116 protein-coding genes and 1 tRNA gene (2 of these 117 cut by a window edge) are annotated in these 110,869 nt (G+C 65.4%); 50 read left to right on the forward strand and 67 right to left on the reverse strand.

From position 1 onward, the window contains the following. Positions 1–296, reverse strand: partial view of a 30S ribosomal protein S4 gene (rpsD, locus tag LK535_RS09730; RefSeq protein ID WP_088367976.1) — the beginning only. 319 nt of this gene lie to the left of the window's left edge; only the first 296 of its 615 coding nucleotides appear in the window; it begins with the start codon at positions 294–296; the stop codon falls past the left edge of the window. A 175-nt stretch (positions 297–471) separates the two neighbouring features. On the opposite strand from rpsD, the gene LK535_RS09735 reads away from it, so the two are divergent. From LK535_RS09735 to LK535_RS09745, 3 genes are read left to right on the forward strand one after another with little or no spacing between them, the layout of a single operon-like run. Continuing rightward, positions 472–783, forward strand: a complete 312-nt coding sequence (locus LK535_RS09735; RefSeq protein WP_227771713.1) for a chorismate mutase — start codon at positions 472–474, stop codon at positions 781–783. A gap of 42 nt (positions 784–825) precedes the next feature. After that, on the forward strand, positions 826–3,297 hold the full coding sequence (locus LK535_RS09740) for a DegT/DnrJ/EryC1/StrS family aminotransferase (protein ID WP_227771714.1): 2,472 nt from the start codon (positions 826–828) through the stop codon (positions 3,295–3,297). Then, a complete protein-coding gene (locus tag LK535_RS09745; protein WP_227771715.1) occupies positions 3,294–4,358 on the forward strand; it encodes a glycosyltransferase family 2 protein in 1,065 nt (354 codons plus the stop codon). The genes LK535_RS09740 and LK535_RS09745 overlap by 4 nt, the downstream gene beginning before the upstream one ends. Here the strand turns inward: LK535_RS09745 and LK535_RS09750 are convergent. Next, positions 4,340–5,044, reverse strand: a complete 705-nt coding sequence (locus LK535_RS09750) for a murein L,D-transpeptidase catalytic domain family protein (RefSeq protein ID WP_227771716.1) — start codon at positions 5,042–5,044, stop codon at positions 4,340–4,342. The genes LK535_RS09745 and LK535_RS09750 overlap by 19 nt on opposite strands. A gap of 206 nt (positions 5,045–5,250) precedes the next feature. Here LK535_RS09750 and LK535_RS09755 point away from each other — a divergent pair, with 206 nt between their 5' ends. Continuing rightward, positions 5,251–5,877 carry a L,D-transpeptidase family protein gene (locus LK535_RS09755; RefSeq protein WP_415837119.1) on the forward strand — a complete coding sequence of 209 codons (627 nt, stop codon included), beginning with the start codon at positions 5,251–5,253 and terminating at the stop codon, positions 5,875–5,877. 134 nt (positions 5,878–6,011) lie between these two features. On the opposite strand, the gene LK535_RS09760 is transcribed toward LK535_RS09755, so the two are convergent. Then, a complete protein-coding gene (locus tag LK535_RS09760) occupies positions 6,012–6,968 on the reverse strand; it encodes an isopenicillin N synthase family dioxygenase (protein WP_227771718.1) in 957 nt (318 codons plus the stop codon). A 247-nt stretch (positions 6,969–7,215) separates the two neighbouring features. Here LK535_RS09760 and LK535_RS09765 point away from each other — a divergent pair, with 247 nt between their 5' ends. The 3 genes from LK535_RS09765 to LK535_RS09775 all read left to right on the forward strand — a co-directional run bounded on the left by LK535_RS09765 (position 7,216) and on the right by LK535_RS09775 (position 8,777). Further along, positions 7,216–7,560, forward strand: coding sequence for a DNA primase (locus LK535_RS09765; protein ID WP_227771719.1), 345 nt, complete (start codon positions 7,216–7,218; stop codon positions 7,558–7,560). Further along, positions 7,538–8,233 carry a hypothetical protein gene (locus tag LK535_RS09770; protein ID WP_227771720.1) on the forward strand — a complete coding sequence of 232 codons (696 nt, stop codon included), beginning with the start codon at positions 7,538–7,540 and terminating at the stop codon, positions 8,231–8,233. Before LK535_RS09765 ends, LK535_RS09770 begins: the two co-directional genes overlap by 23 nt. A 205-nt stretch (positions 8,234–8,438) precedes the next feature. Continuing rightward, a complete protein-coding gene (locus LK535_RS09775; RefSeq protein ID WP_227771721.1) occupies positions 8,439–8,777 on the forward strand; it encodes a DMT family protein in 339 nt (112 codons plus the stop codon). 4 nt (positions 8,778–8,781) lie between these two features. Here the strand turns inward: LK535_RS09775 and LK535_RS09780 are convergent, their stop codons facing one another. The 5 genes from LK535_RS09780 to map all read right to left on the reverse strand — a co-directional run bounded on the left by LK535_RS09780 (position 8,782) and on the right by map (position 14,836). Next, positions 8,782–9,360 carry a nitroreductase gene (locus LK535_RS09780; RefSeq protein WP_227771722.1) on the reverse strand — a complete coding sequence of 193 codons (579 nt, stop codon included), beginning with the start codon at positions 9,358–9,360 and terminating at the stop codon, positions 8,782–8,784. 175 nt (positions 9,361–9,535) lie between these two features. Then, entirely contained in the window at positions 9,536–10,948 is a 1,413-nt protein-coding gene (gene glnA / locus LK535_RS09785; RefSeq protein WP_227771723.1) for a type I glutamate--ammonia ligase, read from the reverse strand. A 98-nt stretch (positions 10,949–11,046) separates the two neighbouring features. Then, complete coding sequence (locus LK535_RS09790) at positions 11,047–11,385, reverse strand: P-II family nitrogen regulator (RefSeq protein ID WP_088331109.1); 339 nt, start codon at positions 11,383–11,385, stop codon at positions 11,047–11,049. 217 nt (positions 11,386–11,602) lie between these two features. Further along, entirely contained in the window at positions 11,603–13,822 is a 2,220-nt protein-coding gene (locus LK535_RS09795; protein WP_227771724.1) for a PQQ-dependent dehydrogenase, methanol/ethanol family, read from the reverse strand. Positions 13,823–14,008: 186 nt separating this feature from the next. Then, positions 14,009–14,836 carry a type I methionyl aminopeptidase gene (map, locus tag LK535_RS09800; RefSeq protein ID WP_227771725.1) on the reverse strand — a complete coding sequence of 276 codons (828 nt, stop codon included), beginning with the start codon at positions 14,834–14,836 and terminating at the stop codon, positions 14,009–14,011. Positions 14,837–14,890: 54 nt separating this feature from the next. On the opposite strand from map, the gene LK535_RS09805 reads away from it, so the two are divergent. Continuing rightward, positions 14,891–15,649, forward strand: a complete 759-nt coding sequence (locus tag LK535_RS09805; RefSeq protein WP_227771726.1) for a competence/damage-inducible protein A — start codon at positions 14,891–14,893, stop codon at positions 15,647–15,649. A 39-nt stretch (positions 15,650–15,688) separates the two neighbouring features. Here the strand turns inward: LK535_RS09805 and LK535_RS09810 are convergent, their stop codons facing one another. The 4 genes from LK535_RS09810 to LK535_RS09825 form a co-directional block, all read right to left on the reverse strand. Then, positions 15,689–16,546, reverse strand: coding sequence for a GGDEF domain-containing protein (locus LK535_RS09810; protein WP_227771727.1), 858 nt, complete (start codon positions 16,544–16,546; stop codon positions 15,689–15,691). A gap of 128 nt (positions 16,547–16,674) precedes the next feature. Then, a complete protein-coding gene (locus LK535_RS09815) occupies positions 16,675–17,808 on the reverse strand; it encodes an NAD(P)H-dependent flavin oxidoreductase (protein WP_227771728.1) in 1,134 nt (377 codons plus the stop codon). Between the two features lie 122 nt (positions 17,809–17,930). Beyond that, positions 17,931–18,668, reverse strand: a complete 738-nt coding sequence (locus tag LK535_RS09820; RefSeq protein WP_227771729.1) for a TorF family putative porin — start codon at positions 18,666–18,668, stop codon at positions 17,931–17,933. Position 18,669: 1 nt separating this feature from the next. After that, on the reverse strand, positions 18,670–19,101 hold the full coding sequence (locus tag LK535_RS09825) for a hypothetical protein (RefSeq protein ID WP_227771730.1): 432 nt from the start codon (positions 19,099–19,101) through the stop codon (positions 18,670–18,672). A gap of 174 nt (positions 19,102–19,275) precedes the next feature. Here LK535_RS09825 and LK535_RS09830 point away from each other — a divergent pair, with 174 nt between their 5' ends. After that, positions 19,276–20,601, forward strand: a complete 1,326-nt coding sequence (locus LK535_RS09830) for a M20/M25/M40 family metallo-hydrolase (protein WP_227771731.1) — start codon at positions 19,276–19,278, stop codon at positions 20,599–20,601. Between the two features lie 221 nt (positions 20,602–20,822). On the opposite strand, the gene LK535_RS09835 is transcribed toward LK535_RS09830, so the two are convergent. After that, positions 20,823–22,196, reverse strand: coding sequence for an ATP-binding protein (locus tag LK535_RS09835; protein ID WP_415837123.1), 1,374 nt, complete (start codon positions 22,194–22,196; stop codon positions 20,823–20,825). Between the two features lie 51 nt (positions 22,197–22,247). Here LK535_RS09835 and LK535_RS09840 point away from each other — a divergent pair, with 51 nt between their 5' ends. Next, a complete protein-coding gene (locus LK535_RS09840; protein ID WP_227771733.1) occupies positions 22,248–22,499 on the forward strand; it encodes a hypothetical protein in 252 nt (83 codons plus the stop codon). Here LK535_RS09840 and LK535_RS09845 read toward each other — a convergent pair. From LK535_RS09845 to gltX, 11 genes are all read right to left on the reverse strand, one after another. Beyond that, the gene (locus LK535_RS09845; RefSeq protein ID WP_066777344.1) at positions 22,472–23,137 is read right to left on the reverse strand and encodes a response regulator transcription factor; all 666 of its coding nucleotides are present in this window, start codon (positions 23,135–23,137) and stop codon (positions 22,472–22,474) included. The two genes, LK535_RS09840 and LK535_RS09845, sit on opposite strands and share 28 nt — an antisense overlap. Before the next feature lie 61 nt (positions 23,138–23,198). Continuing rightward, entirely contained in the window at positions 23,199–23,489 is a 291-nt protein-coding gene (locus LK535_RS09850; RefSeq protein ID WP_321576554.1) for a hypothetical protein, read from the reverse strand. Positions 23,490–23,605: 116 nt separating this feature from the next. Then, entirely contained in the window at positions 23,606–24,973 is a 1,368-nt protein-coding gene (locus LK535_RS09855; protein WP_227771734.1) for a cytochrome P450, read from the reverse strand. Positions 24,974–25,067: 94 nt separating this feature from the next. Further along, complete coding sequence (locus LK535_RS09860; protein ID WP_227771735.1) at positions 25,068–25,952, reverse strand: bestrophin family protein; 885 nt, start codon at positions 25,950–25,952, stop codon at positions 25,068–25,070. Between the two features lie 99 nt (positions 25,953–26,051). Then, positions 26,052–26,471, reverse strand: coding sequence for a 6,7-dimethyl-8-ribityllumazine synthase (gene ribH / locus LK535_RS09865; protein ID WP_227771736.1), 420 nt, complete (start codon positions 26,469–26,471; stop codon positions 26,052–26,054). Between the two features lie 95 nt (positions 26,472–26,566). Beyond that, positions 26,567–27,757 carry a 3,4-dihydroxy-2-butanone-4-phosphate synthase gene (gene ribB / locus LK535_RS09870; protein ID WP_415837120.1) on the reverse strand — a complete coding sequence of 397 codons (1,191 nt, stop codon included), beginning with the start codon at positions 27,755–27,757 and terminating at the stop codon, positions 26,567–26,569. After that, positions 27,702–28,316 carry a riboflavin synthase gene (locus LK535_RS09875; RefSeq protein ID WP_227771738.1) on the reverse strand — a complete coding sequence of 205 codons (615 nt, stop codon included), beginning with the start codon at positions 28,314–28,316 and terminating at the stop codon, positions 27,702–27,704. The genes ribB and LK535_RS09875 overlap by 56 nt, the downstream gene beginning before the upstream one ends. Beyond that, a complete protein-coding gene (ribD, locus tag LK535_RS09880; RefSeq protein ID WP_415837121.1) occupies positions 28,298–29,290 on the reverse strand; it encodes a bifunctional diaminohydroxyphosphoribosylaminopyrimidine deaminase/5-amino-6-(5-phosphoribosylamino)uracil reductase RibD in 993 nt (330 codons plus the stop codon). Before ribD ends, LK535_RS09875 begins: the two co-directional genes overlap by 19 nt. After that, on the reverse strand, positions 29,278–29,721 hold the full coding sequence (locus tag LK535_RS09885) for a hypothetical protein (RefSeq protein WP_227771739.1): 444 nt from the start codon (positions 29,719–29,721) through the stop codon (positions 29,278–29,280). The genes ribD and LK535_RS09885 overlap by 13 nt, the downstream gene beginning before the upstream one ends. Positions 29,722–29,745: 24 nt before the next feature. Next, positions 29,746–30,408, reverse strand: coding sequence for an energy transducer TonB (locus LK535_RS09890; protein ID WP_227771740.1), 663 nt, complete (start codon positions 30,406–30,408; stop codon positions 29,746–29,748). A gap of 110 nt (positions 30,409–30,518) precedes the next feature. After that, entirely contained in the window at positions 30,519–31,847 is a 1,329-nt protein-coding gene (gltX, locus tag LK535_RS09895) for a glutamate--tRNA ligase (RefSeq protein ID WP_227771741.1), read from the reverse strand. Between the two features lie 117 nt (positions 31,848–31,964). On the opposite strand from gltX, the gene LK535_RS09900 reads away from it, so the two are divergent. Then, a complete protein-coding gene (locus tag LK535_RS09900) occupies positions 31,965–32,900 on the forward strand; it encodes a ribose-phosphate pyrophosphokinase (protein WP_227771742.1) in 936 nt (311 codons plus the stop codon). A gap of 135 nt (positions 32,901–33,035) precedes the next feature. Here the strand turns inward: LK535_RS09900 and LK535_RS09905 are convergent, their stop codons facing one another. Together LK535_RS09905 and LK535_RS09910 are read right to left on the reverse strand one after the other, a co-directional pair. After that, on the reverse strand, positions 33,036–33,362 hold the full coding sequence (locus LK535_RS09905) for a pilus assembly protein PilZ (protein WP_227771743.1): 327 nt from the start codon (positions 33,360–33,362) through the stop codon (positions 33,036–33,038). A gap of 23 nt (positions 33,363–33,385) precedes the next feature. Then, positions 33,386–33,907, reverse strand: coding sequence for a sterol desaturase family protein (locus LK535_RS09910; RefSeq protein ID WP_227771744.1), 522 nt, complete (start codon positions 33,905–33,907; stop codon positions 33,386–33,388). A gap of 51 nt (positions 33,908–33,958) precedes the next feature. On the opposite strand from LK535_RS09910, the gene LK535_RS09915 reads away from it, so the two are divergent. From LK535_RS09915 to LK535_RS09925, 3 genes are all read left to right on the forward strand, one after another. Then, entirely contained in the window at positions 33,959–35,560 is a 1,602-nt protein-coding gene (locus tag LK535_RS09915) for a lysine--tRNA ligase (protein WP_227771745.1), read from the forward strand. A gap of 75 nt (positions 35,561–35,635) precedes the next feature. Next, complete coding sequence (locus tag LK535_RS09920) at positions 35,636–36,226, forward strand: SOS response-associated peptidase family protein (RefSeq protein WP_227771746.1); 591 nt, start codon at positions 35,636–35,638, stop codon at positions 36,224–36,226. A gap of 34 nt (positions 36,227–36,260) precedes the next feature. Then, positions 36,261–37,265: a histone deacetylase family protein gene (locus LK535_RS09925; RefSeq protein WP_227771747.1), complete on the forward strand. Its 1,005-nt coding sequence runs from the start codon at positions 36,261–36,263 to the stop codon at positions 37,263–37,265. 54 nt (positions 37,266–37,319) lie between these two features. Here LK535_RS09925 and LK535_RS09930 read toward each other — a convergent pair whose 3' ends face one another. Next, on the reverse strand, positions 37,320–38,555 hold the full coding sequence (locus tag LK535_RS09930; protein ID WP_227771748.1) for a dipeptidase: 1,236 nt from the start codon (positions 38,553–38,555) through the stop codon (positions 37,320–37,322). A gap of 316 nt (positions 38,556–38,871) precedes the next feature. Here LK535_RS09930 and LK535_RS09935 point away from each other — a divergent pair, with 316 nt between their 5' ends. Then, positions 38,872–39,039 carry a hypothetical protein gene (locus LK535_RS09935; protein ID WP_227771749.1) on the forward strand — a complete coding sequence of 56 codons (168 nt, stop codon included), beginning with the start codon at positions 38,872–38,874 and terminating at the stop codon, positions 39,037–39,039. 208 nt (positions 39,040–39,247) lie between these two features. Here the strand turns inward: LK535_RS09935 and LK535_RS09940 are convergent, their stop codons facing one another. Both LK535_RS09940 and LK535_RS09945 read right to left on the reverse strand, forming a co-directional pair. Further along, a complete protein-coding gene (locus LK535_RS09940) occupies positions 39,248–39,892 on the reverse strand; it encodes a peptidylprolyl isomerase (protein WP_227771750.1) in 645 nt (214 codons plus the stop codon). Positions 39,893–40,353: 461 nt separating this feature from the next. Next, positions 40,354–40,899 (reverse strand): hypothetical protein, encoded by a 546-nt coding sequence (locus LK535_RS09945; protein WP_227771751.1) that lies wholly within the window; start codon positions 40,897–40,899, stop codon positions 40,354–40,356. 86 nt (positions 40,900–40,985) lie between these two features. On the opposite strand from LK535_RS09945, the gene LK535_RS09950 reads away from it, so the two are divergent. After that, entirely contained in the window at positions 40,986–41,360 is a 375-nt protein-coding gene (locus LK535_RS09950) for a PRC-barrel domain-containing protein (RefSeq protein WP_227771752.1), read from the forward strand. Positions 41,361–41,598: 238 nt separating this feature from the next. Here the strand turns inward: LK535_RS09950 and uvrB are convergent, their stop codons facing one another. After that, positions 41,599–43,791 (reverse strand): excinuclease ABC subunit UvrB, encoded by a 2,193-nt coding sequence (gene uvrB / locus LK535_RS09955; protein WP_227771920.1) that lies wholly within the window; start codon positions 43,789–43,791, stop codon positions 41,599–41,601. 121 nt (positions 43,792–43,912) lie between these two features. Between uvrB and LK535_RS09960 the strand changes: the two genes are divergently transcribed. Genes LK535_RS09960 through LK535_RS09975 form a run of 4 tightly spaced genes read left to right on the forward strand, consistent with a single transcriptional unit; the run spans position 43,913 to position 46,637 of the window. Then, the gene (locus LK535_RS09960; RefSeq protein ID WP_227771753.1) at positions 43,913–44,119 is read left to right on the forward strand and encodes a hypothetical protein; all 207 of its coding nucleotides are present in this window, start codon (positions 43,913–43,915) and stop codon (positions 44,117–44,119) included. After that, a complete protein-coding gene (locus tag LK535_RS09965) occupies positions 44,116–44,937 on the forward strand; it encodes a ferredoxin--NADP reductase (RefSeq protein WP_321576555.1) in 822 nt (273 codons plus the stop codon). The genes LK535_RS09960 and LK535_RS09965 overlap by 4 nt, the downstream gene beginning before the upstream one ends. Positions 44,938–44,994: 57 nt before the next feature. Further along, positions 44,995–46,323, forward strand: a complete 1,329-nt coding sequence (locus tag LK535_RS09970; protein WP_227771754.1) for an amidohydrolase — start codon at positions 44,995–44,997, stop codon at positions 46,321–46,323. Further along, positions 46,320–46,637 (forward strand): hypothetical protein, encoded by a 318-nt coding sequence (locus LK535_RS09975; protein WP_227771755.1) that lies wholly within the window; start codon positions 46,320–46,322, stop codon positions 46,635–46,637. The genes LK535_RS09970 and LK535_RS09975 overlap by 4 nt, the downstream gene beginning before the upstream one ends. A 70-nt stretch (positions 46,638–46,707) precedes the next feature. Here the strand turns inward: LK535_RS09975 and LK535_RS09980 are convergent, their stop codons facing one another. Further along, complete coding sequence (locus tag LK535_RS09980; RefSeq protein WP_227771756.1) at positions 46,708–47,700, reverse strand: adenosine kinase; 993 nt, start codon at positions 47,698–47,700, stop codon at positions 46,708–46,710. A gap of 166 nt (positions 47,701–47,866) precedes the next feature. Here LK535_RS09980 and LK535_RS09985 point away from each other — a divergent pair, with 166 nt between their 5' ends. From LK535_RS09985 to LK535_RS10010, 6 genes are all read left to right on the forward strand, one after another. Beyond that, entirely contained in the window at positions 47,867–48,535 is a 669-nt protein-coding gene (locus tag LK535_RS09985) for an EI24 domain-containing protein (RefSeq protein ID WP_227771757.1), read from the forward strand. After that, complete coding sequence (locus tag LK535_RS09990) at positions 48,532–48,897, forward strand: hypothetical protein (RefSeq protein ID WP_227771758.1); 366 nt, start codon at positions 48,532–48,534, stop codon at positions 48,895–48,897. The genes LK535_RS09985 and LK535_RS09990 overlap by 4 nt, the downstream gene beginning before the upstream one ends. Before the next feature lie 237 nt (positions 48,898–49,134). Further along, a complete protein-coding gene (locus tag LK535_RS09995; protein ID WP_227771922.1) occupies positions 49,135–50,061 on the forward strand; it encodes an ABC transporter ATP-binding protein in 927 nt (308 codons plus the stop codon). Further along, the gene (locus LK535_RS10000) at positions 50,058–51,296 is read left to right on the forward strand and encodes an ABC transporter permease (RefSeq protein ID WP_227771759.1); all 1,239 of its coding nucleotides are present in this window, start codon (positions 50,058–50,060) and stop codon (positions 51,294–51,296) included. Before LK535_RS09995 ends, LK535_RS10000 begins: the two co-directional genes overlap by 4 nt. Before the next feature lie 72 nt (positions 51,297–51,368). After that, positions 51,369–52,610: a cytochrome P450 gene (locus LK535_RS10005; RefSeq protein WP_227771760.1), complete on the forward strand. Its 1,242-nt coding sequence runs from the start codon at positions 51,369–51,371 to the stop codon at positions 52,608–52,610. 98 nt (positions 52,611–52,708) lie between these two features. Beyond that, on the forward strand, positions 52,709–53,815 hold the full coding sequence (locus tag LK535_RS10010) for a DUF3667 domain-containing protein (RefSeq protein ID WP_227771761.1): 1,107 nt from the start codon (positions 52,709–52,711) through the stop codon (positions 53,813–53,815). 497 nt (positions 53,816–54,312) lie between these two features. Here the strand turns inward: LK535_RS10010 and LK535_RS10015 are convergent, their stop codons facing one another. The 7 genes from LK535_RS10015 to LK535_RS10045 form a co-directional block, all read right to left on the reverse strand. Beyond that, complete coding sequence (locus LK535_RS10015; protein WP_227771762.1) at positions 54,313–54,498, reverse strand: hypothetical protein; 186 nt, start codon at positions 54,496–54,498, stop codon at positions 54,313–54,315. 31 nt (positions 54,499–54,529) lie between these two features. Continuing rightward, positions 54,530–56,494, reverse strand: a complete 1,965-nt coding sequence (gene ftsH / locus LK535_RS10020; RefSeq protein WP_321576556.1) for an ATP-dependent zinc metalloprotease FtsH — start codon at positions 56,492–56,494, stop codon at positions 54,530–54,532. 74 nt (positions 56,495–56,568) lie between these two features. Next, positions 56,569–57,552, reverse strand: coding sequence for a tRNA lysidine(34) synthetase TilS (gene tilS / locus LK535_RS10025; protein WP_227771763.1), 984 nt, complete (start codon positions 57,550–57,552; stop codon positions 56,569–56,571). Positions 57,553–57,556: 4 nt separating this feature from the next. Next, on the reverse strand, positions 57,557–58,477 hold the full coding sequence (locus tag LK535_RS10030; RefSeq protein WP_227771764.1) for a YbgF trimerization domain-containing protein: 921 nt from the start codon (positions 58,475–58,477) through the stop codon (positions 57,557–57,559). Between the two features lie 82 nt (positions 58,478–58,559). Next, entirely contained in the window at positions 58,560–59,435 is an 876-nt protein-coding gene (locus LK535_RS10035) for a helix-turn-helix domain-containing protein (protein WP_227771765.1), read from the reverse strand. A gap of 135 nt (positions 59,436–59,570) precedes the next feature. Continuing rightward, positions 59,571–61,841 carry a phosphoenolpyruvate--protein phosphotransferase gene (gene ptsP / locus LK535_RS10040; protein ID WP_227771766.1) on the reverse strand — a complete coding sequence of 757 codons (2,271 nt, stop codon included), beginning with the start codon at positions 61,839–61,841 and terminating at the stop codon, positions 59,571–59,573. Positions 61,842–61,910: 69 nt separating this feature from the next. Continuing rightward, positions 61,911–62,165 (reverse strand): hypothetical protein, encoded by a 255-nt coding sequence (locus LK535_RS10045; RefSeq protein ID WP_227771767.1) that lies wholly within the window; start codon positions 62,163–62,165, stop codon positions 61,911–61,913. Between the two features lie 199 nt (positions 62,166–62,364). Between LK535_RS10045 and LK535_RS10050 the strand changes: the two genes are divergently transcribed. Beyond that, the gene (locus LK535_RS10050; RefSeq protein ID WP_227771768.1) at positions 62,365–64,494 is read left to right on the forward strand and encodes a calcium-binding protein; all 2,130 of its coding nucleotides are present in this window, start codon (positions 62,365–62,367) and stop codon (positions 64,492–64,494) included. Between the two features lie 3 nt (positions 64,495–64,497). Here LK535_RS10050 and ruvB read toward each other — a convergent pair whose 3' ends face one another. The 6 genes from ruvB to LK535_RS10080 all read right to left on the reverse strand — a co-directional run bounded on the left by ruvB (position 64,498) and on the right by LK535_RS10080 (position 68,774). After that, on the reverse strand, positions 64,498–65,520 hold the full coding sequence (ruvB, locus tag LK535_RS10055) for a Holliday junction branch migration DNA helicase RuvB (protein ID WP_227771769.1): 1,023 nt from the start codon (positions 65,518–65,520) through the stop codon (positions 64,498–64,500). After that, the gene (locus tag LK535_RS10060; protein ID WP_227771770.1) at positions 65,517–66,257 is read right to left on the reverse strand and encodes a ParA family protein; all 741 of its coding nucleotides are present in this window, start codon (positions 66,255–66,257) and stop codon (positions 65,517–65,519) included. The genes ruvB and LK535_RS10060 overlap by 4 nt, the downstream gene beginning before the upstream one ends. Further along, positions 66,254–66,850, reverse strand: a complete 597-nt coding sequence (gene ruvA / locus LK535_RS10065; protein WP_227771771.1) for a Holliday junction branch migration protein RuvA — start codon at positions 66,848–66,850, stop codon at positions 66,254–66,256. Before ruvA ends, LK535_RS10060 begins: the two co-directional genes overlap by 4 nt. 80 nt (positions 66,851–66,930) lie before the next feature. Beyond that, positions 66,931–67,437, reverse strand: a complete 507-nt coding sequence (ruvC, locus tag LK535_RS10070) for a crossover junction endodeoxyribonuclease RuvC (RefSeq protein ID WP_227771772.1) — start codon at positions 67,435–67,437, stop codon at positions 66,931–66,933. 10 nt (positions 67,438–67,447) lie between these two features. Then, positions 67,448–68,191 carry a YebC/PmpR family DNA-binding transcriptional regulator gene (locus tag LK535_RS10075; RefSeq protein WP_227771773.1) on the reverse strand — a complete coding sequence of 248 codons (744 nt, stop codon included), beginning with the start codon at positions 68,189–68,191 and terminating at the stop codon, positions 67,448–67,450. Positions 68,192–68,201: 10 nt separating this feature from the next. Further along, positions 68,202–68,774: a DUF1003 domain-containing protein gene (locus LK535_RS10080; RefSeq protein ID WP_227771774.1), complete on the reverse strand. Its 573-nt coding sequence runs from the start codon at positions 68,772–68,774 to the stop codon at positions 68,202–68,204. 95 nt (positions 68,775–68,869) lie between these two features. On the opposite strand from LK535_RS10080, the gene LK535_RS10085 reads away from it, so the two are divergent. After that, positions 68,870–70,327: an ATP-binding protein gene (locus tag LK535_RS10085; protein ID WP_227771775.1), complete on the forward strand. Its 1,458-nt coding sequence runs from the start codon at positions 68,870–68,872 to the stop codon at positions 70,325–70,327. 22 nt (positions 70,328–70,349) lie between these two features. Here LK535_RS10085 and LK535_RS10090 read toward each other — a convergent pair whose 3' ends face one another. The 4 genes from LK535_RS10090 to LK535_RS10105 all read right to left on the reverse strand — a co-directional run bounded on the left by LK535_RS10090 (position 70,350) and on the right by LK535_RS10105 (position 72,999). Then, the gene (locus LK535_RS10090; protein WP_227771776.1) at positions 70,350–70,772 is read right to left on the reverse strand and encodes a hypothetical protein; all 423 of its coding nucleotides are present in this window, start codon (positions 70,770–70,772) and stop codon (positions 70,350–70,352) included. A 47-nt stretch (positions 70,773–70,819) separates the two neighbouring features. After that, positions 70,820–71,062 carry a DUF2312 domain-containing protein gene (locus LK535_RS10095; protein ID WP_227771924.1) on the reverse strand — a complete coding sequence of 81 codons (243 nt, stop codon included), beginning with the start codon at positions 71,060–71,062 and terminating at the stop codon, positions 70,820–70,822. Between the two features lie 148 nt (positions 71,063–71,210). Further along, positions 71,211–72,539: a metal-dependent hydrolase family protein gene (locus LK535_RS10100; protein WP_227771777.1), complete on the reverse strand. Its 1,329-nt coding sequence runs from the start codon at positions 72,537–72,539 to the stop codon at positions 71,211–71,213. Between the two features lie 166 nt (positions 72,540–72,705). Continuing rightward, a complete protein-coding gene (locus LK535_RS10105; protein WP_227771778.1) occupies positions 72,706–72,999 on the reverse strand; it encodes a DUF1244 domain-containing protein in 294 nt (97 codons plus the stop codon). Positions 73,000–73,070: 71 nt separating this feature from the next. Between LK535_RS10105 and pyk the strand changes: the two genes are divergently transcribed. Further along, a complete protein-coding gene (pyk, locus tag LK535_RS10110; RefSeq protein ID WP_227771779.1) occupies positions 73,071–74,525 on the forward strand; it encodes a pyruvate kinase in 1,455 nt (484 codons plus the stop codon). Between the two features lie 45 nt (positions 74,526–74,570). On the opposite strand, the gene LK535_RS10115 is transcribed toward pyk, so the two are convergent. Further along, positions 74,571–75,182: an HAD family hydrolase gene (locus tag LK535_RS10115; RefSeq protein WP_227771780.1), complete on the reverse strand. Its 612-nt coding sequence runs from the start codon at positions 75,180–75,182 to the stop codon at positions 74,571–74,573. A gap of 5 nt (positions 75,183–75,187) precedes the next feature. After that, complete coding sequence (gene ykgO, locus LK535_RS10120) at positions 75,188–75,313, reverse strand: type B 50S ribosomal protein L36 (protein WP_003046794.1); 126 nt, start codon at positions 75,311–75,313, stop codon at positions 75,188–75,190. Positions 75,314–75,446: 133 nt separating this feature from the next. Between ykgO and LK535_RS10125 the strand changes: the two genes are divergently transcribed. Genes LK535_RS10125 through LK535_RS10135 form a run of 3 tightly spaced genes read left to right on the forward strand, consistent with a single transcriptional unit; the run spans position 75,447 to position 77,622 of the window. Next, positions 75,447–76,046, forward strand: a complete 600-nt coding sequence (locus LK535_RS10125) for a DUF4136 domain-containing protein (protein ID WP_227771781.1) — start codon at positions 75,447–75,449, stop codon at positions 76,044–76,046. Continuing rightward, positions 76,043–77,167 (forward strand): M14-type cytosolic carboxypeptidase, encoded by a 1,125-nt coding sequence (locus LK535_RS10130; protein WP_227771782.1) that lies wholly within the window; start codon positions 76,043–76,045, stop codon positions 77,165–77,167. Before LK535_RS10125 ends, LK535_RS10130 begins: the two co-directional genes overlap by 4 nt. Then, positions 77,167–77,622 carry a GNAT family N-acetyltransferase gene (locus tag LK535_RS10135; protein WP_227771783.1) on the forward strand — a complete coding sequence of 152 codons (456 nt, stop codon included), beginning with the start codon at positions 77,167–77,169 and terminating at the stop codon, positions 77,620–77,622. Before LK535_RS10130 ends, LK535_RS10135 begins: the two co-directional genes overlap by 1 nt. A 19-nt stretch (positions 77,623–77,641) precedes the next feature. Here LK535_RS10135 and LK535_RS10140 read toward each other — a convergent pair whose 3' ends face one another. Next, positions 77,642–78,025, reverse strand: coding sequence for a PRC-barrel domain-containing protein (locus LK535_RS10140; protein ID WP_227771784.1), 384 nt, complete (start codon positions 78,023–78,025; stop codon positions 77,642–77,644). A gap of 209 nt (positions 78,026–78,234) precedes the next feature. On the opposite strand from LK535_RS10140, the gene LK535_RS10145 reads away from it, so the two are divergent. From LK535_RS10145 to LK535_RS10155, 3 genes are all read left to right on the forward strand, one after another. Continuing rightward, positions 78,235–79,116 carry a dienelactone hydrolase family protein gene (locus tag LK535_RS10145; RefSeq protein ID WP_227771785.1) on the forward strand — a complete coding sequence of 294 codons (882 nt, stop codon included), beginning with the start codon at positions 78,235–78,237 and terminating at the stop codon, positions 79,114–79,116. A 46-nt stretch (positions 79,117–79,162) separates the two neighbouring features. After that, positions 79,163–79,777: a glutathione S-transferase family protein gene (locus tag LK535_RS10150; protein ID WP_227771786.1), complete on the forward strand. Its 615-nt coding sequence runs from the start codon at positions 79,163–79,165 to the stop codon at positions 79,775–79,777. A gap of 64 nt (positions 79,778–79,841) precedes the next feature. Beyond that, on the forward strand, positions 79,842–80,648 hold the full coding sequence (locus LK535_RS10155; protein ID WP_227771787.1) for an energy transducer TonB: 807 nt from the start codon (positions 79,842–79,844) through the stop codon (positions 80,646–80,648). Positions 80,649–80,697: 49 nt separating this feature from the next. On the opposite strand, the gene LK535_RS10160 is transcribed toward LK535_RS10155, so the two are convergent. The 3 genes from LK535_RS10160 to LK535_RS10170 form a co-directional block, all read right to left on the reverse strand. Next, complete coding sequence (locus tag LK535_RS10160) at positions 80,698–81,168, reverse strand: NUDIX domain-containing protein (RefSeq protein ID WP_227771788.1); 471 nt, start codon at positions 81,166–81,168, stop codon at positions 80,698–80,700. A 2-nt stretch (positions 81,169–81,170) separates the two neighbouring features. After that, positions 81,171–82,496 (reverse strand): DEAD/DEAH box helicase, encoded by a 1,326-nt coding sequence (locus tag LK535_RS10165; RefSeq protein ID WP_227771789.1) that lies wholly within the window; start codon positions 82,494–82,496, stop codon positions 81,171–81,173. A 108-nt stretch (positions 82,497–82,604) separates the two neighbouring features. Then, complete coding sequence (locus LK535_RS10170; RefSeq protein WP_227771790.1) at positions 82,605–83,048, reverse strand: hypothetical protein; 444 nt, start codon at positions 83,046–83,048, stop codon at positions 82,605–82,607. A 66-nt stretch (positions 83,049–83,114) separates the two neighbouring features. Here LK535_RS10170 and LK535_RS10175 point away from each other — a divergent pair, with 66 nt between their 5' ends. Beyond that, entirely contained in the window at positions 83,115–84,563 is a 1,449-nt protein-coding gene (locus LK535_RS10175; protein ID WP_227771791.1) for an FAD-binding oxidoreductase, read from the forward strand. A gap of 55 nt (positions 84,564–84,618) precedes the next feature. Next, the gene (locus LK535_RS10180) at positions 84,619–85,392 is read left to right on the forward strand and encodes a SapC family protein (RefSeq protein WP_227771792.1); all 774 of its coding nucleotides are present in this window, start codon (positions 84,619–84,621) and stop codon (positions 85,390–85,392) included. Between the two features lie 317 nt (positions 85,393–85,709). On the opposite strand, the gene LK535_RS10185 is transcribed toward LK535_RS10180, so the two are convergent. Further along, a complete protein-coding gene (locus LK535_RS10185) occupies positions 85,710–86,543 on the reverse strand; it encodes an N-formylglutamate amidohydrolase (protein WP_227771793.1) in 834 nt (277 codons plus the stop codon). Positions 86,544–86,663: 120 nt separating this feature from the next. On the opposite strand from LK535_RS10185, the gene cpdR reads away from it, so the two are divergent. Together cpdR and LK535_RS10195 are read left to right on the forward strand one after the other, a co-directional pair. Continuing rightward, the gene (gene cpdR, locus LK535_RS10190) at positions 86,664–87,041 is read left to right on the forward strand and encodes a cell cycle two-component system response regulator CpdR (RefSeq protein ID WP_227771794.1); all 378 of its coding nucleotides are present in this window, start codon (positions 86,664–86,666) and stop codon (positions 87,039–87,041) included. A 48-nt stretch (positions 87,042–87,089) separates the two neighbouring features. Continuing rightward, positions 87,090–87,164, forward strand: a tRNA-Val gene (locus LK535_RS10195). A 197-nt stretch (positions 87,165–87,361) separates the two neighbouring features. On the opposite strand, the gene LK535_RS10200 is transcribed toward LK535_RS10195, so the two are convergent. Further along, positions 87,362–87,919 carry a septal ring lytic transglycosylase RlpA family protein gene (locus LK535_RS10200; RefSeq protein WP_227771925.1) on the reverse strand — a complete coding sequence of 186 codons (558 nt, stop codon included), beginning with the start codon at positions 87,917–87,919 and terminating at the stop codon, positions 87,362–87,364. Between the two features lie 335 nt (positions 87,920–88,254). Between LK535_RS10200 and LK535_RS10205 the strand changes: the two genes are divergently transcribed. Beyond that, a complete protein-coding gene (locus LK535_RS10205) occupies positions 88,255–88,440 on the forward strand; it encodes a hypothetical protein (protein WP_227771795.1) in 186 nt (61 codons plus the stop codon). A 331-nt stretch (positions 88,441–88,771) separates the two neighbouring features. Here LK535_RS10205 and LK535_RS10210 read toward each other — a convergent pair whose 3' ends face one another. From LK535_RS10210 to sucC, 3 genes are all read right to left on the reverse strand, one after another. Next, complete coding sequence (locus LK535_RS10210) at positions 88,772–89,701, reverse strand: electron transfer flavoprotein subunit alpha/FixB family protein (RefSeq protein ID WP_227771796.1); 930 nt, start codon at positions 89,699–89,701, stop codon at positions 88,772–88,774. Positions 89,702–89,777: 76 nt separating this feature from the next. Beyond that, a complete protein-coding gene (locus LK535_RS10215; RefSeq protein ID WP_227771797.1) occupies positions 89,778–90,527 on the reverse strand; it encodes an electron transfer flavoprotein subunit beta/FixA family protein in 750 nt (249 codons plus the stop codon). A gap of 116 nt (positions 90,528–90,643) precedes the next feature. Then, positions 90,644–91,843 (reverse strand): ADP-forming succinate--CoA ligase subunit beta, encoded by a 1,200-nt coding sequence (gene sucC, locus LK535_RS10220; RefSeq protein WP_227771798.1) that lies wholly within the window; start codon positions 91,841–91,843, stop codon positions 90,644–90,646. 199 nt (positions 91,844–92,042) lie between these two features. On the opposite strand from sucC, the gene LK535_RS10225 reads away from it, so the two are divergent. The 3 genes from LK535_RS10225 to LK535_RS10235 are packed head-to-tail and all read left to right on the forward strand — an operon-like array spanning position 92,043 to position 96,655. After that, on the forward strand, positions 92,043–94,748 hold the full coding sequence (locus LK535_RS10225) for an ATP-dependent DNA helicase (protein ID WP_227771799.1): 2,706 nt from the start codon (positions 92,043–92,045) through the stop codon (positions 94,746–94,748). 12 nt (positions 94,749–94,760) lie between these two features. Continuing rightward, positions 94,761–95,300, forward strand: a complete 540-nt coding sequence (locus tag LK535_RS10230) for a SixA phosphatase family protein (RefSeq protein ID WP_227771800.1) — start codon at positions 94,761–94,763, stop codon at positions 95,298–95,300. Between the two features lie 56 nt (positions 95,301–95,356). Continuing rightward, positions 95,357–96,655, forward strand: a complete 1,299-nt coding sequence (locus LK535_RS10235; protein WP_227771801.1) for a dicarboxylate/amino acid:cation symporter — start codon at positions 95,357–95,359, stop codon at positions 96,653–96,655. A 23-nt stretch (positions 96,656–96,678) separates the two neighbouring features. On the opposite strand, the gene LK535_RS10240 is transcribed toward LK535_RS10235, so the two are convergent. The 7 genes from LK535_RS10240 to LK535_RS10270 all read right to left on the reverse strand — a co-directional run bounded on the left by LK535_RS10240 (position 96,679) and on the right by LK535_RS10270 (position 103,987). Further along, positions 96,679–98,340: an ATP-binding protein gene (locus tag LK535_RS10240; RefSeq protein WP_227771802.1), complete on the reverse strand. Its 1,662-nt coding sequence runs from the start codon at positions 98,338–98,340 to the stop codon at positions 96,679–96,681. 91 nt (positions 98,341–98,431) lie between these two features. Then, positions 98,432–99,190 (reverse strand): TIGR02186 family protein, encoded by a 759-nt coding sequence (locus tag LK535_RS10245; RefSeq protein WP_227771803.1) that lies wholly within the window; start codon positions 99,188–99,190, stop codon positions 98,432–98,434. Then, positions 99,187–100,101 carry a sulfite exporter TauE/SafE family protein gene (locus LK535_RS10250; protein WP_227771804.1) on the reverse strand — a complete coding sequence of 305 codons (915 nt, stop codon included), beginning with the start codon at positions 100,099–100,101 and terminating at the stop codon, positions 99,187–99,189. The genes LK535_RS10245 and LK535_RS10250 overlap by 4 nt, the downstream gene beginning before the upstream one ends. Positions 100,102–100,147: 46 nt before the next feature. Further along, positions 100,148–100,744 (reverse strand): hypothetical protein, encoded by a 597-nt coding sequence (locus LK535_RS10255; protein ID WP_227771805.1) that lies wholly within the window; start codon positions 100,742–100,744, stop codon positions 100,148–100,150. A 458-nt stretch (positions 100,745–101,202) separates the two neighbouring features. Continuing rightward, entirely contained in the window at positions 101,203–102,582 is a 1,380-nt protein-coding gene (locus tag LK535_RS10260; protein ID WP_227771806.1) for a glycosyl transferase family protein, read from the reverse strand. Positions 102,583–102,858: 276 nt separating this feature from the next. Further along, entirely contained in the window at positions 102,859–103,365 is a 507-nt protein-coding gene (locus LK535_RS10265) for an RcnB family protein (protein WP_227771807.1), read from the reverse strand. A gap of 160 nt (positions 103,366–103,525) precedes the next feature. Then, a complete protein-coding gene (locus LK535_RS10270) occupies positions 103,526–103,987 on the reverse strand; it encodes an outer membrane protein assembly factor BamE (RefSeq protein ID WP_227771808.1) in 462 nt (153 codons plus the stop codon). A 108-nt stretch (positions 103,988–104,095) separates the two neighbouring features. Here LK535_RS10270 and LK535_RS10275 point away from each other — a divergent pair, with 108 nt between their 5' ends. Beyond that, positions 104,096–104,614, forward strand: a complete 519-nt coding sequence (locus LK535_RS10275) for a ubiquinol-cytochrome C chaperone family protein (RefSeq protein WP_227771809.1) — start codon at positions 104,096–104,098, stop codon at positions 104,612–104,614. Further along, the gene (locus LK535_RS10280; protein WP_227771810.1) at positions 104,611–105,129 is read left to right on the forward strand and encodes a YceD family protein; all 519 of its coding nucleotides are present in this window, start codon (positions 104,611–104,613) and stop codon (positions 105,127–105,129) included. Before LK535_RS10275 ends, LK535_RS10280 begins: the two co-directional genes overlap by 4 nt. Before the next feature lie 129 nt (positions 105,130–105,258). Here the strand turns inward: LK535_RS10280 and LK535_RS10285 are convergent, their stop codons facing one another. Beyond that, positions 105,259–106,911: a thiamine pyrophosphate-binding protein gene (locus tag LK535_RS10285; protein ID WP_227771811.1), complete on the reverse strand. Its 1,653-nt coding sequence runs from the start codon at positions 106,909–106,911 to the stop codon at positions 105,259–105,261. 153 nt (positions 106,912–107,064) lie between these two features. Here LK535_RS10285 and LK535_RS10290 point away from each other — a divergent pair, with 153 nt between their 5' ends. The 5 genes from LK535_RS10290 to leuC form a co-directional block, all read left to right on the forward strand. After that, positions 107,065–107,985 (forward strand): SMP-30/gluconolactonase/LRE family protein, encoded by a 921-nt coding sequence (locus tag LK535_RS10290; RefSeq protein WP_227771812.1) that lies wholly within the window; start codon positions 107,065–107,067, stop codon positions 107,983–107,985. Positions 107,986–108,091: 106 nt separating this feature from the next. Further along, positions 108,092–108,742: an HAD-IA family hydrolase gene (locus tag LK535_RS10295; RefSeq protein WP_227771813.1), complete on the forward strand. Its 651-nt coding sequence runs from the start codon at positions 108,092–108,094 to the stop codon at positions 108,740–108,742. 105 nt (positions 108,743–108,847) lie between these two features. Further along, positions 108,848–109,555: a CoA transferase subunit A gene (locus tag LK535_RS10300; RefSeq protein ID WP_227771814.1), complete on the forward strand. Its 708-nt coding sequence runs from the start codon at positions 108,848–108,850 to the stop codon at positions 109,553–109,555. Next, on the forward strand, positions 109,555–110,214 hold the full coding sequence (locus LK535_RS10305) for a 3-oxoacid CoA-transferase subunit B (RefSeq protein ID WP_227771815.1): 660 nt from the start codon (positions 109,555–109,557) through the stop codon (positions 110,212–110,214). The genes LK535_RS10300 and LK535_RS10305 overlap by 1 nt, the downstream gene beginning before the upstream one ends. A 140-nt stretch (positions 110,215–110,354) precedes the next feature. Next, positions 110,355–110,869, forward strand: partial view of a 3-isopropylmalate dehydratase large subunit gene (leuC, locus tag LK535_RS10310; protein ID WP_227771816.1) — the start only. Its footprint extends 922 nt past the window's final position; the window shows 515 of its 1,437 coding nt (coding positions 1–515); it begins with the start codon at positions 110,355–110,357; the stop codon falls past the right edge of the window.

A 110,869-nucleotide genomic window follows, 5' to 3' on the forward strand; every position in this document is an offset into this window, starting at 1 on the left:
ATCATGTCCAGGCGACGCTCGAGCAGGCCGATCAGGTTCTGCGAAGTGTCACCCTTCATCCGGGCAGCTTCGTCGTAGCAGTGGCGGAACTGCTTCTCGGTGACGTCGCCGTAATAGCCCTTCAGCTTCTGCTTGGCGCGCAGCTGGATGCCGAAGTCCGACACCTTGCCCTTGCGGCGCTGGCCGTGCTGGCCCGGGCCGTATTCACGCTTGTTCACCGGGCTCTTCGGACGGCCCCAGATGTTCTCGCCCAAACGGCGGTCGAGCTTGTGCTTGGCGCTATGGCGCTTCGACATCGTCTTTCCTTCGATTTGCTAACAACGTTGGTCCCGGTATCGCACCGGCCGCCATCTGGCGGACAGGCCACCTGCTTCACCGGAGTGCAGGGGCGATCGCGAAGCGGCGCGCCTACGCACAGCCGCCTGCGAAGTCAAGCTGGACAGCCGCGGCCTGCCCCGCCAAGGCGCGCGGATGACGATCCTTTCCGGACCAGAATGCAGCACCATGGCCGAAGTACGCGCCGGGGTCGACCAGGTCGATCGCGAGCTCATCGCGCTGCTGCGCCGCCGCTTCGACTATATGGACGCCGCCGCCCGCATCAAGCCGGAGCGTGGGCAGGTGCGAGACGAGGCGCGCAAGGCGCAAGTAATCGCCAACGCCCGCGCCCATGCCGCCGCCGCCGGCCTTCCCGAACAGGCGATTGGGGAATTGTGGGATGATCTGGTTGAGGCGTCGATCGCCTATGAGCTGGCCGAATATGACCGGCGGGTAACCAAGTCTTAGGCCGCCTCCGCCAAGCTCATGGACGGGGAGGAAGTACCGTCCATGAAGCGTCTGCCGTTGATCACGCCACATCCGCCGCGGCTGAGCGCTCTAACCGATGCGCTCACCCGGATCGAGGATTCCGGGATCTACAGCAATAACGGCCCAGTCCTCCGCGCCTTTGAGGCGGATGCGACGCGCCGGCTGTTCGGTGGCCGCGGTGCCTGTCTGGCGGTCGCCAATGCCACGCTCGGCCTGATGATCTCTTTGCGCGATGCTGTCAGCGACGGGCCCGCGGGGCGTTTCGCCTTGATGCCGGCAATGACCTTTGCCGCGACCGCGCAGGCGGCGTGGTGGGCAGGACTGACGCCGCTCGTCTGCGACGTCGATGCTGACGATTGGAGCGCCGCCGCTGATGAGGAGGAGCGCTTGCTGGAGCGCTACGGCGCGCAGATCGCTGCCCTCGTCCCCTATGCGACCTTCGGCTTCGGCATCGACCTCGACCGTTACCGCTGGCTCTCCCGCCGCTTCGGCGTGGCTGTGGTGATCGATGCCGCCGCCTCGCTCGGCACCACCGATGCCACTGGGCTCGGCTTCGGCGCCGGCGCTCCCTTTCCTGTCGTGTTCTCGATGCACGCGACCAAGCCATTCGCCACGCAGGAGGGCGGCCTCATCCATTGCGCGGACGAGGACCGGATCGAGCGGCTGCGGGCGATGGCCAATTTCGGCTTCACCGCGCCGCGCACGGCGACCTTGCCGGGCCTGAACGCCAAGATGCCCGAGGCCATGGCGCTGGTGGCCCAGGCACGGTTGGACGATTTCGCACGCATTGCTCGCCACCGCGACCAGTTGGCCGACGCCTACCGTGATGCGATCGCCGGCCGCTACACGGCGCAGCCGCGCCGCGCCGGTCGGCAGGCGCTCGGTTTCTTCCCGCTGCTGCTGCCCTCCGAACGCACGCATGAACGCGACACAATCATCGCCCGGCTGGGCGAGGAAGGCATTGGCGCGGGCAAGTATTTCAGCCCGCATCTGGGGGAGCAGCCCTGGGTCCGCGGCGTTGCGCAGATCGAGCCTACGCCCGTCGCCGACATGGTGGGCAGCCGGCTCCTTTCGCTACCGCTGTCGGACACGATGACGACCAGCGACGTGGCCCGCGTTGTTGAAACCCTGGACCGCATCGTCGCGCTCAAGCCAAGGTCGATCCCTGCCGCGCCGCCACCGGTCGCGGAAACCATGATCATCGGCGGCGGCCCGGCCGGTACTGCGCTGCTCACCGCCGCCAGCCGCCACGGCCTCCTCCCCGATCTTTCCCGCGGCCTCATCGTGGTGGAGCGGGATGGATCGATCGGCGGCGGCCAGTTGGGCCGCTATGCGATCACCTCCGATTCAACGGCGCAAACCTTCCTGAGCGCCATTGAGGGCAACGCCGATCCGGCGATTGCCGCTCTTGCCGATCACCCTGCCGCCCTGGCGGTGGCTCGCCACCGTGCCTCGCTCGGCGTACCACTGGCGGAGGTTGGCCCCCTCCTGCGCGCCATCGGCGATCGCCTTCACGCCAGCGTCACGGCGCATGGCGGCACGGTGATGACCGGGATGGAGGCCCTGAGCGCCCGGCACAAGGACGGGCGGTGGCATGTGCGCCTGCGCGATACGACCACCCACCGGGATGTTGAGCGCGTGGCGCGAAATCTGGTGATCGCCACTGGCGGACATCAGCCGCTCGACCGGCTCGTCACGCAACGCGTGGCGGGCGCATCGCTGGTCGACATGGCCGGCGATCGCCTTGTTCAGTCGGATTCGGTGCTCGCTCGCGGCGGCTTCGAGATGGTCGCGGATCTGCTATCCGGCAAACGGGCGCCGCGCGTCGCCGTGATCGGTGGATCGACCAGCGCGCTCACCACGGTTGCGCTGCTGCTGCGGGAGCGTCCGGCGCTGCCGTTCGGCGCCGGCGGCATCACCCTGCTCCACCGCCGCCCCCTGCGCCCGTTCTACCATTCGGTGGAAGCCGCCCACGCCGAAGGGTTCACCGATTTCGGGCCGGACGACATCTGCCCGGTCTCCGGCTTCGTCTATCGCCTCGCCGGTTTCCGGTTGGAGGCTCGCGAGCTCGTGCTTCGCATGCTCGGGATCGACGGACGCGCGCCAGAGCCGCGGATCGCGCTGCATCGCGTCACCGGAGACGATGATGCCGCCGCACGCGACATCCTTGGCACGGCCGATCTGGTCATCGCTGCCATGGGCTACCGCCCGCGCGCGCTGCCGCTGGAGGACGCAGACGGCCGCCCGCTCGCGCTTGCCGCACATGCCGGCGCCCCGATGGTGGATGGTGCCTGCCGGATCCGCGACGCCGCGGGAGCGCCCCTCCCCAGCCTGTACGGCATTGGGCTTGCCGCCGGCTTTGTTCCTCATGGCAAGCTGGGTGGAGAGGCTAGCTTCGTCGGTCAGGCGAACGGCCTTTGGCTCTGGCAGAATGACGTGGGCATGATGATCGTGGATCAGCTGCTGGCCGGACAGGCAAAGGCGGCGGCGTGAGCGGCCCGCCCGTCGTCAGCGTGATCATGGCCGCCTATAATGGCGCCGATCTGCTGCCGGCGACCCTCGCCACCTTGCAGAAGCAGACGTTCACCGATTTCGAGGTGATCGTTGTCGACGATTGCTCCCAGGACGAAACGCGCGAGGTGCTGCGCGCATGGCCAGATCCACGCGTTCGCATGATCGCGCTAGACCAGAACGGCGGGCCGGTCCGCGCGCGCAACCGCGCGTTTGCGGAAGCGCGAGGCAGATATGTCGCTGGCCTGGACCAGGACGATCTCTGCCTGCCCGACCGGTTCGCGCGGCAAATCGCCTATCTCGACGCCCACCCCGAAACCGTTCTGCTCGCCAGCGCGACAGAGGTGCTGGAGGGTGCCCGCCTGCTGCCCTCGCCCCACGTGGCCCACACCACGCCCGCTCTGCTTCGCTGGCTGATCCGGATCGAAAATCCGTTCGTGTGGTCGTCGGTGATGGTAAGAATGGATGCGGCCCGGCGTCTCAACCCGTTCACCAGGCCGGACATCCTCTATGCCGAGGATTTCGACCTCTATCACCGCATGGCGGCGCTGGGCGAGATTGCCCGCATCGACACGCCGCTCCTTGCCTACCGCCGCCACGCCGGCGGCGCGTCGCAGCGTTATGAGGACAGGATGCTGGCCAGCGCGCGACAGGTTCTCGCCGGCGCCTATACGCCGCTTCTAGGGGAACAGGCTGAACCCGCAGCTGCGCTGGTGGTGGAACATCTCATGCATGGCCAGCCGGTGCCGGATCGTGCCACGCTGGCAGCGCTCGGCAACTATCTGGTCCGCCTTCAGGAGGCGTTCCTTGCGGAGCGGCCCTGGCGCGCGGCCGACATACGGTTGGTTCGTTGGGCCACGGCGCGGCGCTGGGCCGATGTATCGCGCCGCTCGCTGCGCGCCGGCACCCTCAGCCTGGGGGACGCCCTCGCCGTTCGCCCGCCGCACTTGGGGCTGGGCCATGCCGGTTTGGAGGAATTGTTATGGGCGCGGCTGATCGGCCGCGCCCGACGTGCCCGCCAGCGTTATACCTTCGCGGCGTAGATCATCCGGCCCTGGCCCAGCCGCTCGAACACTTCGGCCAGCTCGCGCTCGCCAACGGCAAAGCAGCCCTGGCTGCGGCCGAGCCGGCCATGGGTCCGCAGCATATCCTCGTTCGAATACCACGCGCCATGAACCACGATGGCACGCGCCAGCGCATTGTTGTTGGTCGGATCGAGGCCGATCAGACGCTGCGACTTGCCGTGCTTGCCGACGTAGTAATTGTCCGCGAGGAAGGCGCCCTCGCAGGAGGCATTCGACCCATTGAGGTTCGAGAAGCGCTGCAGATAGCCAGTGTGGCTCGGATCCGATCCGCTTCCGTGTGCCACCAGCTTGGACACGCTCTTGCCGCTGACCAGGTCGATGAAGTGGAAGCGGCGCTGCGACGACGGCGCCGAAAAGTCTGCGATGACGATCCGGTCGCGCATCTTGATGGTATTGCCATGGCGCTCAAGCGCCGCCAGCGCCTGACGCATCAGGTCAGGGCGAACGACTCGCGGCGAGCTCGGCACCACGCGCGGCGCAGGGCGCACCGGTGCCAGCGCAGACGGAGTTAGCGGTCGCGGCTGCGACTCGGCCGCGCGCATCGCCGCGGAGACCGCATCCGGTACCACCATCGCCCCGGCCAGCGCGCCAGCCGTCTTCAGCAAGCCACGACGCGTCGGCGCCGTTTCACCCAATTTCGCCATCGATTTTGCTATCCCCGTTCCCGGTATGCGACGGTTATAGCAGGAAAAAGGTGAATAATCTCCGCCCTTTCCGTAAACGGGCGGTCCGGCACGGCCCATCCACCGCGCATATGACGCGGTTCATCGCATGGCACCAATTTCAAGAGTACGCGTTTATGATGCGACGGCCCGGCTGATCGGGCCCCCACATCGAAAGGGGTCGCACCATGCGCTTGATTCGCGCGCTGTTGCCGGCTGCCCTCGGAATGGCAGCCTTCACATCTATGCCTGCTTTGGCGGAAACGTCAACGGCTTCCGTCGTCGGCAATGCGTCTGGCGTTGCTCTGGTGGAGGCTGCCGCCAGCCTCACGCCGGGCGAATATCTGTGGGAACAGGACGTGGCGGCCGGGCCCGTCAGCATCCTGATCAGTATCCCTGACCAGAAAGCCTATGTTTATCGGGGTGATAACCTCGTGGCGGTCTCGACTGTTTCGACCGGCAAGGAAGGAAAGGAGACGCCCGTCGGCGTTTTCACCATCCTGCAGAAGAAGCAGATGCACCACTCCAATCTGTATGACAACGCGCCCATGCCTTTCATGCAGCGGCTGACCTGGGATGGCATCGCCATCCACGCCGGCAAGAACCCGGGCTTTCCCGCGTCGCACGGCTGCATCCGGGTGCCAACGGCCTTCGCCAAGAAGCTCTTTACCGCCACGGAGCTGGGCGCGACGGTGGAGGTGACCGACATGGCCTTCTCCGGTGACATGTTGGCGCCGCGCAGTGATGCGCAGATGACCGCAGCCGCAAACAACCCGGTCGAGCCGGACCTCAAGACGTTTCTCGCGAGTCGCTGAGGCAGGGCGTAACGCGTTGCCCCTGGGCTGATCGTTCCCGGCACCGATGCGGACGGGAGCGCAGCCGGGGTCAGGTCGATATTGTGTTGATGCCCGTACGAAAAAGGGCGGAGCTTTGATGCCCCGCCCCGTTTTCACTTCTTGATCAGGCCGATCTCGACCAGTCGCTCATGCAGATAACCATTGGCGGTGATCGGCGTGGGATAACGATTGGGGTTATCCGGCGTGATCGTCTGCGGCAGCGTTTCGATCAGGAAGTCGGGCGCTGGATGCAGAAAGAACGGCATCGAATAGCGCGAATGCCCGCGGCGCTCCGGCGGCGGATTGACCACCCTGTGCGTCGTGGACGGCAGAACATGGTTGGTCAGCCGCTGCAGCATGTCACCGACGTTGACGACCATGGCGCCTTCTGGCGGCTTGATGGCCAGCCACGCGCCCGAATCGCGGTCCAGCAGTTCCAACCCCGCTTCCTCAGCGCCCAGCAACAGGGTGATGAGGTTGATGTCCTCGTGCGCGCCGGCACGCACGCCTTCCGCGTCCACCGGGATTGGCGGATAATGCAGCAGGCGAAGCACCGAATTGCCGTCCTTCACGGCCGGATCGAACCAGTTCGGCGCGAGGCCGAGATGGCGCGCGATTGCGGACAGCAGCTTGTCGCCGGCAGTGTCGAACGCGCGGAACAGCTCCAGGAACGTGTCCTTGAACCCGTCGGGCCGCGCTGGCCAGACGTTCGCCGGCATCTCGCTTTCGTAATGATGCCCCGCCGGCAACTCGCGCCCGACGTGCCAGAATTCCTTCAGGTCGACGTGCTTGGCGTCCTTGGCGATCTCCGTCTTGAACGGCGTATAGCCACGCGCACCGCCCGCACCTTCGATGAAGTAACGGCGCTTCTCATCGTCAGGCAGTGCAAACAGCGCTTCGGTCTGGGCCCAGGCGCGCGCGATCAGATCCTGCGGAATGCCGTGGTCGGCAACAATGGCGAACCCGAACCGGCGGAATGATCCGCCCAGATCTTCTGCAAATCGGTCGGGGTTGTGAGCCTGGTCGGCCAGGCTCAGCGTCGGCACCTTGGCCAACGGTGTATCAAGCATCACTAACGCCTTCGTGGAACAGCGGAATGGCCGCTACATAGGCCAGCGCTGTTTGCGCCGCCAGTGTGGCCGAAACTCTCCACCCGGAGGCCGAATGTCGCCGGCAGGCGGCCGATGCCCGACGTTGCGTGGCCGAACAGCGCTGTTCCTGCCCCCCTACAAAGACCGCAGGGGCGTTCCACCGAAGCCGCCCGGAACCCGGCATGGTGTGCATCCGTTCGACAGGGCACGATCAGGAGGAAAGATCATGGGCGGCCATCAGGTGACCAGCCACGGCGCAGACGATCACGGTTTTGACGAGGACGGCTACGACGAAAGCCAGCGTGCCGAAATCCTCGAAGCAACCCGGGACGGCCCGGGCGACGGCACGATCATCACCGATCTCGATCCTGACATCGATATCGATGACATCGACGACGTCGAAGAGGATGATCTTGTCATGCTCGACAATGAAATCGGCGAGCAGGACGACGACGCCGATCAGGACGATGATGACGTTGCCGAAGATATCGTCCAGGATGAATTCGACGACGGGTCGATCGAAGACGACGAAGACCTCGACGATCCCGATGACATCGCGCTCAATTCCTGAGCGCGGAGCGGTTCTGCATCTCGGCGCGGCGGTTGCATTGCTCTGCCCTGCGTGCTCGCCGAGACAGCCGTCGGACGAGGTCAACATTGCCGATGCGGCGCAGACTGCTCGCGAATCGATCGGCAACTATCGCGGGGAGAAATTGGGCGATCGTGCTGGCCCTGCCCATCCAACGGCTAATCGGCCCGCGCCAGCGCCCTCGCCCACACCACCTGCCTCAACACCGGCCGCCACAGCAAGCGCCGGAGCGGCGGAAGCAGAAGAGCCTGACGCGCAAGCAGCCGCTGAGGTCGCGCGCACTTATCACCGCCTGATCGGCCAGCGTCGGTACGACGAGGCGTGGAGCTTGTGGGACCGCGAGGGCGCCGCTTCGGGATTATCTACCGATGCATTCGCCGCCAGCTTCGCCAAGTATCGGAAATATGAAGCAGAGGTCGGGGCGCCCGGCCGGATCGACGCCGGCGCTGGTCAGCGCTACGTGACCGTCCCTGTTTCGGTGAAAGGCACGCTGCGAGACGGCGATATCGTTACCCTCTCAGGTTCGATGATCCTTCACCGCGCCGGTCCGATCGACGGGGCGACCGCCCGGCAACGAAGTTGGCGGCTGTACGAGTCCACACTGAAACCGCGGTCACCCGCGCCGAGTGCGGCGAACCCAAACACTGCCCCTTAACTTTGCAAGCATCGCAGCAGGGCGCCGGGATCCCGGTTAGCAGCTTCTGAACGACTGCACCGCGACGCATATCCAGCACCAGATCACTCCAATCGGTTCGTTCCCCTACCCCACGCCGGCAGCCGATCAGCAGTTTCACCGAACTGACGTCGCGGTACCCGCAAATAGCCTTCAATGCTCGCAGGTCCGCGCCTAGACCGGCGACATGCCCACGATTGCGCTGCTGCTCATCTCCAACGTCTTCATGACGATCGCCTGGTACTGGCATTTGAAGGGTGGAATGGCGAAGCCGCTGCCCACCGTCATCTTGCTGAGTTGGTGTATTGCGCTGGTCGAATATTGTTTCGCGGTGCCCGCCAACCGGCTCGGCTATGCGAGCGGCTGGACTGGCGGTCAGTTGAAGGTTGCGCAGGAGGTAATCACGCTCCTGGTCTTCGGCGTGTTCGCAGTGCTGGTCCTTGGCGAGCAGTTGAGCTGGCGCCATGCCGGCGCCTTCGTCTGCCTGGTGGGCGCCGCTGCCTTCATGTTTGCGGGGCGAAGCTGACGGTTCAGCGCGACCAAGTCTGAACGGTTTGCGTCAGATCGGGCCGGGGCCGCTCCTCTAGCGGGCGGGACGGCGTACCGATGAAGATGAACCCCGCAATCCGCTCGGGCGCGGCGCCAAACGCGTCGCGGACCTGATCGTTGAACGCCGCCCAGGTGGTCAACCACCCACCTGCGAACCCCATGGCATGCGCCGCGTGAAGCAGGTTCATGCAGGCGGCACCCGTCGACAATTCCTGTTCCCACAAGGGGATCTGGCTGTCCGTACGCGGCGACGACAACGCCACTACCAGGGCTGGCGCCTGCCGTGCGAATTGCTCGATCGACTCGATCTCCAGCCGCTTTGCCTCGGGGCGATCGGCTCGATAAGCATCTACCAGAAGTGCCGCGAAAGCGTCCCGCTGCTCCGGCTCCACGATCACGAACCGCCACGGCGCCAGCTTGCCGTGATCTGGCGTGCGGCATGCAATGGCGCACATCTCTTGAAGCTGCGCCTTGTTCGGGCCGGGTGCGGCCAGGTCGCGCGGCTTGCCCGAGCGACGGGTGGTCAAAAGCGAGAGCGGCGTTGACGTGTTGTTGAACATAAGGGCGTTCTAGCCGCGCCGCCCGGTGGGTCGAGTGAATTGCGGTGACCGCATCGTTGCCAAAAAGAAAAGAGCGCCCCTGTTGGGACGCTCTCTCCTCAACCAACACCCCGCCCGTCAGGCGCGGCCGCCATCTGTCAGCGCGTTCCGGCTAGAGCCGGTGCGCAGTCGGGCATCAGGCGCTGTAATACATGTCGAACTCGACCGGGCTCGGCGTCATCTCCCAACGGGCGACTTCGCTCCACTTCAGTTCGACATAAGCTTCGATCTGATCCTTGGTGAACACGTCGCCCTTGAGGAGGAAGTCGTGATCAGCGAGCAGGCTGTCGAGCGCCTCACGCAGCGAAGCGGCCACGGTCGGAACCTCGGCGAGCTCTGCCGGCGGCAGGTCGTAGAGGTTCTTGTCCATCGCATCGCCTGGGTGGATCTTGTTCTGGATACCGTCGAGCCCAGCCATCAGCAGCGCCGCGTAGGCGAGGTACGGATTCGCCATGGCGTCTGGGAAGCGCACCTCAACCCGCTTAGACTTGGCGCCCGTGCCGTACGGAATGCGGCATGAGGCCGAGCGATTGCGGCTGGAATAGGCCAGCAGCACCGGTGCCTCGTAGCCCGGTACCAGTCGCTTGTAGCTGTTGGTCGTCGGGTTGGTGAACGCATTCAGCGCCTTGGCGTGCTTGATGATGCCGCCGATGAAGTAGAGGCACATGTCCGATAGACCGGCATAGCCGTTGCCGGCGAACAGCGGGTTCTTGCCATCCCAGATCGAGAAGTGGGTGTGCATGCCCGAGCCGTTATCTTCCTTGATCGGCTTGGGCATGAAGGTGGCCGTCTTGCCATAAGCATGGGCGACCTGATGCACGACATACTTGTAGATCTGCATGCGATCGGCGGTGGTGGTCAGCGTGCCGAAGGTAAGGCCCAGCTCGTGCTGCGCAGCAGCCACCTCGTGGTGGTGCTTGTCGCACGGCAGGCCCATTTCGAGCATGGTCGAGACCATTTCGCCACGGATGTCGACGGCGCTGTCGACCGGCGCGACGGGGAAATAGCCGCCCTTGGCACGCGGGCGATGCGCAAGGTTGCCGCCTTCATATTCCCGGCCGGTATTAGTCGGCAGCTCGATGTCGTCGATCTTGAAATAAGACGCGGCATAGTTCGTGTCGAACTGCACGTTGTCGAACATGAAGAATTCGGCTTCCGGGCCGACATAGACGGTGTCGCCGATCCCCGTGGAGGCGACATAGGCCTCCGCGCGCTTCGCGGTGGTGCGCGGATCGCGCGCATAGCCTTCACCGGTCGACGGCTCGAGAATGTCGCAGAACACGATCAGCATCGGCGTCGCAGAGAAAGGATCCGTATACACCGCATCCAGATCCGGCTTCAGGATCATGTCGGACTCGTTGATCGCCTTCCAGCCTTCGATCGACGAGCCGTCGAACATCAGGCCATCGGTCCACTCGTCCTCGCCCATCACGCTGGCGACCATTGTGAGGTGCTGCCACTTGCCCTTGGGATCGGTGAAGCGCAGGTCGACCCACTCGATCTCTTCGTCCTTGATGCGCTTGATGACGTCTGCGGCGGTCGTAGCCATTTGTTCTCTCTTTTCCTCTGCGTCACCCCGGCAAACACCGGAGTCTCTTTTCATTGCGGAGCGATCCCGGCGCTGTGCCGGGATGACGTGATCAGGGTTCAGATTGCGTCGTCGTTGCGCTCACCCGTGCGAATGCGCAGTGCAGTTTCCACCGGGATCACGAAGATCTTGCCGTCGCCGATGCGGCCGGTTTGCGCCGCCTGTGCGATGGCTTCCACTACCCGTTCCACCAGGCCGTCCTCGACCACCACCTCAAGCTTCACCTTCGGCAGGAAGTCGACGACATACTCGGCACCGCGGTACAGTTCCGTGTGGCCCTTCTGCCGCCCGAACCCCTTGGCTTCGGTCACGGTGATGCCGGACACCCCCACTTCGTGGAGCGCCTCCTTCACTTCGTCGAGCTTGAACGGCTTGATGATCGCTTCGATCTTCTTCACGCGGAAACGCCCACCCCTGGTTTGAACCCTCGCCCCGCCATCGGTGCTTGCATTGAACGTGCCAGCCGGGAGCCGAGAGGGCAAGGCAGCGACTCGCCCACACCAGCTTGTCGCTACTGCCCGAAAAACAGGCATTTGGTGGCCAAGTGCCGCTTTACGCGGCACCTTCCAGGTCGCCGCTGCCGTGCTACTGATCAGACGGGCAGCAGCTGCGGGATCAACGCACCCCGGTTGGGACCGGCGACTTTGCAGCAGCCGGCGCTGGCGCCACCTGCTTCTGCGCGCCGCCCAGGTTCTTCTGAGCCCAATGCGCCTCGTCGATCACATACAGTCGGATCAGCTGAGCCTGCTCCGGCGTCAGCACCCGGGCGAAGCTCACCATGCCCTTGTCCTTCAACATGCCGTCGATGAGGATCGCCTTCCACGTGTCTGGATCGCTGAGCGTCGCCGAGCGCTGCAGGTTCGGCAGCACCCCGCCACCGCCAGCACTGGCGCCGTGGCAGACCTGGCAATAGCGGCCAAACAGCGCCTGTCCCTGCGCCACTTGCTGCGGGGTCGCCTTGTTCTCGGGCAGGTTCACCGGGGTCGAATCCTGCGGTTGTGTTCCCGGCAGCTGGGCCTTTCCGCCGAGCTTGAACACCGAGAGGCGCGGGACGTTTGGCACGTCGCGGGCTTTGCCGATCGCATAGCCGATCGACAGCGGCAGCGCGCCGCCGCGCCCGGCGAGCACCGCGACATATTGGTCGTTGCCGATCATGAAGGTGGCCGCGCCGGCCATGATCCCGGTGCCGACCGGATAGCTGAAGAGCTGCTTTCCGGTATCCGCGGCATAGGCACGGAACTCGCCCAGCGCCGTTCCCTGGAAGACGAGATTGCCCGCGGTCGTCATCGTGCCGCCGTTCCACGGCGTTGGATAATCCACGGTCCAGCGCGCCTTGTTGGCGACCGGATCCCAGGCGACGAGCCGCCCGGTGGCACCGGCAATCGCCTGCTTCACCGCTGCCGGATCGCGCGGATACATGGCGTTGCCGAGATCCTGGCCGACGTTGAAGCCAAGTGGCTTCGCCTTATCCAGATCCGACGACGGATTGAGGTAGGCCGAGCCGACGATCTGCGCCGGGATATAGGCAAGGCCGGCCTGCGGATTGAAGCTCATCGGCTGCCAATTGTGCGCGGCGATCGCGCTCGGCACCGCGAGGAACGGCTTGCCCGTCTTGTAATAGCGCGCTTCGGGGTTCTCGATCGGCCGGCCGGTCTTCAGGTCATAGCCGCTCGCCCAATTGACGCCCGGGATGAACTGGCCAGCGTTGATCAGCTTCCCGTTGGTGCGGTCGATGACGTAGAAGAAGCCGTTCTTGGGCGCCTGCATCAGCACGCGGCGCTGCTGGCCGCCGATGTTTAGCGTGGCGAGGTTGATCGGCTGGGTAGCGGTGAAGTCCCAGGTTTCGCCCGGCGTCTCCTGATAATGCCAGACATATTCGCCGGTATCAGGCTTCAGCGCGACGATCGAGGAGAGGAAGAGATTGTCGCCCTTGCCCTCGCTGCGCAGGCCATGGTTCCAGGGCGAGCCGTTGCCGACGCCCAGGTACAGCTGATCGAGCTCCGCGTCGTAGACGATCGAATCCCACACGGTGCCGCCGCCGCCGGACTGCTTCCACTGGCCGTTTTCCGACCAGGTCGGCGCGACCTTGGCCATCGCTGCGTCGCTCGCCTCACCGTCCTTGGCGCCGGCGGGGTTAGGGACGGTGTAGAAGCGCCACTTCTTGGCACCGGTACCGGCGTCATAGGCGGTGACATAGCCGCGCACGCCGAATTCGGCGCCGCCGTTGCCGATGACGACCATGCCCTTCACCACGCGCGGCGCGCCAGTGATCGTGTAAGGCTTTGAATTGTCGGTCGTCTGGACTGACCAATCCTGCTTGCCGGTGGCAGCGTCGAGCGCGATCAGGCGGCCGTCGATGGTGCCGAGATAGAGCCGGCCTTTCCACGCCGCGACGCCGCGGTTGACGACGTCACAGCAGGCCTGAACGCCCTTTTCCGGGTTCACCTTGGGGTCGAATTCCCACAGTTTCTGACCGGTGGCGGCGTCGAAAGCGAACACCTTGGACCAGGGCCCGGTGACGAACATCTTGCCGTCCACCACGACCGGCGTCGCCTCCTGTCCCCGCGCATCGGGCATGTCCGCATACCAGGCGAGGCCGAGCTGGCCGACATTCTCCGCATTGATCTGCGTCAGCGGGGAGAAGCGCTGCTCCTGATAATTGTAGCCGGTCATCGCCCAGTCGCGTCCATCACCGCCACTGGTCAGCAGGGCCGCGTCCACCTTGCCGACGCCCGTGGTGGCAGATCGATCTGCCGCCGCGGTCCCGTCTTCACCACTATTGGCCTTGCACGAGACGAGCGCCACCGCTGCGAGCAGCGCAAATACGATCCGCATCTTCCTCTCCCGCCCCTGACGAGCTTCGAGGTCGGAGACTGGCGCAGCCGCCAGGGAAAGGAAAGGGGCTAAGTCGGCCGGATTAACCTGTCACTATTGACAGGGCTGAAGACAGGCTGAGCCCGGTGGGTTGCACATTGCCGATACCCCTAAGTGGGGCAGCATCGCCGCCCCGTCCCGGGGAAATCAGGCGTACGGTGGCTTGTGCAGCCCTGCTGGCGAGAAGGTGAAGACCTCGCAACCGTCCTCGGTGATGCCGATCGAATGCTCAAACTGGGCCGACAGGGAACGATCGCGCGTCACCGCCGTCCAGCCATCGTCGAGCAGCTTCACGTCCGGCCGACCGATATTGATCATCGGCTCGATCGTGAAAATCATACCCGGCTTCAGCTCTGGGCCAGTGCCCGGCCGGCCGACATGCACCACCTCCGGCGCATCATGAAACAACCGCCCCAGACCATGGCCGCAGAAATCGCGAACCACGCCATAGCGATGCGATTCAGCATAACGCTGGATGACGTGGGCCACATCGCCCAGCGTGTTGCCCGGCTTCGCCTGCTCGATCCCCAGCATCAGGCACTCGTGCGTCACGTCCACCAGGCGTCGCGCCTTCAAGGGCACGTCACCAATCAGATACATCCGCGATGAATCACCGTGCCAGCCATCCAGAATGGGCGTCACGTCGACGTTGACGATATCGCCCGATTTCAGCGTCTTCTCGCTGGGAATGCCATGGCAGACGACATGATTGATCGAGATGCAGCAGCTATGGGTATAACCGCGATAGCCAAGCGTCGCCGGTACGCCGCCGCGGCTCTTGATGAAATCATGCACCAGCCGGTCGATCTCGGCAGTGGTAACGCCCGGCACCATGTGCGGGATGATCATGTCCAGCGTCTCGGCGGCAAGCTGACCGGCGGCGCGCATCCCGACAAAGGCGTCCGGGCCATGCAGCTTGATCGCGCCGTTGCGGCCCATGGGCGCGTCACTGGTGACGGTAACATATTCGGTCATGACCGCCGATATAGCGTGACGAGGGTAGTTTTGCGAGGCTATGCCGAGGCTCGCATGGAAAGCGAACGCATCTGGACCGCCGCTCTCGTCGTGATCGGCGACGAAATCCTCTCCGGCCGAACGCAGGACAAGAACATCGCGCAAATCGCGCAATGGTTGAATGTCCAAGGCATTCGTCTGGTCGAAGTTCGCGTGGTGCCCGATCGAGAAGACGCGATTGTAGAGGCGGTGAACACGTTGCGCGCCCGCAACGATTATCTCTTCACCACCGGTGGAATTGGGCCGACGCACGACGACATCACGGTGGATGCGATTGCTACCGCATTGGGCGTCGGCGTCGTTCATCACCCTGAGGCCGTCGCCGTGCTGGAGCGCTATTATGCCACCCGCGGCGGGGCCAGCGAGGCTCGGCTGCGTATGGCGCGCGTACCTGAGGGGGCCGAGCTGATCGAAAACCGAATGTCGGGGGCGCCGGGCATTCACATCGGCAACGTCTTTATCATGGCCGGCGTGCCGCACATCACTGCTGGCATGCTCGACTCGCTGACCGGTACGCTTCAGGGCGGCCGGCCAGTTGTCAGCCGACAAATCGGCTGCTGGGTTGCCGAAAGCGAGATTGCCGACGTGCTGCGCGAGGCGGAACGGACCCATGCGGGGGTTGCGATCGGCAGTTACCCTTTCTTCCGCGAAGGGCGGACCGGCGCGAACTTCGTGGTGCGGTCACCAGATGGCTCCGCGGTGGATGCCTGCATCGCCGATCTCACGGCCGCACTGGAGGCGGCGGGTCACCAGGTGTTCGCGGAAGGGATCTGATCCCCTCCGCGCCGAAGGAGTTGGAGCGCGGCAGGGGCCTCAGCAACTGAGCTCCGCGTTGCTCAGGATCCGCGCCCGCCCGCGGTGTTTGGCTTCATACAGCGCGGAGTCTGCCCGGCGCAGCGCCTCGTCGAGGGTGCCCCGCGATGCTGCGGTTGTTCCCGCTGAGAAGGTAACCGGCCGCTCGCCAAGATGCGCGAGCGGTTCATTCCGGATCCGCTCAGCAATCCGCATCAGCACCGATTGTGCCTGCGCCTCCGTTGCTCCGCGAAAGTAAACCAGGAATTCTTCGCCGCCCCAGCGGGCGACCAGATCGGTGTGCCGCACTGTCCCGGCGAGTACCTTTGCGAAATCCTGCAGCACGCGATCGCCCGTCTCATGCCCCAGCAGGTCGTTCACGAGCTTGAAATGGTCCATGTCCACCAGCGCCACGGCGCCGGTTGTTTCCTGTTCGGATAAGGTATCGAGCTGCTGCAACAGCCCGCGGCGATTCAGCACGCCGGTGAGGACATCGACATTCGCTTCTCGGCTCAGCTTGCGCATCCGCTCCGCTGTGGCACCAGCCGCCCGGTTGACCCCGGCGAGCAGGCGCGCGGCAAGGTCGCCGCCCGACAGCTGCGGTACCTGCGCGATCTCGCCATCGTCCGCATCATTCAATGCCCGGGCGGCGAGATCGATTGGGGCTAGCAACGCATAGATCCCGCCGACCGCGATCAGCATCCCGAGCACGGTGGCGGCTATCACGACGATCGCGCCTAGAACGTCGAGCCGCCCGGTCGCCGCCGCCCAGACCAGAAAAGCGGCCAGGGGCAGGTGCGTGCCCACAAAACACACCGCAAACAGCCGCAGTTGCAGGCTGCGCGGAAAAATGAACGAGCTTGCAAGATACAAGCGCATGGCCCGCCTTCCCCCTTCTCGGAAATCCCGGCACGCCCAATCGCGGCGTGCCGGAATGACCTGGGGAGAAGGGCGTTACCTAAGCGTTAGCGGAGCGATGAAGATGCCGCCTGATCGGACGAGACGAGTCAATCGCCGATCAAATTGGTCATCCGCTCCACCGCCTCGGCGAACTCCATCTTGAAGTCTTGGACGACCTGACCGGCTGGACGAACCTGATCGACCAGGCCCACGCCTTGGCCCACGAAATACGTCACCATCTCGCGCGCGGCAGGATCGCCCTTTTGCGCGGCCACGTCGCAGGCGCGGATGGCGGGTTCGCTGATCAGGCTCTGGTACGGCATCGGCAACGGGCCGGGCGATTCCGGTCCCTCCCACGCATCGGTCCAGGCGGAACGAAGCTGGCGAGATGGCTTGCCGGTGCGGCTCTTGGAGCGAACCGTGTCACGCGAACTGGCCTCGACCATCTTCTCGCGGAACACGTCGGAACATTCGCTCTCAGGCGTCGCGAGCCACACCGATCCGGTCCAAACGCCATCAGCTCCCATCGCCATGGAGGCCGCCATTTGCCCGCCGGTCATGATCCCGCCGGCCGCGAGCACTGGCACGCGCTGGCCGCGTGCTTCCAGCGCGCGGATCACTTCGGGCACCAGCACCATGGTCGAAACTTCGCCGCAATGGCCGCCGGCCTCGCCACCCTGCACCACCAGGATGTCAACGCCGGCCTCGACCTGGCGGATTGCATGCTCCTTTGCGCCCACCAGCGCCGCGACCGGCACGCCGCGTTCGCGCCCCATGTCGATCATCGCTTGCGGCGGCACGCCCAGCGCGTTCGCGATCAGCTTGATCGGGTGGCGGAAGGCCACGTTGAGCATCTCCAACGCCAGATTCGGGTCGAACGGCGCTGGCGCGTCTGAATTGGCCCGCTCCTCCGGCATCGTGAAATGATGCTTCTGTGCCAGCTTGCCGACGAATTCGCGATGTTCGAGGGGCACCTTGTCCATGATGGACGCGCGGGTCAGCCCCTTCGCGCCGCCGGTGGCCAGGTTTTCCGGGATCAGCACGTCAAGGCCATAGGGCTTGCCATCGACATGAGCGTCGATCCAGGCGAGCTCCATCTCCAGGCTTTCCAGCGTATGTCCGGTCGCGCCCAGCACGCCGAACCCTCCGGCACGGCTCACCGCCGCAACCACATCCCGGCAATGGCTGAAGGCGAGCAGCGGAAAATCGATACCCAGCATCTCGCAAATCGGTGACTTCATCGTCCCTCTCCCTGATCGTTTGGGGCCTTCTGACGGCTCCGCAATGGAAAAGGAAGAGTCCGGACACCGCGTCCGGTTTACGCCCGCGACGCTCCCCGAAACGGGCGGGCGCAAAGCCGGGATCAGAAATTGATGGCGAGCCGCGCGGTCACTTTGTCGCCGGTATGGCGTCCATTCGCAAAGGGCGAGTCAACCACCTGCTCGATGTCGGTTCCCGTGTAGGTCAGCCCCAGCGTGACGGGCCCGGTGATGTGATCAACGCCAAGCGACCAATCGGTATAGTCGCCGCCGGGGCGCAGACGCGCAGCGCGGCGCCAGTCATCAACGCTGCCGGTGGAGTGACCGATTTCCGCATTGAGCGTAAAGGGTGTCGCCGGTACGCCGACACGCGCGCGGGCGCCAAACCAAAGATTGTCTCCGCCGATCGCGTTCTGATCCGGCGCATAGCGCGCATCGATCCCGACCTCGGCTGGCCCCAGCGCATAGCTGGCACCAAGGCCAACCTCGACATAGTCGAGCCGCTCGGCCGCGCCGGCAAACAGATGGCCCGTAACGAATCCATCCAGTCGTAGCCCACCACCGATGTCGCGGGAGAAGCCGCCCGTCATGTCGAACACGGCATCTGCTCCGCCATGCCGGGGGTCGCCGCGCGTTCCGGTAACGCGCGCGCTCACGTCGAACCCGGATGGCATACCCAAGCTGACACTTGCCGCCGGCGACAGCTCCCCGTCGCTCCAGCTGATCCCGCGCCGCCGTTCGTCCGTTGCCACTTCGACGCTGGCGCCGAGATCTGCCTGAGCGAATGCTGGCAGGGCCGCAGCAGCGGAGGCTGCGGCCAACACGATTGCGATCGCCTTCATGTCAGCTACGCGCCGGCGCGTGAGCGGCGTCCAGTTCGAGCGCCAGGGCATCGCGGTCCTGCTCCGCCACAGCCAGCAAGTGCTCGCGTACCGCGCTGCTCCGTGCAGTCACCTCCTGCGCGATGGCAGACCGCTGGGCAGAGCACCAGCCGGGGCGGCTGCCCCCGATCGGCGCATCGCTGGCGATGGTGCGGGCAAGCACATGACCGGCGGCGCTTCGTGCCTCCCGATGGATGCTGACGTTCGCCTTCCAGGCACAGCGGAGCGTGCTTGCGCGGCCACCCGGCCCGGCAACCCCGACCTGCTTGTGGCTCACGTCCAGGTTACTGCGATACGTGACGTCCACGCGCTGTCCGCGATAATCGAGTTCGACACGATGCGCGTCGACTGATGGTGCGCCGAGCAGCAGCCCGGCGGCGATGATGAGGCTCATGTTCGGTCTCCTGCCTGTACGGCGGGCTTTCTCGCCCGTTCGCATGACCGCGCCGACCTGCGCGGCTTGGAGGGAATGGCCGAAGCGCCGTTCGCGTTCAATGCACCTGCAAAAAGCGCAACGACTTGACATGATCCCCTACACATCCCGGAATCACTCGCTAAGCCTGCGTAGATGATCGCTCGCCGCTACCTCGCCGCTCTTCCGCTTCCTGCCGTCGCGCTTCCAGCCATGGCTCTGCTCCTGGGCGCCGCGGCAGGCGCGCCGGAAACGCGCATGAAGGATGTGATCGCGCAGGAGGTTCCGCGGCACGAGGCACTGCTCGAAAAGCTTGTTCGGCAGAATTCGGGCAGCCTCAACATCGCGGGTGTAAAGACCGTAGGCGATATGATGCGCGCGGAGCTGGAGCCACTCGGTTTCGCGGTCGAATGGGTCGACATGACGGCAACGGGCCGCGCCGGCCATGTGGTGGCCACGCACAAGGGCAACGGCCGCGGCAAGCGCGTATTGCTGATCGGCCATCTCGACACCGTGTTCGAGCCCGACAGCCCGTTCACCGGCTGGTCGCGCGAAGGGGATCGCGTGACGGGTCCCGGCGTCGGCGATGACAAGGGCGGCCTCGTCGTGATCGTTGCCACTTTGCGGGCCATGCAGGCTGCCGGAACGCTCAAGAACGCGGACATCAAGATCGTGCTGACCGGCGATGAGGAGAAGACCGGCGCACCGCTCGCCACCGCGCGCAAGGATCTGATCGAGGCGGGGAAATGGGCGGACGTGGCGCTCGAATATGAAAACCTGGCCGTCGACGGGACGCAGGAATTTGCCACCACGGCGCGGCGCAGTTCCACCAATTGGGAAATCATCACGAGCGGGCGCACCGGTCATTCCAGCGGCATTTTCAACGCTTCGATGGGTTACGGTGCAGTGTACGAACTCGCACGCATTCTTGATGAATTCCGCCGTACGCTCCCCGAACGGAACCTGACCTTCAACGTCAGCGTCGTCGTCGGCGGAACACCGGCGGTGCTGGATGCAGCGGGGGTGAAGGGCACGGCGGAAGGCAAGACGAACGTCATCCCGGCCCGGGCCGTGGCGCGTGGCGATCTGCGCAGCCTCTCGCCCGAGCAGGACATACGGATCAAGGCCGCGATGGAAGGCATCGTCGCCAAGCACCTGCCGGGCACCGATGCCTCGATCCGCTTCTTTGAAGGCTATCCGTCCATGCCGCCGACCGCCGGCAATCGCGCACTGATGGACAAGCTCAACCAGGTAAACCGCGATCTCGGCTTGCCGGAAATGCAGGAAATGGACCCCGCGAAGCGCGGCGCGGCAGACTCCAGCTTCGTCGCCGCAGACGCGGTGACGCTCGGAGGCATGGGCGCGTCCGGAGGCGGTGCTCACGCCGTGGGAGAATGGGTGGACCTCAGGAGCCTGCCGCGCCAGGCAATGCGCAGCGCCGCCCTGATCTCCCGCCTTACCGCTGAGCCGCGCACCAAATAGATCGGCTCTTTGCTGACGGCACCGTTTGGCCGCAGCAGGCCTCGTAAACCGTCACTGCCGCATTACCCCCGATCGACGTCACCGCTTCGACCAATACGACGGGCAGCCACCGTGGGCCTCCCGCGAGCACTGGAAGGGGGACCAGCTCCGTCCGGCATGACGATGCCCGTTGATCGTGGGCGCCCGAGACATTGCCTAGTGTAAGAGTGGAAGGCCTCTACTCAGCTGGCCATCGGCAGCCGCAGCCGCACCAGCAACCCGCCAAGGTCCTCGCTCTCTTCCAGACTCACCGTGCCCTCATAGATCTCGGCTACATCGCGTACGATCGCCAAACCCAGCCCGGTCCCCGGCTTACCCGTATCCAGGCGCACCCCGCGATCGAAGATGCGGATGCGATCGGCCTCCGGAATGCCCATGCCGTCGTCCTCAACCATGATCTCCACGAAGCCAGCCTGCGCGCTCACCGTCACGAACACGCTGCCGCCGCCGTATTTCGCAGCATTTTCGACCAGATTGCCCATGATCTCGTCGAGATCCTGCCGTTCGATATGGGCGACCAGATCCCTAGGGCCGTCCATGTCGATCCGGACATGAGGGTACAGGCGCTGCACCGCCCGCTCCACGGATTCCACGCTCGGCCAGACTTCCGCGCGACTGTGGGCGGAGCCTCGCCGCCCCACCGCACGCGCGCGGGCGAGATGGTGGTCGACCTGCCGACGCATGGTGCGTGCCTCCCGGACCACCGTCTCGGCCAGATCATCCGATTGCGCCGTGGCCGCGTTCATGATCACCGTCAGCGGCGTTTTCAGTGCATGAGCAAGGTTGCCGGCGTGGCGTCGTGCTTCCTCGGCCTGCGTTTCGTTATGCGCGACGAGGGCGTTCAGCTCTTCGACCAACGGCGCCACCTCGACCGGCAGCGGCCCTGCAATCCGGTTGGTTCGACCACCCCGCATCCGCGCGATCTCCAGCCGAAGCTTTCGCAGGGGCAGAAGACCGTAGAAGGTCTGCAACGCCGCCAGCACCACCAGTCCCAGGCCCAGAAGCAAAAAGCTGCGAACCAGCGTCCGCCGCAGCGCGCCGATCTGCGCGTCCAATCCTTCACGGCTTTGCGCCACTTGAAAGCGCCAACGCACCTCGGATCCCGGCAGCTTCACATCCCGCTCGACGACCCGCAGCTTCTCCGTCCCGAACTGGTCGCTGTTGTAGATGTGGACGCCGCGGTCGTTGTGGTTCTCGGAATGGGCGAGCTGTCGATCCCATAAGGACCGGGATGGAAATGCCTCTCGTCCGGACGCCGAGACCTGCCAGTACAGTCCGGAATACGGCTCCAGGAAGCGTTGATCGGCGGGCTCCCGATTGAAGATCACTTCACCCTCGGGGCCGATTTCCGCCGACACCAACAGCGAGCGCAGGACATATTCCAGCTGGTCGTCGAAGTTCTGAGTCACTGCCGCGGTCAGCACGCGGTCCAGCGCGAACCCGCCGCCGGCCAGCAGCAAGGAAATCCACACCGCCGCGATGACGATCATGCGCCGGGTCAACGACCCGGTGCTGGCCATCCGGCCCTCGCTGCCGTTGATCACTTCGTCGCGCATCGGAACCATGCTGGCGCTTTTCTGTTCACCCCCAACGAAAGGAGAGCCGTCGTGTTGCGTACCTTTCCGGTGATGGCTTTGGCAGGCATGGCAGGCCTGCTCATCAGCCTGATGACAGGCTTCTTGCTAGCGTCATGGACGATCGCTGGCATCATTCCGGCTTATGCCACCCCGCCACTGATCGCGCAGTCGGAGCCGCAGATCGTGACGGATGGCTGGCGCGAGGCAGGATATGACCGCATAGGTTTATGGGAGCAGCCGCGCGCCGAAATGCTTCAGGCCGCCGGATCTTCCAGGCTGTAGCCAAGTCCCCGGATCGTGGTGATCACATCCTGACCCAGCTTCTTGCGAATACGGGTGACGAAAACCTCGATCGTATTGGAATCGCGATCGAAATCCTGATCGTAGATATGCTCGATCAATTCCGTGCGGCTGACGACCTTGCCCTTGTGGTGCAGCAGGTATGACAGCAGCTTGTATTCCTGCGCCGTGAGCTTCACCGGCTCCCCGGCCCGCGTCACCTTGCCGGATCGGGTGTCCAGCCGGACGTCGCCAGCGGTGAGCTCCGATGAGGCATTGCCAGATGCGCGGCGGATCAGGGCGCGCAGCCGCGCGATCAGTTCCTCTGTCTGGAACGGCTTGGCGACATAATCGTCAGCGCCGGCGTCGAGGCCCGCGACCTTGTCGGACCAGCTGTCGCGCGCGGTCAGCACCAGCACCGGCATGGTCTTGCCTTCCTTGCGCCACCGGTCGAGCACGGTCAGGCCGTCGATCTCCGGCAGGCCAAGATCAAGAACGATGGCGTCATAATTCTCGGTCGAGCCCAGAAAGTGCCCCTCCTCGCCGTCCGTGGCGAGATCGATCGCATAGCCGGCGCCCTCCAGCGTGTTCTTCAGCTGCTGGCCCAGATTGGGCTCATCCTCGACGATCAGGACGCGCATGGTCACTCCCAGAAAGAAACGATGCTGGTTAGCACCGGCGAGCCGGCGGCAAAAGGTGCGCTCACTTGCCGGTGCGACCGATCACTTGTCCGGAGCGGCCATCGACATCCACCCAGATCACCGTGCCGTCGCGAAGGAACTTCAAGGTATAGACGGCGCTCGGCATTTCGAAATCGAAGCCGATATATTGTGCATCCCGCATGGTCGGGATCACCCGGCGTTCGATCTCCTTGATGGAAAGGATTCTACCTTCCCGAAGCGCGCGCCACGCGGCAACGCCGTCGCGCTGCTGATCGCCAGGCTGGGCCATGGCGGGCACAGGCAGGGTCAGCAGAATCAAGGCCAAGCACATCCGCATTCCCGCGGCATAGCGATAAAGGATTGAACACCTTGTGAATAAGCCAGCGCGCCCGAAACGGGGCCGCCGCGGCGCCACACGGATGCCGGCGCCGCTCGCCCGCAACGGTATTACAGCGGCTTGAACGTCACTGGCAGCCCGTCCTTGGGACGCGGAATTGGAAAGATCTGCCAATCCGCGCCAGCGCCCGGTGCAAGCTCGATCCGATAACGGCTGAGCAGATGGGCAATCAGGATCCGGATCTGCATGGTCGCAAAGTGCAGCCCGATGCACATGTGCGCGCCGCCGCCAAACGGCACCCAGGCAAAGCGATGACGTCCCTTGGACGCTTCAGGCGAGAAGCGGGTCGGATCGAACCGCTCCGGATCGGGCCAATACTCTGCCATGTGATGGGTGTACGCCGTGTTGACTCCTACGAACGTACCGGCGGGGATCCGGTAGCCGCCGAAGGTGAATTCTCGCAGGGCACGCCGCGGGATCGATGGTACCGGCGGCATCAGGCGAAGCGATTCCTTGAACGCCCATTCGGTCAGCACCAGCCGGTCGAGCTGCTCATAGGGCACGCTGCCGTCATTGCTACCCAGGCCCAGCACCTCTTCGCGGAGCTTCTCCTGCCAATCCACATGCTTGCCCAGCAGCATGATCAGGCTGGTCGCGGACGACGTGATCGTGTCGTGCGCCGCCATCATCAGGAAATTCATGTGATCGACGATGGCGTCGTCGGCGAGTGGCTGGCCGGCTTCATCGGTCGCCCGGCAGAACTGGGAAAAGAAGTCCTGGCCGCTGCCATTGCGCCGGCCGGGAATCTCGCGCGTGAAGTAATCGACCAGATATTCGCGCGCTTTCACGCCCCGCCGCATGGAGGTGCCGGGCAGCGGTGTCCGGACCGGCGAAACCGAGGCCTGAACTTCATCAACAAACGCCTGATTGATCTTCGACGCCTCTGGGCCGAGCGGAACGCCAAGGAAGCTGGTCGCGGCCAGATCCAGGCTCAACGCCTTGATCGCGCTGTAGAACGGCAGCGTGCGATTGGCCCATGCGCCGACCTGTCCTGCAATGCCGCTGTTCAGTTCCGCGGCATAGTGGCGCATCGGCTCCGGCTTGAACGCGACCGACAGCGCCTTGCGGTCGGCACGATGCTTCTCGAAGTCCATCAGCATCAGGCCGCGCGGGAAGACGAGATTAAGGATGGGGCCCCATCCCTGCTCCGACGAGAAGTTCTTCTCCTTGTCGAACAGGACGAGTTCGTTCGCGTCCGGACCGAGCAGGATCACCCCATCGCCGCCGAACGTGCGGTTGCGATAGACCGGCCCGTGCTTGGCAGCCATGCGGTTGGTGAAACCGATCGGATCCTTCAGCACGGCTAAGGTATTGCCGACGAAGGGCAAACCGCGGCTGCCGGGAATGTCCTTCAATACTGACGGCGGGTTGGCCGGCAGCCAGTGCGGGTTGGCGGCCAGCGTATGCGCGTGAGCCATCGGCGATTCTCTCCAATCTTACTTACATCAGTATAAGTAAGATCGGGTCGCCTTGCCAAGCGTTCGTGAAATCATCCCGGCGGCCAGGCTTCGATCACCACAGCACGCCCTTGACCGGCTGTAGCGGCGGGGGCGCCTCGTCTCCGATCGCCTGAAGAAGATCGATCTCGATGGTGCGGCACATGGATGCAAGCGGCACGTCATGGATGGTGTTCGCGAACGGATCCACCAGGTCATCACCGATCTGCAGAGCGGCAAGAAACATGAGGCCAGCGACGGTTGAGCCAACCGGCGTCGCAATCCCCAGGGTTTCTACCAGCCCGATCGGCAGCAGGATGCAGAACAGCCGGGTAAAGAATGTCGGAAAGAAGCGATATTGGTTGGGCAGCGGCGTGTTCTTGAGTCGCTCCATGCCACCCTGGGCGTTGGAGATATCGACGAGCAGCCCTTCGAGGTGCGCTTGCTGGATCGTGTCCAGCCAGCCATTCCGTCGCGCATCATCGATGCGCCGCGACGTCCCATCCAGAATGCCGTTGGCGATGTTCGTTCGCTGCAGGGCCGGTTCGGCCTCACCGCGGGACAGGAATCGAAGCACTTCCGCGTCGGAGGGTTGCTTGCGAAGCTGACAGCGCAGGGCGTTCACATAGGCAACATGGCGAAGCACGATCGTGCGCTTCAGATCGCGAGCGGAATCATCGGGCAGGAAATTGCGGGCGGCGCGGGCCAGGCTTCGCGACGCGTTGATCATCAGGCCCCAGAGACCGCGACCTTCCCACCAGCGTTGATAGGCCGAATTGGTCCGAAAGCCGAGGAAGAGGGCCAGTGCCGACCCGAAGATTGTCAGCGGGAGTTCGGGCGCTTGGAATGGTTGAAAGACATAGATGCCGGTAACGATACAGTCCCAGACGAACAGCGCGAGCAATGGTCGCCAGACCTCACAAACGAGGACGCTGAGACGGGGTGTCGAGGAAATGATCATGCGGGGTCACGGCCGGTTGGCTGAGGCGGGAGCGGCCCCTACGCGCAACTCCCTGCTCCGGCTCCGTGACGAATTATGTCCGAATGGGAAGTCCCGGGATCAGCCCAGTCGTTCGCGCAGGTCCAGCATCGCGAGCGCCGCCTGCGCCGCACCGCCTCCCTTGTCGAGCTGCGCCGGATCGGCCCGGCGGATCGCCTGCTCCTCGTTTTCGGTCGTCAGGATGCCGTTTCCGATCGGAATGCCGTCCATGGTGAGCGCCATGATGCCCCGCGCGCTCTCGTTCGACACGATTTCGAAGTGATAGGTCTCACCACGGATCACGACGCCAAGCGCGACATACGCATCATAGCGCCCGCTTTCCGCGGCCATGGCGATCGCGCCCGGCACCTCAAGCGCTCCCGGTACCGTCAGAACCTCGGCGTTATGCCCCGCGGCTTCGATCGCGGCACGCGCGCCGGCAACCAGCATGTCGTTCAGATGATCGTAGAACCGAGCCTCGACGATGAGGATGTTGGCCATTCAAAACTCCGTTGATCCCCAAACGGGTCGCAGGCGCGGTCCTCGCGCTTTGGGATGATGATCGCCGATCCGGCCCCCGGCCGGATCGCGAAGCCTTATTCGCCGCCCACGCCGGGGATCGGCCGCTCGCCGACGATCGACAGACCGTAGCCGTCGAGGCCGACCAGCGTGTGATGCGTGTTGGTGAGAAGGATCATTTCCTCCACCCCGATTTCCGCCAGGATCTGCGCCCCGACGCCATAGTCGCGCAGTTCCTCGACCTCCGGCGCACCGGCACCCTTGCCTTCGGCACGCAGCTGCATGGAACGGGTGATCGCACCCTTCATCGGGCGATTGATCACGACGATCACGCCCGCGCCTTCGTCGGCGATAAGCTCCATGGAGCGCGACAGCAGGCCAGCGCGATCCGACACCTCTCCGAACATGTCCGAGAAGTAGCTCGCGGTGTGCATCCGAACGAGGGTCGGCTTGTTGGGATCGATGCGCCCCTTCATCAGCGCAACCGTCTCGTCACCGGTCGCCTTGTTGTGGAAGGTCATCGCCTTCCACTGGCCACCCCAGCGCGATTCGAAGACGGTCTCGACCCTCTTCTCGACAAGATGGTCGTGCCGCCGCCGATAGGCGATCAGGTCGCGGATCGTGCCGATCTTAAGATTGTGGAGCTGGGCGAAGGAGACGAGATCGTCCATCCGCGCCATCGTCCCGTCTTCGTTCATGATCTCGCAGATCACGCCGGACGGATTGAGGCCGGCCAGCCGCGAAACGTCCACCGCTGCTTCGGTATGGCCGGCCCGCACCAGCACGCCGCCGTTGCGCGCCACCAGCGGGAAGACGTGGCCGGGCGTGACGATCTCTTCCTTGCCCTTCGACGAGTCGATCGCCACCGCGATGGTGCGCGCCCGATCGGCGGCCGAAATCCCGGTCGTGACCCCTTCCCGTGCTTCGATCGATACGGTGAATGCGGTTTCGTGCCGCGTCCCGTTATGGCGACTCATCAGATCAAGCCCGAGCGCATCCACCCGCGACTTGGACAGCGCAAGGCAGATCAGCCCACGCCCATGCCGCGCCATGAAGTTGATCTTCTCCGGCGTTGCCATCTGAGCCGGGATGACCAAATCCCCTTCATTCTCGCGATCCTCGTCGTCGACAAGGATGAACATCCGGCCGTTCTTCGCCTCGTCGATGATCTCTTCGGGGCTCGAGAGGAAGGCGTGGCGCAAACGCGCGAGTTCAGCGGGCTTTTGCACGATAATGTTCCATCCGTTGGAGATAGCGGGCAAGCACATCGATCTCGATGTTGACGGCGCTGCCCGGTGCCAGATCTGAAAGCGTCGTCACGGCTTGGGTGTGCGGAATGATGTTGACGGCGAAGTGAGTCGAGCCGTCGTCTGCATCGGTGACTTCGTTGACGGTCAGCGAAACACCATCAACCGTTATCGAACCCTTGGCGGCCAGGAACGGCGCCAGATCGCTGGAAACGCGGAAGCCGACCCGCTTCGAATCGCCATCAGGACAAATGCCGATCACCTCGGCAATGCCGTCGACGTGCCCGGTCACGATATGCCCGCCGAGTTCGTCGCCCAGCTTCATCGCACGTTCGAGATTCAGCCGCCGTCCCTCGACCCACTGCCCCCGCGCCGTGCGATGGATCGTCTCGCCAGAAACGTCGAAAGCCAGCCAGTTCGGGCCCTTGTCGACCACCGTCAGGCATACCCCCGAACAGGCGACCGAAGCGCCCAGATCGATCTCCAGCGTTTCGTAGCTGGTGCCAACCACCACGCGCGTGTCGCCACGCGTTTCCACGCGCGTGATTTGACCGACGTCGGTTATGATCCCCGTAAACATCGCACACGCTCGTAGACCTCGAGCCGGTCCCTGCCAAGCTGGCGCGCATCGGTCTGTGTCCACCGGCCGTGCGCATCGGCTAACGTCGCCAGGCCGATGTCGCCCAAAGCGGGACGACCACGGCCGATCAGGATCGGGGCGCGATACAGGATCAGCCGATCAACAAGGTCCTGCGCCAGAAAAGCGGCTGCCGCTCCTGCACCGCCTTCGACAAACAGGTGATCGCCCGGCAGGCGCGAAATGCTCACCGGCGAATCGAGCCAGACCGGATCCGTTCCGCCGCTCCCGCTGGAAAGGATCACCCGCAGGGGCGATCGCGATTCGAGGCCGGACAACCGCACGTCCAGCTTCGGCCGGTCGGTCTCCCAGGTATTCCGACCGACCAGGATCGCTTCATGCCGGCTGCGCTCGAGATGGCAATGCGCGCGCGCCTCGGCGCCGGTGATCCAGCGGCTCTCGCCATCTTCCCTCGCGATACAGCCATCGAGCGAGGTTGCGAGCTTCAGCGTCACGTGCGGCCGACCGCTCGCCTGCCGGGTGAGAAAGCCCGCCATGGTGGCGCGCGCTTCCTCCGCTCGCACGCCTGCGATCGTCTCGATCCCGGCAACCGCCAGCCGGACCAGTCCCTTTCCGTTGGTGCGCAGATCCGGGTCACCCAGCGCGACTACGACGCGGGAGACCTTGCTGCTGGCCAGCAGGTCAGCGCACGCCGGCCCGCGCACGGAAATATGGGCACATGGTTCCAGGGTGACGTAGACCGTGGCTCCCGCGGCCGCGTCCCCGGCCTCCTGGAGCGCCATCGCCTCTGCGTGCGGCCGCCCGCCCGGCTGGGTCCATCCGCGACCGACCACAACACCGTCGCGCACGATCACGCATCCAACCGATGGATTGGGGCTCGTTCGTCCACGACCCCGCTCGGCTAGAGCAAGCGCGACACCCATCCAGCGCGCGTCAGCGGCGCTTACAGCCCCCATCGCTTCAGCTTGTCATCGACCTTCCGGAACGATTCCCGCAACTCTTCCTGGCGACGCTTCTGCTCGTCCATCATCTTCTGCTTGATGGGGGCATCAATCGCCTGCTGAGCCTTGATCTCCGCGTCCGTACGATCGAGACGCCACTGCTGCACATAAACGATCTCGGGCTTGTAGACCTTCTCGACCTTCGAGTCCTTGGCGAATCCGATCAGCAGCAGCCCAGTCAACATTACTGAAATGAAGAGGAAGATGAGTTCGTGCTTCTGCCGCTGGTGCAGAAACAGGCGCAGGTCACGCACCGCGCGAAACGGGCTCATCCGGGCAAAGAATTGCATAACCGTGACATAGTGCCGCGGGGATGCCGAGACCAGCCCTTCACCGCCGCTTCTCGGCCGTGGCGAGGTCGGAAGGCCGAACCGGACGATGGTCACCAGCCCCCCGAACCTCCTTCATCTTCAGGACTCTAGCTCGAACCGAACCGTCATTTCCCTGGTCGCTTCCGTCGGCACGCCGTCCCGTGTTGCTGGCTGGAAGCGCCATTTCGCCAGCGCATGCTCCCGTGTTGCGCGACAGAATGCGTCACTGGTCGCGCTCACGCATTCCGCAGCGACCACCCTGCCGCTGGCGCCTATCGTCACCCGGATGGTCGCACTCCCCTCCCGCTCGGCCCGTCGCTCGCCCGCCGGATAGGCGGGCTGAAGGTCGCGGGCGTAACGGGGATCCACACGCGCCTCGACCATGACGGGTGGAGCAGGTGGATCCACTCGCGCCACTTCGCTGGCCGGCTGGACCGCAGGGAGCGATGGAAGGGGCAACGTCGGAATAACGTAGAACTCTGACGCTCCCGTCGAAAGCGAGGAGGAGACATTCAGCTGTTCCGGCGGGTTGGAAAGCCTGCTTTCTGCCGCGGGGTTCGCTTTGGGCGGGGTAACTTCCGGCGGCTGAGGAGGAGGCTCGAGCGGGATGTTCTCAATTCTCAGACCTGCTCGCTGTGTGATCGCCTCCATCACGGGGGCGGACAATATCAGGGCACCGATCACAGCCGCGTTGATCGCAACGGCAGCAACAAGGCTGCCGGCATTCACGCCGCCCGACCGAACAGAATTGTTCGCGTACATGAGCCTCTCCTTCCTGGGTTCTTCTCCTTCCGGGTTTCAGCCGGTTTAGTGATGTTACCACGTAACATTGCGCGATCAAGCGCGGTTGCGCGTCCCGCGGCCGCGTCTCTTCAGCTCGCTCGCAACCGAGCGATCGCGCGCTCACGTCCAATCAGCGGCAACAACGCCGCCATGTCCGGTCCGTGATCGCGCCCCGTCAGGGCGCGCCGCAATGGCAGGAATAGCGCCTTGCCCTTACGCGCGGTCTGTTCCTTCAGTTTATCGACCAGCTGATGCCAGGGGTCTTCGCCCCACTCGATCACTTCCGCGGCATCGGCCGCCGCGGCGAGATACTCGCGATCTTCGCCAGCTGCCGGCGCATCGACAGGCCCTTCAATCACGCTCCACCAGTCGGACGCTTCGGCAACCGTCGACAGGTTCGGCTTCACCACGTCCCAGGCATCCGCTGCCATGCCGGCCGGCAGGCGATCCGCCACTGCCCCGTACGGAAGCTGATGGATGATGCGCGCGCTGAGCTGCGCGAGTTCGCCTTCATCGAACCGGGCCGGCGCTCGGCCGAACCGCCCGAATTCGAAGGTCGTGAGGAGGTCAGCCATGTCCACCGCGGGCTCGACCGGATCGCTCGTGCCCAGCCTGGCCAGCAGCGCGCGGATCGCTTGCGGCTCGATGCCCGTCTCGCGAAGCTGATCGACGCCAAGGCTTCCCAGCCGCTTGGACAATTTGCCCTCGCTCCCGGTCAGCAGCGCGGCGTGCGCAAAGCTTGGCGGTGCCGCACCGAGCGCCGCGAACATCTGGATCTGCAGCGCGGTGTTGGCGACATGGTCCTCGCCGCGCACGACATGGCTGATGCCCATGTCGATATCGTCGATGGCGGACGGAAGCATGTAGAGCCACGAACCATCTGCCCGGCGCACTACGGGATCACTCATCGTGCTGGGATCGAAGCGCTGATGCCCGCGCACCAGGTCATCCCATTCCACCAGGCAGTCATGGTCGAGGTGAAAGCGCCAATGCGGCCGGACACCGTCATTCTCCAACCGCGCGCGATCGGCATCGGTCAGCTGCAGCGCTGCTCGATCGTACACCGGCGGCAAACCGCGACCGAGCTGTATCTTCCGCTTCAGATCGAGTTCCTGGCTGGTCTCATAAGCAGGATAGATCCGGCCCGCCGCGCGCAGTTCTTCGAACCTTTTTTCATACAGGCCGAAACGCTCCGACTGACGCACTTCCGCATCGGCTTCGAGGCCGAGCCAGGCCAGATCGTGCCGGATAGCGGCCACGAATCGCTCCTCGCTACGCTCGGCATCGGTATCGTCGATACGCAGCAGGAAACGTCCACCGTGCGCCCGCGCAAACATCCAGTTGTGAAGCGCGGTACGAATATTGCCGACATGCAGGCGGCCGGTCGGCGACGGAGCGAAGCGGGTAACCACGGTCATGCAGCGCCGGTTAGGCCCGCTGCGGCTGATCCGCAAACTGTCTCGCCAAACCATGTCTCACGATTGCAACATGGATCGTTCGCGCTAAGGGGGCCGCGCAGAAAGGGCGCGACGAACATGAAATTGATGACCGGCAACTCGAACCTGCCGCTGGCGCGCGACATTGCCTCCTATCTCGAGATCCCGCTGACGGAGGCGCTCGTCCGGCGCTTCGCCGATGAAGAGATTTTCGTCGAGATCATGGAGAATGTCCGCGGCGAGGACGTGTTCCTGATTCAGTCGACCAGCTATCCCGTCAACGACAATCTGATGGAGCTGCTGATCTGCATCGACGCACTGAAACGTGCATCGGCCAAGCGAATCACCGCTGTGGTGCCCTATTTCGGCTATGCCCGTCAGGATCGTAAGCCCGGTCCGCGCACCCCGATCTCCGCCAAGCTCGTGGCGAACCTGATCACGAAGGCGGGGGCCGATCGCGTCCTCTCCGTCGATCTGCACGCTGGCCAGATCCAGGGCTTTTTCGACATACCGACCGACAATCTGTTCGCCGCGCCGGTGATGTCGGCCGACATCCTGGCGCGATTCGGTTCCAAGAATCTGATGGTTGTTTCGCCGGACGTTGGCGGCGTGGTTCGCGCCCGCGCCCTGGCGAAGCGCCTCCACAACGCACCGCTGGCCATTGTGGACAAGCGCCGCGAGCGGGCTGGCGAATCGGAAGTCATGAACATCATCGGCGACGTCGAGGGCCGCTTCTGCATCCTCATTGATGACATCGTCGATTCCGCGGGCACGCTGTGCAACGCCGCGGCAGCGCTGCGAGAGGCTGGCGCCGAGGACGTTGTCGCTTATGTCAGCCATGGCGTGCTGTCCGGCGGTGCCGTCGCCCGGGTGGAGGGCTCGGCCCTGCGCGAACTCGTTATCACCGACTCGATCGGGAACCAGGAAGCGATCGGCAACGCCGGCCGGATCCGCCACCTCACCATCGCGCCGCTGCTGGCAGAAGCGATTCGGCGCATCGCGGATGAGACAAGCGTCTCTTCCCTGTTCGACTGAAATCATCAGGGCGCCGGCTTATCGAAGCGGCGCCCTTTTCGTGGTGCGATGAGAGCGCCGCTAGTACGACACGCATGAAAGCCCGCTCTCTACGGGCAGGTCACCTGCAATCTACCAGCGAATCGCGGCCGCTGGTCAGCTGTTGCCGAGCGCCACGATATGGTCGAACACAGCCGGGTGAAGCGGCTTGGTGAACGCACAGCCGTAGCGGTATTTGTCCCGCCACGCGACGACAGCCTCAAGCCCAGCAAGACCCGGCAGGGTGAGCCAAACCGTCGTTCCCGGCCACAGCGTAAAGCTTGTCTGCGCGCGAAATCCGGTGGTTGAAAGGTCGACCACTTCGATTTCAAACCGGGTAGTGCCGCGGTCGCGCAGGTGGGCGCGCATCTTCACCGCCTTGCGCAGTGCGCGGCGGTTTTCCTCGCCGTCAGCCGGGCTTGGAAGGGGAATGGCGTGATCCATGCCCGCGTTATCCGCCGCGAAAGTTACTTTTCGGCAAACATCCGGTCCGAACCGGTCGGGGCACGTACGCCGGCGCGCCCCCGGCGCTTCAACTCGGCCTTTAGCGCCTCTGGCCTCGGCGCGACGAGAAACCCGAAGCTGATGGTACCTTCCTTGGTATTCACCACATGGTGCAACCGATGCGCCTGCACGATCCGCTTCATGTAGCTCGATTTCGGCAGGTAACGCGTGCGCACCCGCTCATGCACGATCACGTCGTGGAATCCGAAATAGATCGCGCCATAGGCCGCGATGCCGGCGCCGACCCATGCCCAGCCCTCGCCCCAGCCGCCCTGCACCCCGCCATAGATCAGCAGGATCGAGGGGATGGCGAAGATCACGCCGTAGAGGTCGTTCAGTTCGAACCGCCCGGTACGCGGGCGATGGTGACTTTCGTGCAGGAACCAGCCCGGGCCGTGCATCACCCAGCGGTGCATCACGTAGGCGAAGCCCTCCATCCCGGCGACGGTGAGGAAGAACAGGAGAAGGCCGGTCCAGATCGACATGCGTTGGCCATATAGCCATCGCGCGCCCGCCTCGCTACGTCGCAGGCCGTTATGACAGACGCATTTGATCCCGAACGGCGCGCCGCAGCGCTCGAGTCCAAGGCCTGGCCCTATGAGGAAGCGCGAAAGCTCCTGAAGCGCTGGCCGGAGGGCAAGCCGAACGGTGAACCGATGCTGTTCGAAACCGGCTACGGCCCGTCGGGCCTGCCGCACATCGGCACCTTCCAGGAAGTGCTGCGCACCACCATGGTCCGCCGCGCCTATGAGGAGATGACCGGCCGCCCGACCCGGCTGGTGGCGTTCAGCGACGACATGGACGGCCTGCGCAAGGTGCCGGACAATGTGCCCAACAAGGAATTGCTGGAGGCGAACCTCGGCAAGCCGCTGTCGCGCGTCCCCGATCCCTTCGGCAAGTTCGACAGCTTCGCCGCGCACAACAACGCCATGCTGCGCGACTTCCTCGATCGCTTCGGCTTCGAGTATGAATTCGTCTCGTCGACCGATTACTACACCTCCGGCCGCTTCGACGAGAAGTTGCGCGACGTGTTGCGCAACTACGACAAGATCATGGCCGTCATGCTGCCGACGCTGCGCGCCGAGCGGCAGGCGACCTATTCGCCCGTCCTGCCGATCAGCCCTACGTCGGGCATCGTGCTCCAGGTCCCGGTCGAGGTGGTCGACGCAGAGGCCGGCATCATCCGCTTCGAGGATACCTCTGTTCCCGGGGGCCAGACCGTCGAACAGTCGATCCTCGGCGGCAAGGCGAAGCTCCAGTGGAAGCCCGATTGGGGCATGCGCTGGGCCGCACTCGGCGTCGATTATGAGATGTACGGCAAGGACCTGATCGATTCCGGCATCCTCGGCGGCAAGATCGCGCAGATCCTCGGCGGCCGTAAGCCCGAGGGCCTGGTGTACGAGCTGTTCCTCGACGCCAAGGGCGAGAAGATCTCCAAGTCGAAGGGCAATGGCCTCTCGATCGAGGAATGGCTGACCTACGGCCCAGACGAGAGCCTCGCCTTCTACATTTATCGCGAGCCGAAGAAGGCGAAGTCGCTTCACCTCGGCCTCATCCCGCGTGCGGTCGACGATTATTGGCAGTTCCGCGCCAATTATCCCGCGCAATCGTGGAAGGAGAAGCTCGGCAACCCCGTTCACCACATCCACACTGGCGACGTGCCGGCGGCAACGCTGCCGGTCACCTTCGGGTTGCTGCTGAACCTCGTCGGTGTGATGGGCGAAGGCGCGACGAAGGAGCAGGTCTGGGGCTATCTCGGCAATTACCTGTCGGATGCCAACGCCGCGGCGCATCCGGAGCTCGACCGGATGATCGGCTATGCCCTCGCCTATCACCGCGACTTCATCGCCCCGACGCTGAAGCGCCGCGCGCCCGAGGGCGTCGAGGTTGCCGCGCTCGAACGGCTCGACGCCGATCTCGCCACGCTGGGTGAGGACGCTTCGGCGGAGGATATCCAGAACGCCGTCTATGAGATCGGCAAGACCGCCGGCTTCGCGGAGCTGCGCGGTTGGTTCAAGGCGCTGTACGAAACGCTGCTCGGCTCCAGCCAAGGCCCCCGCATGGGCAGCTTCATCAAGCTCTACGGCGTCGCCAACACCCGCCGCCTGATCGCCGAGGCGCTCGCCGCGGCCAAGTGATACCGGCAGCTGGCGCCAATCTCCCCCGCCGCGGGAGGTTGGCGTCAGCCCCGCCGATCCGCTACCCTCACGCTCATGTGCAACGAGGCCGCCCGCCGCATCGCCATCGGCGAATTGCGCAACGACTGGGGCGAGACGCGCATCCCGCTCGTCTTCCCCGAAGGCGTCCCCAACATGGCGCCGCTGGAGAGTTTCCGGATCACCGATCCGACGATCATCATCCGCGGCGTCGACGGCCGCGCGGACGAGGCGGAATGCGTCACCCGCCGCTGGAGCTGGCCCGGTGCGGGCGGAAAACCCGTGTACAATTTCCGCTCTGACGGGCGCGATCTGCGCGCCGGCCGCTGCCTGATCCCGGTCGACAGCTTCTTCGAATTCACCAAGCCCGCCGATCCCAAGGCGAAGCGCAAGGACAAATGGGCCTTTCGCCTCACTGGCCACGACTGGTTCTGCATCGCTGGCCTGTGGCGCAAGGACGCAACCGTCGGCGAGGCCTTCACCATGCTGACCTGCGAGCCCGGCCCCGACATTGCGCCCTATCATTCGCGGCAGGTGGTGGTGCTCGGCCGCGACGCCTGGTCCGCCTGGCTCGATCCCGCCGTGCCATCCGCCGATCTATGCCAGCCGCTCCCGGCAGGCAGCCTCACCGTCACTCAGGTGCGCTGAGCAAACACCCTTCCTCCAATCAAGGTACAGCCCGATGCGGCGCTTCTTCTCCCCCGATCAACTTCATCACGCCCCGGCGCAGGAACTGCACAACGGCAACTTCACCGACTATGCTGAAAAGCCCGCGCGCGCGCAGATGATCCTCGATGCAATCGGCGGCGCCGAGAAGGCGCAGGATCGCGGGGAAGCGCCGATCCGCGCAGTGCATGATGCTGGTTACCTGCAATTCCTGCAGGATGCGCCCGCCGCCTGGGCCGCCGCTGGCCGCCCCGGCGACGCCATCCCTTATGCGTTCCCCGTCGTTGGCCGCCGCCCGCTCCGGCTCGATCGCATCGACGCACTAATGGGCCGCTACGCCTTCGACGCGACGACCCCGATCACCCCGCAGACCTGGGCCAGCGCTTATGGCAGCGCGCAATCCGCGCTCGCCGCCGCCCACGCGGTTCTGGCCGGCGACCGCGCCGCCTTCGCGCTTTGCCGCCCGCCCGGCCACCACGCGGGTGCCGATTATTTCGGCGGCTATTGCCACCTGAACGTCGCCGCCATCGCCGCCCAGGCCGCGCGCGATGCCGGGCATAAGCGCGTGGCGATCCTCGACATCGACTATCACCACGGCAACGGCACGCAGGATATCTTCTGGCAGCGCGGGGACGTCTTCTACGCCAGCGTTCACGCCGATCCCGCGACCGATTATCCCTTCTACTGGGGCCATACCGACGAAATCGGCGAAGGCGATGGCGAAGGCACCACGCTGAACCTCCCGCTGCCGCACGGCACCAGAGCAGACGCGTTCCGCGCCGCACAGGCCACCGCGCTCGACGCCATCGCGCGTTTTGGCGCCACCTTCCTCGTGGTCAGCTTCGGCGCGGATACCTGGGAAGGCGATCCGATCAGCCAGTTCGCGCTGACGACGCCAGACTATGCGATCCTCGCCCGCGACATCGCCGGCCTCGGCCTGCCGACAGCGATCGTCATGGAAGGTGGCTATGCGATTGACGCGCTCGGCGCCAATGTGGCGAGTTTCCTCAGCGGCTTCTGACGGGTGGATGACAGACCGGGCTGCAGCGCTGTGCCGCAGCCCGGCCTTGTCGGATCAATCGGGCTCGATAGCATCTACCGGTCGCAAATTGCGCTGGCTCGCGGCCACCGCTTCCACCCGCTCCATGACTCGAAGGACATTGCCCTGCGCCAGGTTGGAGAGATCGGCATCGCTCCAACCGCGCCGCGCCAGTTCCGCAAATAGCCGGGGATAGCCGTCGACGCCGGTCATATCCTCAGGTGCGGTTCCGCTTATGCCGTCATAGTCGCCGCCAATGCCGACCGCGCCCTTGCCGGCGATCCGGGCGATGTGCTCGACATGGTCGGCCACCGTCGCCGCGGTCACGCGCGGCATCGGGTGAGCCGCATCCCACGCGATCATCGGCGCCGGCGCCTTGGGGCCATATACATCCGTCGCCAGCCCCTGCGACTTGCCAAAGGCGGTACGCGCCTGATCCCATGCCCGCCATTCGGTGGAAAGGAACGCCGGATAGACATTGACCATGACCACGCCGCCGCCGGCGCCAATGCGACGAAGCAGGTCGTCCGGAATGTTGCGCGGCACATCCGCGATCGCCCGGGCCGAGGAGTGGGAGGCGATCACCGGCGCTTTCGACAGATCGAGCACAGCCGCCATCGTCGTGTCCGCCACATGGCTGACGTCGATGATCATGCCGATACGGTTCATTTCGGCGACGACGTCGCGGCCGAATGCGCTCAATCCATTCGCACGCGGCGCGTCGGTGGAAGAGTCGGCCCAGTCGAGGCTCTTGCCGTGCGTCAACGTCATATATCCGACGCCAAGTTCCTTCATCTGACGCAGCACGGAAAGCCGACCATCGATCTGATGACCGCCCTCGATCCCCATCAGCGACGCGATCTTGCCCGCGCGTTGGGCGCGGCGCAGGTCGGCTGCGCTCGTTACCAACGCAAAGGTGTCCGGGTTTGCCGCTACCACCCTGCGTACGATGTCGATCTGCTCCAGCGTCATCTCCACGGCGCGAGGCCCGGTGGCGCTGGCCGGGATCCACACCGACCAGAACTGGCCCCCCACGCCGCCCTGCCGCAGGCGGGGAATGTCGGTCTGCAAGGGATAAGGCAGCGCTGCCGTGTTGCGGCTCAAGTCCACCTCTTCCACCTTCGCGTCGTGCCGTTCGCGGATCTCCCAGGCGAGATCGTTGTGGCCGTCGATCACTGGCGTGCGCTCCAGAAGACGGGTGATCCGCGCAGGAACGGCGGGGGCTGGCGCGGCAGCGGCCTGGGCAGCAAGAAGAACGGCGATCAACGACATGGCAGCTCCGGGAAGCACGGCCTGCCGAGGAACTTACCGGCATGCCGCGGGTTGTGATCAGGCTCGCGTGGAACCGAGCATCACGAACGTCTTGCAAAGCCGTCGTTGGCGCAAGCGTCAACCGAGCCCCGCCGCACCTTCGCGTCGGGGCCGACTTGTATTGGGGGAGGAGAAAGGGCGACTCAGACCGGAAACATCGCGCGCGAGGAGCAGGTTACCGCTGCCCGCAAGCATCGGATCTCAAAGAGTTAATCCAGTTGATTTGATGACTTCTCCCCGAAGCATATGCATCGGGGCGGGAGATGGAGTGAGTTCGGTGAACGACGACAAGGAATATTACTACAAGCGCGCCGAGTCCGAGCTTGAAATGGCCCAGCGTACCGAGGTGCCGGAGGCGGTAAAGGCGCATTACACTTTGGCCGGCTATTATCTCGACAAGGTGTACAATGACGAGGCGAACGCCACTTCCCCGTCGGTCACGTGATTGTGCCTGCGCGGTCGCGATGAGCAGATTGTCTGCCTGACCGCATCTGGGGGTCGTCACCCCGTTAGCCCGTCTCTGGCTCGCCCTCCCTCCTTCGTGGCGAGCCTCGGCTAGGCAGGACTGATTCTTCAACGATTCGCTCAGCCCCAGCGCCCGCGGCGCATACTGCCGCGACTTGTCGAGCGGCAGCGATAGGAGCGTCGCGTCGCTAACCGTCCTTGCGACCTTCCAGAATCCAGGGCCGCGGACGTCCGGTGGGCTTTGGCTTCCCGTCCAGCCGAACTGCCCGTTTCACATAGACCGGCTTTAGCAGCAGGGTGCCATTCATCGCGCCTCCGGTCGGCTGGGCGAGGATCCGCTTCACCACGGCCTGACCTCCAACCACCCTCCCGAAGGCGGCGTAGCCAGGATTGTCGGGCTTCCAGTCCATCCAGGGCATCGCGCCCACTGCGATGAACCAGTTGCCGTTTGCGGAACCTGGCGGGCCACGCCGCGCCATGGAAATGGTCATGTCCAGATGCTTGATCCCGGTCTTCTTCGTCGACTCATGCGGGATCATGTCGAGGAATCGGCGCGCGTCCGTGCGGATGCCAGACTGGATGAAGCCGAACTGCGGCGCCTGCTTGTTGCGAGCAACGCGGTAGAAGCTGACGCCGTCGAACCGGCCATCATCCACATATTTCATGAAGTTGGCGGTGGTGGCTGGCGCACGCTTTTCATCCAGCGCCAGGATGATCGCGCCCAGCGCTGTTTCCAGGCGAACTCGAACATAGCCGGGCGTGGGGCGATCCGCCCGCTGCGCCTCGGCAGGAACGGCCGAGATCAGGGCGGCGATCAGGAGAAGAAGACGCATCAGGCGCGAGATACCGCGCGCGTAACCGTGACGCTACTGCTTACCGGCGCAGCGTCCTGCCAACGATCCCGGGCACCTGCCAATGGCCCGGATATGAGAAGAGGTTGCCGAACGATCCATAGCGGACCGCCCGACAACCCCTAAACATGGTCAGCGGCCGGAGAGCTCCAGCCCGGGAGACCATGCAGGCCTCTGAAATTTACCGCATCCGGCGTTGTCTGGAGGAGGATACCTCCCGCCGAACAGCGGCACTCCTCAGAAGCGCGTCCCCCGAACGAACTGAACCGACCCCATTGCTGAACCATGAGACATCGGATCACCTCCTTTCGCTGGTTGATAACGAGCGTGACCTGCTCGGCCACGTCATCAATGTGCGTGCAGTGCGGCCGCTAAACAAGCCTTGTTTTACCGACAGTTTTGAACGAACCTCTTTCGCCTTGCCGCGGCCAGGCGCGCGGCGGTCAGGCGCGACAATCCTCGATCACTCGGCCGATCTCGGCATAGGCCGGCACCACAAGCGTCGCGGCGCCTGCCTGCTCAACGACGAACCGTCCTCGACTGAACGCCATCGCGTCCAGGAGCGGATCACGGCCGGGCAAACTCGCCTCTGCTCCCGTTGCCGCGCCGCTCGCCGGCCGGACGGAAAGGGCACGCGTCGCGCTGGAGGTACGAACAGTCAGCGGCTGCTGGGATTGGCTGGGCCGCGACAGCAGCATGCCGCGGGTGGCCGCATCGCACCGAAGCACGAGCACTGCCTCGCTGCCGCTCTGTCCAAAGGCCGCCTGGCTGCCACGCGTGTCCCGGACATAACGCCACGTTCCCGTCGTCAGCGGCCAGTCGCGCCAGTCCCCTGCCAGCGGTGCGGCTACCGGTGGGGGCGGGAGCACTGCGACTGGCGGCGGCGGCGGCGGAGCCGGGGCGTTGGCGGGAGGCGCAACACACCCCGACACGCCCAGGGTGAGCAGGGCGGGTGCGAGCAAGGCGACGGGGGCAAGAGAATGGCGCATCGGGACGAACCCTAGCCCCTCTACGCCTCCACGCTCAACCGGAACCGGCGCATGGCAAGAGCGGTTCAGCGTGGCAGGAGACCGAGATGAGCAACAACGACACGCACACCACATTGGCCCTGATCGAGGCCTCGCTGGCCGATACGGTTAAAATCGAGAGCCGCGACGGCGACAAGATCGGCACGGTTCATGCCTTTCTCGTCCACAAGGTGAGCGGTCGGGTGACTCACGCCGTACTCAGCCTCGGCGGCTTTCTGGGGATGGGCAAAAGCTATTACCCCCTGCCCTTCTCGCTTCTGCAATTCGATTCGGTACGCGACCTCTACGTCGTCACCATAGATCGCCGAATGCTGGAGGGCGGACCCAGTTGGGCCAACAACGCGCCGCATTTCGATCAGGCCTATGCTGATCGGGTGGCAAGTTACTACGGTGTCGGTGGTGAAGATCTGACCCTGGGATGACCAGCATGGAGGAGCGGTGGCGCCAACTGCTCCTCCCGCCGAATCTCAACGCCACCTCCCGGCCCGGCGATCAACACTAGCCGGGCGGCATCTTGCTGGCGCTCAACGGCCAAGATCCGTCCCGCTACCTTGGGCTCCCACACTCCGCCCTTGAACGCGGACAACAAAGCTGGCGGGACTCACCAAGGCTGCCCGTAGGCGCGATTAGTCTCGTTCGCTCGGCAGCGAGGGCGCAGCCCTACCGCCGCTTCGCCATCCTGATCGCCTGTTGCTTGCCGAAGCGCGTCTTGCGTGTGCCCGGCTTGCCCTCGTTGCTGCGCCCCATCAGCGGTGCCTTGTGCTCGTGCACCGGCAGGCCAAGCTCCTCCTGCTCGAGCGCGCGGATCTCGTCGCGCAGGCGCCCGGCCTCCTCGAACTCGAGGTCCGCCGCGGCCTTGCGCATCTTCTTCTCGAGCTCCTCGATATAGGCGCGCAGATTGTGGCCGACCATGTGCGGGCGCTGCTCGTCGCCGGTGTCGATCAGCACGCTGTCCTGGTTCGACACGTGCGCGATGATGTCGCCGATGTTGCGCTTGATCGTGGTCGGCGTGATGCCGTGCTCGCGATTGTACGCTTCCTGCTTCTCGCGGCGGCGCGCCGTCTCGTTCATCGCCCGCTCCATCGAGCCGGTGATGCGATCGGCGTAGAGGATGACGCGCCCGTCGACGTTGCGCGCGGCGCGCCCGATCGTCTGGATCAGCGAGGTTTCGGAGCGCAGGAAGCCTTCCTTGTCGGCATCCATGATGCAGACGAGGCCGCATTCGGGGATGTCGAGGCCTTCGCGCAGCAGGTTGATGCCGATGAGCACGTCATAGACGCCCAGCCTGAGGTCGCGGATCAGCTCGATACGCTCCAGCGTCTCGACGTCGGAGTGCATGTAGCGGACCTTGACGCCCGCCTCGTGCATATATTCGGTCAGGTCCTCCGCCATCCGCTTGGTCAGCGTGGTGACGAGCGTGCGGTAACCCGCTTCCGCGGTCTTGCGGCACTCGACGATGCAATCCTGCACCTGCTCCTCGACCGGTCGGATCTCGACCGGCGGATCGATGAGGCCGGTAGGGCGGATGACCTGTTCGGCAAAGACACCGCCGGTCTGCTCCATCTCCCAGCCGCCCGGCGTCGCCGAGACGCTGACGGTCTGCGGGCGCATCGCATCCCATTCGTTGAAGCGCAGCGGGCGGTTGTCGATGCAGCTCGGCAGGCGGAAGCCGTATTCGGCCAGCGTGATTTTCCGCCGATGGTCACCGCGCGCCATCGCGCCGATCTGCGGGATCGTCTGGTGGCTTTCGTCGACGAACAGCAGCGCGTTCTCGGGCAAATATTCGAACAGCGTGGGCGGCGGCTCGCCCGGCAGGCGGCCGGTCAGGAAGCGGCTGTAATTCTCGATGCCGTTGCAGCTGCCGGTAGCGGCAATCATCTCGAGATCGAAATTGGTGCGCTGCTCCAGCCGTTGGTGCTCGAGCAGCTTGCCCTCCGCTTCCAGCTCCTTCAGCCGCTCCGCCAATTCATGGCGGATCGCCTCGGTCGCCTGCTTCATCGTCGGCCCGGGCGTTACATAGTGCGAATTCGCATAGACGCGCACCGAGTTCATGCTGGCGGCCTTCTTGCCGGTCAACGGATCGAACTCGACGATCTCCTCGATCTCGTCACCAAAGAAGCTGATCCGCCACGCCGCATCCTCAAGGTGCGACGGGAAGATCTCCAGATTGTCGCCCTTCACCCGGAAATTGCCGCGCTGGAACGCCGCATCATTGCGCTTGTACTGAAGCGCGACGAGCTTCCTCACGATCTCCCGCTGGTCGACCGTCTGGCCCTTCTTCAGGTCGAAGATCATAGCCGAATACGTCTCGACCGATCCGATACCGTAGAGGCACGAGACCGAGGCGACGATCAGCACGTCGTCGCGCTCCAGCAGCGACCGCGTCGCCGAGTGGCGCATCCGGTCGATCGCCTCGTTCACCGAGCTTTCCTTCTCGATGTACGTGTCGGACCGCGGGACGTAGGCCTCGGGCTGATAATAGTCGTAGTAACTGACGAAATATTCGACGGCATTCTCCGGGAAGAAGCTCTTGAACTCGCCGTAGAGCTGCGCCGCCAGGATCTTGTTCGGCGCCAGGATCAGCGCGGGGCGCTGCAGTTCCTCGATCACCTTCGCCATGGTGAAGGTCTTGCCCGAGCCGGTGACGCCCAGCAGCACCTGGTCCTTCTCGCCCTGCAGGGCCGCATCAACCAGCTCGCGGATCGCCGCGGGCTGGTCGCCGGCGGGCTGGTAATCCGACACGAGCTTGAACCTTTTACCACCCTCGACCTTCGCCGGGCGTTGCGGTCGGTGCGGGATAAAGTTTTCGCCGGTCTCTGGTTCAGCAAGCGTGGTACGGATCTGGATCGCCATGGCGTAGATATGGGGGGTGCCAGTGCGGCGCGGAAGAGCAACGCGGGTGGGCGCGTTGCACTGGCGCTGCGCATCGCCTACCTGCACCTCGTTGGTGCGCGCCGGGCATGTTGGCGTTTCGATGCGTACCGAACCGCCATGTGCTGACCAGGCCGCGCCCGTCGAGCGCGCGGCCGGCTTCTTGGCCTGCGAGCTTTTCTTGCTTGCAGCGGGAACGCAGGGGGGCGACGAGGTTGGTAACCGAAGGGGCAGTCAGGTGTTCAAGACTGCCGATGAATGGGTGGCGCCGCTTCTCGCACAAGGCGTCATCGAGGAGCGAGATCGTTGAGCGTGCTTGCAGAACCGAAGTTGATCCCCGACCACAAGGCCTTCCTGACGGTAAACGTCCGCTGGGTGCGTCATTGGAACGAGCATCTGTTCAGCTTTGCGGTGGACCGACCGTCCTCGCTGCGCTTCCGCTCGGGCGAATTCATCATGATTGGCCTGCCGGGGGAAGAAGATCCGGCAAAGCCGATCATGCGTGCTTACTCGATCGCCTCCCCGTCCTATTCGGACGAGCTCGAGTTCCTGTCGATCAAGGTGGAAAACGGCCCGTTGACTGGGCGCCTGCAGGCGATCCAAGCCGGCGATCAGCTCTATATGGGCAAGAAGCCGACCGGCACCTTGGTGTGCGACGCGCTGCTCGGCGGCGAGCGGCTGTGGCTGCTATCCACTGGCACTGGCCTTGCGCCCTTCCTCAGCCTGGCGCGTGATCCCGAGGTTTACGAGCGGTTCAACCAGATCATCGTCGTCCATGGCGTTCGCCGCGTCAGCGATCTCGCGTTCCGCGACGAGCTGACGGCGAAGCTCGCGGAAGATCCGTTGGTCGGCGAACACGCGCAGGAGCAGTTCCACTACATCCCGACCGTGACTCGCGAAGAATTCGAGACAAAGGGCCGGATCACGGACCTGATTGCGGACGGCCGCCTGTTCGCCCCGCCCGTCACCGGCCCGGCAAAGTTCGATCCCGAAACCGACCGGGTGATGCTGTGCGGCTCCACCGCGATGATCCGCGAAACCGCGCAGATGCTCGAACAGCTCGGCCTTACCGAAGGGTCGAATGCCAATCCGGGCCAGTTCGTGATCGAACGCGCCTTCGTCGACTAAAGCCGCTTCACCCCCGCTGCGCTGCGGCTATGCTGCGCGTAACAAAAGGGGAATCGGATGCGTCGTTTCGTTGTTGCCGCACTGCTTTGCGCCGTCGCCACGCCCGTGGTGGCGGCGCCTGACTATCAGGCTCAGATCAAGGCCGATTACGATCGCGACCTGGGCAAGTTGTGGGACCAGCTTCACCGCAATCCGGAGCTCTCGTTCCGTGAGGTGAAGACGGCTGCCGCCATCGCTACGGAACTGCGCAAGATCCCCGGCATGCAGGTAACCGAGAAGGTCGGGCAGACCGGCGTCGTCGGCGTGTTGAAGAACGGTGCCGGCCCTACCGTGCTGATCCGCGCCGACATGGACGGCTTGCCGGTTCAGGAAAAGTCCGGCCTGCCCAATGCCTCCACGGCGCGGCAAGTGGGCGTCGACGGGGTGGAAACGCCCGTGATGCACGCCTGCGGGCACGACACTCACGTCGTCGGACTGATCGCCACCGCGCGGCGGCTCGCCGCCATGAAGGACCGCTGGCAGGGCACCGTCCTGTTCGTCGGCCAGCCTGCCGAGGAGCGGATCGCCGGCGCCAAGGCCATGGTGGCGGACGGCCTCTACACCCGCTTCCCCAAGCCCGATTACGCGCTCGCCTATCACGTCGACGCCAGCATGGAGGCTGGCAAGGTCGCGGCCAGTGAGTCGATCCAATATTCCTCGTCCGACTCGATCGACATCGTCGTGCCCGGCGTCGGCGCGCACGGGGCGAGCCCCAACACCGGCAAGGACCCGGTCTACATGGGCTCGCAGATTGTGATCGCGCTTCAGGGCCTGATCAGCCGCGAGCGCGCGCCACTGCTGCCCGGCGTCATCACTGTCGGCTCGTTCCACTCGGGGCTGAAGCACAACATCATCACGGACGAAGCGAAGCTCCAGGTGACGGTACGCGCCAACGACGAAAAGACGCGCGCGCAGCTCGTCTCCGGGATCAAGCGTGTCGCCGAGGGCGTTGGCGTGATGAATGGGATGCCGAAGGACAAGATGCCGGTGGTGACGGTGGTCGAAGGAACGCCCACGACGATCAACGATGCGCCGCTCGCCAAGCGATTGAACGCCGTGATGGTCGAAACGCTAGGGGCGCAGAACGTCGTGCCATTCGAACAGATGGGCATGGGTGCCGAAGACTTCGCCTATTTCGTGCAGCCCGATACCGGCGTGAAGGGCTATTACTTCGCGGTCGGCGGCACACCTAAGGCGGCGTTGGACGCGGCGCGCAACGGCGGCCCGCCCGTCGCCTCCCACCACTCGCCGCTGTTCAAGATCACGCCGGAGCCGGTGGTGGTGACTGGCGCCACCGCGATGACCGCCGCCGCGCTCGATCTGCTGAAGCCGGGCGCCGCGCAATGATCCGCAGCGTCGCCCTGCTCGCTTTGGCGGCCACGCTCGCTGGCTGCGATGTCGGCCCCGATCCTGCGGAGGTCGCGCGGGTGCGCGACGGCACGGAGGCAGTGCGGCGTGCGCTCAAGCAACCGGAGACGGCGCAGTTCAAGGGCGTCGCTGCTTACGGTGCGGCGGTCTGCGGCGAAGTGAACGCCAGCGTCGGCATGGGCCGCACCGGTTACGAGCGCTTCATCGTCAAGAACGGCGACGTGACCTTCGCCTCACAACTGAAGACCGATGCGGAAATGGACGCGCGTTGGGCGGCAGACTGCCGATCGTGAATGAAATCGGGCACTGGCCGGAATGTGCCGGCCAGTGCCCGATTGTCTCCTGAAACAGGCCGCTGCTGCCTCAAATGTCGGCCGCGAGTGCCTTCAGATCGGCCAGCGGACGCGCCCCGAAATGGCTGATCACTTCCGCCGCGCAAACCGCGCCCAACCGCAACGAGCGTTCCAGTCCCCAGCCCTGCGCCTGCCCGTGCAGAAAGCCAGCCGCGAACAGATCGCCAGCGCCGGTGGTATCGACAACCTTATCGACGGGCGCGGCAGGCACTGTCACCCGCTCTTCACCTGCGATGGCACAGGCGCCCTCTTCGCTCATCGTCACGACCAGCAACGGCACCTTGCCCTTGACCGCGGCGATCGCGGCTTCCGTGTCCGTCGCCTCGGTTAACGAGACGATCTCCGCCTCGTTCGCGAACAGCACGTCGATCAGCCCGGCGTCAATCAGCTGATGGAACGCCTCACGATGACGATCAATAACGAATTCGGCCGACAGCGTGAAAGCGACCTTGCGACCAGCAGCGCGCGCCACGTCGATGGCAGCACGCATCGCCGCCCGCGGCTCTTCCGGATCCCAAAGGTAACCTTCAAGGTACAGATATTGCGCGCCAGCGATCAGATCGCGGTCAAGTGCCTCGGCCGGCAAGTAGTGTGACGCGCCAAGAAAGGTGTTCATGGTGCGCTGCCCATCGGGCGTTACGAAGATCAGGCAACGGCCGGTGGTCGGGTTACCGGGGCGCGCCGCGGTGTCGAACCGGATACCCGCCGCACGGATGTCATGGGCAAAGACCGCGCCGAGCTGATCATCAGCCACCTGGCCGATAAAGGCGCAGCGGCTGCCGAGCGCTGCCATGCCGGCGATCGTATTTGCCGCCGAACCGCCGGACACCTCCTGCCCGGGGCCCATCTTTGCATAAAGTGCGTCGGCTTCCTCGGGAGAGAAGACCAGCGCCATGGCGCCCTTTGTCATACCATTGTCGGCGACAAAGGCATCGGTGGCGGGGGCGAGGATGTCGACAATGGCATTGCCGATCGCAACGACGTCGTAGCTGGACTGGGTCAAGGAAGGATCCTGCAGGCTCGTTCGCTCTTAGCGTGCCGAAAGGCCGCTCTCCCATCCGGATAGTAGCGGCCGCGACAAGCTCAGTCCGAACGGGATGAGTGTTGCCGGCGCCGTAATTGCCGCGCCCGCCTTGCGCAACTGCACAGGGGCGCGCATTCCAGATGTGATGTTGAAGGCATTTGCGCTCAGCCTCACCCAGCTTGGTGATCGGGCGGTGTTGGCGGTACTCGTCAGGAGCCTTGCGCTGACGTTCGCTTTGTTCGCGCTTCTGGGCGTGGGCACGTGGTGGGGCGTGGACGCGCTGCTTGCCCGTCGATCGTTCCACGGCGCACTCGCATCCGCTGCCGCTATCGTCGTGACCGTCCTCGCATTCTGGCTCCTGTTCCGGGCCGTGGCGATCGCAGTGCTGGGATTGTTCGCAGACACCATCGTTGCCGCAGTCGAAAGGCGTCACTACCCGGCGGCCATGGCGAGCGCGAGAGATGTCCCGCTCACCCGATCCTTGACCATGGGGCTTGGGTCGGCCGGCCGCTTTCTCGCCGTGAACCTCCTGCTCTTCCCCCTCTACATCGTGTTGCTCGCAACCGGGATCGGAACGGCGGCGCTTTTCCTTGCCGCCAACGCCTGGCTGCTCGGCCGTGATCTCGGCGACATGGTCGCGGCTCGGCACCTTGCTCCCGATATGATGCGGAACTGGCGCCGTGACACCGCCGGCCGCCGCTTCCTCCTCGGGTTGATCGTAACCGGACTGTTCCTTGTCCCCCTGGTCAATATGCTCGCGCCGATCGTCGGGGCTGCCCTTGCCACTCACTTCTATCACCGGAACCGTCGATGACGCGCTTTTCGCTCCCGATCCTGCTTTTGTTCCTGTCCGGATGCGCCACGGTGGCGACCAGCGCGCCTGAGCCGGCAGCGCCCGTTCCGATCCCCTATGGCGCCGCCGGATTGGAGCGCGTGATCGGCCAGGACGCGAACGGGCTGGTCCGTCTCTTCGGCGAGCCCGACGCCGACGTCCGCGAGGGTAATGCCCGCAAGCTCCAGTTTCAGAGCCGGATCTGCGTACTCGACACCTATCTTTACCCAAAGGGCTCAGCCGAGCCACGGGTCACCTATGTAGATGCCCGGCAGCCGGACGGCCGGGCAATCGACCGCGCCAGCTGCGTTGCGGCACTAACCCGGCGCGTCGGCGGCAAATAACGGCCTTCAGATCCATGCTGCACGTCAATCCGAATGGCGGTCGCCCTTGTGCGTCACTCCGGCCGCGGCTGGTTGTGCAGAGCGCATCCATCGCCCTTGCTCCTGCCGTTAGCAGGATCTTTCCGATCTCGCGGCTACCAGCAGACCATTGCCGTGCCTCCGCGAACGTCGGTCGACCGGCAGGAGCACCCGTTCTAATCCGCCGCGGCATCAGCCCCGGCCAATGCCAGGGCAGCCATCGTGGGTAGCAATGTAGACCCCGTCATTGTCGCCGACGGACTAGTGAAGCGGTTCGGCGGGCGGCCAGTGGTTGATGGCGTCGATCTCGTCGTGCCGCACGGTACGGTCTACGGTGTGCTCGGCCCGAACGGTGCCGGCAAGACGACGACATTGCGCATGTTGCTCGGCATCATCGAGCCTGATGCCGGCGAGCGCACCCTGCTGGGCTCACGCCATCCGCGCGATGCCAGCGATCGGGTGGGCTATCTGCCCGAGGAGCGCGGCCTCTATCCTGCAATGAAAGCACGTGAGGCCATCGCCTTCATGGGCGCGCTTCGTGGACTGCCCTGGACGGAGGGGCGAGCTCGCGCGCAGCTGCTGCTGGAAAACGCAGGACTCGGCCATGCAGCCGATGACAAGATCCGCAAACTCTCCAAGGGAATGGCGCAGCTCGTCCAGCTGCTGGGCTCGGTGGTTCACCAGCCTGACCTTCTGGTCCTGGACGAACCGTTCTCCGGGCTTGACCCGGTGAATCAGGAGCGCCTCGAAGCGTTGATCCTCGCGGAGCGGGATCGCGGCGCAACTGTACTGTTCTCCACCCATGTCATGGCTCATGCCCAGCGCCTGTGTGATCGCCTGGCTATCATCGCCGGGGGCAAGAGACGGTTCGAGGGGACCGTTGCGGAAGCACGCGGCACCTTGCCGCAGCAGGTTCATTACGTGCCCCACTTCCCGAATGATGGCTTGCGCCAGCACCTGCCACCCGATGCGCGTGCGGAGGGGGATGGCTGGCGTTTCGAACTGCCGCGCGAAGGTATCGAAGCGCTGCTCAAGCGGCTGATCGACGCCGGTTACGGCATTTCGGGCCTTTCGATCGAACGCCCCGGACTCCATGAGGCTTTCGTCCAGATCGTTGGCCAGGCCGCGCTGGAGCGCACCGCATGAACATTTCAGCCGCCAACCTGCGCCGGCGCTTTCGCCAGACCTTCACGATCGCCCGTCGCGACTTCACCGCCACCGTGTTCACGCCGATATTCCTTTTGTTCCTCTTCGCGCCGGTGATCATGGGATCGTTCGGCGCGATCGGCGGCCTCGGCGCGGCGTCGGTATCTGCGGGATCCGCCGAGAAAGAACGGCTGGTCGCCATAGCCGCTCCAAGCGATGCGGAAGCGCTGATCGCTGCTGACCGGCAACTCCGGCCATTGTTCCCCGGCGAACTCCAGCCGCCTGCGCTTGAGGTCCGCGCACCCTCCGGTGATCTCGCAGCCCAAGCCCGTGCGGCGCTGAACACGCCGGACGTAGACGTTGTTGCGGTCATGAGCGGACCCCTCGCAGCACCGCATATATTATTCGGGCAGAGCCGCAGAGCCGCGCGTTATCTCGCGGCGTTATCCGAACAGGCGATGCGCGTCGCCGCCGCTGGCCCGCTGCCGCCAAGCCGCCCCGTCTTTACCCGCACGGCAAGGGAAGCGCCGACCCTGGGCGGGCGCAACACCGCGGCCTTTGCTGCGGTGTTCGGCATCTTCTTTCTGACGCTGTTCCTGTCGGGACAAGTGGTCGGCACGATGGCGGAGGAGCGCAACAACAAGGTCATCGAGGTGCTCGCCGCCGCCGTACCGTTGGAAAGCGTCTTCCTTGGCAAGCTGCTCGGCATGTTCGGCGTAGCAGTATTGTTTGTCAGCTTCTGGGGCTTGGTGGTCAGCCAGATCGGAATGCTGCTGCCTGCCAGCGCTGACTTGGCGGGGATGGCACCCGCGGTGGGCTTCGGCACGTTCGCGCTGCTCTTCGCCGGCTATTTCACCACCGCCTACCTCCTGCTCGGCTCGGTGTTCCTCGGCGTCGGCGCACAAGCCTCGACTATGCGAGAGATCCAGATGCTCTCGCTTCCGATCACCATCCTTCAGGTGGCGATGTTCGGCCTCGCTTCTGCCGCCGCCTCGAACCCGGGCAGTGGCCTCGCGACCGTGGCCGAGATCTTCCCGCTGTCGTCACCCTTCGCGATGGCAGGGCGGGCGGCAAACTCCCCCTTGTTGTGGCCGCACATCGCCGCACTCGCCTGGCAGATGCTGTGGGTCGCGATCTTCATCACTGTTGGCGCCCGCCTCTTCCGCCGCGGAGTCCTCCAATCGGGAAGCCCGGCAGGCGCGTGGAAGAAGCTGCTTGGCAGGCGGGCAAGGTGAACACCAACCTTCCCTATTGACAATATTGTCAGTGAGGTTCTTCCTTGCCCGATAGAATTCGGGAGAGAGATAATGGCGACCCTTGCCAGGGATGTGTCCGAATCGGTTGACCCATTCGACGTCAGCAGATCCGAACTATATCGTGACGATACCTGGCGAGAGCCTTTCGCTCGCCTACGTGCCGAAGCACCGGTGCATTATGTGCACGACTCGGAGTTTGGTCCGTACTGGTCGGTCTCCTCCTACAAGCCGATCGTTGAGGTTGAGTCGCTCCCCGATCTCTACTCCTCCGAGGCGGGCGGGATCACGATCGCCGATTTCGATGCGACCGATCCAAATGCCGTGCGAATGCCGATGTTCATCGCACGCGATCGGCCCGTGCACACGGCGCAGCGGCGTACGGTTGCCCCCGCCTTCACCCCTTCGGAGATGACGCGCCTGGCGTCCGACATTCGTCGGCGCACGGAGGAGGTGCTAGACTCGCTTCCCTGGGGCGAACGGTTCGACTGGGTGGATACCGTGTCCATCGAGCTTACCACGCAGATGCTGGCGATCCTGTTCGACTTCCCTTGGGAAGATCGCCGCAAGCTCACCTTCTGGTCCGACTGGGCCGGCGATATCGAGATCATCAAGAACGAGGATCTACGTCAGCAGCGCCTCATGCACATGTACGAATGCGGCACCTACTTCCGCCGTCTTTGGAACGAGAAGCTGAACAAGCCGCTCCAGCCCGATCTCATCAGCATGATGATCCATTCGGACGCGATGCGGGAGATGGACGACAACGAGTTCCTCGGGAACCTGATCCTGCTGATCGTCGGCGGCAACGATACGACCCGCAACACCATGTCCGGCCTGGCATACGGCCTCGACAAATACCCCGACCAGCGCGCCAAGCTCGAAGCTGACCCGTCTCTCATCCCCAATGCGGTTAGCGAGATCATCCGCTGGCAAACGCCGCTTGCGCACATGCGCCGCACCGCCACCCAAGACACCGAATTGATGGGCCAGCAGATCAAGGCCGGCGACAAGCTTGCCTTGTGGTACATCTCCGGCAACCGCGACGAGAGCGTGTTCGGTGAAGACGCCGACAAGCTGATCGTGGATCGACCGAACGCTCGCCGGCACCTCGCCTTCGGTCACGGGATCCACCGCTGCGTCGGCGCCCGCCTCGCCGAGCTTCAGATCGGCATTTTGCTCGAAGAGATGGCCAAGCGGCGCATGCGCGTGAACGTGGCCGGCGCGCCGGAGCGAGTCTCCGCCTGCTTCGTCCACGGATATCGCAAGCTGCCGGTGGAACTTAGCAAGTATTGAGCGGGATCGGGGGCGGTTCAGTCGGCCGCCCCCGACATTGTACGACCTTGCCTCTCTAAACCCCGCGCAACTATGCTGGCGTTGGGGAGAATGGGGCCATGGCGGACGGGATCGAGGCAAGTGCGGATGTGATCACCGGGGGGCTGATCGGTCGTACGCTCGAACGAGACGCCGGCGCGGCGCACACCGCGGACGATCATCCCACCCACTGCCTCAATTGCGGAACCCAGCTGATCGGGTCGCATTGCCATGCCTGTGGTCAGGCCGGCCATGTTCATCGCACCGCAGGCGCCATCATCCACGATATCGCGCATGGCGTGTTCCATTTCGAAGGGAAGATCTGGCGCACCCTGCCGATGCTCATCCGCCGTCCTGGTGACCTGACTCGGCGCTACGTAGACGGGCAGCGCGCGAGCTTCGTCTCGCCGCTCGCGCTATTCCTGTTTACCGTCTTCCTGATGTTCGCGATCGTTGCGAACCTCCCCGGCTGGAGCTTTGGCGGTGGAGATTTCCTGAAGTCAGGCCTGTCCGGCGGCATGGTCGAGACTAGGGACAAAATCGCTGCCGAGCGGATCAAGGCGCAGACGCAGGTCGCCGACTACCGCCGCCGCCTAAACAAGGAGCGGCGTGAGCAGCAGCCCGATGCCGGACGGGTCGCCGCGCTCGAGAAGCGGCTTGCCGACGCGCAGGAGACGGTTCGCGATCTTGGTGCGGCCGAGCGGCTCTTGCCGGCTCCGGGTGCAGCAGAGGAGTTATCGCCGCGCGGTGCTGGCGAAAGCTGGCTTGAAGCGAAAATTCGCCACGCGCGCGAGAACCCGACGCTGCTTTTCTACAAGCTCAAGACCTCAGCCTATAAGTTCAGCTGGGCGCTGATTCCGCTTTCGATCCCGTTCCTGTGGCTGCTCTTCCCCTTCAGCCGCCGCTTCGGGCTGTACGATCACGCGGTCTTCACGACCTATTCGCTTACCTTCATGTCGCTGTTGACCATCGTGCTCGCCATTTTGGGCGCGATGGGTGTGCAAAGCTGGGCGCTCATAACTGCCGCGGTCGTGATTGCCCCTATTCACATCTACAAGCAGATGAAGGGCACCTACGGCCTTGCCCGGGCCAGCGCCCTGATCCGCACGAGCATTCTCGTATTACTGATCATGAGCGTCATCGTGCCCGCCTTCGCCATGCTGCTGCTCTATCTCGGCCTCGCCTGAGCCCGCCGACTATGTGCCTGCCGGCATACCGGGGAGAACAAGGGAGGTCTGAGGAGCATCGGGCATCCAGCATCGCTCAGCGATCCAAACGCGTTTGCCTGCGCGGCTCCGCCCTCACCGATGGTGCTGAACCGCGGCCTCACCGCCGCAACCCAGCCGGTTAGGTCGCCTCCTAACCATTGCTTCCCTCATCGCGTCGAAGAGCCAAACGTTTCAAAAGGCTCATCACTGAGGCGGCTGCCCTCTGTAGGATTGAAGCGGCGGGAACTTGAGCGCCTGATCGCCGCTCTGGCGCGTAGTCACGCCGAAGCACTGAACGGCGGAAACCATTCCCCAGGCCTCGCACTTTCGGCGGGTCGGTTCAGCATCAGAGCATCGTGCCGTGCACTGTCGCCACTCACCTCACCGGCATTCATGTCGACCACCGCGCCAACGACCGCTCACCGGTGTTTGGAAGACGCGGGATGCCCGAGGCGCCGCTTCGACAACCGCGATCCTTAGCCGCGCGCGATGACCTTCGCCACACCCACAGCCACCAGCGCGGCCAGGCGCGAGATCGGGCAGCCCTTTAAAGCTGCTTCAATGTGGCTGGGGCGGGATAAGGAAAAGACACACCGCGCTTGGCAAAAGAAAAAGCGAATGCCGAGCAGCGCCCGACATTCGCTTGAAGAAACAACCGTCATTGCGCGACGCCATCACAGCGTCGCGCTTTGTTCAGGCACCCGCCGGAGAAGGATTTCCAAACGGGCCCTGCGGGCGACGGGTCTTTGGAATGGACGTGCCCACGGTCGGGATCGTCGAGCGCTTCGGCTGATCGGTGCGGCCAATGCCTTCACCGGCAATCAACTTCTTGATCTCGTCGCCCGACAGCGTCTCATATTCGAGCAGCGCACCTGCAAGCGTGTGGAGCTGGTCGATATGCTCGGTCAGCACCGTCTTGGCGCGCGTCAGGCCGCCCTCGACAATCGTCTTGATCTCATGGTCGATCAGCTGCGCCGTCTCGTTCGACATGTGCGTCGGCTGCGAGGAGGAATAGCCAAGGAAGCTTTCACCCTCGGGCTGCGCATAATCGACCGGGCCGACCTTGTCGGACATGCCCCACTTGGTGACCATGTCGCGCGCCAGGCCCGTGGCATACTGGATGTCGCCAGACGCACCCGACGAGACCTTGTCATAGCCGAAGATGATCTCCTCGGCGACGCGGCCACCCATCGCCACTGCCAGATTCGCGTACATCTTATCCCGGTGGTAGCTGTAGCTGTCGCGCTCCGGCAGGCGCATCACCATGCCCAGCGCGCGGCCGCGCGGGATGATCGTCGCCTTGTGGATCGGGTCGGATGCCGGCTCGTGCAGCGCGACGATCGCGTGGCCCGCCTCGTGATAGGCGGTCATCCGCTTCTCGTCCTCGGTCATCACCATGGAACGCCGCTCGGCCCCCATCATGACCTTGTCCTTGGCCTCTTCGAACTCGGCCATGGCGACAAGCCGCTTCGACTTGCGCGCTGCCATCAGCGCCGCCTCGTTGACGAGGTTGGCGAGATCGGCACCCGAGAAGCCCGGCGTGCCGCGCGCGATCGTGCGCGCGTCGACGTCCGGCGCCAGCGGCACCTTCTTCATGTGCACTTCGAGGATCTTCACGCGACCCTCGATGTCGGGGCGCGGCACCACGACCTGGCGGTCGAAGCGGCCCGGACGCAGCAGCGCAGGGTCAAGCACGTCGGGGCGGTTGGTCGCCGCGATGATGATGATGCCTTCGTTGGCCTCGAAGCCGTCCATCTCGACGAGCAGCTGGTTCAGCGTCTGCTCGCGCTCGTCGTTGCCGTTGCCAAGGCCAGCGCCACGGTGACGACCGACCGCGTCGATTTCGTCGATGAAGACGATGCACGGCGCGCTCTTTTTGGCCTGTTCGAACATGTCGCGCACGCGGCTGGCGCCGACGCCCACGAACATCTCGACGAAGTCCGAGCCGGAAATGGTGAAGAACGGCACGCCAGCCTCACCCGCAATCGCGCGGGCGAGCAGCGTCTTGCCGGTACCGGGCGAGCCGACCAGCAGCGCGCCCTTGGGGATCTTGCCGCCAAGACGCGCGAACTTCGACGGGTCCTTCAGGAACTCGACGATTTCCTCCAGCTCCTCGCGCGCCTCGTCGATGCCGGCGACGTCGGCAAAGGTGACCTTGCCTTCCTTCTGCGTCAGCATCTTTGCGCGGCTCTTGCCAAAGCCCATCGCGCCGCCCGCGCCGCCACCCTTCTGCATCTGGCGCACCACGAAGAAGGCGATGCCCAGGAACAGCAGGAACGGCAGCGCCTGGACCAGCATATACTGCCAGATCGAGGGGCCTTCGTCGCGCTTGCCCGAAATCTCGACGCCGGCCTTGCGCAAGCGATCGGTCAGCTGCGGATCGGAAACCGGGTCGGTCCGGAACTTGTCACCGCTGGAAAGCGTGCCCGTGATCTGCTCGCGCGAGATCGTCACGTCCTTGACTGTGCCCTCGTCGACCTTGTCGAGGAAGGCCGAGTACGCGATCGAATTGCCGGTTGCAGCGCCGGTGCGGCCGTCGAACATCGTGACGACGATGGCCAGCGACAGGAGAATACCAACCCAGATCAGGAGGCTCTTCATCCACGGATTGGGGCCGTTGCCTCCATTCTCGCCGGGCTGCTTGTCGTTGTCGTTCATGCGTTACCTTTCAACAGCCGCAATGTAGGTTGCCTGAGGTTAATGGCAACGGAACGGCAGCCGAATTTCGTCGCTCAGAGTGATCGACGCGGCGGTGCAATCCGGAACTGCCAGCGCCCGCGCCTCCGGCCCGCAACGACGCCGCCCTGCGTGCCGCGCCGCCCGTCCAGCAGCGTATCCAGCATCGGCTCGATATTCGCTGATTCGTCGAAGGCAGGAGCGGTGATGTCATGCGCTGCGCGGACGGTGGCAATCGCACGGCGAACCATCCGACGCAGCGTGTCGCGTGGCAGCCCGCTTGGATCGAGCGTGACCGTCTCAGGCGATATCTCCGCTCGCTCGCGCCACATCAGCAGCGCGATCTCACCGAGGTCTCGCTCTGTCTCCGCAACTGCCGCCGCGGTTCGAGCCAGGGCAGGTGGATCGAGCCACTCATTGCGGTCGAGCAGCTGGCGAAACCGCGTACGGTCATGACGTGGATCGCTGTTGGCGGGATCGTCCACGAAGGGAAGCCCGGCCCGGCGCACGATCGCGCGCAGCGCCGCTCGCCGCCAGCCAAGCAGCGGGCGCACCACTGACGCGCCAGCGACAACCGCTGCCGAGCGGATCGACGCCAGCCCCGACACACCGGAGCCACGCGATGCCCGCATCAGGAACGTCTCTGCCTGATCATCGGCATGATGGGCGGTGGCCACTGCCATGGCGCGGCGCTGTTCCGCCCAGTCCGCCAGCAGCGCATAGCGGGCATCCCGCGCGCGCGCTTGCAGGCTTGCCCCAACGATCGGGCCGTCAACCTTCAGGATGGCGTGGGGAACAGCCAATCCTTCGGCCTCGCGCGCCACCATGCGGGCCTCGTCTGCGGAAGCATCCCGCAGCCCATGGTCGATAGTCGCGGCAACCACCGCCTCCGGAAAGGCCGCCGCCGCCAGTACCAGCAACGCCATGCTGTCTGGCCCGCCGGAAACTGCCACCGCGATCGGCCGATCGCGGGACGGTGCGTCACCCGTGAGCGCTATCAGATCGCGCCGGAACCGCGCGAGATCAGCCGCTTCCGGCACTCTGTTACTTGCACTTGGCGGAGGTGCGCGCCCGCGCCACGTCGTCCTTCATGCCCTGGCCGATCTTGTCCCCGTAAACGTCTAGCAACTCGCCATAAACCTTGCAGGCATCGGCAGGCTTGTTCAGCTTCAGCAGCGCCTGGCCAAGATAATAAAGGCTGTCCGGCGCACGCTCGCCGTCCGGCATCTTCTTGTAATTGTCGTAGAAGGCGATGGAGGCCAGGCTGGGCTTGCCATCATCAAGATAGGCCCGTCCCAGCAGGTTCTGCGCGAAGCTGGCGCGGCGCGACCGCGGATAGGTTGCCACCACCTTCTTGAGCTGTTCGGCCGCTTCCGGATACAATTTGGCCGCCCACAAACGATAGCCGTAAAGATATTCATCCTCGTCGGCCTGGCCCGACGCGGGCTTCGCAATTGCTGCCACCTGTGCTGCGCGCCCGCCGCTCGCCGCCCCGGCCGCTGGCGCCGACTTGGCGGGAGCAGTCGCGCCGGTGCGGGGCGGCGGCGGAACCACCGGACCGCCCTCACCGCTCCTAGCGTCGCTGGTGATCGGGGCAGCCTCGCCGCTGCTCAGCCGCGCGTCCGTCGCCTTCTTGTAGGCGGCGAACTGATCCTCGAGCTGGCGCATGCGATATTGCGTCTGCTCGATCTGCCCGGTCATGGAGGCGATCTGGGATTCCAGCGACGAAACCCGCTGAGTGAGATCATAGATCGCGCTTGATGCCGGGGCGCCGATTTCTTCCTGCGCGGGCTGCGCAGCCCGCACCTGCGGTTCGATATAAGCGCCCGCGCCGCCCGGGAAGACCTTCCGCTGCACCGCGCGCATCTCGCTCTCCAGCTTGCCGACACGGCCCTCCAGACCGGACTGTGCGACAGCCGGGGTGGCCGCTCCGGCGAGAATCACGGCAATGAAGAACCTACGCATTGATCAACAGCCCCCAGGAGTGGGTTAACAACCACGCTATAGCTGCACCGTCGCGCCTGTCGCCAGCCTTAAGGGCGCGCGATCAGCGCGAGGGAGCCGTTGATTCGCCAGCGAAAGCGGGCGGCACGGACGAAGACGCGGCTGGCGCCCCCGCGGGAGCGGCGGCTGGGGCCGCCGCCGGCGCCGCCTGACCCCCAGCGCGCGCACTGAGAGCATCGGCACTCACCCGCACATTCTTGATCGGCCGCTTGCCATCCCCCAGCGGCGGCAGCGCCGACCCGTTGAGCGTCACGCGCAGCTTGTCCGGCCGGCCGACGTTGATCATCGGATTGTCGGCGTCGGCAGGGACGTCGAACCGCTCACCCGCCTTCATGGTGCCGATGTAGAGCGTCTTGTCCGCAGCGTCATAGACCCGCAGCCAGACCTCGTCCGTGGCCGTCAACGTCACCTGCGGCGTTGCCTTGGAAGCCGACGACGGCTGAGCCGCCGGAACCGCCACTGCTACCGAGGGGGCGGCCTGCGGGGGCGTGCCGTCGCCACGGAACAGGCTGCTGCCGAGCCAAAGAACCGCCAGGACGGCAATCGCCAGCGCAACCCCGGCCGCCGCGATCACCAGCCCACGGCTGGGAACGCGTGTCGGATCCGCCACTTCATAGGGCTGGTACTTCGGCGTTACGCGCGGTGCGTCATGCGCTTCGGCGCGCACGTCCCGCGCCAGCGTCACCTCATCCTCGCCGACCGCACGCGCATAAGCGCGAACGAAGCCAACCGCATAGGTGGGCGACGGCAGCGCGCCATAATTGGACGCCTCGATCGCTTCCAGGTGGCGCAGCGGTACACGGGTGCGGGCGCCGATTTCGGCCAGCGACATCCCGTGTCGCTCGCGCGCAGCGCGCAGCCTCTCGCCTACAGGTTGCGGGAAGAGCGTCGCGTTGTCGCCGCGCTCGGCCTCAGTCATTCGCTTCTCCGCTTCGGGCGGACCGACCCCGTCCATCCTCGCTGCACGTCTCACAGAGCGGGCCATCTGTGTCAATCGAGCCACACCGCTTTTGGTCCGCGAGGCCCCTCGCTTCGCCGAGGCTTCTGCCGATCCTCAGCCGAGTTCCACGCCTTGCGCCTGCGCCCAAGCGCCCAGTGCTCCCCGCATGTCGCGCGGAGGATCAGCCAGCAGCCGCTGCATTTGGGTCCTTACCGCCTGGTAATCGAGCGAGCGCACCATCGCCTTGATCGGTCCGACCGCCGCAGGGGTGATCGACAGACGATTGATGCCAACGCCGATCAGCGCCAATGCCTCGAGCGGTCGGCCGCCCATCTCACCGCACACCGCGACCGGCACCCCGGCAGCACGCGCGGGTTCCAGCACGCTGCTGATGAAGCGAAGAATCGACGCCGAAAGCCAGTCGTAGCGCTCTGCCAGCTTCGGGTTTGCGCGATCGGCGGCAAACAAGAACTGAGTCAGATCGTTGGTGCCGATCGACAGGAAGTCCACCTGAGGCAGCAGCAGATCCAGCTGGTAGGCAAGACTGGGCACCTCTAGCATCGCGCCATAGCGGATCTCGATCGGCATGCGCCGGTTGCGTGATGTCAGCCAGGCGCGCTGCTGCTCGAACAATGCGCGGGCCTCGGCAAATTCCCAGGCCTCACTCACCATCGGGAACATGACGTTCAGCGTACGCCCCGCCGCCGCGTCCAGCAGCGCGCGGGCCTGCGCCTTCATCAGTCCGTTCCGCTCCAGCGCCAGGCGCAGCGCGCGCCAACCCATCGCGGGATTTTCTTCGTCCCCGTCATGCTGGGCCAGATAGGGCAGCGCCTTGTCGCCGCCGATATCCACTGTGCGGAAGATCACCGGCCGATCACCGGCCACGTCCAGCACCTCGCGGTACAGCCGCTGCTGGCGCTCGCGCTGCGGCAGGGTGGCGGAAACCAGGAACTGAAATTCAGTGCGGAAAAGACCGATGCCGTCGGCGCCGGTCACGTCCAGGGCGCCCACGTCATCGCGCAGGCCGGCGTTGACCATCACGGTCACGCGGTGGCCGTCCTTCGTCTCGGGCGCGACATCCCGCAGCCGTGCATAGGCGGCCCGCCGCTTCTGCCGCAGCGCCAGCTTCGCCTCGAACGCCTCCTCCATGGGGCTGGACGGGCGCACCACCACCGATCCCTCGCCCACGTCGAGTAACAGCATGTCCCCTTCGGCAATCTGCCGGCGCACATCCCTTACGCGGCCGAGCACGGGGATCCCCATGGCGCGTGCCACGATGGTGACGTGTGCGGTCAGCGATCCCTCTTCCAGGATCACGCCTTTCAGCCGCCGGCGATCATATTCGAGCAGTTCCGCCGGCCCCAGATTGCGCGCGATCAGGATCGTGTCCTGCCGCAGCCCCAACTGCGCCGCCGTGCCCATCTGCCCGGAAACGATCCGCAGCAAGCGGTTCGACAGATCCTCCAGATCGTGCATCCGGTCGGCAAGCAGCGGATCGTCGATCTGCCGCATCCGCTGGCGCGTGCGCTGCTGCACTCGCTCGATTGCCGCTTCCGCCGTCAGGCCGCTGTCGATCGCCTCATTGATGCGACGGGACCAGCCTTCGTCATAGGCGAACATCTTGTAGGTCTCGAGCACTTCCTCATGCTCACCCCCCACGCCGAATTCCGCCTCGCGCGTCATGCGGTCGATCTGCTCGCGCATCTTGTCGAACGCGGCATAGACGCGGTGGCGCTCGGCCTCGGTATCCTCCGCCACGGTATGCTCGATATGGATCCGCGGCTGGTGGAATACGGCGGCGCCCGCAGCCATACCCTCCACCAGTTTCTGCCCGGTCAGCCGGATGCTGGCGGTAGGCTGCTGCGGCCGATTGCGCGGAGCGGCAGGGTCGATCAGACCGGCGTTGGCGATCAGCTCGCTGAGCACCATCGCAACTGTCTGCAAGGCCTCGATTTCGATATCGGCATAACGGCGCGGCTCGGCATGCTGCACCGCCAACACGCCCACGGAGCGCTCCCGGCGGATGATCGGCACACCGGCAAAGCTGTGGAACCGATCCTCACCCGTTTCAGGCTTGTAGGCGAAATCCGGGTGGCTTGCGGCCTCGTCAAGGTTCAGCACTTCGCCATTCTCGGCGATCGTTCCGACCAGCCCTTCGCCCATCGCGAGTTTGGTCACGTGAACCGCATCCGCCGACAGACCCCGGGTGGCAAACAGTTCCAGCACACCTTCGCGCAGCAGGTAAATCGAGCAAACTTCGCTGTTCAGCGCTTCGCCGATGATCTCCACGACTTGGTTGAGCTTGGCTTGAGCATTGGAGCGAGCCGCCATGACATCGTGGAGGTTGACCAGAATTTCGCGGGCAGAGGCGGCGGCGGAAAGCATAAGGTGTCGCTAGCAGGCCGACCCGCTGGGTGCCACGCAACATTTCCTGCGCGGCACCGCAGCGAAATGTCAGTTCTTGCGCTTCTTTTTCCTGGGTTCCGGCTTGTCCTCACGCGGGAACAGCACGGCCGCCACACCGATGGCGATCGCGCCAACACCGGCGGCAGCCCCGACGATCCGGCCCAGAGACCAGCCGCGCCGCTCCGGCTGTGCCCACTCTTCTGCCTTCTGCTGCGGCGGAGCGGGCGGGCTGGGCGGATGCGGCGGCTCCTGGATCGGATAGGGTGAGGTATTGGCGGGCGGCACAGGCGGCGTATGCGTCATCGTCTTCCTCTTGGTGGCGGCAACAGAACGCCGGCATTCCCTGCCGGGTCCATTGCGGGTCGCTTGAGCAAAATAGCGCTTCGCTGCCAAGGCTGTTCCCGGTCCCCAGCCGGTCTGTGCACTGGCCGTGACAAGCGGTCGGTCATCTTGACCGTGAGCAGCATTTCGGCGACGCGATGTCGCTTCGGGGGCAAATCATATGGCAACTTACGTGGGCACGTCGTCGGCCGACTTTTACTCGGGCAGTGACGACGATGACGTGATCAGGGGTCTGGACGGCACTGATCGCCTATTTGGCGGTTACGGCGCAGATCGGATATTTGGCGGATCCGGCAACGACATTCTCACCAGCGGAATGGTATTGGTCGATTTCTTCGGCGCCTTTCTTGCTACCCGCTTCGATACAGCGCCGGATCAGGATCGAGTCGACGGCGGTATCGGCAACGACGTCGTTGGCGGCGGGATCAACGACATTCTCCTAGGCGGAGAAGGGATCGACACGCTGTTCCTGGACCTGACGGCGGCGGACCAAGGCGTGACGCTCAATTTCGCCAGCCAGGCAACCGGCGGTATTGCCAGGCTCGGCACGGGCCGCATCGCCGGCTTTGAGCGTGTCGGCACCATCTTCGGCAGCGCGTTTGACGACATCGTGCGGCTCGGGGGCCTCGGCACTGGCGCCTCCCTCGCCGATCACGTCTATGGCGAAGGCGGGAATGACCTGATCGACGGACGCGGGCTTAAGAACTCGCCCGGCACCGGCTCCCCCGACGGCGACGTCATCATCGGCGGCGCCTATCGCCTGAACGGAGGCGATGGCGACGATCAACTGCTCGGTAGCGATTACGCCGATCAGCTGACGGGCGGTGACGGCAATGACCGCCTCGTCGCTGGCCTTGGCCGCGACCTGCTGTTTGGCGGCGCGGGCGACGATATGATCGATCTGCGGACCAAGGGCTATTCCGGCTTCAAGGATGTCGACGGCGGGGACGGCGAAGATGTCGTGCAGGTGCTCGGTCCGCGCTCAAGCTACGAGGTTTTTCTGCAGGCGGACGGGACGACCATTCTGTACCGTGATTTCGGCGGCTATGATGAGGAATATCACCTCCTCGACGTGGAAACGGTGCGCTTTGGCACCCGCGATTTCTCCATGGCCGAACTGCTGAAGGACAAGCTCGTCGGTACCGACGGCGCCGACCAGATCGGACCCGGTCTGGCAGATCGTTACGGGCGCGCCGCCACCGCGCGGAACGACACCCTATACGGCCTCGGCGGCGACGACGTGTTGAACGGGGGCCGCGGCGCCGACACCTTTTACGGAGGGGAAGGCGCCGACACGTTCATCCTCGACAATGCCGGTGATCGGATCATGGATGCCGAAGAGGCCGATCGGATCATCACCAGCGTCAGCTACGTTCAAGAGGATTGGTGGCACGCTGCCGGCCAAATCGAACTCAGCGGCTGGGCCGACATCGATGCCTTTGCGCCGACAGCCTGGCTCGTCCGGGGCAATGCCGGAAACAATCATCTCACCGGGCAGGGCGAGCTGGAAGGTGGGCTGGGCAACGATTGGCTTACCGGAGGCATCGCGAGCTACGAACATGCCACCAGATGGGTCAGGGTCAATCTGGCTATCGAGGGGCCGCAGGATACGCTGGGTGCCGGCGTTGACACGCTGGAGGCGATCAAGGGCCTGCGCGGGTCAGCTCACGATGATCTGCTGATCGGCAGCTCCGGCAACGACGCGATCGAGGGCGGTGACGGCAATGATCGGATGCGCGGCGGTGACGGTATCGACACGCTCGATTACGGTCACGCAACGGCCGGCGTTCGAGTAGATTTGTCGCTGAATGGCGTGGCGCAGGATACGGGCGGCGCCGGTATCGATACGATCTATGACTTCGAATTCCTCGTCGGCTCCGCTCACGACGACATGCTGATCGGCACGGACGGTGCGGACGCCAATTATCTGCGCGGCGGAGATGGCGACGACATTCTGATCGGCCGCGGCGGCTTCGACACGCTAGAAGGCGGGGCCGGCGCCGACCTTTTTGTTTACGACACGCCCGGCTCCGGCGACTGGATCACGGATTTCGGGCTCGGAGACGATCGCATCGACGTGTCGGCCATCGACGCCGATGCGGGCACGCAGGGCGATCAGGCGTTCCGCATCGTCGATGCGTTCAGCGGTTCGGCCGGGGAGCTTGTCATCGACCGCGGGGGAGCGCAGCCGCAGATCCAGTTCGATGTCGACGGCGATGGTCAGTCCGACCTGACGTTGCTGTTCTACGCCGCCATGCCGGACGACATCGCCGCCCGCATCATCCTCTAAGGTTCAGTCGAACAGTCCATCCTGGCTGCCGGCGGGCGGGTTGAGGCCGAGGTGCTTCCACCCGCCCGCGTTCAGCACCCGTCCCCGTGCGGTGCGGGCGACGAGGCCCAACTGGATTAGATAGGGCTCGATAACTTCCTCTATCGTATCTCGCGGCTCGGACAGTCCGGCAGCCAGTGTCTCCACGCCCACCGGACCACCCCGATAGATGTCGGCGATCATGGTCAGGTAGCGGCGATCCATTGCGTCCAGGCCCAGATTGTCGACCTCCAGCCGGTTCAGCGCCCGATCGGCAGCACCCGCATCCACCACCTCGACGCCGGCCACGTTGGCGAAATCGCGCACCCGGCGCAGAAGCCGCCCGGCGATCCGCGGCGTGCCCCGCGCGCGTCGCGCGATCTCCGCCGCGCCATCAGACGCGATGTTGAGATCGAGCAAGGCAGCGGCGCGCGTCACCACCCGGGTCAATTCCTCCACCGTGTAGAATTGCAGCCGGATCGGAATGCCGAATCGGTCGCGCAGCGGCGTGGTCAGCAGCCCCTGCCGCGTCGTCGCGCCCACCAGGGTGAAGCGCGGCAGGTCGATGCGCACGCTGCGCGCCGACGGCCCCTCCCCGATCATCAGGTCGAGCGCGCGGTCCTCCATCGCCGGATACAGCACTTCCTCGACCGCCGGCTGCAGCCGGTGGATCTCGTCGATGAACAGTACGTCGCCGTCCTCGAGATTGGTGAGCAGCGCCGCCAGATCGCCCGACTTGGCGATCACCGGGCCCGACGTCGCGCGGAAGCCAACGCCCATCTCGCGCGCCACGATCTGCGCCAAAGTCGTCTTGCCCAGCCCCGGGGGTCCGAAGAACAGCACATGATCAAGCGCATCGCCGCGCGATTTCGCCGCCTCGATGAACACGCGCAGATTGTCGCGCGCTGCCGCCTGGCCGACGAACTCGTCCAGCCGCTTAGGGCGCAGCGCAGCGTCAGCATCCTCGGCGCGGCGGGTCGGCGTGATGAGGCGATCAGTATCCGTCATCGGATCTCCGATAGCGTAGTTTCGATCCGGCGCCACAGGTCCGATACCGCTTCGACGCCAGCGGAGCTGCGTGGCGCATAGGCGCCCAGCGGCGCACGACGCACTGTCATCGCCTCGAACGCGCTGGACGTTGGGATGACCGGCCAGTCGGGATGCTGCTGCAAAGCCTCACGGTGAAGCGCGCGTCGCCGGTCGACCATCGAAAATACCGGCACCAGCGTTACCTTCGCCCACTTCTTGCGCGCGACATGCGCGGCAATGGTATGGAGCGCGCGCTGCGACAATGCGGAGGGAATGACAGGCACCACCACCAGATCGGCCGCGCGCATCACCTGGTCCGACGTGTCGGCCAGCCCCGGCGGGCAATCGATAATGATGCGGTCGTAATCACCCGCAAGGTCCTCGACGAGGCGGGTCAGCCGATGCTTCTTGTCGATCGTGCGAAAGGCGAGGTCGAGCGTGCGCAACGAGGCATCCGCGGGCAACAGGTGGAGCCGGTCGATGGCGGTGTGGCGGATCAGCCGACGCGGATCGATCTCACGCCGGATCGCGGCGCCCGCCTCGCGCCCCTCGCCATCATGCCCCATGATCCACGTCGCCGCCGCCTGCCCGTCGAGATCCCACAGCAACGTGCGCCGCGCCGACAGTGTTGCCGCCGCCCAGGCCAGGTTGACCGCCAGCGTCGTTTTGCCGACGCCTCCCTTCAGGCTGTAGACCGCGACCGCGCGGCCGGTCACTTCGCCGCCTTGCGTAGCGCCAGCCGGACCAAGGCGTCCAGCGTGGCGCCCGCGCCCAGCTCCTCTTCGGCGGCTGCCACCGCCGCGGACGCCTCAGCCGGGCGGAAGCCGAGGTTGAGCAGCGCCGACACCGCGTCAGCCGCCGCACCGACCGGCATTGCCTGCGCCGCCGCAGCCGGCCCCAGCACGATCCCGCCCGCCTTGTCCTTCAACTCGCGCACGATGCGCTCGGCGAGCTTCGGGCCGACGCCATTGGCGCGCGCCACCATCGCCTTGTCCTGCGCCGCCACCGCGCGGTTGAGTTCCGCGGGCTCCAGTGCGGAGAGGATTGCCAGCGCCACGCGCGCGCCAACACCCTGAACCCCGGTCAGCAGCCGGAACCAGTCGCGCTCATCCGCACTGGCAAAGCCGACGAGCCGCTGAAAATCCTCGCCGACCAGCATCTCGGTATGGATGTGTACCGCTTCACCGACCGGCCCCAGCGCGGCGAGCGTGCGGGACGAGGCACCGACCAGATAGCCAACGCCGCTTACCTCGATCACGGCCGAATCCGCGTTCGTGCTGGCGAGGATACCCTTGAGGTAGGCGATCACCGATGCTGGTCCGTCATATCGCCCAATCCGTAGCGCCTCGGCAGCGGCTGGCCAACTCCCGCAGCAGCCGACGCGCAGCGTCAGCTGCCGGCCTGCACTCGCCGCATCATGCCTGCCGCGCTGGCGCGATGATGAGCGTGGCAGATCGCCACCGCCAGCGCGTCGGCAGCGTCGGGCCCGGTGACCTTCGCACCGGGCAGCAGCACGCCGATCATCGCCTGAATCTGCCGCTTCTCCGCGCCGCCGGTGCCCACCACCGCCTTCTTCACAGTGGAGGGATGATATTCGCCGATGTCGAGCCCCGCGCCGGCCGCGGCAAGCAGCACCACGCCGCGCGCCTGCCCCAGCTTCAGCGTGGACTGCGCATTGGTGTTCCCGAGCACCTCTTCCGCTGCTGCGCTGTCGGGCCGCTCGGTGCGGATGACGTCGATCAGCGCGGCATAAAGGTTCGCCAGCCGCCGCGGCAGCGGCATCGAGGGATCGGTGCGGATCTGCCCGTTGGCAACATGCCGCAGCCGGTTCCCCTCCGCCGCGATCACCCCCCAGCCGGTGGTGCCAAGGCCGGGATCGAGACCGAGGATGATCATCGCCGGGCCATCAGCCCAGCTTCGCCATCACCTCGTCGGAGACTTCGTAATTGCCCCATACCTGCTGGACATCGTCGTCATCGTCCAGCGCGTCGATGAGCTTGAACAGCGTCGCCGCATCGCTTTCGTCCACCGACACCATCGTCTGCGGGCGCCACGCGAGCTTCGCGCTTTCCGCCTCGCCCAGCACCGGCTCCAGCGCCTTGGCGACTTCGTGGAGATCGCCCTGCGCGGTCCAGATCTCGTGGCCGTCCTCGCTCGACGTCACGTCCTCGGCACCCGCCTCCAGCGCCGCCTCGAACACCTTGTCGGCGTCGCCCGCGCTCGCCGGATAGTTGATCAGGCCCATGCGATCGAAGCCGTGGCTGACGGAGCCGGACGCGCCGAGGTTGCCGCCGTTCTTGCTCACCGCGGTGCGCACGTTCGTCGCGGTGCGGTTGCGATTGTCGCTCAGTGCCTCGATGATCAGGCTGACGCCGCCCGGGCCGAAGCCCTCATAGCGGATTTCCTCGTAATTCTCCGCGTCGCCACGGCTCGCCTTGTCGATCGCGCGCTGGATATTGTCCTTGGGCATCGACTGCGCCTTGGCGGCGTTAACCGCCGCGCGCAGGCGTGGATTCATGTCCGGATCAGGCAGTCCCATCTTTGCCGCGACGGTGATTTCGCGGGAAAGCTTCGAGAACATGCCCGAACGCTTCTTATCCTGTGCACCCTTGCGGTGCATGATGTTCTTGAACTTGGAATGACCTGCCATGTGCGCGCCTCTAGCGCCGGATATGTGCCCTGCTCAAGTCGCTGCGCTCATCGGACTTCGCGTTTTTGCTCAAGCAGGTTCTCCACCGCGTCAGACGGGCGATCACGTCCTGATCCATCTTGCGATGCAGCCGCAGGATCTCGAGTTCGGCGCGCAGGTTTGTCTCGTAATCCAGCGCAGCAGTCAGCCGGTCCTTGGCCGCCTGACGATTCTGGCTCATCATGATCACCGGCGCCTGCACGGCGGCTAGCGTCGACAGCATCAGATTGAGGAAGATGAAGGGATAAGGATCGAACGCCTTGGCATAATGCGCCAGCAGATTGCTGTTGAGCAGCATCCAGCCCAGCAGCACCAGGGCGAAAACGGCGATGAAACCCCAGGAGCCACCGATTTCCGCCACGCGATCGGCCAGCCGCTCCCCGAAGGTGGCGCGCTCATCGGCAACGTCGGATGCGTCGCGCACCCTTGCCGTGCCCGATGCGATCGCGGTGAGGACGCGCCGCTCCTCCTCGTCCAGCGCCTCCGGCGGCTTGCCAAGCAGATGCAGCGCCAGTTCTTCCAGATCCGCCCTTTGCCCCTGCATCGCCCTCTCCCGGCCCGCTGCCGATCCGCTACGGCGATCCCCGCAATAGCGCAAACGTCTTGCCCCCAATGGTCGGTTTCGGCCAAACGCGGCGCATGACGATAGCCGTGGACATGGGCGCCGACACCTCGGGCGCGCCGGTCCTGATCGACCTAGAGGAATTGCTGGCTACCCGATTGCTCGTGCAGGGCAATTCCGGGTCCGGAAAGTCGCACCTGCTTCGCCGGCTGCTGGAACGGTCGGCCGGGCAGGTGCAGCAGGTCGTAATCGACCCGGAGGGCGATTTCGTCACGCTTGGCCCCGCCTATGGCCATGTCGTGATCGAGGCGGCGGACTATGCCGAGCGAGAAATCGCGCGAATCGCTGGCCGCCTGCGCGAACATCGCGCCTCGGTGGTGCTCAGCCTGGAAGGGCTGGAGGCGGAGGGGCAAATGCGCTGCGCCGCCACTTTCCTGTCGGCGATGTTCGATGCCCCGCGCGAACATTGGTACCCCGCGCTCGTCGTGGTGGACGAGGCGCAGCTGTTCGCCCCCACCACCGGCGGCGAAGTGGCGGAGGAGGTGCGCCGCGCCTCGCTCTCGGCGATGACCAACCTCATGTGTCGCGGCCGCAAGCGCGGGCTCGCCGGCGTCATTGCCACTCAGCGACTCGCCAAGCTGGCCAAGAACGTCGCGGCGGAAGCATCGAACTTCCTGATGGGCCGCACCTTCCTCGACATCGACATGGCGCGCGCGGCCGATCTTCTCGGCATGGAGCGTCGCCAGGCAGAAGCGATCCGTGATCTGCCGCGCGGCACGTTCCTCGCGCTTGGCCCGGCGGTCTGCCGACGGCCAAAGACGGTAAAGATTGGCGCGGTGGAAACCAGCGCCCGCAGCGGCAGCCCGAAGCTGACGCCGCTTCCCTCGGCACCGCCAGCCGATCTGCAGGAACTGATCTTCGCCGCGCCCGAGCCGGAGGCCGCGCCGCAGCTGCCGATGACATTTGAGGCCCGGCCGCGCCGGGTGCCCGCCGACGAACTGATCGCGGACATGGCCCGTCCCGCCCCCCTGCCGCCGGAGCCGGAGCGCAGCGACGAGGAAGTGGCGGGCATCATCGCCGACGTGCTGCGCGCGATCGTCGAAGACGCAGACGCCGCTGGCCGGCCCGCATCGGTGCTGTTCCAGGATTTCCAGGTTCGCTGCCGTATGCAGGGCCTGTCGCGATCTGGCATCGACCTCGGCGATTTCACCCGTCGACTCTCCTGCGCGCGCGCCGGCATCTTCGACATCGCCGACCCCGAATGGGCCGAGGTGATCGCGCTGGCTGGCACGCTGCAGGACGAAATGGTCGGCCCGTTCCTGCTCGTTGCCAAGGCCGCGCGCGAAGGCGCGCCCTGCCCCAGCGACGCTGCGCTGGCAGAAACCTATGGCACCTCTTCGCTGGGGCGCGTGCGCCGATTGATGGGCTATATCGAAAGCCGCGACCTGATCGTCACTCGCACCGATCTGTCGGGCAAGCGGTCGATCACCATCGCGCGGCTCGGCTGGACGACGGCACCGGCGGAGGCCGTCTGAACAGCGCGGCTGGGCAGGCTGGTCAGCGGTCCTCGCAGCGGATCCGGTTCTTGGCCATGCTCACTTCCGCCTGTTCGCCGGCGGCGGCTTGCGTGGTGGCGGCATGGTCGCCGACGGTCATCTCGAACACCGCCGGGCCGCTGACCGCGCAGGCAACCCGGCCCGCGCTCAGTTTGCAGGCGTCGGCAAAGCGCGCCGGGTCGCCGATCGCGGCCGCGTCGTCCGGCGGGCCCAGCCGCATACCGACCATGGTCGATCCGCCGAACAGCGCAACGCCCAGCCCCTTCAACGCGCGCGCCTCATAGGCTGGCTTGCCGCTCGGCTGGCTGACCGGCTTCATTGCATGTTGTGCCGCCATGCGCGTGCAAAAGCCCGCCACAGAATCGACCGCTGGTGCCGCGGCGGCAGGCAGCAGAAGCGCCAGGGAAAGAATAATGGTCTTCATGCCGGTCGCCTCTGCCCAGATATTTTGACGTTCTCGAGCCGCGCGGCTCAGAGCATGCCCAGCGCCTGCATGTACGTCTCGAGGATTGCTTCCTCTTCCTGATATTCCTCGCGCTTCTTCTTGCGGATCGACATGATCTTCTTGATCGCCTTGGGATCGTAGCCGCGGCTCTTCGCCTCGGCGAACACGTCCTTGATGTCGTCGGCGATACCCTTCTTCTCTTCTTCCAGCCGCTCGGCGCGCTCGATCAACAGGCGCAGCTCTTCTGCCGCCACCTGACCGCCGCCCATGCCTTCGCCGCGTTCTTCAGCCATCTTGAAAACCCCAAATGTGAAGCACCGCCGGCCCAGCGCGAATCGCGCGTGAAGCGGCGGTGCGGTTGCCGGAATATCGGTTGCGGCGGCGGCTCCTATGGGAAGCCGCCGCCGCGATCAAACGCTATTCGGCGAGCGGCTTGGCCACGGCGCCCTTGCGCATGACGAAGCGGACCCGCTCCAACTGGCGCACGTCGGACAGCGGGGAGGTGTCGACGGCGATGATGTCGGCCTGCTTGCCCGGCTCGATGCTGCCGATCACATTGCCCTGGCCCAGCACCTCGGCCGCAGTCACCGTTGCGCTGCGGATGGCGTCGGCCGGTGTCATGCCGACCTTTTCGACCAACAGGCCGAATTCCTGCGCATTGTCGCCATGCTTGGAAACGCCGCTGTCGGTGCCGAACGCGAACTTCACGCCCGCCTTGTACGCCCTGCGGTGGCTCTCCTGCATGGCAGCAGCAGCCGCCTCGGCCTTCGGGATCGTGGCCGGCGGCAGCGCCCCGGCGCGGGCCTGAGCCACAGCGGCGACCGGCGCGATTTCGGTCGGGACCAGATAGGCGCCGGTCTTCTTGAATGCGGCAATCGCTTCGTCATCGATGAAGCTGCCGTGCTCGATGGTATCGACGCCGGCCGCCAGCGCTGCCTTTGTTCCCTCGGCAGCGTGGCTGTGCGCGGCAACCTTTCGGCCCAGGTTGTGCGCCGTGTCGACGATCGCCTTCATTTCCTCGGGCGTGAAAGCCCGGCCCAGGCCACCAGACACGTTCGACAGGACGCCGCCGGTCGCAGTGATCTTGATCACTTGCGCGCCGAGGCCGATCTGCCGCCGCGTCGCGCGCACGCAATCCGCGGGCCCGTCGCAGGTGTTCTCCACCGTCTCCTTCACGGCGTGGGCGAACGGCTCGGCCAGGCCATTTAGCGGATCTCCATGGCCACCCGTGACCGAGACGGCGGTGCCCGCGTTGACGATCGTCGGGCCGACCACGTCGCCGCGATCCACCGCATCGCGCAGGGCGCGGATGCTGCGCGGCTCGCCGCCAAGATCGCGCACGGTGGTGAAGCCCGCGTTCAGCGTCGCCTTGGCGTTGCCGGCGCCGTACAGCACGTCATCCGCGCCTTCGTTGTTCAGCGCCGTCAAGCGCGCGCGCATCGGATCACCCCCGATGCCCAGCAGGTGGACGTGAAGGTCGATCAGCCCCGGCAGCACGAACTTGTCATTCAGCGCCACCAGTTTGGCGCCTCCTTCGGGCGGCGCGAAGCCGTCACGCACCTCGGCAATCTTGCCGTCGCGCACGATAATGGTGCTGTTGCCCCGCGGTGACTGGCCGGGCCGGTCGAGCAGCGCGCCGGCGTGGATGTAGGTCACCGTCGATGCAGGGGCCTGTGCCGGTGCGGTCTGGGCCAGGGCAGGCGTGGCCGCCGCAATCATCAACGCAGCCAGGATCATTTTCTTCATCGCCTACCCCCCTTGTCGCACCGCGCCTGCCGCGATGCTGCTATCATTGTCCGGGTGAGTAGAAGATGCGTGCACCCCTGGACAAGCGGGCGCGACAGGAAAATGGCAGGTTTCCTCCCCAATGACGGCGGCTGGGCGCAAACCCGCCTGGCCGCCGCCCCCGCCGTCAGTGTGCGTTCTTCGCGACGCTCTCCTGCATCCGCTGCAGCTGCTCCGGCGTCGCCTCGGCCTGGTGCGTCGCCTTCCACTCGGCGTAAGGCATACCGTAGATCGCCTCCCGCGCTGCGTCCTTGGGCACGCCGCCCGCCTCGCTCACCCAATCCGACAGGCAATTGCGGCAAAAGCCTGCCAGACCCATCAGGTCGACATTCTGTGCATCGCTGCGGTGGCGCAGGTGGTGCACCAGCCGGCGGAACGCGGCAGCCGCCGTCGCGTCGTCGATCGTGTCGATCGGGTCCATCATCGTCTCCAAGGTTGATCGCCCGGAGATAGGCGGTAGGCCTGCGGACGCAAAGCGAGGAAACCGATTACATGGCACGAGCGATCACCCCACGCAGCCGCAAGGTGCGCGTGCTCGCCACCTTGGGCCCGGCCAGCAACACGCCGGGCATGATCGCGAAGCTCTTCGAAGCAGGAGCGGACGCCTTTCGCATCAACATGAGCCACGGCGATCAGCAATCGAAGGTCGCGGTGATCCAAGCGATCCGAGCGCTGGAAAAAAGCCACGGGCGCCCCACCACCATTCTGGCAGACCTTCAGGGGCCCAAGCTGCGCGTCGGCCGCTTCGCCGACGGACGGGTCGAACTTGCCCCCGGCGCCACCTTCGTTCTTGATCGCGACCCCACACCTGGCGACGCCGGCCGTGTCGAACTCCCTCACCGCGAGATTTTCGATGCGATCGAGCGCGGCGCCCGCCTGCTCCTCGACGATGGCAAGCTGGTGCTGCGCGTCGTGGAGCATGATGCCGACCGGATCGTCACCACCGTCGAGATCGGCGGCCCGCTCAGCAACAACAAGGGGCTGAATGTGCCGGACGTGGTGGTGCCGATGGCGGCGCTTACCGACAAGGATCGTTCCGATCTCGCCTTTGCGATCGAAGCTGGGGTGGATTGGATTGCCCTGTCGTTCGTGCAGCGGCCCGAGGATCTGGCCGAAGCACGCAAGCTCATCGGAGGCAAGGCGGCGCTGCTCGCCAAGATCGAGAAGCCGGCCGCGATCGACCGGCTCGAGGAGATCGTCGAGATGTGCGACGCCGTTATGGTCGCTCGCGGCGATCTGGGGGTCGAGCTGCCGCCGCAGGCCGTGCCCCCGCTCCAGAAGCGCATCGTGGAAACTTCGCGGCGTCTCGGCCGCCCCGTGGTGGTCGCCACCCAGATGCTGGAATCAATGATCAAGTCACCCTCGCCCACCCGGGCCGAGGTGTCGGACGTCGCCACCGCCATTTACGACGGTGCGGACGCGATCATGCTGTCGGCGGAAAGCGCGGCGGGTGACTGGCCGGTCGAGTCGGTCGCGATGATGAACGCCATCGGCGAATCGGTGGAGCGCGATCCCATGCACGGCGATCGCATCCGGTTCACCGTCACTCGGCCCGACCCCACCACCGCCGACGCGCTGGCGGAGGCGGCCAAGAACATCGCCGTGACCATATCGGCAAAGGCGATCATCTGCTTCACCACCTCGGGCTCCACGGCCCGGCGTGTCGCCCGCGAGCGCCCGTCGGTGCCGCTCTTGGTGCTGACGCCGAAGATGGAAACGGCGCGTCGGCTGGGGCTGCTATGGGGCACCCACGCGGTTCACACGCGGGACGTCGATTCATTCGAGGAGATGGTCGCCAAGGCGAAGCGCATGGCACTGCGTCAGGGCATGGTGAAGGCTGGCGACCGCGTGATCATCATGGCCGGCATTCCGTTCCGCACGCCGGGCGCCACCAACGTCCTGCACGTGGTAGGAATCATCGGCGATGAGCTAAAGGGTTTCGGCTGATCCCGGAATAGCAGCCGCGGGCGCGCGGCACGCGGCCGCGCCGGCTTAGTTCAACAGGCCGAAGCGGCTGAGATCGGCCCGCAGCGTTGCGGCGTCGATAAAGGGCACCGCCTGCATCCCCACTGCCTGTGCCCCGGCAACATTGTCGTGCCGGTCGTCGACGAACAGCGCCTCTTCCGGCTTCAAGCCGAACCGATCGAGCGCGAGGCGGTAAATGGCGGCGTCCGGCTTCACCAGCCGCTCCGCTCCCGACACCACGATATCGCGGAACCGGTCGAACATGGCTGCTTCCTGCGCACGGAAGGGCGCAAAGAATTCATCGCTGAAGTTGGTGATCGCAAACAACGGCACGCCAGCCTCGTCCAGCTGGGCGACCACTTCGGGCATGCCTGTCACCGGCCCCGGAATCTGTTCCGAGAACCGCGGGCCCCATTCGGCGATCAGATGCGCGTGCTGCGGAAAGCGCGCAGACAGCTCCGCCGACGTCTCCGCAAAGGGACGGCCGGCGTCATGCTGGAAATGCCACTCCTTGGAGCAGACATCGCGCAGAAATACGTCCAGCGCCTCATCATCGGTGATGAGGCGCCGGTAAAGGACCCGGGGGTCCCAATCGTACAGGACGTTGCCGATGTCGAAGACAACGGCAATCGGCCGCATCAAGATTAGCCCTGGCGAGCCTTGAAGCGACGATTCGTCTTGTTGATGACGTAGGTCCGGCCGCGACGACGGATGACGCGATTGTCGCGGTGGCGGTCCTTGAGCGACTTGAGGCTGTTGCGGATCTTCATGGCGGATTCGCTTCTATGATTATGCGTGATCGGAAAGGGTGCGCGCCTAGTGGCAGCCCCCTTGCAAGTCAAGATGGAGCCGCCAACAGAGAGAAGCGTTGATTCACCGTAACGACTGCAGGGGAGAAGAATCATGGGTCGCATTTTGATCGTCATCGGCATGGCGGCGGCCCTGGCGGGCTGCGCTACCGGGCCGTCGCGTTTTCCCGTGCAGGCGACTCGCTATCATTTCAACGCCATGACCGATCGCGGCACCATCGCCGTGGAGCCGCTGACGGGCACGGGCACCGCCAGCCTTGAGTACAAGACCTATGCCGCCGCCGTTCAGACGGAATTGCTGCGGCTGGGCTATACGAATCCGGCGCCCGGCGCTGCGCCCGACTTCCTGGCCACCGTTTCCTTCAGCCGCGCACCCCGGGCGCTGCCACCGCGACGCTCGCCCGTGTCGATCGGGCTCGGCGGCGGCGGCATCAGCGGCGGTCGTGGCGGCGGCGTCGGCCTCGGCGGCGGCGTCAGCTTCCCGGTCGGCGGCTCGGGCGCCGGTGAAGGCGTCGTCACCGAATTGTCGGTCCGCATTCGCCACGGTGCAGACGCCGTGTGGGAAGGGCAGGCACAATCGCTGACTGACCTCAGCGCCCCGGACGCGGACACCGGCGCAGTGGCCTCCCGGCTCGCCCGCGCGCTCTTCAGCGGCTTTCCCGGCGAAAGCGGTCGCACTATCGAGGTGCAATGAATCTCAGCATCAACGCCGCGTTTGACAGCGGCAACATCCGCCTGATCGCGATCGATGGTGACCGTGTCGACCTGGAAATCGTCACGGATCACCAATCCGATTTCTACCAGTGGTTCTACTTTCGCGTCGCCGGCGCGGCAGGTCGCCGGCTGACGTTCCGCATCCTTAATGCCGGCGGCTCGGCTTATCCGTTCGGCTGGCCGGGCTATCGGACGCGCGCCTCTACCGATCGCAAGACGTGGCGCACCGTCGATACGCGCTATGCCGATGGCGTGCTCGAATTCGATTGGGCCGGTGACCCGTCCTCCGGTGAGGCATCAATTGTCTGGTTCGCCTATTTTGCGCCCTATACGATGGAACAGCATGCGGATCTGATCGCCCGCATCGCGACGCGCCCGGGCGTCCGCCATCGCGAGCTGGGCACCACGCTCGACGGGCAGGCGATCGATTGCTTCGATATCGGCACCGGTCCGAAGTCGGTCTGGCTCTATGCCCGTCAGCATCCCGGCGAATCGATGGCCGAATGGTGGATGGAAGGCGCGCTCGATTGGCTCACCAGCCCGGCCGCCGCCCCCTTGCTTCAGGCAGCTACCGTCCATGTCGTCCCGAACATGAATCCGGACGGCACGCGCCGCGGCCATCTGCGTACCAATGCGGCGGGTGTGAACCTCAACCGCGAATGGCACAGCCCGACGCCGGAACGCAGTCCGGAAGTGCTTTGCGTGCGCAATGCCATGGACGAAACCGGCGTCGTCTTCGCCATGGACGTTCATGGTGACGAGGCGATCGCGGCGAATTTCATCGCCGGCTTCGAAGGCGTGCCGTCCTGGACCGAGCGACGGGGCGAGCTGTTCACCGAATTCGGCCGCCGGCTGGCGGCACACACGCCGGATTTCCAGACGGAGCTTGGCTATGAGCGCTCGCAGCCCGGCCGCGCCAATCTGTCGATGTCGACCAATCAGCTTGCCGAACGGTTCGGCGCGGTCAGCGTGACGCTCGAAATGCCGTTCAAGGACCATGATGCGAACCCGGATCCGGCGTTTGCCTGGTCGCCGGAGCGCTCCGCGCGCTTGGGCGTGTCCTGCCTGGAAGTGCTCAGCGAGATGATCGGGGAGCTGTGATGGAAGTGCGCGAGGGTGGTCTTGACGACCCACGAGTGATCGCCCTCGTCGCACACCATCAGGCGGAGGCACGCGCCACCACGCCGCAGGAAAATGCCCACGCCATGGGTGCGGAGAGCTTGCGCCGCCCCGACATCAGCTTCTGGTGCGCTTGGGACGGCGAGGAACTGCTCGGCATCGGCGCCCTTCGCGAACTGTCGCGCGATCATGGGGAGATCAAATCCATGCGTACCGCGCCGGGGCACCTGCGTCGCGGCGTCGGCCGGGCGATTCTGGCGCAACTCGTGTCGCTCGCCCGCAGCCGCGGCTATCGGCGGGTGAGCCTGGAAACCGGCACCGCGGCGATGTTCGGGCCAGCCAATCGGATGTACGAAGCGGCGGGCTTCGTGGATGGCCCCGTGTTCGGCGGCTATCCCGAAAGCCCGCACAACCGCTTCATGACGCTCGCGTTGTGACGCGGGCCGTCACGGAACGTCACAGATATTCATCCCAGTGCCGATAGGCCGGCTCCTTGGACAATTGTGGCCGATCGGCCTGGTCGAGCGTCATATAGGGCGCTGCCTCGATATCCTCCCGTGTCAGCTCGAGATAGAAACCCTCCAGATCCTTCGCATAGGTCAGCATCGACCACGGCAGCGGATAGGCCCGTGAACCGAAGCCCAGAAAACCGCCAAAGGTAAGCACCGCATTTTCCACCTGTCCGCTGTGCTTGTCGATCATCAGCGAGTGGATCGAGCCGATCTTTTCGGCCCGGCGGTCGTACACAGGGGTTCCCTGAATCCGATTGGATGAAATCAGGCGATGCGCCCCGTCGCGATGGTTTTGAGTGGTCGCGGCCGCGATGTTGGTCTGTGTCATGGCAAGCCTCCTCTGCCCCCCACAACCCGGTCTGCGGCGGCCCGCCTGTTGGCGGATCTCCGCCGTGCGTCATTATGCCCCATTTCCGTTCGTTCCACCACTCCCGCCGCCGAAGTCGGCGCCGGGGGACGGCGCGCAGCGACTATGCGCGCCGCCAGCCCCGGATTAGCCTGTCGCACCATGCCCTAGAGGCGAATCGGGAGAGAGATGTGGCCGATCCTTCGCTGCGTAACCGCGCTGTTCAGCTCTACGACGCCTTCACGCACGAGCATCGTGATCGGCGCACGCTGCTGCGCCAGATGACGGCGCTGGCGGGCTCGGCCGTGGCGGCGGAGGCGCTGATTGCCAGCATCGCCGCTTCGCCAGTGGCGGCAGCCATCATCGACCCGGCCGACAAGCGGCTTGAAGCCGGTATGCGCGACGGGACGGAGGCTGGGCGTCCGGCCCGCGCTTATTATGCCGCACTCAAGAGTGCCGCGAAGCCTGCGCGCCGCGGCGTCGTCCTCGTCATCCACGAAAACCGCGGCCTGACCCCGCACATCCAGGATGTGGCTCGCCGAGTCGCGCTGGACGGCTTTCTGGCGATCGCCCCCGACCTGCTTGCGCCCCAAGGTGGCACGCCCGCCGACGAGGACAAGGCGCGCGAGCTGATCGGCACGGTGGATTATGATCTCGCGCTCGCCCAGGCCCGCGCCTTCGCCGACAAGGCGCGCGCCATGCCGCAGGCATCCGGCAAGGTCGGCATGATCGGTTTCTGCTGGGGCGGCGCCTTCGTGAACCGCATGGCGGTGGCTGGCGGCATCGATGCCGGTGTCTCTTATTACGGCCCCGCGCCAGCCCCGTCGGAGGCCGCGCGGGTCAATGTGCCGCTGATGCTCCACTATGCCGGCACCGACGCGCGCGTCGCTCAGACCGGCGAACCTTGGGTCGCTGCGCTGAAGGCCGCCGGCAAACCGGTGGAGGCTTTCACCTATCCGGGTGTCGACCACGCCTTCAACAATGACACGTCGACCGCCCGTTACAACAAGGCTGCGGCCGACCTTGCCTGGGGCCGCACGACCACCTTCCTCCATCGCCACCTGGACGCCTGAGGCCGAACTCCCCCGACCCTCTCCGATACACACCGGGAGAACCACGATGAGCGACCTGATTTTCTACACCAATCCCATGTCCCGCGGCCGCATTGCGCGGTGGATGCTGGAGGAAGTCGGCGCGCCCTATGAAACCCGGCTGGTCGATTGGACGGACAAGCCAGCCGATTTCTTGGCCGCCAATCCCATGGCCAAAGTGCCCACGATCATCCATCGCGGTCAGGTCGTCACGGAGGCCGGCGCGATCATCGCCTATCTTGCCGATGCGTTCCCGGACGCCGAACTCGCCCCGGCCCCAGCGCAGCGCGCAGCTTATTACCGCTGGATGTTCTTTGCCGCCGGACCACTGGAGGCGGCCACAACGGATCGCGCCCTGGGCGTCGCACCCACTGCCGAGCAACAGGGCATGGTAGGCTATGGCAGTCTCGATCGCGTGGTCCAGGCGCTGAAAGGTGCGGTCAGCGCAGATACTTACATCGCCGGTGAGCGGTTCACCGCTGCGGACGTCTATGTTGGCAGTCATATCAGCTGGGGCCTACAGTTCGGCTCCCTGCCAAACTGCGAGGAATTCGATCGCTACCTTGCCCGCCTCATGGATCGCCCAGCCGCGGTGCGAGCGCGGGAGATCGACGACGCCCTGATCGCCGGCGCCACCGGCTAGGGCCTCCCCGCCCGCGGGTACTTCAGCCAGCAGCCGTTAAGCGCGTTTGTGCGTTTAGCAGGGCATGGCCTATGCTGCGATCACCCGCCCCCGCTGGACGCGCGAGCGCCTGCTCGCGGCGGGGGCCGCGATCATGGTGCAAGCCCTCGTCGGCTATGCCCTGATCACTGGCCTTGCCGTTCGCTTCCCCAACACCGTTCAGGACACGATCAAGCTCTTCTCCGCAGAGCCGGTGCCGCCACCCCCCCGGCCCCGTACCGAGCCGGAGCAGCGCGCTGCCAAGAGCCGGGCGGAGGGTCGGGCGTCCGCCCGGAACATTCGTAGCCGCGCAACCGAGGTGGCGGCACCAAAGCCAGTCGTCGTCATTTCGCCTCCGCCCCCGACAGTGATCACGACGCTCACCCCCTATGTCGCGCATGACCCCACCTCCGGCTCTGCGCCCGTCCGCGGCCCGGGCACCGGCGCGGGCGGTGTCGGCGATGGTTTCGGCAGCGGTGGGAGCGGCAACGGTGACGGCAGCGGCGGCGACGGCGACGAAACAGGCCCCGAGTTAATGCGGGGTCGCATGAGCACCTCGGATCTTCCCGAGTCGCTTTTTGCCACTGGCTTCAACGGCACCGTCGGCGTTCGCTACATGGTGGCCACAAACGGACGGGTGCCAAGCTGCCAGGTCACCCACTCGAGCGGCAACGCGGAAATCGATAACATCACCTGCCGTCTGATCCGGGAGCGATTCCGATTTCGTCCGTCCCGCGACAGCCAGGGACGACCAGTTGCTGCCTGGATCGTAGAGAATCACACCTGGGAAGTTGAGGCCGACACGGTTGAAGTGGTCGAAACAACAAGGAAGCGCCGCTTGCGCCTTTGGTAGCTGACGAACCTACTCGATCGCCGGTCCTCGGCGCTTCAGTGCGGGCGCTTCACCACTCGCCCCAGCCCTGTCGCTCCTGCAGGTGCTCGGTGATCCGCCGCCGGGTCGCGGGGGACGTGCCGGGCGGCAGCTGGTCACATGCGAACCAACCCACTTCAGCGATCTCGCGGGGATCTGCGATTGTGATCGCGTCCGGATCGGCGACATCGCACAGGAAGACGACCACATGGTCGTCCTTCCCCTCCACCCGGTTGTGGTACACGCCGTGGACCCGGCGGAGCGTCACCTCGGCAAGCCCCACCTCTTCCAGCAACTCGCGCCGGATCGCGGCCTCGGCGCTCTCGCGCTTGTCGACGCCGCCGCCCGGCAGATACCAGCCGGCGACATATTGATGTCGCACCAGGGCAATTCGGCCGGCGGGGTCGACGAGAAGGGCACGCACGCCAAACGTACGCGGTTGCACCAGCTTCCAATACAGCCGCATGGCACGCCCGGCGATCCGATAGCGCCAGGCAACCACGGTCAGGCGCCGATGGAAACGCTCAGGAAGGCCGGGATCGGGCCGTTCCAACCCTCGTCGGAGCCGCCCTCGACCGGGTCGCGGCGTCGACGATGATCATCCCGTTCGCGTCCGCGATCGCCATCGGCGCTCCGCTCACGCTCACGCCGCGGCGCGCGCTCTTCCGGCTTGGCTCGCCGCGGCCGCTCCGGCTTGGGCTCTTCCGCGACGGTGATCTCGCGCCGGTCGATCTTCTGACCGGTAAGCTTCTCGATATTCTCGATATTCTCGGCGTCGTCTGGCGCGACCAGCGTGTAGGCAATCCCGGTGGCGCCGCCGCGGCCGGTGCGACCGATACGGTGCACGTAATCGTCCGGATGCCAGGGCGCATCGAAGTTGAAGACGTGGCTCACACCCTTGATGTCGAGCCCACGTGCCGCGACGTCCGACGCGACCAGAATGTTGATCTCGCCCTTCTTGAACCGGTCAAGTTCGGCAAGCCGCGCCGGCTGTTCCATGTCGCCGTGGATTTCGCCCGCCGCGAAACCGTGCTTCTTCAGGCTCTTGTTGAGCTCTCGTACCGTGGTCTTCCGGTTGCAGAAGATGATAGCGGTGCTGACCGCTTCCTCACGCAGCAGGTGCCGCAACGTCTGGCGCTTCTCGAACGCCTGCCCCTTCACCGGCACCACCCACTGGGCGATGTTGATGTTGGTGGTGGCTGGCCGTGCTACCTCGATGGTCTTGGGATTGCTGAGGAATTTGTCAGCGAGCTTCTTGATCGGCGGCGGCATGGTCGCCGAGAACAGCAGCGTCTGCCGCTGCTTGGGCAGCTTCGTGCAGATTTCCTCGATGTCGGGAATGAACCCCATGTCGAGCATGCGATCCGCTTCGTCGATCACCAGCATGCTGCAGCCGTTGAGCAGGATCTTGCCGCGGCTGAACAGGTCCATGAGGCGTCCGGGCGTCGCGATCAGGACGTCCACCCCCTTTTCCAGCGCCTTGACCTGGTCGCCCATCTGAACGCCGCCGATCAGCAGCGCCATGGATAGCTTGTGATACTTGCCGTAGATCTCGAAGTTCTCGGCGACCTGGGCGGCCAGTTCGCGCGTGGGCTCCAGGATCAGGCTTCGCGGCATCAGTGCGCGGGCACGGCCATGCGCGAGGATGTCGATCATCGGCAGCACGAACGATGCCGTCTTGCCCGTTCCCGTTTGCGCAATCCCGATGATGTCCCGCATCATCAGCACGCTCGGAATGGCGGAGGCCTGGATCGGCGTCGGGTCCGTGTAGCCGGTGTCGCCAACGGCGCGGAGGAGTTCTTCTGAAAGGCCGAGGTCGGCGAAGCTCATGGCAATCCTGAAAAGAAGGCGCGTCGATGCGGCCCTTTTACGAGCCGGGCGAGACGCGATTGCGCCTCTGTTGTCAAGGTAAACGGCACTTCAAGCCGCTTTTTGCGACTATTTCTTCTCTACAAGGGTGCGGAAACGCGCAATTTCGCATCTTCCGCCAGATCGTGTGCGCAAGGCGTCGCGGCGTGCGCAGACCATCCCGTCCTTGGACCGCTTTACATAAAAGCCGCTGTAGAAGTTCAAGGAAGGGCAATCATCGTCCAACTTCGCGCGCAGCCGGCGCCCGTCGGTCGCGATCAGATCCACGTCGCCTTTGGGTGAAATGATCGCGCTGGCCAGCACGTTGGCTGGCACGCACTTGGGCGCCTTCTTCTCTTCCCACACGACCGGGGATGCTTGCTGGCGGCGTGATGCCACAGGCAAGCGCGGGATCCGGATCACGATCCGCTCCCGGACGGAAAGCTGCGCATAACGGACCTCCGGCTCGCTGGCGGAGATCGCAAGCGGCGCGGCAAGCAGCAGCGGAAGGATCGGGCGGGCGGACTTGTGCATCGTCAGAGACGCCCGCGCTGCCCCGAACAATTTGAACCGTTGATGAATTGCGGCAATCATGTGGCGATGACTCCGCAACAGATCCGCCTGCTGAACTCGCTTGCACCGCGCCTTTCGGCGCGCGCCATCGTCACGGATCGGGACGCGATTGCACCGTGGGAGACGGATTGGCGCGGCCGCTGGCATGGCCATGCGCCGATCCTGTTCGAACCCGCGACGGTGGCGGAGGTGCAATCAATCGTCGCGGGTGCGACCAGCGAGGGCGTGCCGCTCGTGGCGCAGGGGGGCAACACGTCGATGGTGGGTGGCGCCACGCCGCCTGAATCCGGTGAATCCGTCATCCTCTCACTGCGGCGGCTCAACCGCATACGATCGATTGATCGCGACGGAGGTCTCGCCATTGCCGAGGCGGGCGTGATCCTGTCCGATTTGCACGACGCAGTCGCGGCGGAGGAGCGCCGCTTTCCACTGACGCTGGGCAGTCGCGGCTCGGCAACGATCGGGGGGCTGGTCTCCACCAATGCGGGTGGCACGCAGGTGCTGCGCTGGGGAACGATGCGCGGCCTCGTTGCCGGCGTCGAGGCGGTTCTCAGCGACGGCAGCCTTTATGAAGGTTTGGCTGCGCTTAAGAAGGACAACCGCGGCTATGACTTGAACCAGCTTCTGATCGGCGCAGAAGGAACCCTGGGGATCATCACCGCGGCCACGCTCCGCCTGGCGCCGGCGATCACCGCGCGCGCGGTGGCCTGGATCGGCCTCGCCACACCTGAGGCCGCGCTACAGCTTCTGCGTCGCTTCGAGGCAGCGGGCAATGCGGTGGAAAGCTTCGAATTGCTTCCGTCGGAATCCCTCCAGGCCGTGCTCACGCACATCCCGGGAACGCGCGCGCCGCTAGCGGGCGCCCACCCCTGGCACGTGCTGGTGGAGGCGGTGGCAAGCGACCCTGCCGCTCCTGCCCCTGCCGCCTTTGTCGAGCACGTCCTCCAATCCGCCATCGGGGACGGCATCGTTGCCGACGCAGCGATCGCCGCCAACGAGGCGCAGGCTGACGCATTCTGGCGCATCCGCGATTCGATCTCGGATGCGGAGCGCGCCACTGGGCCTGCCGCGCAGCACGACATTTCGGTTCCGGTCGAAGCCATGCCCCGCTTCCTCATCGAGGCTGCCGCTGCTTGCGACGCCCGTTTTCCCGGCACCCGCGCCAGCGGCTTCGGGCATCTGGGCGACGGTAACGTGCACTTTCACGTCCGCGCCCCCGCCGGCGCCGATCGCACCCGGTGGCTTGCCGAAGAAGCACCCATTGTGACGCGATTTGTCGATGATCTTGTCGTTGCGGCCGGCGGCTCGATCTCCGCAGAGCATGGCATCGGCCAGATGAAGCTTCACGAGCTGGAGCGGCTCTCTCCGCCGCCGCGAATGGCTGCGTTGCGCGCGATCAAAGGTGCACTCGATCCCGCCGGTATCTTCAATCCCGGCAAACTCGTCACGCTTGCGCCAAGCGCCGCGGACGAATAGTGCGCGCGGGTTCGGGCGGCGGGCGCCGCTCCTTGTCCGTATCTGGAGAGATTTGATGGCCAGCGCGCCGCAGCAGCAACTTCCGCTTTTCTACAACGGCCTTGAGCCGCTCTCTAGCGAGTTGCACGCCGACTATAAGATCCGCCCTGCCCAGTCGGCGCCGTTTCTGGCGACCCAGCATGCGATTCCGATCACCATCGACGAATTTGCGCTGGTGCAGCGTTACATGCCGATCGTCTTTTCGGCCGGCGAGGATTCGGTGCCAATCGCGCTGATGGGCCTGAACGAGGGCGTGAACGTCTTCGTCGATGCCGATGGCAAGCTGGTCGAGGATAATTTCTACGTCCCCGCTTACATCCGCCGCTATCCCTATCTGCTGGCGCGTCTGCGTCCGGACGCGCAGGAGCTCTCGCTCTGCTTCGATCCGACGTCGGACACGATCGGCCAGTTCGACGAGGGTCAGCCGCTGTTCGAGAACGGTCAGCCGAGCGAAGTCACCAAGAACATTCTCGCCTTCAACGAACAGTTCGAGCAGGCCGGCGCCCGTACCGCCCAGTTCATGAACGAGCTGCGTGAGACCGAGCTTCTGATGGACGGCGAAGTCTCGATCCAGCACGAGGGCTATGAACAGCCGTTCGTGTATCGCGGCTTCCAGATGATCAACGAAGAGAAGCTTCAGGATCTGCGCGGCGATCAGCTGCGCAAGATGACCAAGAGCGGCATGCTCCCGCTGCTCTATGCCCACCTCTTCTCGCTGTCGCTGATGCGCGAAGTGTTCGCGCGCCAGGTCAGCCTCGGCAAGATGCCGCAGCCGACGCTCAGCGCCTGACGGCGTCCTAAACAACATCATGGTCAGCGAGGGCGCCACTCCGGCATCGGACGGAGTGGCGCCCTTCTGCTGTGTTGGCTGCCGCCCGTTTTTCGGCTCGTGGGATCGGGGTGCCGACGTCCTCGGGTGAGCTCCCGCGACGGCTTGTCGACGAAAATTCTCGCTTTCCCGTCCAAGGGTTGAAACCACCCGCCGGTACATTACGTTATGCAGGTACGGTTTCCGTGTCCCCCCTTTCGCGGAACCGTATGGCACACCTCACGGTGTGTCTCCTCCCTGAACCTTGGCCACCTCGGGCCTCGCCCGAGGTGGTTTTTTTATTCCGCGGCAAGCGCCGTGGACTGGTCCAGCGCTTCTTCCTCCAGCCCGTCGATGATGTTTCGCACGAGGGCGGCGATATGGCCGAAGCCGGTGCCCGGACGATCAAGGCGCCCGTCCAGATAGAGCGACCGATCGATCTCGAGCTGAATGGCGTGAATATGCTGCCGCGGATTGCCGTGGCGCTCCAGGATATAGCCGCCGGCATAAGGCACGTTCAGGCTGTACTCGTGCTGCCTGGCCGCAATCGCCGCCTCCATCCGCCGGACAAAGCGATGCGACGCGGATCGCCCGAAGCGGTCGCCGATGACAATGCGCGTGCGGCTGCCAGCGATGGGCGGCATGGAATGAATATCCAGCAGGACCGCAACGCCGAACCTTGCCTTTGCCGCCGTCAGGGCCGCCGCCAGTGCCTCATGATACGGCCGATGCACCGACGCGATGCGGGCGACGACTTCATCACCCTCCAGACGCCGCCGCCACAACTCGCCCGAGGCGGTCGTACGGCGCGGCACAAGGCCAAGGCCGCTGCGGACCTTGGCACTTAGGTGCCCGGCCGGTGCGCCGTCATCCAATCGCGGATCGCGATCATGCTCCGCACGATTAAGGTCGATCCATGCCCGGGCCACCCGTTGGACGATCGCTGTCTCGTCCCGCCGGGCGGCCAGCGCGAGCTGATCCACGAATCGGTCCTCCAGAACCGTCAGCGCGGTCAGCGGTACCCTAAGGGCATCGTGCAGCGGCAGCGGATAGTCCCGCCCGGCGTGCGGCACCGACAGCACCACCGGGCTGGCTGGAGGCAGCTCGCCGACCGCGTCAAAGGACAATTGCATCGCCCATCAGCCTATGGAGTAAGTCCCCCTGTCGCAATGCGATACAGCAATCACCGTCATCGGCTGGAAAACGTTAAAGGATTTCCGCATATGCTGGTGGCTGATCGCAAGGACCCACGAATGATCCGAATCTTGCTGGCGGAGGACGACCAGGTGATGCGCGAGTATCTCGCGCGCGCGCTGGAGAAGTCCGGCTATGCGGTGACTGCTGTTGACCGTGGAACGGCCGCCCTGCCCCTGATCGAAGAGGAAGAGTTCGATCTTCTGCTGACGGATATCGTCATGCCGGAGATGGACGGGATCGAACTTGCGCAGCGCGCTGGCGAACTGCGTCCCAAGCTGCGCGTCATGTTCATCACCGGCTTTGCCGCCGTGACGCTGAAGGCCGGCAAGGCAATGCCCCAGGCGCGCGTGCTCTCCAAGCCGTTCCACCTGCGCGACCTCGTGATGGAAGTGGATCGCATGTTCGAGATCGGAGAATTTCAGGAATTACACTAAACGGGCTTGCGCCGGTTCCGCAGCCCGGCTAATGGCGCCGCTCCCGGAGGGCGTGTAGCTCAGTGGTAGAGCACTGTGTTGACATCGCAGGGGTCGCAAGTTCAATCCTTGCCACGCCCACCATCTAAAGCCCCACCATCCCAACGGGCTGGTGGGGTTTTTGATTTGGGGTTTTCGTGGAAGCCATTGAGCACGCCGTGATGCTCGGCAGGTCACCAGTGCGCGAGCGTGTGATGGGCGGATGCAGCCGATCCCGGGTGCCCTTGGCGCTCACAGTCCCCGCAAGGCACCTCTGAGGGAAGAGGGGCACCCAAGACCCATCAGGGCGCCTGGACCAGCCCTTGGCGCACGCCTTGCGCCAGCTGCGCCCGCAATGACGCGAGCGCCGCCTCGCTCAGCCGTGGCCGCTCGGCGACGGGCTTGCCCTTGCGCAGTCGCGCGCGCTCCTTTTCAGGCGGATCGACGCGCCGCACCCGGACGGCCGCCACCCCTGCGCCCCGCATTCCAAGCTGCTCCGCCGCCCCCCGGGAGAGATCGAGGATCCGCCCGCGCGCGAAAGGCCCGCGGTCATTGATCCTCACCAGGATCGTACGGCCGGTGTCCAGCGCGGTCACTTCGACATAGGTCGGCAGCGGGAGCGTGGTGTGCGCTCCCGTGATCCATTTGGGGCGGAACCGTTCGCCCAGAGCCACTCGGTTGCCGCTTTCCGCACCGTACCAGCTGGCATATCCCAGCACGTCAAAGTCCGGGTCTGCCGCAGGGCGGTATGTCACCCCTCGAATGGTATAGGGCTTTCCGACCACCACAGGGGTGTCGCTCACGGGTCGGTATCGGGCCGTGCTGCAGCCAGCGAGCGCCAGTGCCCCGCTCACCAGCATGACCGCTCGGCCGCCCCTTATGCCTGGAATGATCATGCGCTTCTGGTAGCGTTCCGGCGTGTGGAGCGGAACCGGCCGTACTGCGAGACGCAGCGAGAAAGCGGGCGAACGGAAATCCACGTCGCGCAGGTTGATCCGTTAACCGGAGACGGTGAAAAGACGGTGGGCGCGACAGCGCATCACAACGCTGCCAACCCCGCCAAGCACGCAAATTGCGGCAAGAACAACAGGGATGAGGCGATCAAGCGTTTACGCCTGAGCGCTGATCATCGTGGCTGACCGAGGCGGAATCTCACCGCGCGAGGTATGTGATCAATCATTCGGGAGCGGCGATGATGACGGAAGAGGATCAGCTGGATCTCTATCATCGGGAACGCGCCATTGCGGAGCGTCGCGCCGCCAAGCGGGCTCAAGACACGCGCGCGCAGGCGGCGCATCTCGGGCTCGCCCAACAGCACGAACTCGCGCAGGCGATCGCATGGCATCGCGCAGACCTCGGCACTGGCCGCAACCCCTCGTGAGACGATAGTCACGCGCCGGAGCTTGCCCGCGGTCGGCCGCCAGGCGTCGACCGCTGCATAGGGCGGATCGAGCGCTCGTGCCGGGAAGCCCTGGAAGCCCGCGCACCTCAGCGCCGGCCCTAACAAAACGAGCGCCAATCGATGCCCGCGGAGGAGCCGCCCGGCAAATCGCGGAAATGATGAGCGCCGGCTGCGAACAGGGGCCGGTCGGAAATAAAGAAGGGGCGACGCTGCCGTCAGCGCCGCCCCTTCTTTTTACTTCGCTGGTAACTTCACGAGCAGCGGAGCCGGGCGCCCTGACCCGGCGAACCCCGGGCCAGCGCAGGCCCGCTCAGAGCTTCTCAGTCAGCTCCGGAACCACCTTGAACAGGTCGCCGACCAGGCCGATGTCGGCGACCTGGAAGATCGGCGCATCCTCGTCCTTGTTGATGGCGATGATGGTCTTGGAATCCTTCATGCCGGCAAGGTGCTGGATCGCGCCGGAAATGCCGACTGCGATATACACTTCCGGAGCGACGATCTTGCCGGTCTGGCCGACCTGATAGTCGTTCGGCACGAAGCCGGCGTCCACCGCCGCGCGGCTGGCGCCAACGCCGGCGCCGAGCTTGTCGGCCAGCGGCTCGATGATCTTGGAGAAGTTCTCGCCATTCTGAAGCGCGCGGCCACCCGAGACGATGATCTTCGCGCTGGCGAGTTCCGGACGTGCGCTCTTGGCGATTTCCGAGCTTTCGTAGGTGGACAGGCCCTTATCGCCCGTCGACGCAACCGCCTCGACAGTGCCCGAGCCACCCTCTGCCGCCGCCTTTTCGAAGGCAGTGGTGCGGACGGTCAGAACCTTCTTCGCGTCCGACGTCTGCACGGTCGCGATCGCATTGCCGGCATAGATCGGGCGGGTGAAGGTGTCCTCGCTCTCAACCGAGAGCACTTCGGAGATCTGCATCACGTCCAGCAGCGCAGCGACGCGCGGCGCGATGTTCTTGGCCGAGGTGGTGGCCGGCGCGACGAACGCGTCGTGATGGCCCATCAGCTCGACGACCAGCGGCGCGACGTTTTCGGCCAGCGCATGCGCATAGGCGTCGTCGTCAGCGACGTGGACCTTGCCCACGCCAGCGATCTTGGCGGCTGCCTGTGCCACGCCGTCGACACCCTTGCCGGCGACCAGCAGGTGAACTTCGCCCAGCTTCGACGCGGCGGTCACCGCGGCGAGCGTGGCATCCTTGACGGTCGAACCGTCGTGCTCGACCCAAACCAGAGTCTTCATCTTGAACCTCTTTCCTCTCCCCGTCGGGGCCGCGTCCACGCGGCACCCGGAACGGGATCAGTGACCGGCGTTGCGCTTACTTGGCGACGCCCATCGCCTTGAGCTTCATCACCAGCTCGTCGACATCGGCGACCTTGACGCCCGCCTGGCGCTTGCCCGGCTCGACGACCTTCAGCGTCTTAACGCGTGGGCTCGTGTCGACGCCGTAATCGGCGGCGGTCTTCGTCGCGAGCGGCTTCGACTTTGCCTTCATGATGTTCGGCAGCGAGGCGTAGCGCGGCTCGTTCAGGCGAAGATCGGTGGTGACGATCGCCGGCAGCTTGAAGTTGTCGGTTTCGAGACCACCATCGACTTCGCGGGTAACCTTGACGGTCTCGCCCGACACTTCGACCTTGGACGCGAACGTGCCCTGGCCCCAGCCGAGCAGGCCGGCGAGCATCTGGCCGGTCTGGTTGTTGTCGTCGTCGATCGCCTGCTTGCCCAGGATGATGAGCTGCGGCTGTTCCTCGGCGGCAACCGCCTTCAGGATCTTCGCGACGGCGAGCGGCTCGACCTTGTCGTCAGAGGTGACGAGGATCGCGCGATCCGCACCCATGGCAAGCGCGGTACGCAGCGTTTCCTGCGCCTTCGCCTCGCCGATCGACACCACCACGATCTCGGTTGCCACGCCCTTTTCCTTCAGGCGGATGGCTTCCTCGACCGCGATCTCGTCGAACGGGTTCATGCTCATCTTGACGTTGGCCAGATCGACCCCCGTCCCGTCCGCCTTCACGCGGGGCTTCACGTTATAGTCAAGCACGCGCTTGACCGGCACCAGAACCTTCATTCCACTCTCCCAAGCGTCACCCCGGCCAGCGCCGGGGTCTCCCGGTTGCGTCGCGCTCCATGTCGGGGAGATGCCGGCCGGAGCCGGCATGACGATGGAGAACGATCAGTCGAAACTTACGCCGCCTTCTTCACCTCGGCGACGATCTTCTGCGCGGCATCGCCCAGATCGTTCGCGGGAACGATGGCGAGGCCGGAATTCGCGAGGATTTCCTTGCCCTTCTCGACATTGGTACCCTCGAGCCGAACGACAAGCGGCACCGACAGATTAACTTCCTTCGCCGCGGCAACGATGCCCTCGGCGATGATGTCGCACTTCATGATCCCGCCAAAGATGTTGACGAGGATGCCCTTCACGTTCGGATCGGCAAGGATGATCTTGAACGCCGCGGTGACCTTCTCCTTCGAAGCGCCGCCACCGACGTCGAGGAAGTTCGCCGGGAACATGCCGTTCAGCTTGATGATGTCCATCGTCGCCATGGCGAGGCCGGCGCCGTTCACCATGCAGCCGATGTCGCCATCGAGCTTGATGTAGGCGAGGTCGTACTTCGACGCTTCCAGCTCGGCCGGATCTTCCTCGGTCTCATCGCGCAGTTCGGCGAGATCCTTGTGGCGGAACATGGCGTTGCCGTCGAAGCCGACCTTGGCGTCGAGCACCATCAGCTTGTTGTCGTCGGTCACCGCCAGCGGGTTGATTTCGATCTGCGCCGCATCAGTGCCGAGGAAGGCGTCATAGACCTTCCCTGCGAGGCTCTGCGCCTGCTTGGCGAGGTCGCCGGTGAGGCCCAGCGCATTCGCGACGGCGCGGCCATGGTGCGGCTGAAAACCGGTCGCGGGGTCGACCGAGAAGGTGTGGATCTTCTCCGGCGTGTCATGCGCGACGGTCTCGATGTCCATGCCACCCTCGGTCGACACAACAAAGGCGACGCGGCCGGTCGCGCGATCGACGAGCAGGGCCAGGTAGAATTCCTTGGCGATATCAACGCCGTCGGTGACGTACAGGCGATTGACCTGCTTGCCGGCATCACCCGTCTGGATCGTCACCAGCGTGTTGCCGAGCATCTCGGTCGCGGCATGGCGAACCTCGTCCTCGGTCTTGGCGAGGCGGACGCCACCCTTGGCCTCCGCCGGCAGTTCCTTGAACTTGCCCTTGCCGCGCCCGCCAGCGTGGATCTGTGCCTTCACGACGTACAGCGGCCCCGGCAGCTTCTTGGAGGCTTCAATCGCTTCCTCGACGCTCATTGCCGCATAGCCCGCGGGAACGGGCACGCCGAACTTCGCCAGCAGTTCCTTGGCCTGATATTCATGAATGTTCATGCCGGGGCTCGCCTTACAAAACCGAAAACAGTGGGCCTTAAGCACAGGGGGGCCGCTGAATCCAGCCTTCGCGTGCGCTTTGTCGAAGGCAATACGATGCCGCTGCCACAACTATCTTTGCACTTGCGTCGCAATTTCAACAAGGGCGTTCAGGACAGCGCCCTAGCGCCGGTTGCCGCTTTGTTCTATATCATCCGGCGTGATCTCGCTCCCCTACCCGGCGCTTCATGCGAGCCATACCGGCATCTGGATCGCGCACGGCGGGGAAGTGCGAGCGGTTTCCAGGGGAGAGGCGATCCGCGCCGCTGCGGACACGCCGATGATCATGATGAATGCGCCGCTGGTCGGCCAGCGGCTGGGCTATGCCGACCTTTCCGGCCTTGATCTGCTGGAACTGTTCGCCTTTCTCCGCCCGGCGAGCTTCATGGTGCCGACGCCAAAGGGGCTCGCTGCTGCCACCGGCTTGGAGCTGCCGGCGGATGATGGCGCGGTTGCCCCGTTTCTCCTCGCCGCGACTCAGCCGCTCCTTGCCATCCCTGAAGGTGACTGGCGCGAGCGCGAGGGCGCATGGAGTGCAGCCCAGTCGCTGTTCCGCCTGCGCTGGTCGTGGGCACCGTTGCTGGTCGATCGCCTGCGCAAGCCCGCGCGGGACGAACGCTGGCTGTTCTCGAAGCTGCCCGAATGGGATGAAGCGGCGCCCCGGCCCGCGCCGCGCACGGTCACACTTGCCGCCGACGCCACGCAGCAAGCGCTGGCTGACCTTGTCGGCCCCGGCGCCGAGACTCGGCCCGGCCAGCGCGCCTTTGCTCAGGCAGCCGCCGGCGCCTTCGCGCCGCGCCCTGCGCGCGACGCGCCCAATCTCGTGCTCGCCGAAGCGGGGACCGGGATCGGCAAGACCCTCGGCTATCTCGCGCCGGCCAGCCTCTGGTCGGATGCCGCGGGCGGCGCGGTGTGGGTCTCCACCTATACCAAGGCGCTGCAACGTCAGCTCAGCCGTGAAACGCGGCGGATCTATCCCGACGAGGCCGTCCGCCGTCGCAAGGTCGTGACCCGCAAGGGTCGTGAGAACTACCTGTGCCTTCTTAATCTCGAGGATGCGCTGCAGGGTGGCTTTGCCGGGCGGGCCGCGATCCTGGCTCACCTCGTGGCGCGCTGGGCGGCCTATACCGCGGATGGCGATATGGTTGGCGGGGACTTGCCCGGCTGGCTCACCACATTGTTCCGGCGCAACGGGTCGACGGCGCTCACCGATCGCCGCGGCGAATGCGTCTATGCCGGCTGCCCGCACTATCGGAAATGCTTCATCGAGCGCGCCGCACGCGCTTCTGCGGAAGCGGACATCGTCATCGCCAATCATGCGCTGGTGATGGTCAATGCGGCGCGTGGGCGTGAACTGGCGACTCGTCCGACCCGTTACGTGTTCGACGAGGGGCATCATCTGTTCGATGCCGCCGACTCGATGTTCGCCACCGCGCTTACCGGGCAGGAAACCATCGAGCTGCGCCGGTGGATCATCGGGCCGGAGGCGGGCAGCCGGGGTCGACGTCGCGGCCTTGCTGCGCGCCTCTCCGATGTCGCAAGCTATGACGAGGCCGGCGCGCAGGCGATCTCCGATGCGGTAAAGGCCGCGCAAGGCCTCGCCGCCGATGGCTGGCTGCAACGATTGGCCGAGGGCGCACCGTTCGGGCCGATCGAAACGCTGCTCGCGAGCGTTCGCGGCCTCACCTATGCGCGTGCCGAGGGGGCAGAAGATGCCGGCTACGGGCTGGAAACAGAGCTCGCCGAGCCGTCGCCGGAGCTGATCGAGGCGGCGGGCCCCGCTGCGGAGGCGTTGGACGCGCTGTACCGGCCGCTGGTTGCTTTGGGGAAAAGGCTGGAGGCCGTGCTGGCGGATGCGCCGGATTGGCTCGATGGCGCGGCCCGTGCGCGGGTGGAGGGCGCCATTGCCTCGCTTGGCTGGCGTGCGGAGATCGTTGCCGCGTGGCTGTCGCTGATCGCTCGCATCGGCGGCCCGGCAAGCGCGGACTTCGTTGACTGGCTCGCTGTGGATCGCGTCGAGGGCCGCGAGTTCGACATCGGGCTGCACCGCCGCTGGCTCGATCCGACGCGCCCCTTTGCCGAAATCGTGCTGAAGCCATCGCATGGCGCGCTCGTCACCTCTGCCACCCTCACCGCCGGCGGCACTTGGGAAACGGCGGAGGCCCGCGTGGGCGCGCCGCATCTCGCGCGCCCTGCCGTCCGCTTCCAGGCCGAAAGCCCGTTCGACTATGCCGCGCGGGCCGAGGTGCTGGTGGTGACAGACGTGAAGCGCGGCGACGTGCCGGCGCTGGCGGGCGCCTATGCCCGGCTGATCGAGGCGGCAGGGGGCGGCACCCTTGGGTTGTTCACCGCCATTCGCCGACTTCGTGGAGTCCATGCCCGCATTGCCGATCGGCTCGCCCGCGCCGGGCTCCCGCTGCTGGCACAGCATGTCGATCCGATCGACACCGGCACGCTGGTCGACATCTTCCGGGATGATCCCCACGCCTCGCTGCTGGGCACCGACGCGCTGCGCGACGGGGTGGACGTCCCCGGTCATTCGCTGCGGCTCGTCGTGATGGAAGGTGTGCCATGGCCAAAGCCGACGGTCCTTCACGCCGCCCGGCGCCTCGCCAACGGTGGCAGCGCCTATGACGATCGCATCGTCCGGGCCCGCATGGCGCAAGCCTTCGGGCGGCTGATCCGATCGGCGGAGGATCGCGGCGTCTTTGTTCTTCTGTCGGCGGCAACGCCCTCGCGCCTGCTCGAAGCATTCCCTCCGGGTGTGCCAATCGCGCGCGTTCCGCTGGATGAGGCGATCGCGCGAGTCGCATCCCGGCTTTCCTCGCGCGCAACCTTCGGGCATGAGGCGGCTCCCGCACCCTGACGGAGATCAAGCTTGAAGACGTTGACGCTGCTGCGCCACGCCAAATCGGGCTGGGATGATACTGTCGCGCGCGATTTCGACCGGCCGCTCAATGCGAAGGGTCGAAAGGCGGCACAGGTCGTCGGCGCCCACCTGCGTCGGCTCGGACTGCGCTACGACCATATCGTTGCCTCCCCGGCAGAGCGCGTCGTCCAGACGATTGCCGAGGTCGCCGCCGGCTATGGCGCGGCAATCGAGCCCGCCTGGGACAAGCGGCTGTACCTTGCTTCATCCGCCACCCTGCTGGACGTCGCCCGCGAATCGCCGGCTGACGCCGGGCACCTGCTGATGATCGGGCACAATCCGGGCCTCGAGGATTTCGTTCTCTTGCTGATGGGCGGCGGTGATCCGTCGCTGGTTCGCGAGGCCGAGCTGAAATATCCCACCGCTACCGTCGCGGAGCTGACCTTCGACGTCGATGACTGGGCAAGCATCGCCCCTGCCTCGGGCACGCTGACGCGGTTCATTCGCCCGCGTGATCTCGATCCCTCGCTGGGGCCGAGCGAGGAGTAGGATCCGGCTCATCACCGGGTCGGGCCCGCCCGCTGCGCTCGGGCGTTCAGCGCCGCATGAACGATACGGCGCCGACACGATTTCCCCTGCACCTCCAGATGCTGGCCGGTTTCGCCATCGGCCTGATCGGCGGCCTGATCGTGAAGCTCACCGCTGGCGACGCCAGCTGGGTGGAGAGCATCACCACCTATGTCACCGGCCCGATCGGGCAGATCTTCCTTCGCCTCCTGTTCATGCTGGTCATCCCGCTGCTCTTCGCGGCGCTCGTCACCGGCGTGGCGGAGATGGGGGACATTGCCGCGCTGCGCAGGGTCGGTGTCCGCACGCTGATCTTCACGATCATCCTGTCGGGCCTGTCGGTCGCGATCGGTCTGGCGCTGGTCAATCTGCTGCGTCCGGGCGAGGGCGTGGATCCAGCGATGGCGCGCGAGTTCGTGGCGCAGGCGGGCGAAGGCGCCGCCTCGATCGTCCAGAAATCGCGCGAGGCGCCCGGCGCGCTTGATTCGGTGCTCGGCATCATCCCCGCCAACGTGATCCGCGCCGCGGCGGACGATGACATTTTGGCGGTGATGTTCTTCGCCCTCGCCTTTGGCATCGGCATCGTACTTGCGCGTTCGGAAAAGACCGAAGGGCTGCAAAATGCGATCGAGGGCCTGCTTGAGGTGACGATGACGCTGATCGGCTATGTCATCCGTCTCGCCCCGATTGCCGTCGCCTGCTTCATGTTCAACCTGGCCGCGCTGTTCGGGGCGGATATCCTGGTGCGGCTCGGCGCCTACATGGCCACCGTATTGGGTGCGCTGCTGATCCAGCTCATCATCGTCTATTCGCTGGGCGTATGGCTCGCCGCCGGCATGAGCCCGCTCGCCTTCTTCCGCGGCAGTCAGGAGGCGATGGTGATGGCCTTCTCCACCGCGTCGTCGAACGCGACCCTGCCGACCAGCTTGCGAATCGCGGAAAGCGAGCTCGGGCTGCCCCGCCGCGTCGCCCGCTTCGTTCTCACCATCGGCGCGACCGCGAACCAGAACGGCACCGCGATTTTCGAAGGCGTGACTGTCATCTTCCTCGCACAGTTCTTCGGGGTTGAGCTCGGGCTCCTGCAGCAGCTCACCGTGATGCTCGTCTGCATCCTGGGCGGGGTCGGCACGGCCGGTGTGCCCGCGGGATCGCTGCCGGTGGTGGCGATCATCCTTGGCATGGTCGGGGTGCCGCCAACCGCCATCGGCCTGGTGCTTGGGGTCGACCGGCTGCTCGACATGTGCCGCACCGCCCTGAACGTCACCGGCGATCTCGCCATCGCTACCATGGTTGCCGGTCGGGACCACCCGCCCGCACCGGCAACCCGAAGCGCTTAGCCGCCGGCGTCAGCCCTCGCGCGTCACCGCCCCTGCGCCCGCCACTTCTGGATGGTGCGGTGGATGATCTCGTCCTCATGCCCGACGTCGCGCCACAATTGCGAGAAGACGGGATCAGCCGAGGCAGGGCGCTTCGCCTCTTCCAGTCGGTCGAAGGCGACTCGGATCGGAATCGCCACGCCTTCGCCGCAGATGATGCATTCCTGATTGCGCAGCGCGGGGATGGAGTCGAGGAAGCCGCGCGCACCCTCCGGCATCGCCGCCCGCACGAAGGCCTGGTCGCGATCGTTGTTCAGCCGCATGGCAATGATCGTACCGCATTGCGACAGCACGCCTTCCGCCAGGTCGGACGGCCGCTGCGTGATCAACCCCAGCGACACGCCGTATTTACGCCCTTCCTTGGCGATCCGGCTCAGGATGCGGCCCACCGAAGAGCCATCTTCGCTGCGTGGAATGTAGCGATGCGCTTCCTCGCAGACGAGCAGGATCGGCCGCTGCGGCTCGTTGCGTGACCAGATCGCAAAGTCGAACACCATGCGGCTGAGCACCGCGACGACCACGGACGTGATCTCGTTCGGCACGCCCGACACGTCGATGATCGAGATCGGGCGCCCATCGCCCGGCAGGCGAAAGACGCGACGGATGAAGTCTCCCATCGTATCCGCCACCAGCATGCCCGAGAACATGAAGCTGTAGCGCGGATCGGCCCGGATCTCGTCGATCTTGGTCTTGAGCCGCAGATAGGGCGCCGTGTTGGACGCCTTGTCCATCTTGCCCATTTCCAGCTGGATCAGGTTCGTCAGGTCGCTGAGCAGATACGGGACTGGCGCATCCACCGTCAGCTTGGGGATCTCGCTGCCAACGCGGCTCTTGCCGCGGGCGGCGAGCAGGCATTTGGCCAGGATGTCCGCGTCGACCTGCCGCTCTGCCCCCTGCGTGGTCAGGAACACTTCGCAATGTTCCTCGAAGTTCATCAGCCAGTACGGCATCTGAAGGTTCGAAACGTCATAGATCGCCCCGTTGGTACGGAACGCCGCGGCATATTCCCCATGGGGATCAATCATCACCACATGGCCTTGCGGCGCCAGCTCGCAGATCCGGTGCAGGATCAGCGCAGCCGACGTCGACTTGCCAGTGCCGGTGGAGCCGAGCAGCGCGAAATGCTTGCCCAGCATCGCATCGACATACAAAGCGGCGCGAATATCATTGGCGGGATAGACGCTGCCGATCTCCACATGGGCACGTCCCTCCGCGGCATAGACCTGCCGCAGGTCAGCACTGGAAATGGGGTAAACCTCAGCGCCGGGCGTCGGATAGCGAGTCACGCCGCGCCGGAACTGGTATAATTTGCCCGTCAGTTTCTCTTCATCGCCCTCGCCCAGGAAGTCGATGGAGGCGACGATCCGACCGGTGTTGAAATCCTCGAGCCGCAGCGATCGGATGTTGGCGATCAGCCAGGACGCACCGACCCTCACCTTGATCTGCCCGCCCACCTGGCCACCGCTGGCGATTACCGGGTCAGCATGGCCGGCAAGCCCCGCAAGCGCTGCGGAATCGAACAGGACCTGGCTGGACGAACCGGCGATTTCCACCACAACGCCGATCGGTTCCAGGTCGATCGGCCGGCGCGCCTGCGCAGCAGCAATCGCCTGCTCGAACGCCTGCGGCGTCGGCATTTCACTCATGGTGGGTTCCTGCGGCCTTTCCCATCCCCTCTGGTTTAGAGCCGAAGCGTAAACAGACGGTGATTGGCGATTTGGCCGGTCTTTCGGTGAGTTACACGCGCTGCGCGAGCCGGCCGGCGCCCCAGCCCAGCAGAACGGACATGGCAACCGCGACCAGCCCGTAAGGGATGGCGTTGCGCTCCGCCGCGCGCGCGACATAGCGTTCGAAGCCGGCCTTCTCGACGGTGATTTCGCGGACCGCCGCCGCCAGCACCTTGCCGTCGCGGATCAGGAACGTCTCTGCGGTAAACTGCCCCACCGGGACGCGTGCGGGAATGCTGACGCGGGCGCGGTACAGCACGCCTTCGGTGATCTCCACCGCACCGGGCGCTTCGACGTAAAGCCCGGCCCGGCGCCGCAGGTCCACCAGGCCGCGCGCGAACCGGTCCTGCACGGTCGGCGCCGCGGACGAGGCTGGCGAAAGCTGAAGGCTGTCCAGCCCCAGTTCGTAGATTGCACGGGTACGATCATCGACGATCCGCTTGATCGGCCGCGACGAGGCGATCGCGTAGAAACTGGGCGCCGAACGATAGCGCAGCGCCTGCGCGTTCACCCACACGCCGGCCAGTTTTTCCTTCTCGCGAACCGTGATCGACTGGACCGGCCCCTTCACCACCACGACCAGATCGGTCGCATGTTCGTCATCCGGCAGTTTGCCGCCGGGATAAAGGATCGCCCCGAACAACAGGAGCTCGGCACCGGTAAAGCTATAGGCGATACGGATTTCGCGCTGCGACACATCGGGCACCAGCACCGGCTTCGCCTGGGCGAGCAGCAACGGGGCCGCCAGGATCAACGCGATCCGCTTCACGACAGCTCGATCGAGTAGATTTCGTCGGGTCGCCAGCCCAGCCCCAGCGCGATGCGCCCCGCCACCAGCAGCACCATCAGCGCCAGTGCCAGCCGCAGATATTCCGGCCGGGCCTTTGCCGCGAAGCGAGCCCCGACCTGTGCGCCGATCACCGAGCCGATCAGCAGCAGCCCGGCCAGCACGATGTCCACCGCCTTGGTCGTCACGGCATGCACCATGGTGGCGGCGGCGGTAACGAACAGGATCTGAAACAGCGAGGTACCCACCACCACCTGCGTGGCCATGCCCAAAAGGTAGATCATCGCCGGCACCAGCACGAACCCGCCACCCACGCCCAGCAGGATGGTGAGAATGCCGGTCCCGAAGCCCAGCAACAGCGGCGCGAGCGGCGAGATATACAGGCCCGAGCGGTAGAATCGCATCCTGAACGGCAGCGAGGCGACGAGCGGGTGGTGCCGCCGGCGCCGTGGCGGCGCGGCCCGCCGCCCGCGGGTGACGGCTACCGCTTCCAGCGATTCCTTCAGCATCAGCCCGCCGATGGACGCGAGCAGCAGGACGTAGGTGATTGCGATCGCCGTATCGATCTGGCCGGACGCTTGCAGCAGGCGGAACAGCCACGCACCGAACAGCGAACCCAGCACGCCGCCGATCACCATCACCCCGCCCATCTTCACGTCGACACCGCCGCGTCGGTAATAGGCAGACACGCCTGAGATACTCGCGCCGGTCACCTGGCTGGCGGCCGAGGCGGCCGCCACCGTGGGCGGGATGCCGTACACGATCAGCAGCGGGGTGGTGAGAAAGCCGCCGCCGACGCCGAACATGCCGGACAGGAGCCCGACTCCACCGCCCAGGGCGATGATCACGAGCGCGTTGACCGAAAGGTTCGCGATCGGGAGGTACAGATCCATTCCCCTCCCGATATGCCGATCGGGCGCGGCGCGGAAGCGCTTGCGGTCAGAAATCGGTGCCGATCGACAAGGCAGGTCCGGAGGCCGGCGCTGCCCGGCCGGCCAGCCGCTGCCGCCATTCGAGCGACAGCCGCAGGCTCACCTTCGCAATCGGCAGCACGGCGCTCGCGGTCGGCCCGGCGTCGAGTCGCGCCGCCCCCCGCTGCGCACCGCCCCACGCGCCGATCCCAAGTTCCAATCGAGCGGCGCCGACTTGCGCGACGGTGCGGGACAGGCGCACCGCGCCATCGGCGAAGCCCTCGGCGCCATCGCGGGCGATCACGCCGGCCTGGGCATAGCCGTCCAGCATCATCGGCCCGGCCACGCTGGTCGGCCCGAATCCGCCGATGAGCCCGACCGAGGGTCCGCCGCGCGCCTGCTCGATGCCGACGCGCTGTTCGGCGATCACGTGCACCGGCAAGCGCGTCGGCTGCCAGTCCAGCCCGATCGCCGCTTCCCGCTGTCGGCCGCGAAGCGCCGTGGAGAACCGGCCCGCCACCGCCAGCCGAGCCTCGGGATCAAGCGCATAGGTCATCCGTACACCGGCCTGGCTCCCGCCCAGCTGCGGCACGAACGGGGCAGTCTCGCCACCGCGCACGATCATCCAGCCGCTTCCGCGAAGGCGCGACCCAGCAGATGGTCGAGCAAGCGGCGCTCCCGGTATCGCGGACGGCGGGCTAGCGTGAGGTACGAAACCGGTGTTGCCCGGCCGTGGTCCCGCTTGCACGCCCACGGCGTCATGGAGCGCACTCGCGGCTTGCGAAGTCCTTGCCGCGCTCGGCCGAACAGGCGTGGTATGGAATGTCGGCCAAGGTCGCTGCGCCCTGTGCCGACCAACGGCCACGCGCGATCCATCCAGACGCGACAACGCCACGGGGCGGCGCGTCGGACTGCGCTGGTCCGCCACTTTGCCGGAGTGCCCCGGACGCTCGACCACGGCCGAAGGTCTCAGCCTCTCGGCCGCCCGGATCGAGTCGTCGACTGGCCACAACTGAAACACGCGCATTCCCACCCAGAGCGCGAGAAGGCTCACCAGGAACCGAAGCGGCCGGCCGCTCCCGCTCACAGCGGCGTCGCCTCGCCTGGAAAGACATGGGTCGTCTTGTCCCAGTGCGGCGGCGCACCCGTCAGCAGCCGGGCATATTGGCCCGCTGCTCGGATTGCGGCGAACATCGCGATCAGATTGCCGATCACCGCGCGCGGCAGCGACCAGAGCGCCTCCCGCCACCCATAAGCGCGCCCCGTGGATGCTGCCCGCCAGGCAAGCCGCCACACCAGCAAGCCGGCATTGACGTTGAGGATCGCCTGCAGCCCTCGATCAACGGGAGGCGTCGGCAGGCCCGTGGCAAGATGAACCACCGCCGACAGTCCCCAACCGACCGACGCCAGATAAGCGGCGGCAAGCACGATCACGGCAATCGGCGCACGCCGGTCGCGCATCCGCATCCAATGGTCTGCAAGGTGCGTCGCGCGCGCCCAGCCGATCCGGTCCCAGCCGGCGAGCGCAATGCCCGTCATCCAGCGGCCCTTCTGCCGAACGGCGGCCGTCAAGGTCGACGGGAAGAAGGCGCGAACCGCCACCAGCTCTCCGTCGACATCCTCCACCCGCGCGAAGCACGCCGCATAGCCGAGCGCTCCCGCGCGCAGGCCCAGCTCATAATCCTCGGTCAGGCTGTTCTGATCGAACGGAGCACCATGGGCATCGGCAAGCGCTTCCAACACCTCAACGGCTATCGCGCAGCCGACCCCGGACAGCGGAAGGCCGGCCCCCAATGCGGCGCGCAGCACCATCTGGCGCCCGTGCGAATCGGCGAACTCATCGGCGTAATGGCCCGACACCAGCCGCGCCTCCCGATCGATCAACGGCAGCACTGGGATCTGCACCAGCGGGTGCTGGTCGATCAGTGCATCGAAAACGCGCAGCTCGGCGGGATGCACGACATCTTCGGCATCATGGAGGACCACCGCACGCGTCCGCTCGCCCGACGCGACGTCATCGCGCCGCATCGCACGCCACATCGTGTTGAGATTGTCCGCCTTGGTCGTTGGCCCCGGCCGCGACCCGATCACCGGGCACACCCTTGGATCGCGTTCCGCCACGGCCACGACCGCGTCGATGGTCGCCCGGTCATTGGGATAGCAGCCGACGTAGATGCGAAAGTGCGGTTGCGCGTATCGGGCGAGTGCCGTTCGCAGCATGGCGCCGATTACCAACGCCTCGTCCCACACCGGTACGAAGATCGCCAGCCCGCCAGGCTGTTCGGCGGCAGGCGCGGGCAGGCTGCTGATCGGCCGCCGCGTGGTGCCATGGCGCAGCCGGTGCGACAGCCACGCAAGGTCGACAACCAGATCGCCGATCCCGCCGACCAGAAAGCCGACAGCCGCAAACAACGTAAGCTCGCGCACAAGTGCGTCGAGCCCCGTCAAGACGAGTCCCCCCATTGCCAACCAGCCCCCCGATCCGGCGCGGCCAACCTTCCTTATCGAAAGGTGTCGAACAATGTTTTACGGACTAACCTGAGTTAAGCGTTCAATTTGGTTTCGGTCGGGCGAACCAAATTGGGACATGCGCGTTCGGCCGCTTAGTCCCACCCCCTTTCGGGACTAGTGCCGGAACCCAAGCCAGGCACCGGCCGCGTCGTGTGTAGCAGCGGCGCGGCCGCTCTGGTCGGCACATAACGGGCCGGGCGATCACTCGCCCGGCCCGCTTTTCACTGGTTACCAGTAGAAGTTGCGGATCACGTCCAGCACGATGCCGCGACGGTAATCGACGAGCACGACGTCGTTATAGTGGCGGATCCAGCGCGCATTCGCACGGGCCGGGGGCAGACGGTAACGCCACGGGTCGCTGATCCAGTAACGCTGGCCGTAATAGGTCGGCGCAATGCGTACACCCGGTCGCCAGCTGTTGTAACGGAACGGCGCCCGCCAGTTGCCGCGCGAATACAGCGCCCGGTTCTGCGAACGATAAGATTGCCAGTCGTTCCGACCCCAGCGGCGCTCGCGATCGCGCAGGTCCTCGCGGTATTCGCGGCGGGCATCGCGCAGTTCGCGGCGCTCCTCACGGACATCGCGCCAATCGCCGCGGCGCTGCGCCTCACGAACGTCGCGGCGCTCCTCGCGGATTTCCTGCCGGTCACGGCGCAGTTCGCCATAGGATTGGGCCGTGGCGACGCCCGGGATCACTGTGGCTGCCATCAGCGCGGAAATGATCAAGTTACGCATGATCTGAAACCTCCATCCATGTGGCACGACACCGAACCGGACGCCGCACCGTGAGTGGAGATATGCCCCGATTCGCCTGAACCGCCGGGGAATGCATCAGTCAGCCAGCAGAAAGGATCGTGACGTAGGCGTCACGTCCCTTCGCCAGTGAGTTTTGCGCTTACGGGCGGGTTCCGCCCGCGCCGCCGCCCGCCCCTGCCGCGCCAACGGTGCCGATATTGCCGAACAGATCGGCAAAGAAGCCGCGCTCGCGTCCCAGCGTCGGCGTGGTGCGCTTCGCCGGGCTGATCGAGGCGACCTGCTCCGCGCCCCATTTGCGGATCGCGGAAACATTGCCGGCCTGATCGAAACTGATCTGAACCGTCACCTGCTCGCGCACCTTGGGAGTGTTGAACGCATAGTTGCGGCTGTCGCGCGACACATAATACCAATCGCCCTGATTGAACTGGGCCGCGAAGCTCGGCTGGCCGAGCGTCGCCAGTACCGACTGGCGGGTATCAACCCCCGGCTGCACGGCATTCAGCAGGTCCGCGTCGACGATATAGCCCTGATGCGAGCGCAGCGGCGCGCAGGCCGACGCGGCAACCGCCATGGCCGCAGCGATCAGGAGGGGAAAACGCATGGCTACTCCGCAAATGGCGTGGGGCATACGGCGCGCCGTTGCGCCGCCGGCCAATCCCCTCAATATGCGGGGCAGACACTCGACACAAGCACGACAGGCAAGACGATCTTGGGACTTCTTGAACGATTCCGCCGGCGCGACCGTGAAGCTGCGGCTCCGCTTTATGCGGCGGTGGTTGCAAAGGCACGCGAGCCGCACTGGTATTTGGATGGCGGCGTGCCGGACACGCTGGATGGCCGGTTCGACATGGTGGCGGCGGTGCTCGCCATGGTGATGCTGCGCATCGAGGCCGAGCCGCCGGGGGACATGGCCGCCGCGACGCTGGCAACCGACGTTACCGAGCGGTTCGTCGATGACATGGACGCGCAGGTGCGCCAGATCGGCTTTGGGGACATCGTGGTCGGCAAGCATGTCGGGCGCATGATGGGCATGCTGGGGGGGCGGCTCGGCGCCTATCGTACCGCGATCGCCACCGGCGACCTCAGCGAGCCCCTGATCCGCAACCTCTGGCGCGGCAATGCGCCGGCGGCGGAGGCTTCTTCCTATGTCAGCGCGCAGTTGCAGCGTTTCCATGCCACGCTGCAGGATGTGTCGCTGGCCGATCTGCGTGAAGGACGTCTGGCATGACTCCCGAATTCTCGCGCCCCATCCGTATCGACACCATCGGCGAAGGCGAGCGTAGCGAAACGATCGAGGCGAGCGATACCGAACGCGCCGCGCTTGCCCAGCGCTTCGGCCTGCTCGGGATTGAGCGGCTGAGCGGCAATTTCGTGCTGCGGCGGGATGCCGCGGGCGTGTTGGTCAGCGGCCGCGTCCTGGCCACGGCCACTCAGGCCTGCTCGATCACCGGCGAGTCACTTCCCGCCGCCGTCGATGAGGAAGCGCGCCTGCGCTTCGTCGACGATCTCGGCGGCGGCGAGGAGGTGGAGCTCGACGACGCAGACATTGACGTGCTGCCGCTCGAAGGGGCCGCCATCGATCTCGGCGAAGTCGCTGCCGAAACCCTCGCCCTCTCGCTCGATCCCTTCCCGCGCGGTCCGAATGCGGAGGCGGCGCTGAAGGAAGCCGGCGTGCTCAGCGAGGGCGAAGCGGGCCCGTTCGGCGCACTGGCGGGGCTCAAGGAAAAGCTTGCGAGAAAATAGCGCCTAGGGCGTGCTCTGCCGATCCGCCCGGATGACAAGGGCCGCCGCCTGCTTCACTCCCCGTCCCGGAAGTGATCCGGGCCTCGCGTGGTCGCGGCCGGCAGTCCTCACTCCGGCCGCGAGGCGATCCTAGCGCCGGTTCCGTATCGCGCTCAGCGTCGTTCCGGCGGTGATCTGCTCCACGTCGGTCTTGAGGTGGAGCAGGCGGACGCCCTTTTCATTCATGGCGCGGGCCAGTGCCGGCGCAAAATCGTCGGTCCGCTCGACCGTCTCGGCCCAGGCACCAAAAGCGCGCGCCAGCAACGCGAAATCCGGATTCACCAGGCGCGTGGCCGATTGCCGCTCCGGGAACTCCCGCTCCTGATGCATGCGGATCGTGCCATAGGTGCCGTTGTCGACCACGATGACGAGCATGTCGCAGCCGTGCTGGATCGCCGTTGCCAGTTCCTGCCCGTTCATCAGGAAATCGCCGTCGCCTGCCACGGCAACCACCGTGCGGTCCGGGCGGCGAAGCGAGGCGGCCACGGCGGCGGGCACGCCATAGCCCATCGCCCCGGCGGTCGGCGCCAATTGGGTGCCCGGCCCGGCATAGGGCCAGTAACGATGCCACCAGCCGGAGAAATTGCCGGCGCCGTTGCAGATGATCGTGTCCGCCGGCAGCGCGGCGCGCATCGCCATCACGCAGGGGCCGAGGTCCAGCGTTACACCGGGACGCTCGTTTGGCGTCGCCCAGGCGCAATAATCGTCATGCGCCTCCAGATCGTGGGAGCGGCTTGGCCCGTCCACCAGCGCCAGCGCCTCGCCAAATTCCGCCATGGACGCGCAGATCGCCAGATCGGTGCGATAGGTCATGCCAAGCTCGGCCGGATCGGGATGGACATGCACCAGCCGCTGTCCGGGATGATCCGGCGTGATCAGCGTGTAACCGTCGGTGGTCGCCTCGCCCAGCCGCGCACCAATCACCAACAGCAGATCGGCCGCCTTTACCCGGTCGACCAGCGCCGGGTTCGGGCCATAGCCCAGGTTACCGGCATAGGCCGGGCAATCGTTGGGAACGGCATCCTGCCGGCGGAACGCCGCCACCAACGGCACGCCGGCGCGATCGCCCCAGGCAGCGACGTCCTGCCCGGCGGCCGCGTCCCAGCCGGCGCCGCCGATGATCGCCACCGGGCGCTCGGCCGTTGCCAGCAGGTCGGCAAGTTGCTCCATGGCGTCGGGGTCTGGCGCTTGTCCCACCCGCTCCACCCGCGGCCGGTCGACCGCCTCAACCTCGTCGAGCAGCATGTCTTCGGGCAGGGCCAGTACCACCGGGCCCGGCCGCCCGTTCATGGCAGTGGCATAGGCGCGCGCGACATATTCCGGAATGCGGCGCGCGTCGTCGATCCTGGCCGCCCATTTGGCGATAGGTCCGAACATGGCGGCGAAATCCACTTCTTGGAACGCCTCACGATCCCGCGTGCCGCGGTCGACGTCGCCGATGAACAGGATCATCGGCTGCGAATCCTGCATCGCTACATGAACGCCGATCGCCGCGTTGGTCGCTCCCGGCCCGCGGGTGACAAAGGCGATGCCGGGACGATGCACCAACGCGCCATCGGCACAGGCCATGAAGGCCACTCCGCCTTCCTGACGGCACGTGACCACCTCAATCTCCGGCGTATCCACCAGCGCGTCGAGCACGGCGAGGAAGCTTTCGCCCGGTACGGTGAAGATACGATCGCAACCTTGTGCGACGAGCTGATCGACCAGAATGCGGCCGCCGGTGCGGGTGGGTGTCTCCATGTCTGGGTGTGTAGAGCGACGAAGCGGCAAGGGAAACCGCCAACGCTCGACGGGCTGCCCTCGCTGGACCCGGCGCCCGAGCAGCTTCGCAATCCCCTTGCTAAGCCAATCGCCTTAGACAATCCTCCGCCGCAAAATAGCTGGGAGAGGATCATGGCGGATTTCGAGCTGGTCGCAGACGGGCTGCGCTTTCCGGAAGGGCCCGTGATGATGCCCGACGGCAGCATCATGCTGGTGGAGATCGAGCCGGGCCGCATCACCCGGGTCACGCCCGATGGCCGCAAGGAAACCGTGGCTGAGCCTGGCGGCGGTCCGAACGGCCTCGCGCTTGGGCCCGACGGAATGCTTTATTGCTGCAACAACGGCGGCTTCGACTGGCACGAGAACCGCGGAATGCTCTCGCCGGGCGGCATCGCTTCCAACTATTCGGGCGGGCGCATCGAACGGATCGACCCGGCGACGGGCAAGGTCGAGGTGCTCTACAAATCGGGCGACTTCGGCTGCGTGCTGCGCGGCCCCAACGATCTCGTGTTCGATGCGCATGGCGGCTTCTGGTTCACCGATCACGGCAAGATGGATTATGCCAAGCGCATCCACGACGTCGTTGGCATCTTCTACGCCAAGGCGGACGGCAGCCACCTGGAAGAAGTGATCTTCCCCTCCAACAACCCCAATGGCTGCGGCCTCTCCCCCGATGGGAAGACGCTTTATGCCGCGGAAACCTACACCTGCCGCCTTATGAAGTTTGACGTGACCGCGCCGGGCAAGGTCGATGATTCCGCTGGCGTCGGCGGCGCCGGGACGCCGGTCTATCGCCCTGCCGGCTGGAAGTTCTTCGATTCGCTGGCGGTGGAGGCTTCCGGCAACATCTGCGTCGCGACGATCGGCGAATGCGGCATCAGCGTGATCTCGCCGGAGGGGGAACTGGTCGAATTCGTCGCCACCGACGACATCTTCACCACCAACATCTGCTTCGGCGGCGATGACATGCGTGACGCGTATCTCACCCTGTCGGGCACCGGCCGTTTGGTGAAGACGCGCTGGAACCGCCCCGGCCTGAAGCTGGAATATTGACCTGCGCTCGCCCCCGGCCGACGTGCCGGGGGCCCGCTGCCTCCCCCGGCGATCCCGGCGCGTCGCCCGTTTGCCTTCTCCGTTCGGCCCGTTAAGGACCATCCCCATGCGTGATACCGTCATTTTCGATTTCGGCGGGGTGGTCACCTCGTCACCGTTCGAGGCGTTCAACCGGCTGGAGCGCGAGCGCGGGCTTCCGCACGATCTGATCCGCCGAATCAACGCGTCCAACCCGGACGACAACGCCTGGGCATTGTTCGAACGTGCCGAGATCGACGCCGCCGGCTTCGACACGCAATTTGCCGAGGAGGCGCGCGTGCTCGGTCATGAGCTGCGCGGCGAGGACGTGCTCTCGCTCCTTTCCGGCGACATCCGCCCGCGCATGGTGCACGCGCTGGATTGGCTGAAGACCAACGGCTACCGCCTCGGCTGCATCACCAACAACGTGCCCGCTGGCGAGGGCGCCGGCATGTCGCGCAGCGCGGAAAAGGCAGCCAAGGTCGCCGCCGTGATGGAACGGTTCGATCACGTCATCGAATCAAGCAAGATCGGCATCCGCAAGCCTGATCCGCGCATCTACGAACTGATGCTGACCACCTTGGGCAAGCCTGCCGCAAACTGCGTCTACCTCGATGACCTCGGCATCAACTGCAAGCCGGCCGCCGCGCTCGGCATGCACGCGATCAAGGTGACGGGAGAGGCGCAGGCGCTCGACGCGCTTGCCGATGCGCTGGGGGTCGAGCGCGGGACGTTCTGACCCGCCGCCCCCGATCAGCTGAAGCGCCCACCGCCCGGCAGATCGGTTGCCCGCATCGCGCGTGATCGCTAACTCGTATCGTTCGATACGACAGAAGGCGCACGCATGAACAAGCTCTATCCGGACGCCGCCGCGGCGCTTGACGGGTTGCTTCACGACGGAATGCTGATCTGCGCGGGCGGCTTTGGCCTGTGCGGCATTCCGGAACGGCTGATCGATGCCATTCAGGCGTCGGGCGCGAAGAACCTGACGATCGCCAGCAACAATGCCGGCATCGATGGCGAAGGGCTCGGCAAGCTGCTGCGCACGCGCCAGGTGAAGAAGATGATCTCCTCCTACGTGGGCGAGAACAAGGAATTCGAGCGCCAGTATCTGTCCGGCGAGCTGGAGGTGGAATTCTGCCCGCAGGGCACGCTCGCGGAACGCTGCCGCGCCGGCGGCGCCGGCATCCCCGGCTTCTACACCAAAACGGGCGTCGGCACCCTGGTTGCCGAGGGCAAGGAAGTGAAGGTGTTCGATGGGGAGGAATATATCCTCGAACGCGGCATCCGCGCTGACCTCAGCATCATCAAGGGCTGGAAGGCGGACGAAAGCGGGAACCTCATCTTCCGCAAGACCGCCCGCAACTTCAATCAACCGATGGCCACCGCTGGCCGGATCTGCGTCGCGGAGGTGGAGGAGGTCGTGCCCGTCGGCACCCTCGATCCCGACGCGATCCACTTGCCCGGCATCTATGTGAAGCGAATGATCGTCGGCGCGCCGTACGACAAGAAGATCGAATTCCGCACCACGCGGGCGAGGGAGAACGCGTGATGACCGAGCAGACCAAGGGCTGGGATCGCAACCAGATGGCTGCCCGCGCCGCCAAGGAGCTGCGCGACGGCTATTATGTGAACCTCGGCATCGGCATCCCCACGCTGGTGGCGAACAACATCCCCGCTGGCATGACCGTCACCCTGCAGAGCGAAAACGGCATGCTCGGCATCGGCCCCTTCCCCTATGAGGGCGAGGAGGATGCGGATCTCATCAACGCCGGCAAGCAGACGATCAGCGAGCTTCCCAGCAGCGTCTATTTCGGTTCCGATCAGAGCTTCGCCATGATCCGCGGCGGCCACATCGACCTGACGGTGCTTGGCGCGATGGAAGTGGCCGAAAACGGCGACATCGCCAACTGGATGATCCCGGGCAAGATGATCAAGGGCATGGGCGGCGCCATGGATCTCGTTGCCGGCGTGAAAAAGATCATCGTCGTCATGGAGCATGTGGCAAAGGACGGCAGCCCCAAGTTCATCCCGGCCTGCACCCTGCCGCTGACCGGAAGGAACGTGGTCGACATGATCGTGACCGACCTCGCCGTCTTCCAGCGCCCCGACCACCACAGCGCCTTCCGCCTGATCGAAATGGCGCCTGGCATCACCGCCGACGAAATTGCCGCAAAGACGACCGCGACCTACGAGGTTGCGCTGGGCTGACGCCGCCGGTCCTCTCGGCTCAACGCCGGGAGGACGACGGCCCAGACACCCCTGTAGGCGCGGCACACGCAATCTTTGTACCGCAGAACAGCTTCTACTCTTCCATTTATTGCGCCACCTCGTCTAAGGCGCCCCTCGTTATGGCCAGTCGTCCGCTTACTTTGTACGAAAAGGTCTGGGCCGCCCACGTCGTCGAACGTCGCGACGATGGCACGTGCCTGATCTATATCGATCGCCACCTCGTTCATGAGGTTACCAGCCCGCAGGCTTTCGAGGGGCTTCGCGCCGCGGGCCGCCGCGTACGCCGGCCGGATCTGACGCTTGCCGTTCCCGATCACAACCTGCCCACCACGCCGCGCGTCGATGCGGGGGGGCGTGAACTGCCGATCGCCGATCCCGAAAGCGCGACGCAATTGTCGGCGCTTCGCCAGAATGTCGCGGAATTCGGCGTGCCCTATATCGATGCGCTCGCCGCCGAGCAGGGCATCGTCCACGTCGTTGGCCCGGAACAGGGCTTCACCCTTCCGGGCACCACCGTCGTTTGCGGCGACAGTCACACCTCGGCGCACGGGGCTCTGGGCGCGCTGGCGTTTGGCATCGGCACCAGCGAGGTAGAGCATGTGCTCGCCACGCAGACGCTGCTGCTCAGCCCGTC

This window comes from Sphingomonas sp. IC4-52 (genome assembly GCF_020707225.1).
Lineage (GTDB): Bacteria > Pseudomonadota > Alphaproteobacteria > Sphingomonadales > Sphingomonadaceae > Sphingomonas.

Coding starts and splice junctions, on each gene's coding strand:
- LK535_RS09735 (WP_227771713.1), top strand. CDS start 472: ATGACGATCCTTTCCGGACCAGAATGCAGCACCATGGCCGAAGTACGC.
- LK535_RS09740 (WP_227771714.1), top strand. CDS start 826: ATGAAGCGTCTGCCGTTGATCACGCCACATCCGCCGCGGCTGAGCGCT.
- LK535_RS09750 (WP_227771716.1), bottom strand. CDS start 5,044: ATGGCGAAATTGGGTGAAACGGCGCCGACGCGTCGTGGCTTGCTGAAG.
- LK535_RS09755 (WP_415837119.1), top strand. CDS start 5,251: ATGCGCTTGATTCGCGCGCTGTTGCCGGCTGCCCTCGGAATGGCAGCC.
- LK535_RS09760 (WP_227771718.1), bottom strand. CDS start 6,968: ATGCTTGATACACCGTTGGCCAAGGTGCCGACGCTGAGCCTGGCCGAC.
- LK535_RS09765 (WP_227771719.1), top strand. CDS start 7,216: ATGGGCGGCCATCAGGTGACCAGCCACGGCGCAGACGATCACGGTTTT.
- LK535_RS09770 (WP_227771720.1), top strand. CDS start 7,538: ATGACATCGCGCTCAATTCCTGAGCGCGGAGCGGTTCTGCATCTCGGC.
- LK535_RS09775 (WP_227771721.1), top strand. CDS start 8,439: ATGCCCACGATTGCGCTGCTGCTCATCTCCAACGTCTTCATGACGATC.
- LK535_RS09780 (WP_227771722.1), bottom strand. CDS start 9,360: ATGTTCAACAACACGTCAACGCCGCTCTCGCTTTTGACCACCCGTCGC.
- glnA (WP_227771723.1), bottom strand. CDS start 10,948: ATGGCTACGACCGCCGCAGACGTCATCAAGCGCATCAAGGACGAAGAG.
- LK535_RS09795 (WP_227771724.1), bottom strand. CDS start 13,822: ATGCGGATCGTATTTGCGCTGCTCGCAGCGGTGGCGCTCGTCTCGTGC.
- map (WP_227771725.1), bottom strand. CDS start 14,836: ATGACCGAATATGTTACCGTCACCAGTGACGCGCCCATGGGCCGCAAC.
- LK535_RS09805 (WP_227771726.1), top strand. CDS start 14,891: ATGGAAAGCGAACGCATCTGGACCGCCGCTCTCGTCGTGATCGGCGAC.
- LK535_RS09810 (WP_227771727.1), bottom strand. CDS start 16,546: ATGCGCTTGTATCTTGCAAGCTCGTTCATTTTTCCGCGCAGCCTGCAA.
- LK535_RS09815 (WP_227771728.1), bottom strand. CDS start 17,808: ATGAAGTCACCGATTTGCGAGATGCTGGGTATCGATTTTCCGCTGCTC.
- LK535_RS09820 (WP_227771729.1), bottom strand. CDS start 18,668: ATGAAGGCGATCGCAATCGTGTTGGCCGCAGCCTCCGCTGCTGCGGCC.
- LK535_RS09825 (WP_227771730.1), bottom strand. CDS start 19,101: ATGAGCCTCATCATCGCCGCCGGGCTGCTGCTCGGCGCACCATCAGTC.
- LK535_RS09830 (WP_227771731.1), top strand. CDS start 19,276: ATGATCGCTCGCCGCTACCTCGCCGCTCTTCCGCTTCCTGCCGTCGCG.
- LK535_RS09835 (WP_415837123.1), bottom strand. CDS start 22,196: ATGCGCGACGAAGTGATCAACGGCAGCGAGGGCCGGATGGCCAGCACC.
- LK535_RS09845 (WP_066777344.1), bottom strand. CDS start 23,137: ATGCGCGTCCTGATCGTCGAGGATGAGCCCAATCTGGGCCAGCAGCTG.
- LK535_RS09850 (WP_321576554.1), bottom strand. CDS start 23,489: ATGTGCTTGGCCTTGATTCTGCTGACCCTGCCTGTGCCCGCCATGGCC.
- LK535_RS09855 (WP_227771734.1), bottom strand. CDS start 24,973: ATGGCTCACGCGCATACGCTGGCCGCCAACCCGCACTGGCTGCCGGCC.
- LK535_RS09860 (WP_227771735.1), bottom strand. CDS start 25,952: ATGATCATTTCCTCGACACCCCGTCTCAGCGTCCTCGTTTGTGAGGTC.
- ribH (WP_227771736.1), bottom strand. CDS start 26,471: ATGGCCAACATCCTCATCGTCGAGGCTCGGTTCTACGATCATCTGAAC.
- ribB (WP_415837120.1), bottom strand. CDS start 27,757: ATGTGCTTGCCCGCTATCTCCAACGGATGGAACATTATCGTGCAAAAG.
- LK535_RS09875 (WP_227771738.1), bottom strand. CDS start 28,316: ATGTTTACGGGGATCATAACCGACGTCGGTCAAATCACGCGCGTGGAA.
- ribD (WP_415837121.1), bottom strand. CDS start 29,290: ATGGGGGCTGTAAGCGCCGCTGACGCGCGCTGGATGGGTGTCGCGCTT.
- LK535_RS09890 (WP_227771740.1), bottom strand. CDS start 30,408: ATGTACGCGAACAATTCTGTTCGGTCGGGCGGCGTGAATGCCGGCAGC.
- gltX (WP_227771741.1), bottom strand. CDS start 31,847: ATGACCGTGGTTACCCGCTTCGCTCCGTCGCCGACCGGCCGCCTGCAT.
- LK535_RS09900 (WP_227771742.1), top strand. CDS start 31,965: ATGAAATTGATGACCGGCAACTCGAACCTGCCGCTGGCGCGCGACATT.
- LK535_RS09905 (WP_227771743.1), bottom strand. CDS start 33,362: ATGGATCACGCCATTCCCCTTCCAAGCCCGGCTGACGGCGAGGAAAAC.
- LK535_RS09910 (WP_227771744.1), bottom strand. CDS start 33,907: ATGTCGATCTGGACCGGCCTTCTCCTGTTCTTCCTCACCGTCGCCGGG.
- LK535_RS09915 (WP_227771745.1), top strand. CDS start 33,959: ATGACAGACGCATTTGATCCCGAACGGCGCGCCGCAGCGCTCGAGTCC.
- LK535_RS09920 (WP_227771746.1), top strand. CDS start 35,636: ATGTGCAACGAGGCCGCCCGCCGCATCGCCATCGGCGAATTGCGCAAC.
- LK535_RS09925 (WP_227771747.1), top strand. CDS start 36,261: ATGCGGCGCTTCTTCTCCCCCGATCAACTTCATCACGCCCCGGCGCAG.
- LK535_RS09930 (WP_227771748.1), bottom strand. CDS start 38,555: ATGTCGTTGATCGCCGTTCTTCTTGCTGCCCAGGCCGCTGCCGCGCCA.
- LK535_RS09940 (WP_227771750.1), bottom strand. CDS start 39,892: ATGCGTCTTCTTCTCCTGATCGCCGCCCTGATCTCGGCCGTTCCTGCC.
- LK535_RS09945 (WP_227771751.1), bottom strand. CDS start 40,899: ATGCGCCATTCTCTTGCCCCCGTCGCCTTGCTCGCACCCGCCCTGCTC.
- LK535_RS09950 (WP_227771752.1), top strand. CDS start 40,986: ATGAGCAACAACGACACGCACACCACATTGGCCCTGATCGAGGCCTCG.
- uvrB (WP_227771920.1), bottom strand. CDS start 43,791: ATGGCGATCCAGATCCGTACCACGCTTGCTGAACCAGAGACCGGCGAA.
- LK535_RS09960 (WP_227771753.1), top strand. CDS start 43,913: ATGCGTACCGAACCGCCATGTGCTGACCAGGCCGCGCCCGTCGAGCGC.
- LK535_RS09970 (WP_227771754.1), top strand. CDS start 44,995: ATGCGTCGTTTCGTTGTTGCCGCACTGCTTTGCGCCGTCGCCACGCCC.
- LK535_RS09975 (WP_227771755.1), top strand. CDS start 46,320: ATGATCCGCAGCGTCGCCCTGCTCGCTTTGGCGGCCACGCTCGCTGGC.
- LK535_RS09985 (WP_227771757.1), top strand. CDS start 47,867: ATGTTGAAGGCATTTGCGCTCAGCCTCACCCAGCTTGGTGATCGGGCG.
- LK535_RS09990 (WP_227771758.1), top strand. CDS start 48,532: ATGACGCGCTTTTCGCTCCCGATCCTGCTTTTGTTCCTGTCCGGATGC.
- LK535_RS10000 (WP_227771759.1), top strand. CDS start 50,058: ATGAACATTTCAGCCGCCAACCTGCGCCGGCGCTTTCGCCAGACCTTC.
- LK535_RS10005 (WP_227771760.1), top strand. CDS start 51,369: ATGGCGACCCTTGCCAGGGATGTGTCCGAATCGGTTGACCCATTCGAC.
- LK535_RS10010 (WP_227771761.1), top strand. CDS start 52,709: ATGGCGGACGGGATCGAGGCAAGTGCGGATGTGATCACCGGGGGGCTG.
- LK535_RS10015 (WP_227771762.1), bottom strand. CDS start 54,498: ATGACGGTTGTTTCTTCAAGCGAATGTCGGGCGCTGCTCGGCATTCGC.
- ftsH (WP_321576556.1), bottom strand. CDS start 56,494: ATGAACGACAACGACAAGCAGCCCGGCGAGAATGGAGGCAACGGCCCC.
- LK535_RS10030 (WP_227771764.1), bottom strand. CDS start 58,477: ATGCGTAGGTTCTTCATTGCCGTGATTCTCGCCGGAGCGGCCACCCCG.
- LK535_RS10035 (WP_227771765.1), bottom strand. CDS start 59,435: ATGACTGAGGCCGAGCGCGGCGACAACGCGACGCTCTTCCCGCAACCT.
- ptsP (WP_227771766.1), bottom strand. CDS start 61,841: ATGCTTTCCGCCGCCGCCTCTGCCCGCGAAATTCTGGTCAACCTCCAC.
- LK535_RS10045 (WP_227771767.1), bottom strand. CDS start 62,165: ATGACGCATACGCCGCCTGTGCCGCCCGCCAATACCTCACCCTATCCG.
- LK535_RS10050 (WP_227771768.1), top strand. CDS start 62,365: ATGGCAACTTACGTGGGCACGTCGTCGGCCGACTTTTACTCGGGCAGT.
- ruvB (WP_227771769.1), bottom strand. CDS start 65,520: ATGACGGATACTGATCGCCTCATCACGCCGACCCGCCGCGCCGAGGAT.
- ruvC (WP_227771772.1), bottom strand. CDS start 67,437: ATGATCATCCTCGGTCTCGATCCCGGCCTTGGCACCACCGGCTGGGGG.
- LK535_RS10075 (WP_227771773.1), bottom strand. CDS start 68,191: ATGGCAGGTCATTCCAAGTTCAAGAACATCATGCACCGCAAGGGTGCA.
- LK535_RS10080 (WP_227771774.1), bottom strand. CDS start 68,774: ATGCAGGGGCAAAGGGCGGATCTGGAAGAACTGGCGCTGCATCTGCTT.
- LK535_RS10085 (WP_227771775.1), top strand. CDS start 68,870: ATGACGATAGCCGTGGACATGGGCGCCGACACCTCGGGCGCGCCGGTC.
- LK535_RS10090 (WP_227771776.1), bottom strand. CDS start 70,772: ATGAAGACCATTATTCTTTCCCTGGCGCTTCTGCTGCCTGCCGCCGCG.
- LK535_RS10095 (WP_227771924.1), bottom strand. CDS start 71,062: ATGGGCGGCGGTCAGGTGGCGGCAGAAGAGCTGCGCCTGTTGATCGAG.
- LK535_RS10100 (WP_227771777.1), bottom strand. CDS start 72,539: ATGAAGAAAATGATCCTGGCTGCGTTGATGATTGCGGCGGCCACGCCT.
- LK535_RS10105 (WP_227771778.1), bottom strand. CDS start 72,999: ATGGACCCGATCGACACGATCGACGACGCGACGGCGGCTGCCGCGTTC.
- pyk (WP_227771779.1), top strand. CDS start 73,071: ATGGCACGAGCGATCACCCCACGCAGCCGCAAGGTGCGCGTGCTCGCC.
- LK535_RS10115 (WP_227771780.1), bottom strand. CDS start 75,182: ATGCGGCCGATTGCCGTTGTCTTCGACATCGGCAACGTCCTGTACGAT.
- ykgO (WP_003046794.1), bottom strand. CDS start 75,313: ATGAAGATCCGCAACAGCCTCAAGTCGCTCAAGGACCGCCACCGCGAC.
- LK535_RS10125 (WP_227771781.1), top strand. CDS start 75,447: ATGGGTCGCATTTTGATCGTCATCGGCATGGCGGCGGCCCTGGCGGGC.
- LK535_RS10130 (WP_227771782.1), top strand. CDS start 76,043: ATGAATCTCAGCATCAACGCCGCGTTTGACAGCGGCAACATCCGCCTG.
- LK535_RS10135 (WP_227771783.1), top strand. CDS start 77,167: ATGGAAGTGCGCGAGGGTGGTCTTGACGACCCACGAGTGATCGCCCTC.
- LK535_RS10140 (WP_227771784.1), bottom strand. CDS start 78,025: ATGACACAGACCAACATCGCGGCCGCGACCACTCAAAACCATCGCGAC.
- LK535_RS10150 (WP_227771786.1), top strand. CDS start 79,163: ATGAGCGACCTGATTTTCTACACCAATCCCATGTCCCGCGGCCGCATT.
- LK535_RS10155 (WP_227771787.1), top strand. CDS start 79,842: ATGGCCTATGCTGCGATCACCCGCCCCCGCTGGACGCGCGAGCGCCTG.
- LK535_RS10165 (WP_227771789.1), bottom strand. CDS start 82,496: ATGAGCTTCGCCGACCTCGGCCTTTCAGAAGAACTCCTCCGCGCCGTT.
- LK535_RS10170 (WP_227771790.1), bottom strand. CDS start 83,048: ATGCACAAGTCCGCCCGCCCGATCCTTCCGCTGCTGCTTGCCGCGCCG.
- LK535_RS10175 (WP_227771791.1), top strand. CDS start 83,115: ATGACTCCGCAACAGATCCGCCTGCTGAACTCGCTTGCACCGCGCCTT.
- LK535_RS10180 (WP_227771792.1), top strand. CDS start 84,619: ATGGCCAGCGCGCCGCAGCAGCAACTTCCGCTTTTCTACAACGGCCTT.
- LK535_RS10185 (WP_227771793.1), bottom strand. CDS start 86,543: ATGCAATTGTCCTTTGACGCGGTCGGCGAGCTGCCTCCAGCCAGCCCG.
- cpdR (WP_227771794.1), top strand. CDS start 86,664: ATGATCCGAATCTTGCTGGCGGAGGACGACCAGGTGATGCGCGAGTAT.
- LK535_RS10200 (WP_227771925.1), bottom strand. CDS start 87,919: ATGCTGGTGAGCGGGGCACTGGCGCTCGCTGGCTGCAGCACGGCCCGA.
- LK535_RS10205 (WP_227771795.1), top strand. CDS start 88,255: ATGACGGAAGAGGATCAGCTGGATCTCTATCATCGGGAACGCGCCATT.
- LK535_RS10210 (WP_227771796.1), bottom strand. CDS start 89,701: ATGAAGACTCTGGTTTGGGTCGAGCACGACGGTTCGACCGTCAAGGAT.
- LK535_RS10215 (WP_227771797.1), bottom strand. CDS start 90,527: ATGAAGGTTCTGGTGCCGGTCAAGCGCGTGCTTGACTATAACGTGAAG.
- sucC (WP_227771798.1), bottom strand. CDS start 91,843: ATGAACATTCATGAATATCAGGCCAAGGAACTGCTGGCGAAGTTCGGC.
- LK535_RS10235 (WP_227771801.1), top strand. CDS start 95,357: ATGAACGATACGGCGCCGACACGATTTCCCCTGCACCTCCAGATGCTG.
- LK535_RS10240 (WP_227771802.1), bottom strand. CDS start 98,340: ATGAGTGAAATGCCGACGCCGCAGGCGTTCGAGCAGGCGATTGCTGCT.
- LK535_RS10250 (WP_227771804.1), bottom strand. CDS start 100,101: ATGGATCTGTACCTCCCGATCGCGAACCTTTCGGTCAACGCGCTCGTG.
- LK535_RS10255 (WP_227771805.1), bottom strand. CDS start 100,744: ATGATCGTGCGCGGTGGCGAGACTGCCCCGTTCGTGCCGCAGCTGGGC.
- LK535_RS10260 (WP_227771806.1), bottom strand. CDS start 102,582: ATGGGGGGACTCGTCTTGACGGGGCTCGACGCACTTGTGCGCGAGCTT.
- LK535_RS10265 (WP_227771807.1), bottom strand. CDS start 103,365: ATGCGTAACTTGATCATTTCCGCGCTGATGGCAGCCACAGTGATCCCG.
- LK535_RS10270 (WP_227771808.1), bottom strand. CDS start 103,987: ATGCGTTTTCCCCTCCTGATCGCTGCGGCCATGGCGGTTGCCGCGTCG.
- LK535_RS10280 (WP_227771810.1), top strand. CDS start 104,611: ATGACTCCCGAATTCTCGCGCCCCATCCGTATCGACACCATCGGCGAA.
- LK535_RS10285 (WP_227771811.1), bottom strand. CDS start 106,911: ATGGAGACACCCACCCGCACCGGCGGCCGCATTCTGGTCGATCAGCTC.
- LK535_RS10290 (WP_227771812.1), top strand. CDS start 107,065: ATGGCGGATTTCGAGCTGGTCGCAGACGGGCTGCGCTTTCCGGAAGGG.
- LK535_RS10295 (WP_227771813.1), top strand. CDS start 108,092: ATGCGTGATACCGTCATTTTCGATTTCGGCGGGGTGGTCACCTCGTCA.
- LK535_RS10300 (WP_227771814.1), top strand. CDS start 108,848: ATGAACAAGCTCTATCCGGACGCCGCCGCGGCGCTTGACGGGTTGCTT.
- LK535_RS10305 (WP_227771815.1), top strand. CDS start 109,555: ATGACCGAGCAGACCAAGGGCTGGGATCGCAACCAGATGGCTGCCCGC.